Below are 115,343 nucleotides of genomic sequence, written 5' to 3' on the forward strand. Positions count from 1 at the left end.
AAGAACCGGTAAGTAGGAAAATCCATTTTAGACGGCCCAAAAATAATGACGTCAAAAACAAATCCACTAAAAACAAACGCCACTATTCCAATAATAATTACGGCCATGGTAGATCGTATCAAATGCCATCTCAGTTCTTCTAAATGATCTAAAAAGGACATTTCGTTAGGTGGTGTAGTCGTTTTAGCGCCCATTATAGTATGCCTTCGTTTATAAGATTGTGTAAATGAATAACGCCTTTGTACGCCCCATTTTCGGTAGCCAACAACTGTGATATTCCTTTTTGCTGCATTAGTTCCAGGGCTTTTACGGCAAGGGTGTCCGTATGTACCGTTTTTGGATCGGAACTCATGATGTCGGCCGCGGTAAGCCCTTTTATGTTATCATGCTTGTTCAGCATTCTCCTAATATCGCCGTCCGTTACAATGCCAACTATAGTGTCTTCTTTCAATACGGCGGTAACGCCGAGCATCTTTTCCGAAATTTCTACGATTACCTGTTTTACCTCTGCATGCAACTGCACTTGGGGCACTTGATTGTTTTTTATAATATCCGAAACCCTTAAGTACAATTTTTTTCCCAAGGCTCCTCCCGGATGATATTTGGCAAAATCCGAACTGCTAAAACCTTTGAGTTCCAATAGCACAATGGCCATGGCATCTCCCATAACCAGCTGCGCCGTGGTACTGGTGGTCGGTGCCAATCCGTTAGGGCAGGCTTCCTCCTTTACAAAGGTGTTGAGTAGAAAATCCGACTGTTTGGCCAAAAAAGAATCTGGATTCCCTGTCATGGCAATTAATTTGTTCTTTCCTCTTTTTAACAAGGGTACCAGCATTTTAATTTCAGGAGTACTGCCGCTTTTGGAGATGCAGACCACAACATCGTCATCCTGTACCGTTCCCAGATCACCGTGAATAGCATCTGCAGCGTGCATGAATATGGCTGGTGTTCCGGTAGAATTAAGTGTTGCTACAATTTTTGAGGCGATAATGGCACTCTTGCCAATGCCCGAAATTACGACACGACCTTTGGAGGCGATAATACAATCGATGGCATTTGCAAAATCCTCGTCTATTAAATCTAAAAGATGTGTGATAGCATCACGCTCTTTAGTAATGGTCTTTTTGGCCAAATCGATAATAGTACTTGCAGATGTCAACGTATTATTCAATTTTATGAATTGATTTCCTAAAAGATTGTCTTATCTTTAAGATTACAAAATTACATAAACTTAATGTTATAGGATATGTATCCCATAATAAATTGGTTTTCGATTTGCTAAAAAAAATGATTTTAACTACCAAGTAATTTACTTGCATAATTTCTTTGCACTAAATTGAAAAACGTGATAAACGAGAAAACTTTGAACGGAGTTGATTTACATGCCGCTTTAAAAAAATATTTTGGTTTTTCCCAGTTTAAAGGGCTTCAAGAAGAAGTCATTAAACAAATCCTACAGAATAAGAACTGTTTTGTGATTATGCCTACCGGAGGGGGGAAATCCCTATGTTATCAGCTTCCTGCCTTAATGAAGCCTGGTACGGCTATCGTAGTTTCCCCTTTGATAGCGCTAATGAAAAATCAGGTCGATGCCATTAGGGGAGTTTCTTCCGAGCATGGTATTGCCCATGTATTGAATTCTTCATTGAACAAGACCGAGATAAAACAGGTCAAACAAGATATAACAAATGGCATAACCAAGCTATTGTACGTAGCCCCGGAATCGCTCACCAAAGAGGAAAATGTAGAGTTCTTGCGTTCGGTCCAGGTTTCCTTTGTTGCGGTAGACGAAGCGCATTGTATTTCTGAATGGGGTCACGATTTTAGACCGGAATATAGGAACCTAAAGTCTATTGTGGCCCGGTTGGGAGATAATATCCCTATTGTTGGGCTTACTGCTACCGCTACCCCGAAAGTACAGGAAGATATCGTTAAAAATTTAGGGATTCATGATGCCGTCCTTTTCAAGGCCTCTTTTAATAGACCCAATCTATTCTATGAAGTTCGGACAAAGACAGAAAATGTAGAAGGGGACATTATTAGGTTTGTAAAACAGAATCAGGGCAAATCTGGAATCATTTATTGTTTAAGTCGTAAAAAGGTGGCCGAGCTCGCGCAGGTGTTACAAGTGAACGGGATAAGCGCGGTACCCTATCATGCAGGTTTTGATGCCAAAACAAGATCTAAGTATCAAGATATGTTCCTAATGGAAGATGTTGATGTGGTAGTGGCCACGATAGCCTTTGGAATGGGAATAGATAAACCGGATGTGCGTTTTGTAATTCACCATGATATTCCAAAAAGTATAGAAAGTTATTACCAAGAGACAGGAAGAGCCGGAAGAGACGGTGGAGAAGGACATTGCTTGGCTTTTTATTCTTACAAGGATATCGAAAAGTTGGAGAAATTCATGTCGGGCAAACCGGTGGCAGAGCAGGAAATAGGAAACGCCCTGCTACAAGAGGTAGTTGCCTACGCAGAAACTTCTATGTCTCGCCGTAAGTTTATGCTGCACTATTTTGGAGAGGAATTCGATGAAGTAGATGGAGAAGGTGCCGATATGGATGATAATACCCGTAATCCAAAACAAAAGGAAGAGGCGAAAGAAGATGTATTGAAGTTGCTTAAAGTGGTTAGGGGGACAAGCGAAAAATTCAAGTCCAAAGAAGTTGTCTGTGCCTTACGCGGCAAGAGTAACGCCATAATATCGTCCCATAAAACCAACGAAAAGGACTTTTTTGGAATAGGATCAGATAAGGACAAAAGCCATTGGATGGCATTGGTGCGCCAAGTTTTGGTAGCTGGGCTATTAAAGAAGGAAATAGAGCAATATGGAGTAATTCATCTCACCGAACACGGGGAGGAATTCTTAAAGAACCCAAGTTCCTTTATGATGACCAAGGATCATGTGTATAACGCAGAAAACGACAATGCAATTGTAGGTGCCGCAAAGACAGGTGGCGTGGCGGATACCAGACTTTTAAAACAATTAAAGGATTTAAGAAAGGCACAGGCCAACAAATTGGGAGTGCCACCTTTTGTTGTTTTTCAGGACCCCTCATTGGAGGATATGGCTTTAAAATATCCCATCTCCCTAGAGGAGTTGCTTAATGTGCATGGTGTAGGAGAGGGGAAAGCAAAGAAGTACGGTAAGCCGTTTCTAGAGTTTATATCCCAATATGTTGCTGAAAACGAAATCATTAGGCCCGATGATCTGGTGGTCAAAAGTACAGGTGCCAATTCGGGTCTAAAATTGTACATTATCCAAAATGTAGATCGTAAATTGCCGCTGACGGATATAGCCTCGGCAAAAGGTATTGAAATCGATACGCTGTTAAAGGAAATGGAACAAATTGTTTTTAGCGGTACCAAACTGAATTTAAGCTATTGGATCGATGAGGTTCTGGACGAGGATCAACAGGAAGAAATACACGACTATTTTTTAGAGGCCGAGACAGATGACCTTGAAGCCGCCATGACCGAATTTGACGGGGAATATGAAGATGAAGAATTACGCTTGTACCGCTTGAAATTTATAAGTGAGGTAGCTAACTAGGTCTAGCTAACCCAAGCCTCTTGAAGCTCTATTACCATTTTAGTGGTGTCTATTTGTGCCATGGTACCGATGGGGAACGTGAAATTCTGGTCAACATGTCCAAAACTCATTCCGTATACCGAAGGAATTCCAAGCGGTTTTAATCTATTCATAAGTACTTCTTTAAGTGTAAAGGTATCCGGTGCACTTGGGCGGTCACATCCGGCGCAGACGCCAAAAATAATCCCAGAAGCGTTTTTGAAGCTGTCGCCATGGATAAGTTGGGTCAGCATTCGGTCTATTCTATAAGGAGCTTCCCCTACGTCTTCGATACAAACAATTTTATTGGTGAAATCAATTTCATCGGGTGTACCTATCAATGCATTGATAAGTGTTAAGCTGCCACCAACAAGTTCTCCGCTGGCATTTCCTGGATTAATGGTATATCTATTGTATTCCGGATTGGTACGTAAGTCTTCGGATAGAGTTGTATTCGTAATTCGGTGAACGGAACTTTTGTTTTCCAAAAGATCCTTGAAGGCTTTTTTACTGTAAACGTCATTAATAGTTTTGCCCACAGGACCGTGAAAGCAGATTAGCCCGGTTCGTTTATGAATTCCGTTTAATAAAGCGGTAACATCGCTAAAACCGATCAAGGCTTTTGGGTTTTTGCGGATAACATCATAGTCTATGAGGTGCATGATTCGCGTGCAACCGTACCCACCGCGTATACACAATATGGCATCGACGTCCTCATTGGCAAATAGTTCGTTGATATCCGCGGCGCGTTCTTCATCGGTATTGCTAAAATAACCATGGGACTTGGAAATTCTTTTCGTGTGGTACGTTTTGTACCCCATCTGTTTTAAGCCTTTTTTAGCCAGTTTCAGCGTGCTTGACGAAAAGGAGTAGCCTGGGGCGATTAAGCCAATGGTGGCTCCTTTTTTTAAGGCTTTGGGAAGTATTTTTTTTTGCGCTATTGCAGGTTGCTTTTTTCTTTTGTAACCAAAGGAGTATAAAAACGGTGCACAGGTTATTCCCAAAATACCTGTAAAAAAATTACGTCTGGTCTGCTTCATGATCATAAACATCTTGTTGTTCGAAAATAATTAAAATCACATAGCTAAAAATGTTTAACATATTTTTAAAAAAATTAAACAAAAATTATGACTTATGCTGGAGCCTATCGCTTACATTTACCGAAACATAAAATAAATACTATGAAAATGATTAAAGTTTTATTCGCATCTACGGCTTTATTGGCAGGTACATTTGTCCAAGCTCAAACTATCGTTGGCGTTGCTGCTGCCAATGAGAACTTCACCACCTTGGTTACTGCCGTTAAGGCGGCCGACTTGGTCGAAACGTTGAACAGTGCAGGCCCCTTCACCGTGTTTGCTCCGGTCAACGATGCGTTTGCAGCCTTGCCCGAAGGTACGGTAGCAGGATTGTTGAAGCCTGAAAGTAAGGGTGCCCTGACCGGTGTTCTTACTTACCATGTCGTTTCAGGTAAATTTGAGGCCGCCGCCGTTATAGATGCTATAAAGGCAAATAATGGTGCGTTTGAAGTTACCACGGTGCAAGGAGGCAAAATAATCCTTTCCTTGGCTGATGGAAATGTAAAATTGGCAGATGAAAATGGTAACACGGCTACAGTGGTTATAGCTGATGTAGCAGCTTCAAATGGTGTTATACATGCAATTGATACGGTTGTAATGCCCAAGTAACGTAAAGCCCCCTAAAACCTAAAATCCCCAGTTTTCAAAAGAAGGCCGGGGTTTTTTTATGGGTTTCAAGCAAGAATTTTAATGTATATTACTGAACGTTGGCAGCACTAAAACATCATCTATGATACGGACTTTAGTCCATGACCGGATACTATTTTGCAAAGCTGATAGAGGTATTGAAGTGGTTTAAGCTTTTAGCGTTCAAGTTTAAGTTTTAAATGACTTCATTGTGTATTGTATGCCATTAATCACAGTGGTTAGCTCTTAAATTAGATTTGGAATACTCTAAATCATAGAAAGTTGATAAATTCCTCCCGATTACTGGAGCAAGATATGCGCATTGGAATACTTCCGGATGACCATCTGCACCTTGGACTAGATGTCGCTCTAAGCGATATTAGGGCCGTATCGTGAAAAGGGATGCAGTTTGGTATATGGATTCAGCAATATGTTCCCTGGATGGATGCAACGGTAAAGGGAGTCATGGATGAGCTATAGCTCGGGAAGTCCAGTATTTTGTTGACATTAAGAGATAAACCCGAAGTACTATTTGTAATGCCTTATGCGAAAGAATACCTATGTACAGTTGGTTTTCATACGTATCAAAAATAGGTTGACTCCTTAACAGAAATCCCCTTTCACTACTAGTGCAAGGGGAAGGTTCCGTAGCGATAATGTTGTATTAAAATCTAATCTTATTTTGAGCCCGTATATGGGTAATTTCTAGTTGTATTACGTTCTGCTTTTTAGCCTTTTATGTATTAATATGTCATTGTTAAGAAATAACATCCACTTACTTTCAAATGGTGGTAGGCTTATTTCATTAACACCTTTAACCTGAGGTAGCTCCAATGTGTTCCATAGCAGCGCTTATCGTGCACTGGCACCGCCATCGTCCGTTTGGTTTCTGCGCAGCTGCCGTTGTATTTTCTTGATAGCGGATTCAATGGACTTTTCAGGTTCTATGATGTTGTATTCGCCCCAAAAATCCGGGTCTGCAAACCCGATGGCTTCATCACTTAAAATCATTGATGACTTAATTTTTTCTTTTGAGGTCAGCTGAGCATTCGAAATATTTTTTTCCCAATCCGTTATTGCCATTTCACAACTCATGGAATAAACAGAATTAAAAAGTCTTCTATCCCAATCTATTTTAAACTCAAGTAGCACATTGCTATAGCCATAATACCATTTACCATCTTTTTCCCTGTAATCTACGCGATATGCCACCTCTGTAGGCCAAACTTCTGCATTTCTGGGTTTTTTCTTAACAAACATCTGGGAGGCCATTCTCTTATCGGTTATATTCAGTGAATAGATAGCACTTGTGAGAATTTTGTTTTCAGCGTCTATGTATAATTTGCCCGTATAATACGGTTCTCTTATTTCGGCTTTCTGATGGAAGTTTATGACGTAAATAAGTTTGTCATTTACCAAGGTAGAGCTATCGAATGAATAGTCATAGTAGTCAATGGATTCATCGGTGAATATATAGTCCGGATATTTGACCATATCTACGAACAGGGTATTGAACGGACCTCCTTGAAGTTTAAGTGCCAAGGTATCCAGTTTACTGTAATCTGTGCTTTTTCGGGCTTTGTAGAGCTGTAGCTCATCTCTTTTGTAAGAGGAATAAGGTGTTTTGTAGATATTGACTACCGCCTCCGACAAACTAACGTTTCTATTTCTTTTTTTAATGGTTTCCCTGTAAAATGCGGTCATTACCGTAGGATCGTTAAGGTAATTTTCGCCCTTTTTGTTTAGGGTTTCCCTAACCAAGGCTTCTGCATCTTTTGGAACGCTCAAGTTCACCTCACTTAACTCAACTATCGATTCTGTCATTAAAAAGGTATTGTTTTCTTTCTGGAATTCCACTATTGGCCGTGCTATGGTTTTGTAACCTAGGAAGGATATGACTACGTTTAGTCCGGTGCTGCCGTTAGGAATTTTCAGTAAAAACTCGCCCTCTGTATTGGTAATCGTACTTACATTTGAGCCTTCAACCGTAAGCGTAGCGAAAACCAAGGGTTTTTTGGTCTTGCTATCCAGTACTTCTCCGGAATATTCGGTAAAAGTTACCTCTTGGGCAAACAAAATCGTGTTCGTGGCTACCATCAGCATCATGGATAAAAGTATCTGGAAGATGAAGGATTTTTTTTGGTGTTTTTGTCCGTTATGTTTCATAATGATTCATGCGAAATTTTCTACTCTAAGATAAGGAATTAAGGGGCTATGGTTTTATATAATATCATAAATTATGTTTAAGTATTGTTAATTTTTTTTCTAGTTAAAGGTTGAAAGCCTCCAGTTTTATTCTAGTTACTTTAGTTTCTATACATAGTTTAGCCGCTTTGGTTATTGGGTTATTCTCTAATTCAAAGTAAATAACTGATAATCTAAGTGAACATAAGAACCATTTGCAAGTTCAATAAAACCTATAGATTTTCAATCCATGGCGGTTTTATAGGCTTGTCATTTCAAGGTGATCGCTGTATGGTAAAGGTGGCAAGGTCAATGACGAGTTTTTTCTCTATACTGGAACCTTATTTTCGTTTATAATCATACATTGAAAAGTTTAAATGACTTTATTGGCACCGCCAAAGGGTTTAATACTCCAAGGCTTGCCTCGAAATTAAAAATCATGTTCTTATTTAATGCCTCGTGGGCTTGTCCCGGGGTAGTTTACTACCGAATAATGTCCTAAAAAGAATGGGAAACGAAGAATGCTTTATTCCCTAGGTAATAAACCCAAATGTTATACATCCAATCGGTGTCAACGGGATAAATCTAACTATGACCTCATAACGGGTTTATACCAGTTCTCTTTTGAAATTCAGCCAAAGAAATTGAATTATTTTTTTCCTGCGAAAAAGAAAAACCGGGCATAGCCTAGCTACGGTTTATTTTTATTTTGAAGTAGGGCGTAAAAAGAAACGATTTATCGGCTTATTTTCAATTGGGAAATGGAATTGTTCAACTGCGGACAAATATGCAAGCCCAGCGTCTGCTGTTGATTTTTACATAAAACTGTCTTGAATTCTAATAATTGGTTCGAATTGCGTTTCCGCAAAAAAACTGAGGATTCCAATTAGCTTCGAGGTTCGTGCGTTTTTGAGGAGTCATCTACCAACCGGTTGATTTGGGTAAGTTCATCCGCTGTTAGGTCACGCCATTTGCCTACGGGCAGATCCAAGTTAACGTTCATGATTCTAATGCGCTTTAGTTTTTTTACACGATAATCCAGATACTCGCACATACGTCTTATTTGCCGGTTGAGTCCTTGGGTTAAAATAATCCGGAACTGATATGTACTGACCTGGCTTACCTCACAGTTTTTGGTTACGGTGTCCAATATGGGCACACCGTTTCTCATTTTTTTTAAAAAATCTGGCTGTATTGGTTTGTCAACGGTTACCAAATACTCTTTTTCATGATTGTTCCTAGCTCTGAGTATTTTGTTTACAATGTCTCCATCGTTGGTTAAGAAGATCAGGCCCTCGCTGGGTTTGTCCAGTCTGCCGATAGGGAAAATACGTTTCGGATAATTTATAAAATCTATGATATTATCTTTTTCTACCCTGCTATCCGTAGTGCAAACAATGCCAATGGGTTTGTTGAATGCCAAGTAGACCGGTTTTTCCTTTGGAACGGATACTGCTTCACCGTCTACCCTAACGTCGTCTCCGGGCACAACTTTTGTTCCCATTTCCGGAACGATACCGTTAATAGTGACCCTACCTTGATCTATAAGTTTGTCCGCCGCCCTTCTTGAGCAATAGCCAACTTCACTTAGGTATTTATTTATTCGTGTTTGTTTTTCGGTATCTGCCATAGTTATGTTGTGGGTAATCTAAATTACTTTTTTCGCGCTGTTTCCAGCGTATGTATCTCTCTTCCCAAGGCTGCTAAAAAAGGAATCCCAATTTCATCGTATTCGTATATGTTATCATTGAAAATCCCGTCTTTGTTTACTAAAATGGTTGCTGTTAATAAAAAATCCACATCGTTTTTGCTGTCCACGATATATGCGCAATCTGTAAGCGTACCATAGGCAAAACCTACTTTGTTATAAATTTTTATGTGGTCGGGAATTGTCTCTTGCGTGTCGCCATATAAAAAGAATTTACAATATCCATCATAATATTCCGTAGAATCGTATCCCGCATTTCTAGGTAATGTATACATCGATTTCAATAGAAATTGATGTTGTTCGTCGGAGAGGTCGAAACGTTCTTCGGGTGCGAACATTTCCGGAAAAATTACCCGTTTTAATACCTCGTGCTGTGCGGTGATAGGATAGTAGTTCTTTAGGCTAAAGTCGAACGGTTCGTTGATAAGGGCATCATCTTCGTAAAAACCGTTTCCTTTTTCAATTCGCCCCAATACTAGCGGTTCTGGTGCGGTATTGATGCTTGGTGCCGTAATGCCCGTAGTGCTGTCGTTTAGGTAGATAATGAGCGGTTTTGTTTTTAAATCGTCCGAGTGGTAGCCCAATCGGTGGGAAATACGAACCGGTCGTATTCCTTTTTTTTCAAGGTTTTGGTTAATGGCATCCTGTCCAAGTAGCTCCAGCATACGATTATTGGCAAGGTTGTCGCTCACCGCAAATATTTGGGAAACATCTTGGGCAATGGTAGATTCTATAGAATCGCCCTCAATGTAATACTTTGTGTTGCGGTCTAAGCTATCTGTCTGGTTCAAACGTTCCAGCGCTAGCACGGCAATTGGAAATTTAACCGTGCTTGCAGGGTAAAAGTACTGTTCCTTATCTACCTGAAAATCATAGTCCGTGAAAATAACACTGTCGTTAATCCTATCTATTTGGGTATATCTTATTTGCACTTCGTAAGGGGCAATAGTATCCATGACCCTTTTGATAGCAGGATTGCCAGATGCCAATGCCTGTTCTAGAATGGAGGTATCGTTCTTGTTGGAGCAGGAGCTCAAGATCATGGTTACACTAATAAAGAATAGAAGGTTTGTTTTCATCGGTCTGGTTTTTTAGGATTGGTATCGCTAACGTACAAGGTACTTAAAAATCGGTCAATACTATGTTTTATTTGTTGGTGTATACCTCGCCTCTATGCGGTTTTAGGGCATCCCTAACGGGAATCATATCTTTCTCGTTTACCACCATAAAAGCGATGCTGTGCATTTCGTTCAATTCTTCGAAACCTGTAATATCTATCGCTAGTTTCTCTATGCTTATATACTCTTTTAAATGCTTTTCGTGGTGTTCTGCAGTTTTTAAGGCCACCGGACCTCTAAAATCCCAGATGAGTTTTAGTTTTCTATCCAAAATATATCGATTTAAGTTCAAAATTAAGCTTTTCGGCTTAAATCCAAAGTAGGCGGCGCTGCCCTATAATTGTGCAAAATTTCCGAGCGCCATTTCATTGGCATCGCCAAAGGGTTTGATACTCCGAGGCTTGCCTCGAAATTAAAAATCGTTTTCTTATGTAATGCCTCGTGGGCTTGCCCCGAGGTATTTACTAAATACGCATGCCTTGGAGCCTAGTGCAGCCCTAAAAATGTGTTAAGTAAAACGGACAAGGTTTGCGAGGGATTTTGTAATTACTATTTTTGTACGATGTTGAGTTTTCAAACCCTTAGGAAAAGACCTGTTTTCGCCCATTTGGCAGCCTATGTTTTGTCGGGCTTTCTTTTGGGTTCCTGTAGTTCGTACTTTAAGAAAAACGAAGACATAGCACCTTTGGCCAGAGTAGGTGAGAACTACTTATATCCGGCCGACGTTGCCGTATATATTACGGACGGAATGTCCGAGTCCGATAGCGCATCTTTTGTAAACAATTATATTACCACTTGGGCTTCCAAGCAGCTACTGCTATCCAAGGCCAAAATTAACCTGCAGGAAGATAAATTACGAAAATTCGATGCCTTGGTAGCGGATTACAAGACGGATCTGTATACCAGGGCATATAAGGAAGCTTTGGTGTCCCAAGGGTCCGATTCCTTGGTTACAACGGAGCAATTGACACAGTTTTACGAGGAAGAAAAGGCTAATTTTAAACTAAAGGAACGTATCGTACAACTGCGGTTTGTAGCACTCCCAAAAAATTTTTTGAATAAGGAAGAAGTCAGTCAACGCCTAAAAAATTTTAACCAAGAAGATATTTCCTATTTGGATTCCATTGGTGTTCAGTTCAAAAAATTACACTTTAACGACTCTATTTGGGTAAGGGCATCTAGGGTACTGTCCGAAATACCACCAATTAACCTTGAAAATCAGGACAGGTACTTAAAAAAATCACAATTTTTTGAATTGGAGGATTCAATCGGGGTATATTTGGGGAAGATAGAAGAAGTCAAGGATTTAAACGATATTGCGCCCCTATCTTTTATAGCGCCTACCATAAAACAAGTGTTGTTGAACCGCAGAAAAATTAACTACCTGCGCAAACTTGAAACAGAAATCATAGATGAAGCAATTAAGGACAAGGAATTTGAGGTGTATGCCAAAGAGCAGTAAATGGATTTGTACGGGAATATTGAGTATTTGTTCCGCTGTGGTCTTTGGCCAACAGGCTATGCCGGAAGTGCCGGATAATCAAGCAGAACCTGAAGAGCTGATAGCGGAAGCGGATGCGGGCAAGAAAAAAGATTCTACCAATAATTTTAAAAGAATTAAGTTGGACGGGATTTCCGCAGTGGTAGGGGATTATGTGATATTGGATTCCGATGTAGCGAAAACACTGATCGATCTTAAAAGTCAAGGTGCCGCTACCGACGATATTACCCATTGCGGACTTTTAGGAAAATTGATGGAAGACCGGCTATACGCCCACCAAGCCGTGCAGGATAGTATTTTGGTTTCGGATGACATGGTAAATGCGCAGGGCGAAGCACAACTACAATCCTTGGTACAACAAATAGGTTCCATGGACAAGGTCTTGAAATACTACAAAAAACAGGATGAACAGAGTTTTAGGGAGGAGCTTTACAAGATTAACAAGCTAAGAATGTTGTCAGAGAAGATGCAGCAGGAAATCATTAAGGATATTGAAATAACTCCAGAAGAAGTGCGGCAGTTCTATAACAATATTCCCGAGGATGAAAGACCTATGCTTGGTGCGGAATTGGAGATTGCACAGATCGTAAAAATGCCCAAACCCTCCGAGGAAGAGAATCAAAAAGTAATTGACAAGCTCAATCAAATAAAAGCCGATATTGAAGATAATAATGCTAGTTTTAGTGTAAAGGCCATTTTGTACTCTCAAGACCCTGGGTCAAAATCTAAAGGAGGATTTTATAGCATCACCAAAAACACTGGTTTTGATAAAACGTTCAAGGATGTAGCGTTTAGCCTAAGGGAGGGAGAGATATCCGAGCCGTTCAAGACGCCGTTTGGCTATCACATAATCTTCATAGAAAAAATTAGGGGTCAAGAGTTGGATTTACGACATATCCTTATTTCTCCTGAAATTTCGGACAAGGCAGCCGAAGAGGTTAAATCCGAACTCGATAGTATTAGGCAAAAAATAGTAAATAAGGAATTTACGTTTGCGGAGGCGGCTTTAAATTTTTCCGATGAAAAAGAAACGAAGTATGATGGGGGTGTTTTGAGAAACCCGCAAGATTTCGGCTCTCGTTTTGAGCTCACTAAAATGGATCCTACTTTATACAACCATGTTCGTAACCTAAAAGACGATGAAATTTCCTATCCTATTTTAGAAGAAGATCCGCGCGGTGGTGCACCAAAATATAAGATTTATAAAGTAACCAATAGGTACGAGGAACACAGGGCGGATTTTGCTCAGGACTATATGAAAATACAGCAATTGGCATTGACCCAAAAACAGTTTAAAGCTATAAAGGAGTGGATGGCTCAAAACATAGCGGATACCTACGTGAGCGTAAATGAAGAGAATAGGGATTGTGATTTTGCTAACAACTGGGTAAAGGATTAATATATGTCGGACGTTGCTGCGATCAAAAGCCTAGTAGAGAAACATTTAGGACTTAAAAAGGAAATAGCAAAGGTTATTGTAGGCCAGGATGCCGTTATAGATCAAATATTGTTGTCTATTTATACCGGAGGGCACTCGTTGTTGATCGGTGTTCCGGGTTTGGCAAAAACCTTAATGGTAAATACAATTGCCCAAGCATTGGGTCTGGATTTCAAGCGCATACAGTTTACGCCCGATTTAATGCCCAGTGATATTTTAGGCAGTGAGGTATTGGACCAGAACCGGAACTTTAAATTTATAAAAGGGCCAATTTTTTCAAATATTGTTTTGGCTGATGAAATCAATAGAACACCGCCCAAGACCCAGGCAGCCCTTTTGGAGGCCATGCAGGAACGGGCGGTAACCATAGCAGGTCAGCAACATAAATTGGAGTTGCCCTACTTTGTATTGGCTACCCAGAACCCTATTGAGCAAGAAGGCACCTATCCTTTGCCAGAGGCGCAGTTGGACAGATTTATGTTTGCCATTGCATTGGAGTACCCATCTTTTGAAGAGGAGGTGCAGGTAGTGAAAAATACAACTTCAACAGCAAACGTAAGTATTGAACCTCAGTTTACGGCCAATGGGATACTGGCCGTGCAAGAACTGGTAAGGCGCATTCCGGTACCGGACAATGTAGTAGAATATGCCGTAAAATTGGTGAACAGTACTAGGCCCAATCTCAGCAGTGCATCGGATTTTGTGAAACAGTACTTGGATTGGGGAGCCGGACCCAGAGCATCACAAAATTTAATTCTTGGAGCTAAGGCAAACGCAGCCATCCAGGGCAAATATTCACCGGATATAGAAGATGTGCAAGCAGTCGTAAAGGGAATCTTAAAACATCGCATTATCAAAAATTACAAGGCCGAAGCCGAAGGTATATCCGAAGAAGATATCATTGACCGATTGTTATAGTTAAATTTTCGTGTCAATTTTTGGATTCTTTATAAAAAACTGGGCGTTAATTTGAAATATTGGACCCTCCTAGGCCAAAAAATCTTCCAATTGCCTAAAAACACCGAAAGCTGTACTTAAAGTTTTAATTACGACTCATAATTTCTTAAATTTACTAAATTGATTTAACCTTAAAATAAATACAGGATGGCATTCGATATCGATATGATTAAAGGGGTGTACGCTACTATGGCGGACCGGGTAAACAAAGCTCGGGAAATTGTGGGCAAACCACTTACCCTTTCGGAGAAAATATTATATTCTCACTTGTGGGACGGTACTCCTACCAAAGCGTTTACCAGAGGTAAGGATTACGTAGATTTTGCTCCAGATCGTATTGCTTTACAGGATGCAACGGCGCAAATGGCACTTTTACAATTTATGCAGGCCGGAAAGAAAAAAGTAGCGGTGCCCACAACAACACATTGCGATCACTTGATACAGGCCAAAAATGGTGCCGAGGCCGATTTGAAATTTGCCAATTCGGCAAGTTCAGAGGTTTTTGACTTTTTGGAATCCGTTTCCAATAAATACGGGTTAGGCTTTTGGAAACCTGGAGCAGGAATAATACACCAGGTAGTTTTAGAGAATTATGCGTTTCCGGGAGGAATGATGATCGGTACGGATTCCCATACCGTTAATGCAGGAGGTCTAGGAATGGTAGCTATAGGTGTTGGTGGCGCTGATGCAGTCGATGTCATGGCAGGAATGGCTTGGGAATTAAAATTTCCGAAACTTATAGGGGTACGATTAACCGGAAAAATATCTGGTTGGACGGCTCCAAAAGATGTGATCCTAAAAGTGGCCGAGATACTTACCGTTAAAGGAGGTACCGGAGCTATTGTAGAATATTTTGGGCCTGGCGCCATCTCCTTGTCCTGTACAGGTAAAGGAACTATTTGTAACATGGGGGCCGAAATAGGGGCAACCACCTCTACTTTTGGCTATGACGAATCCATGGAGCGGTACCTTAGGGCAACCGAGAGGGCAGATGTAGCCGATGCCGCTAACGACGTTAAGGAACACCTTACCGCAGATCCCGAGGTGTACGCAAATCCGGAAAATTATTTTGATCAAGTCATAGATATAGACCTTTCCAAATTGGGTCCCTTATTGAACGGGCCGTTTACACCGGATTTATCTACTCCTGTAGGAAGTGAAATGACGGAAAAGGCCAAGGAAAACGAATGGCCTATGCAAGTAGAATGGGGCTTGATCGGTTCTTGTACCAATTCTTCCTATGAAGATTTGTCAAGAGCATCTTCCATTGCACAACAGGCCTTGGACAAGGGGCTGAAAATGAAGGCGGAATTAGGCATTAATCCAGGTTCGGAACAGGTTCGTTTTACAGCGGAACGGGACGGCATTATCAACGTTTTTGAAAAGTTGGACGCTAAAATATTCACCAATGCATGCGGTCCTTGCATTGGGCAGTGGGCCAGGTATAGCGATCCTAAGAATGCGCCAAAGAACAGCATTGTGCATTCGTTCAACAGGAATTTTGCGAAGCGTGCAGATGGGAATCCCAATACGCATGCTTTTGTGGCATCACCTGAGATTACCGCAGCGATAGCGATCGCCGGCCGTTTGGATTTTAACCCTTTGACCGATTCATTGATCAATGAGAATGGGCAAGAGGTCCGCTTTGACGAGCCCACAGGTTGGGAACTTCCGCCAAAAGGATTTGAAGTTGAGGATGCCGGGTTCCTGGCGCCCGAGGCAGATGGTTCCGGAGTTTCCGTTAAAGTTGCCGGAGATTCGGAAAGATTACAGTTGTTAGAGCCTTTTGTACCCATAAAGAACGAAGAGTTGCAAGGTGTAAAATTACTGATAAAGGCCTTTGGGAAATGCACTACGGACCACATTTCAATGGCAGGACCATGGTTGCGATTTAGAGGTCATTTGGATAACATTTCGAATAATACCCTTATCGGTGCGGTGAACGCATTCAATAAGAAGACCAACTTTGTAAAGAACCAACTTACTGGTGAATATGAAGGCGTGCCGGATACGCAACGCGCGTACAAGGCGGCAGGTATAAAAACTATAGTCGTTGGCGACCATAATTATGGTGAAGGGTCTTCTAGGGAGCACGCAGCTATGCAGCCGAGACATCTGGGTGTTGCAGCGGTAATCGTAAAGTCTTTTGCGCGTATTCACGAGACAAACTTAAAAAAGCAGGGCATGCTAGGGCTAACCTTTGCCAATGAAAGTGATTACGATTTAATAAAAGAAGATGATACCTTTAATTTTGTGGATATCGCCGACTTTGCTCCGGACAAACCTTTGACTATTGAGGTCGTTCATGCAGACGGTTCCAAAGATACCATTTTAGCGAATCACACCTATAACGATGCACAAATTGGATGGTTCCAGGAAGGTTCCGCACTTAATGTTATCAAAAGAGAAAACGCATCCTAACAATTAACTGGAAATAGTTTCTTAAAACTCCCGATTATCTTCGGGAGTTTTTTAGTTTTGAGTTCCACGCATTTAAAATGAAAAGACAAACAGTTTATACTTTACTCGTAATTGCAATTGTTCTTTCTTTTTTTGTTACCCCGTTAGGGGACTACAGTAAACTATTGCTCAACAGATGGTTTGCCACGGAACCTACTGTTATTCCTGATGAAAATAGGGGGAAGATCGCTAGTTATGATTGGCGTTTAAAAGATGCGGATTGGGATTTATTCAATTTTGAGAAATCTCAGGAAAAGGTAGTCTTTATTACCTTTTGGAGATCCTGGCACCTGCCTTCAAAAGCGCAGTTAAAGGATGTACAGTCCCTTTATGAGTCCTACAAGGGCAAGGTAGATTTTTATGTAGTGACCAATGAAGAGCGTGCTCCCGTAGAGGCATTTATGGAAAAGAACGGATATACCTTTCCCGTGACCTACGAAATTGTGGGAGACCCTAGTCCGATAGGCCTTTTAAAACCACCAGGCTCCTATGTTATCGATAAAAGGGGTGGCATTGCCATACATCAAACGGCAATATCGGATTGGAGCAATAGTTCTGTTAGTGCCTTGTTGGACAGATTGATCTCGGAATAATGAATTATGGACCAAGTAACTACCCTTACATTTTTTAGATATGGTTCTTTGGCCGCAAAGGTTTGGGCTTTTGGAATGATGCAATTTGCACATAGGCCGTTGGCAAAGGAGAAAGGGTTGTTGCACTACAAGCTTATGGGAAGTGGAAAGGATGGTTTTGATCCGTTTGCGGATTGGTCCGTATATGCCCTATTGCAAGTTTGGGAAAGCGAGGAAGCTGCCAATAGATTTTTTGATACGTCACCCTTATATGCACGTTATGTGGCTAAAACTGTGCAGCAATGGACACTATTTTTAAGAAGCATCAAAGCTAAGGGAACTTGGGCCGGAGTAAATCCGTTCGTACCTAGTACTGTTATCAACGAAAATAACCCTTACATCGCCGTGATTACCAGGGCAACCATCAAACCTAGGATGTTGCGCACGTTTTGGAAGCACGTTCCTGCTTCACAGGCACCTTTAAAGGATAATAAAGGGTTGTTGTTTACAAAGGGAATTGGTGAAGTTCCTTTTCTACAAATGGCTACGTTTAGTTTATGGAAAGACACTGAATCCTTAATGGATTTTGCATATAAGAGTAGGGCACATACCAATGCTATTAAGAAAACGAGAACGTTGGATTGGTATAGCGAGGAACTGTTTTCCAGATTTGAGCCGTATCGGACATTGGGTACCTGGGACGGAGTGCCAAAGTTGCCCTATTAAGGAAATAAAAAGTAAAAGAATAGAAAGAATACAAATTGGGCAAGATAGATATGTGCCGATAGTAATTTATTCCCCGTTATTTTGAACAGTCTTACTATAATTTGAAACCCTAGTCCCAAGGCGAACCAAGTAACGTAATTTTCCATAGTAGGAATACCGCCTTCAAAGGTCCAGTAATCAAAAATAGGCGCTGTATGCTCCATTAAAAAATCGAGCAGTACCATAAGCATCGTCGCGACCACAATTTTGATAGCATTGTTCCACTTTGCATAGTCTAGAATACTTGCGGTAACAAAGGTAAGGATGGCCCAGTAAGCACCTATAAGGTAGGGCACTCCATCTATTTTAGGTCCAAAGTTGCCGCCATACGCGTAATCCCCGAACAGAAGTTGATGTTCTACCCCAAGCCATTCCGCAAATATCCCTCCTGCACAGAAAATTCCAAAGGCGATACTTTTTTTTATCGTATCAATAGGAAAAAATGCTAAAAATAATATAAGTGTTATGCTAAGGTTCAATGGTGTTTTTTCAACGAACCAATCTACATGGCCTATGCCGATCCCGATCATTGCGGACACATGAAAAAGCCAAATCGTAGCTATGGCTAGGTTTAGCTGATGTTCTTTAAGGATTTTAAACATGTTTTTTGATATTTGGGACCAAATCCCCTACAATCTTAGCCGATAGTAGGCAGAGTGGTATTCCGCCGCCCGGGTGTACCGAACCGCCGCAGAAGTATAAGTTTTTGATGCGTCTGGAGAAATTTGGATGTCGTAAGAAAGCCGCGAACTTATTGTTGCTAGCCGCACCGTATAATGCGCCCCGATAAGAACTGGTGGCGTTCTCAATGCCAACGGGGTCTAGTACGTGCTCCGTTGTAATATGTTTTTCTATATCCGTATTTAAGACGCTATTTATTTTTGCGATAATATTCTTTCTGGCCTCTTGCTTTAGTAGCTCCCAATCCTGACCATAATTTCCGGGCGCGTTGAGCATCACAAACCAGTTCTCATGTCCTTTTGGGGCATCTTTTTGGTGTTCTTTGGAAGTAATATTGATATAAATGGTGGGGTCTTTATGCAACGCACGTTTATTAAAGATATGATCAAACTCTGCTGTGTAGTCATCACTGAAAAGAATATTGTGTAAATCTAGGTTGGGAAACTCCCTGTCTATACCCCAGTAAAAGATAAGCGCTGAACTGGAACGTTCCTGTTGCAGTGTTTTTTTTGGTGCTGGCTGATTTTTTAGTAGTTTTTTATAGGTCGGATACACATCCATGTTGGTAACCACTATATCTGAAATATATGCTGTTTTGGAGGATGTTGCTCCTATGGCTTTTTTGTTTTGTACGTTGATGCTGGTTATAGGTTCATTAAACTTAAAATCGACACCGACATCTAAAGCTAGTTGATATAGGCTTTGGCTGATTTGATGCATACCTCCTTCAGGAAAAAACGTACCGTAATGCATTTCTAAATGCGGAATCATGGACATGATACCCGGGGTTTTATAAGGCGAGGAGCCATTATACGTAGCATATCTATTGAATAACTGTACTAATTTTGGATTTTTAAAATGAGTCTTGTTCGTAGTGTTCAAAGAGCTGTCAATATCCAAGCTTGATATACTTAGGATGGATTTTATGGTTTGTTTGGATAAATAGGTGCCAACTTTATGCAATGATTTTTCCAAGAAAAGGGTGGCGGTCAGCTCATACTTGTTCCGGTTCCTTTTTAGGTATTTTTCGATGGCTTCCACTGGCTCGGCGAAACTGTGCGAAGCTTCCCTGATAAATGCTTCTCTAGAGCCGGAGGCACTAAATTTATGTCCGTCTTCCCAAAAGTAATTACAGATGGTATTTTTGCGATGGTAGTTAAAATAATTGGCCGGTGTTTTGTCGTGGAGTTCAAAAAGTTCGTCTACAAAATGGGGCATGGTAAATAACGAGGGGCCTAGGTCAAAGCGATACCCGTCCTGTGCTATGGCGTGCAATTTGCCGCCTGCATAGCCATTAGCTTCCACAACGGTTACTTCGTAGCCTTTTTTGCATAAACGCAAGGCCGATGCAATGCCTCCAATGCCGGCTCCGATGACTAAAGCTTTGGCCATGCTTACTTTTTAAAATACTTAAAAGGAACGAACAGCATCCCAAAACACTCCCCATCGCTTTTGCCTAAATGTTTGTGGTGCATCTTGTGTGCGCGCCTTACGCCTTTTGCGTACCAGTTATTGGCATTTCTAAAAATTTTAAACCGTTGGTGGATAAAAATATCGTGAACTAAAAAATAAGCGATTCCGTAAGCCAAAATACCAAAACCAAGAGGGTATCCATACCAAATACCGGTGCTCCCCACATAGAAAAAGGACATACTTACAATGGCATAAAAGATAAAGAAAGCGTCGTTTCGCTCAAACCAGGAATCGTGGTCTTTGTGGTGGTGGTCCTTGTGCAAGAACCATAAAAATCCGTGCATGATGTATTTATGTGTAAACCATGCCATGAACTCCATAAAGGAAAACGTTCCGAAAAATATTAAAATCCAAAGTGCTATTTTCATCTAAACAAGTTTCATTTTATATTTAACATAAGACCTTGCCAGCAATCCAAATTTTTGATAGTTGGGTACCCTGATTCGCGTATTCTTAATATCTAGCGAGGGCGTTTTTTGTAATTTCTGAAGCAATTTATAATAGTATTTATAAGCGGTGTAGACCCCAAACTTTGCTTCGGCGGGTAATGCCATAATACCTTCATAACCTAATTGGAAGTCGGCCTTTATTTCGTCTACGATACGTATTTTAGATTCTTCGTCCAATTCAGAAAGGTTTGTGTTGGGGAAATAGGAACGGTTCAAATCCTCAAAATCTGCCTTTACATCCCTAAGGAAATTAACTTTTTGAAAAGCGGAGCCTAGTGCCATAGCGGAATCCTTTAACCTGTCATACGCCTCATTATCTCCTTTTACAAAGACTTTTAGGCACATAAGGCCTACCACATCTGCCGAACCGTAGATGTAATCTTTGTACTCTTGTTCTGTTTTATAGATGTTCTTCGTAAGGTCCATACGCATACTTTTCATAAAAGAAGCGACCAAGTGCATTGGGATTTTGTACTTGTGAAAGGTATATTGGAAAGAATTTAATATCGGATTTAAACTTATTTTACCGGCTATGGATGCTCCTAGTTCATCCTCGAATTTATTAAAAAGTTGTTCTTTATCATAATCATGGAAAGTATCTACGATTTCATCTGCAAAACGCACAAAACCATAAATATTGTAAATGTCCTTTCGTATGGAAGGGGATAGCATTTTGGTGGCCAGCGCGAAAGAAGTACTATACTTTTCGGTGACAAGTTTGCTGCATTGGTATGATACCGTATCAAAAGTAGCTTTCATAGCGGTGGACTAATTTTCTTTTGTTATTAATTCTGACACCAGTTTTCCTGATATTAAAGATGGGGGAACTCCTGGACCTGGAACCGTAAGCTGCCCTGTAAAGAAAAGATTCTTTACTTTATTGCTTTTTAGATTAGGCCTAAGGAAAGCGGTTTGCGTTAGGGTGTTGGCCATTCCGTAAGCGTTTCCTTTGTAGGAATTATATCGATCTATAAAATCATTGACACAGAAAGATTCCTTGAATATAATATTATTTCTGATTTTTTGACCCGTTCTTTTCTCGAACCTGTTTAAAATAATATCTAGATACGCTGTTCTTAATTCTGGTGTATCTTTAAGACTTGGTGCAATGGGGACAAGGAAAAAACCGGTTTCACAGTTTTCGGGTGCCATTGTACTATCGGTTATTGATGGAAAGTTGGCATAAAACAAGGGGTCTGTTGGCCATTTGGGATTATCATATATTTCTTCTGCATGAAGCTCAAAGTCTGTATCAAAAAAGAGATTATGGTGCTCAACATTCGTCAGCTTCTTGTCAAAGCCAATGTAAAATAAAAGGGAGGAGGGAGCAAAAGTCTTTTTGTCCCAGTACGCTTCGGTATATTGTCTATGTTCTTTGTTCAATAAAGTCTCTGAATGATGGTAATCTGCACCACTAAGGACCACATCGGATGTTATTTCTTTACCATCACATATAATGCCTTTGGTTTTCCCGTTTTCAACAAGAATTTTGGTTACGGCGTTGTTCGTATGTATATGTACTCCCAAATCTTTGGCAAGTGTTTCCATCCCTACTATGATTTCGTACATACCGCCTCTGGGGTGCCATGTGCCAAGACCAAAGTCGGCGAAGTTCATAAAATTGTAAAAGGATGGCGTATTGCTGGGTTTAGCTCCTAAAAAAAGCACAGGAAATTCCAAGGTGGAAATCAACTTCGGATTTTTAAACTTCTTACGAACCGTAGAACTAATTGTTTTAAAAAACTGATCAACCTTGAGCACGGTTTCCTTTGTAACCAGTTCCAATGGGGATAATCCCGGTCTTAATACTATTTTGTTAATGGCGATATCGTAGTTTTCCTGTGCGCTTGCAATAAACTTACGTAGTTCTGCGGAGCTGCCTTTTTCTATTCGTTCAAACTCCTCGCAAATTTTGTCCATACTATCACCTATGGTAATGATATCGTCCGAGAAGAAAATTTTGTAAGCCGGACTTAATTTGTCCAACGTGTAAAATTCGGCTGTTTTTCTTCCAAAATCCGCAAAGAACTTATCAAAGATATCCGGCATCCAATACCAGCTTGGACCCATATCAAAAGTAAATCCTTCCTTTGTTAATTTTGCGGCCCTACCACCTACTGCCTCGTTTTTCTCGTAAATAGAAACCTCATGTCCCTCTTTTGCAAGATAACACGCTGCGGATAGGGCTGAGAAACCGGAACCTATAATACTAACTTTTTTACCCATGAATACGAATGGCGGATTATACTTGTTATAAACGACTAACGACTTGATCTATGGAGTAGAAGGTCTTAATAAAATCAGGGAGTTTGGTCTCATCCAAATGTTGCACCTGTCTTCCCAAGATCCAAAGGTTGGGTTTATTGTAATCTTCCACCAAATCCTTAAAATCTTCGATATATTTATGTATTCTGTCTTTTTCCGGAACCACTGTAAAATAGGATAGAAAATGAATGTTGTCAAAATATTTCATTAAATCCATAAGGTTTTCCATAGGTATGGTCTGTCCCAAATAAATACTCTTGTAGCCCCTAAGGATAATTTCATAGTTTAGATACAGCAACCCTATCTCGTGAATTTCATTTTCCGGCAGGTAGGCCACAAAAACCTTATCCGTTTTGGTTGGCTTTAAATGCTGTAGTTTTTCTGTGTTTATTAAAATCTTTTGTTTTATGAGGCTAGTGATAAAGTGCTCATGAGCGGGACTTATAGTATCGGTTTGCCATAGGAGTCCAAGCTCGTTGAGCAAAGGAATAAATGTTTCCTTGAACACCTCCCTAAACGATTTTTCGTTGATCAAACTATTGTAGGTGTTAAAAAAAATGGTTTGATCAAAATTCATCATAGCCAACTTAAAGGCGTTCATTGCATGATTTTTTGGACTGTTCTTTGCAACGATTTCCCTTACCACAACTGGAATGTCCGCTTCCGGAATTTTAGCGATTTTCGATATTTTATGACCGTTGTGATATAGCAACGTGATATTCAATAGTTTTTGAAGACTCGCTAAGTTGTAGGTTCTAATGTTGGTGTCCGTGCGTTCGGGACGCAAAAGGTCATATCTTTTTTCCCAAATCCTAATCGTGTGCGCTTTAATGCCAGATAGGTTTTCTAGGTCGCGAATGCTGAAATTTTTTTTTACATTGTTCATTTTATTGCTAAAAGTGTTAAACAAAGTTACGACTTAAACCAATAGTGCATTCAAAAAGACAAGTTAAAATTTTGTTTCTAACAAAAAAAAGCCGGGGGTTGCCCGGCTTTGTGCCCACGACTAGATTCGAACTAGCACGTCCTTGCGAACACTACCCCCTCAAGGTAGCGTGTCTACCAATTTCACCACGTGGGCTAAAATTAGTTCTTTAAGACGGTAAAGATATAAAGCTATACATCAATTCAAAGGAATTTTATTAGAATATATTTTGGTTGTTGTCGTGCACAGCCAAATCTTGGATATGCGTTGATCGGCATAGACATGTAGGCGGCCTTGTTATTAGTAATGGGTTCCTTACTTGCTATGTTTAACGTAGGATGTTGGAGTTGTTTTCTTTAAAAGTTTAAATTTTCTATTAAAATTGGAAATAGACCCAAAACCTGATTTTTCTGCAATGGCAGCAATAGGTAGGTCTTTCTCGGAAATGAGTAATTGGCATGCATGTTCGATACGAAGTTCTATCAAAAACTGAAAAAATGTTTTGTTCGTTCGCTGCTTAAAGAACCTACAGAATGCGTTTGGGGTCATGAAGGCAAGGTTGGCCACCGTTGTAAGTTTAATGTCCTTATCAAAATTATGCATTACATAATCAAGGACGTCCTGCAATCGTTTACCTTCATTGGCACTAAGCGCCTTTGGGTGTACAAAGCCCGTTAAAAGGGTAATTTCGTTTTCTGCAATACTTTTAAGCAACTTTAAAAATAGTATAAAGCGGGAAAACGTATCCGCAGCAGGTAATTTGTTCATGATTGCCCTTGCTTCCCAATTTTTGTCGGACACTTTAAAACCCGTGTTCGGCGTATCAAAAAATGATTTGGCCCGTTCTAGGTCTGGGATATTAAAAAAATCTTTTCCAAATGTACCAGCTGTAAAAAAGAGGGAAATCATGTGAGAGGATTCATCGCTTGGGCTGCTTTGAAAAAGATGGGGTATTTTACCATCTATTATAAAAAGGTCTCCGGCAGCAAAGGGATGCACGCTATCGCCTATAATTAATTTTCCCTCTCCCTTTACCAAAAGGCTTATCTGTATCTCTTCATGCTGATGTAGTTTGTCAAAAAACACAAATTCGGTATCTACCTGAACGATTAGTGCCCCGGCTACAGGTTTTGGTATTTCAAATGGATATATTTTCAAAGTGAATTAAATTTACCTTAATATATGGAATAAAATCAAATATAGGATAATATAGTCTAAGTTAAGGATAAAATTGATGAATCCTATCCCTAAGTTGCCACTGTATCTTTGCCCTAACTTTAAAACAGTACAGAAGAGTATCAACTAGAATGGCGTTATGCCAGCGGTAACTACAAAATTTAATGAAGACGATACATTGGACATGGAAATGTTCGAAGTAAACATAAAAGCGCAACTAGATGCCGGTGTTTCCGGTATTATTCTTGGCGGTACTTTAGGAAAGGCAAGTACCTTAACAGGGGAAGAAAAGCAGCAGTTGATCAGAGAAACTGTAAAAATGGTAGCCGGTGCGGTTCCTGTCATTATCAATATCGCGGAACAAACTACCAAAGCGGCCATTGAAGCGGCCCGTGTTGCAAAAGAATGTGGTGCCAGAGGTTTAATGATTTTACCTCCAATGCGTTATAAGGCCAATGATTACGAAACCGTAACTTATGTTAAGGCTATTGCAAATAGTACCGATTTGCCCATTATGATCTACAATAATCCTGTGGATTACGGTATCGAAGTTACTTTGGATATGTTCGAGGAAATGCTGGAGTGTAAAAACATAGAAGCGGTAAAAGAGTCCACTCGAGACATTTCCAATATTACTAGGATAAAAGCTCGTTTTGGCGATCGCTTAAAGGTATTCACGGGGGTAGATACGTTAGGTATGGAAAGTATATTGATGGGTGCCGATGGCTGGGTGGCCGGTTTGGTATGCGCTTTCCCTGCGGAAACTTGTACTATATATGAATTGTCAAAAGTGGGCAAAATGGCGGAAGCTTTAGAAATTTACAGGTGGTTCTTACCTATTTTGGAGTTGGATATTAATCCACAGTTAGCACAGAACATTAAAATGGCAGAAGTTGCAACAGGTATTGGAACGGAACATGTTAGGGCCCCAAGACTGCCTTTAATAGGTGCAGAGCGTGAAAGAGTCGCTAAAATAATTAGTGATGGGCTGGCAAAAAGACCAAATTTGCCTGCTTATAAAGGATTGAGCATGGCCTAGAATGAAACGCATACATATTAAAATACGATTTTAGAAATAAGGAATGGCCATCTGAAGACTTTTAGATGATTGTTCCTTATTTTTGGTTATACTAAAAAAACAATAGACCACATGATATCAGGAGCTAATTATATTGGATCGGAACTTTCAAAAAAAGGGGATAAGCAGTTTAACACCTTCGACCCTAAGTTAAATCTACCTACGGAATGGGCTTTCCAAGAAGCAAATGAAGAGGAAATTATGGAAGCAGCTACATTGGCTAAATCTGCTTTCGTTACCTACCGCGAATTTTCCGGAAAGCGCAAGGCCGAATTTCTACGTGCCATTGCCGAGGAAATAGACAATTTGGGAGATGCCCTCATAGAGGTATACACCCAAGAGTCTGGTTTGCCAGCTGGTCGTGCCGCCGGGGAAAGGGGAAGGACCATGGGACAACTAAGGGCTTTTGCCGACTTATTGGAAGAGGGTTCTTGGGTAGAAGCAAGTATTGATACCGCGCAACCGGACCGCCAACCGATGCCAAAAGTTGATATTCGTAAAATGTTATGTCCGTTGGGACCTATCGTTGTTTTTGGTGCCAGTAATTTTCCTTTGGCATTTTCCACTGCAGGTGGCGATACGGCTAGTGCACTTGCATCTGGGTGCCCTGTAATCGTTAAAAGTCATCCTATGCACGCCGGAACCGGGGAAATGGTAGCTTCTGCCATTATTAAGGCCGCCCAAAGAACGGGTATGCCCAACGGAGTGTTTTCCAACTTAAACAGTAGCGGAATAGAAGTAGGTCGGCAATTGGTTATGCATCCAGCGGTTAAAGGGGTAGGGTTTACCGGAAGTATTAAGGGAGGAACGGCGCTGTACCGACTAGCGAACGAAAGGCCCGAGCCCATTCCTGTTTTTGCGGAAATGGGTAGTGTAAATCCCATAGTGGTTTTACCATCTGCCTTAACCGAAAACGGGGATAATTGGGCAAAACAGTATGCTGGGTCCATTGTGTTGGGCGCGGGACAGTTTTGTACCAACCCAGGCCTTATTCTGGCTATGAAAAGTACCGCTTTAGATGCTTTTATTTCAACCCTTGGTAAGGAGATAAGCACCTTGGAGCCTACTTGTATGCTGCATCCTAATATCCATAGTAACTACGAGAAAGGTAAAAAAGAGTTGTCCGCACAGGCTACGGTAGATATGGTTGCCGATTACGAAACTGCGGTATCTCCAAACGTGGGGCAACAGCGTGTACTTACCGTAAATGGTGCTAATTTCCTAAGAAACACAAAATTACACCAAGAGGTGTTCGGCCCTTTTTCGATAGTCGTCCGTTGTGCCGATGCGCAAGAGCTGGAAGCCATACTTGCAAAGTTAGAAGGTCAGCTTACGGGTACTGTTCTTGGAAACAATACGGAGCTGGCGAAATACAAGTCTATGGTAGATACTTTGCAAAATAAGGTAGGACGTATAATTTTTAACGGTGTTCCAACAGGGGTAGAAGTATGTCCGTCCATGCAACATGGTGGTCCTTTTCCAGCTGCCACGGATAGTAGGTTTACCTCGGTAGGAACAGGAGCGATCAGGCGCTGGGTTAGGCCGGTAAGTTATCAGAACTGGCCAAGCGAATATTTGCCCGAAGCCCTTCGCAACGAGAATCCCTTGGGAATAATGAGGGTAGTGGACGGTATACATACCAACAATAAAATTTAAGTGTTTATCCTTATCGATAACTTTATGATGCAAATTATGAAACAAGGTGCCCTACATTATGTACGTATAGTTCTTATTGCGGTACTGTTAACGGTAGCTAAGGGTACGGCACAAGGAACAAGCGCAACACAATTGCAAGCACTTATAAAAGAGGTTTCGGCTTTTTCCTTATATGATTATACGGAGTATCCTTTGGGCAGACATAAAGCCGAGTTGGAAAAGAAGGATGCGGATTTTGCCCGAGCTCAATTGAAAAAACTAGAGAAAATCGAATTTTCTAGCTTAACGGAAACACAGCAAATTTCACATGAACTACTGCGTTTTAGGCTTCAGAATAGGGTTGATGAGTATACGTACCGGATGTACTTGAATCCTATTCAGGCAGATCAGGGATTTCATCTCAATCTAAACTATCGTATAAAACCTATTTTGAGCCATAAAGATGCGGTGCATTATCTAAATGTATTGAATGCGGTACCCACATTTGTTGATGAGCATTTGGTACTTTTAAGAGAGGGCATAAAAAAGGGAATCTCTCAACCGCAGGTTATTTTTAAGGGTTACGAATCTACGTATGACGTTCATATCGTTGATGATTTTGCCAAAAGTGCGTTTTATGAGCCGTTTACCAAACTTCCAGCTAGTTTAAGCCAAACACAGTCGGATTCCATATTAACCGCAGCACAAATCGCAATAGAAAAAAATGTGGTGCCTTCGTTCAAAAAGATTAAAACCTTTTTTGAGACAGAATATATACCTCAAACAAGAAAAGATTTGGGTGTATCGGAAACGCCGAACGGACGCGAATTTTATCAGAATAGAATCAACTACTACACCACCACTACGGAATACACCGCAGATGATATTCACAATATAGGATTGGAAGAAGTCGCCCGTATTAAATCTGAAATGCTGAAGATCATCGAAAATGTCGGTTTCAAGGGCAGTTTTGATGAATTTCTGGACTTTTTGCGTACCGATCCGCAGTTTTACGCGAAAACTGGAAAAGAACTTTTAATGAACGCGCGGGATATTGCAAAACGGATCGATGCCGAACTTCCTAAATTTTTTAAGACCCTACCTAGACGACCTTATGGAGTTATAAAAGTTCCGGATGCCATCGCGCCTAAATATACGGGCGGGCGCTATTCAGGTCCGTCTTCGGACACACAACCTGGTTTTTATTTGGTAAACACCTATAAATTGGACAGTAGACCGTTGTACACCCTACCATCCTTAACAGCGCATGAGGCGGTGCCGGGACATCATTTGCAAGGAAGTTTAAACCGTGAATTGGGAGATAGTATTCCGCAGTTTAGAAAAAATACTTATTTATCTGCCTACGGAGAAGGTTGGGCATTGTACACCGAGTTTTTAGGCAACGAACTGGGAATCTACACTACGCCCTACGAGGAGTTTGGAAAGTATACGTATGAGATGTGGCGTGCATGCCGTTTGGTTGTAGATACGGGAATCCATGCCAAAGGATGGTCGCGAGATCAGGTGGTCGCCTTTATGTTGGAGAATACCGCATTGAGCGAACATGAAGTAAACACAGAAACCGATCGCTATATCGCTTGGCCCGGACAGGCCATTTCCTATAAAATGGGAGAGATAAAGATCAGGGAACTTCGCACAAAAGCAGAAAAGGAATTAGGTGCTAAATTTGATATTCGGGACTTCCATGAGATTATATTGGAACAGGGAACGGTAACCTTGCCTATTTTGGAAAAACGAGTAAACGCCTACATTCAAAAAACGAAATAATACATGTCAAAAAATACCTTTGTTTGTGTAGATGCCCATACCTGCGGTAATCCTGTACGGGTTATAAAGGAGGGCGGCCCAGAGCTTAACGGTGCCAACATGAGCCAGAAGCGCCAACATTTTTTAAAGGAATACGATTGGATCCGTAAGGGTTTGATGTTCGAACCTCGTGGGCACGACATGATGAGTGGAAGCATTTTTTATCCACCTGCAAGTCCCGAAAATGATTTTGGTATTCTTTTTATAGAAACCAGTGGTTGTTTGCCCATGTGTGGTCATGGAACTATCGGTGCTATTACGATCGGGATAGAAGAAGGTTTGATTATACCAAAAGTTCCGGGAGAAGTACGCATGGAAACACCGGCCGGATTGGTAAAAATAGCATACCAGCAAACAGGGGAGAAAGTAGATTGGGTAAGACTAACCAATGTAAAGTCTTACTTGGCCGCGACAGATTTAACGATAACATCGTCCGTTTTGGGAGAACTGGTTTTTGATGTGTCCTACGGTGGTAATTTTTACGCCATTGTAGATCCGCAACAAAATTTTTCTGGAGTTCAGGATTTTACGGCGAGTCAATTGATACAGTTCAGTCAGGAATTGCGGAATAAAATAAATGAAAAGCACCCAGGTAAGTTTGTACATCCAGAGGACCAAACTATTAAGGATGTGAGTCACATGCTGTGGACAGGGGACACTATTTCGCCAGATGCGACCGCCAGAAATGCCGTATTTTACGGAGATAAGGCCATAGACCGTTCGCCTTGTGGTACAGGAACATCCGCGAGAATGGCACAATGGCATGCCAAGGGAAAATTAAAAAAGGGAGATGCATTCGTCCATGAAAGCTTTATTGGCTCCAAATTCGTTGGTAGGGTAGAAGAAGAGACCCAGCTTTTGGGTAAACCAGCTATAATACCGAGTATACAGGGATGGGCAAAAATTTACGGACAGAATACGATAACAATTGATGAAGACGACCCTTATGCACACGGGTTTCAGGTGATATAACAATGGGAAAGAACATACTAATTATTGGTGGTGGTATCGTAGGGCTTTGCTCGGCGTATTACCTTCAGAAAGAAGGGCATCAGGTAACGGTCATAGATAAATCGGACATTACCTCCGGAGCTTCATTTGTAAATGCGGGTTATCTTACCCCAAGCCACATAATTCCGATGGCGTCGCCGGGAATGATTCTCAAAGGTTTAAAAATGATGTTCAATTCCGCCAGTCCGTTCTATATGAAACCCCGACTAGATCTGGATTTTATAAAGTGGTCATGGTATTTTCATAAGTCGTCAACAAAACAAAAAGTAGAAAAAGCCATTCCTGCAATAAAGGATATTAATATCATAAGTAGGGAACTTTTTATTGCCATTAAAGCTTCTGGTGATTTGGGGGACTTTCAGTTGGAACGGAAAGGTTTGTTAATGGTTTATAAGACAGATGCCTCGTATGAACATGAAATGGAGATAGCTAAAAAAGTAAGTTTTTTGGGGCTAGAGGTTAACGAATTGAACAAAGATCAATTGCAAAGACTAGAACCCAACATTAATATCGATGCAAAAGGAGCGGTGCATTACGAATGTGACGGACATACCACACCAACGGAGTTTATGCCCAAAATGTTGAACTACCTTAAAAGTGTAGGTGTTATCATAAAGACAAATGAAACCGTTTTGGATATGGAGGTAGCCAACGAAAGAATAACGAAGATTATTTCGGACAAAACTACGTACCAACCGGATAGCATTGTTATCGCTGCCGGTTCTTGGAGTGGGGAACTCTCCAAAAAACTAAATATAAAATTATCCTTACAGGCGGGTAAAGGGTATCGCATCAACGTAGAGCGCCCTACAGGAATTCGTATGCCCGCCATACTTATGGAGGCCAATATGGCCGTTACCCCAATGCAAGGTTTTACACGTTTTGCGGGTACTATGGAGTTTACAGGAATCAATGATGTTATCAGAAAGGAACGGGTACTGGCCATAGCAAACGGAGCCAAACGTTTTTATCCGGAATTGGAAATAAAACAAGAAGAAATCGACAATGCAAAAACGGGAATGCGACCCGTTTCCCCGGATGGGATGCCATATATTGGTAAATCCAAGAACTATGACAATCTTGTTTTTGCCACGGGGCACGCCATGATGGGCTGGAGCTTAGGCCCTGCCACTGGAAAACTGGTTGCAGAAATTGTCGATGAAAGGAAAACCTGCATGAATACAGACCTTTTTAGTCCGGATCGGAAGTTTGGTTGAATTAATTTGCCGAATTAAACTACCTAAAGCAACCACATCTGTTTTTTAAAAGTAAGAGGATAAAGGCTGTGAGAGCCTATTCTATTACTGATATTTAATCTACTGCTCTTTTTGTATAAGCACGATTTTTTTCATAACGCTTAGGTAGCCGGTGTAAGGTGTTTTTATTTGGGTATGTTTAAAAAGAAGAAAATTCTTACCTTATTTAAAATACTAATCTATACATTTTTACCGTTCATCTACAGCAATGGGTAATTCAGCTATACCCAATGCCCAAGGTTAATTATTAATAAAGACTTTTGTTCTTATTAAATTGAGCGCTATGGATATATTATTGATTGAGGATGACGCCATTGAGGTAATGAAGTTGGAAAGGACCTTGTCCAAAGTCGAGGCTAAATATGAAATTGTGAAAGCTTCTAATGGAGAAGACGCTTTAAAAATTCTAAGGTCCGGTGATAAGCTGCCCGATATTATCCTGTTGGATTTAAATATGCCTAGGATGAGCGGAATAGAGTTTTTAGAAATACTTAAAAATGATGCCATTTTACAGTACCTGCCTACAATCATTCTCACCACTTCTGAAAATAGAGCGGATTTATTAAAATGTTACCAATTGGGAATCGCCGGCTATGTTATAAAACCCTTAAAATATGGTGATTATGAATCCAGGATGAAAACAGTTCTAGAATATTGGAGTATAAACCAACTGGTCAAAGGCTAACAAAAAATGCAATTTCACAACATATTTTTGTATGTAGAGTAATACTTTTCCTACTTTAGTTTTTTAAAGATAAGTAGATGAAAGGCATTGTTTTTACCGAGTTCCTAGAAATGGTCGAATCCAAGTTTGGATTGCAGACCGTAGATACGATTATTGAATCCGCTGACCTACCTTCACAAGGAATCTATACCTCTGTAGGTACTTATGACTTTAACGAAATGGTTAGCTTAATAACAGAACTGGGCACAGTAACCAAAATTAGTTCAGGAGATCTTATCTATGCTTTTGGACTTTATTTGTTCGCTAGTCTAACCAATGCACATCCAGAAGTGATTCAATCCTATAATTCTCCATTGGCTTTACTATACGCCATAGAAGATCATATTCACATACATGTTAAAAAATTATATCCGGACGCGGAGCTACCGACCTTTAAGATTCTGGAAAAAACAGATACGTCGCTAACTATGATATACAGTTCCTCCAGAGGGCTGTATCGTTTGGCACATGGCTTAATGGAAAAGACATTCGAACACTTTAACGAAACCGCTTCGGTTTCCTATGAGTTATTAAAAGAGGACGGGACCGAGGTTCAATTTCATATAGTACAACATGGATAGTAACAAGATACTACTTCTAAAACGTGCACTTGATCGCCAAAAAAGCGCCAGACAGCAGGCCGAAAAAATTTTGGAGGCAAAATCCAAGGAGTTATATGACACCACACAACATTTAAAGCGTGCTAATGCTAAGTTGGAAAACTTATTAAATGAAAAGACATCGGAATTAGATGGTGTATTCATCAATATCATAGATCCTTATGTAGTTATGGACCTTCGGTTCAATGTAGTGAACATGAATAGTTCCGCCAAAGATTTTCTGGGCTATGACCACATGAAGGAAAGGGTAAACCTTTCCAAATTGGTTCATAAAGATTTTATGGAATACACGGTAGAATCCATGAAATCTTTATTGGAAGTCGGGGTGCTAAAGAATTACCGAGCTAAAATATATGTTAAGGACGGCACGGTTAAATGGGTTCAGCTCAACAGTAGTTTGGTGTATGACGGCGACAATCGACCTGTTGCCGCACAAGGTATCTTGAGAGATATTACCCAAGAGATGGAAATAAAACAACTACTATTGGAGCAACGGAGTCAATTGGATATTATAGTCCAAAATTCTCCCCTTGGTATTGTACTTATTGATGATGGAAAAATCATTAAGGCTAACGATACCATGACCCAGCTCTTGGGCTATGAACAGGCAGAACTAAAAACCATGACCGTAAAACACATCTCCAACCCAGAAGATGAGGCAGAGGGTGAGCGATTGGTCAAGGCAATGAAACAGGGTAAACTAGATAATTTTTCCATAGTCAATAAATACAGAAAAAAGAACGGTTCGGAGTTGTGGGCAAAAACAAGCGTCAGTGCCGTTAAGAACAAAAACGGAGATATTAATTATTTGGTGGCGCTCATAGAGGATATTACGGAACAACGTGCTGCAGAGAACCGGCTAAATGCAGAGCGGGAAAAGTACAGCAGTATCATTGCGAATATGAACCTTGGGTTAATCGAAGTTGACAACGATGATATCATTCAAATGACCAACCAGAGTTTTTGTTCCATGAGCGGGTTTAGGGAAGTAGAGCTTTTAGGTAACAGGGCATCCGATATACTTGATGTCAAAAATAAAAATGTGATCCCTTCAAAAACCCAAAAAAGGAAAGAGGGAAAATCCGACTCCTATGAAGTAGAGGTCTTGGATAAGTTAGGAGCTAGAAAGCACTGGTTGATCAGTGGTGCTCCACGTTACGACAACGATAAGAATGTCATAGGTTCCATAGGTATTCATCTGGATATTACAAATCAAAAAATTCTAGAATTCCAAAAAGAACGACTTCTAAAAGAGCTGGAAAACAGCAATAAAGGGCTACAGGAATATGCCCATATTGTATCCCATGATTTAAAGTCGCCCTTAAGAAGTATTAGTGCTTTGTCAACTTGGCTGTATGAAGACTATAAAGATGTACTGGACGATACGGGAAGACACAACCTGCATTTAATGCAAGAAAAAGTAGCTTCTATGGACAAGCTTATACACGGGATTTTGGAATATTCTACAGCGAATAACTCGGCCTTGGATAAAACAGAGGTAGATTTAAATACGGTGATTACCAAGGTTGGCGATACGATTTTTATACCAGATCATGTACAGCTTGCAGTGCCCAAACGATTACCTGTTATTTTGGCCGATGCTACAAAGATGCAACAGCTATTTCAGAATATAATAGGTAATGCCGTAATGCATATAGAGAAAGAACAGGGACTGGTAGAAGTCTTGTTTTCGGAATCGGACACCCATTGGTCTTTCACTATACGGGATAATGGGGTGGGAATACCTAAGGAATACCACGAGAAAATTTTTCAGATATTTCAATCTATAGGTAATAAAGAACGTTCCACTGGAATTGGCTTGTCCATCGTTAAGAAAATTATTGACCGGTATGGAGGAGAAATATGGGTAGATAGCGAATTGGGTACGGGCACGGCCTTTCATTTTACCTTAAATAAAGAAATTTGTTCCCTTAAGCCTATGAAAATTACACAAGCCATACAAGATATGGGAGAGGCTTTTGATGGTATGCCTGAACGTAAACATCCGGGAACCATATTCAACACCTAATGGGAAACTTATTGGAGCAGCAGATAAGGGAGCATATACCCAAAGCATTACAGGACAGCCCGGATATAAGGTCTTTTATAGATGTCGTGGCAAATACCTATGCCAATTATGATGAAAGACTATCCAAGATGCAGCAGGCCGGTGCCAAAGATTTGGAAGAACCGCAGCTCGATTATGATGAGTTGCTGCGAGAATCCGAGAGGCAAAAGCAGGTAGAGGTATCCTTAAAAAAGGCGGTAGATAGCCTAAACGTTAACCTTGGGGTAACGGATAAGTTAGAGGACAACCAAAGTCTAAACATCGGAACCGAGAAGTTGGCCAGACATGTTAACATGCTTGCATCACAAATGGTATCGGTTACAGAGGAAAAAAATGTATTGCTCAATGATTTAGAGGCTCAGAACGAGGCCTTGAACACCTATATCAAAATGGTGTCTCACGACCTAAAGTCGCCCATTAGAAATATCAATGCGCTAATGTCTTGGATACTAGAGGAAGAAAAAAGCAAGTTTTCGGAGGACAGTAGACGTCATTGTTCCTTGGTTTCCGATAACCTGTTGCGCATGGACAACCTAATAAACGGCATTTTGCAACATGCAACGGTAGGCAATCATATGGGCGCGCAATCCAAACTAGATGTTGCCCAACTCGTACTGGAAGTAGCCAATAACTGTGAAATACCTTCGAATATTGCCCTTAAGTTCGATGAGGAATTACCGGTAATCTCCATTCAAAAATACTGGATAGAGCAGGTATTTAGTAATTTGATAGCCAACGCCATAACTGCAACCCAACATAAGGAATCGGGGATAATAAGTATTGGTTATATAGCAGATGAGGCGTATTGGAAGTTTATTGTTAAGGATAATGGAAAGGGAATTCCTCAAAAACATCTGACCAGTATTTTTGATATGTTCACAAAACTGGAAAATGGTACCAATGCCGCTGGTGTTGGGCTTTCGTTAGTAAAAAAAATAACAAGTTTGTACAACGGTGACGTATGGTTGGAATCCGAGGTGGGTAAGGGAACCACCTTTTATGTCACATTTAAAAAAGAATAGCATGGATAAACCCAACATGGACTATATACTACAGTTAGCTGGTGGTGATAGCGAATTTGAACAGCAGTTCATAAACATTCTAAAGGAAGAGTTTCCTAAGGAAAAAGAACAGTATCTGACAGCCATGGAAACCGCCGATTATAAACAAGCCTCCGAACTGGTGCATAAACTAAAACACAAGTTCAATATCCTTGGGATGGAAACCGCCTACCAGTTATCGGTAAAATTTGAAGATGAACTTAAACAAAATACTATTGGTCTTAACTCTGAGTTTGTTAAAGTATTGGAACTAATGGAAGGGTATATCAAAAAAATCTGATTATGAACTGTATTATTGTAGATGACGAAAAAATGGCTCGGGCAATTGTATCCAAATTGTGTTCTACCGTGCCGGAATTAACCGTTTTAGAAGAGTTTGATAACGCTATCGAAGCTATAAAGTACATAAATAAAAATGCTGTAGATGTTGTCTTTTTGGATATTCACATGCCAGGTTTTAGCGGTGTAGATTTTGTACAGACCATTAGGGACACTACAAAAGTTGTTCTCATTACCTCGGATACCGATTTTGCCATTGCCTCTTACGAATATGATACAATTGTAGATTATTTGGTAAAGCCGATAACCGCGGATAGGTTTCAAAAGTCTATCCAAAAGGTAAAAGGAGCGTTGAAAAGCGAGCCAGCAAGTGCAGCACAAGAATTAGAAACGGATAACAGTAGCGAAGACCTATTCATTAATATAGATAGGCGATTGATTAAACTTGATTTAAGAGATATACGCTACATAGAAGCTAACGGAGATTATATAGATATTACCACCACGGCTAGAACATATCATGTGCATACAACCTTGAAAAAGATAAAGGAAAAGTTGCCTGAAAAATTATTTTTACAAATCCACCGTTCCTACATTATTAACTTTACGATGATCGTGGATATTGAGGACAATAGTGTCTTGATCGATAAAAAAGTAATTCCTATAAGTCGTTCTAGTAGACCGGAACTTATGCTTAGGCTCAATTTATTATAGTAAATTTTATTTCTTTTTAGGTTTTCTACGTAGCTTAAAAACCGTTAACCGATTCTAACAACCTCCCTCGTACATTTAAGTACTATTGTGGCGAACCATCTGTAAGGGTTTGAATACCATATACAAAACAGCCTATGTCATTTGGTTGAGTTTTAGAACATGGTTATACCAATTTAAGTTTTGAATGTCGTATTTAAAATTTGAATTATTTTTTTCTCAGTTTAGGAATGAAATCTAAGCATAGCATTAGCTATGGTTCTATTTTATGACGACAAATGAGTAAAAAAGAAACTTGTTTTATGCGACATCTAGAATTTAAATTGGTATTGAATTCAATTTTTCGCTCTTGCTCAATTCTTGGAGCGTATCTTTTTTTAGTAGTACTTAAATACGCATTGGTCAAAATCCCGTCCCATTAAACGGCGCAGGAATCCCAGTTATCTATAGATATTTGCTGCTCGTCTTCACATCACCTTTTTCATAAATTTTACACTGCATTTTTGTGGACTATTGACAGATAAACTTGCTCTGCCGAGTTAGGAAATTGCTTTAAAATGAAGTGTTTATTAGATGTTTTGAAATAAGTATAAGAAAAATACTACAATAAAGTAGGTAAAAAACGTTATGTATAGGTAAGAATTATATTTTTAAAATCTTAACCTAAAAAGAAGTAGTTATGGCAATTCAAATTAAAGAAGAGTACGGTATGTTGAAAATTCTAGGCGTTTTAAATTCGGAGACCGCCAGAATAACCACCAACCATGTAAATCAACTTTTGGAGAAAAAGGAACAAGTGATGTTGAGCCTGGAAGGCGTTTTAACTATGGATAAGATGGCCGCTAGAGCTATGGAAAAGTTATACTGTAATACGGTTCGGAACAATAAAATACTTTCCATTTTCGGAAATCAGAACAGTAACATATCGGACGTATTGAGAGAAACGAACACCCATTATATTCTTAGTTCGGACAGAGTGTAACGGAACTATGTTCCAAACCACCCGGATACCTTATCTTAATCTTACTCATTTTATAACCTATTAAACAGTAAATATGAAAATTTTAGTAGTAGACGACAAACATACTCTAAGCGAATTGCTTGCTCAGTTCCTGGGACAAAAACATCATGTAATCACCAAATCGAACGGGCTAGAGGCTTTGCAGTGGCTACAACAGGGCGATATTCCGGATCTGATTATTTCGGATTTGGAGATGCCGGAGCTTGATGGTTATGAGTTAATAACCAAGGTGCGATCCAGCGGATACTTCTCGGACATTCCCATTATCGTATTAAGTTGCCGTGATAGCAGCGCCGACAGAATAAAATGTTTAAAACTTGGTGCAAACGATTATATGGTAAAACCTTTTAATCCCGAAGAGCTATCTATTCGAATAGACAATATTCTGGAGAGCAATACGGCCACCTAGAAATGGAGAACTATGACCTACAGGCTGTACTACTGCAACTATAGGTCAACCTACTTTCAGTGCAAACGCGTCCATTAGTTTTATGACAATCTCAAAAGTAAGTTTATTCTTATTACTAAGTAAGATGTATTTTACAACAAGTTTAAAGGCATTCACAACAACAAATTCGACAAAAGTAGCTTAAAACCTACATTTACCTCATATTAAGACCACTTTTCTAATTTGTCAACCCATATTAAAATACATAGCGCCCATGTTAGAAGTTTGTAAGGATACCTTATTGGTTATTTATGTTGGTGAGGATTTTGAATTTATTAACGAGTTTGCAGTGCAGAATCCCAACAGCCGTTTAAAAATGTGCAGAAACTCGTTAGAGGCTGCTACGCTAATAGATAACAACAGTACAATTGGCGCAATTATTTGTGAATATAAACTCCCCGGTCAAAACGGGATTGCTTTTTTCAACACCTTGCACTCTCGTATTGCAGAACTTAAAATACCTTTTATACTGGTACATAGTACAAAAAACAGTGAATTACGTAAAGAGGCCTTAAAGTGTGGTATAGATGATTTCTATGCAAAACCTATAGGACTAACCGGGTTGTATGATCGTCTTACTTTTTTAAAGGAACTGAAAGGAAATCTGGAAAAAAACAATATAAAAATCGCAAAGCAAGCTGTAAAACCTTATAGGACTGGGTTTTTAAAGCGAGCATTTGACATTGTGGTCGCCAGTCTTGCCCTCTTGTGCGCCTCGCCGTTATTGTTAGTTTTCATCATTGCCATTAGGCTAGAATCCAAAGGTAAAGTCTATTATATTTCCAAAAGGGTGGGTACTGGTTACAAAATTTTCAATTTTTTAAAACTGCGCTCCATGTACCCCGATGCAGATCAGCGCATGAAGGAGTTTGAACATTTAAACCAATATGCTGGTACAGATGAGGTAGAAACCTCCACGACTAAAATAGCAGAAGAGACCGCTCCCGAATCTTCTACCGAGGTGTACTTAATAGGGGATGACGAAAAAATAAGTGAGACAGCCTTCAATAAGGCTAAAAAAGAAGATACGGAAAGTGCTTTCATCAAATTTGAGAACGACCCAAGAATTACCAAAGTAGGCCATATTATACGAAAACTAAGTATAGACGAGTTGCCACAACTTATCAATGTTTTAAGGGGCGATATGTCTATCGTAGGTAACCGCCCATTACCCTTATACGAGGCGGAATTGTTGACTACGGATGAGTGGACAACGCGTTTTAACGGCCCTGCCGGAATTACTGGGCTTTGGCAGGTAGAAGCTAGGGGCAGAAGTGCTAAAATGTCTACCCAAGAGCGCAAGGAACTGGATAATAAATACGTAGAAATGGCCAATAGTAAATATGCCTTTTGGCTGGATATGTGGATTATTATAAGAACGTTTAAAGCGGTTTTTCAGAAAGAGAATGTGTAGACTTATTAAAATAGTATTAATTCTGATGGTATCGCTACACTCCATTAGTATAGTTCAAGGACAAGAAATATCCTTTGAAAATAGTCAGGAACTTAATGCCCCTATTTCTAATTTTCCACCCTTGCAAACAGTCATAGATTCTGTAATTAAACGTAGCGCCATGGTAAATTTTAGAGCCAATAATATAGACGCTAAAGAGGCTGCTTTGGCATCTGAAAAGTTGCATTGGTCCAGAAATTTAGGGTTACAGTTAGATAGTCGCTACGGTAACCTTAACAACTTTACCAGTAATGAAGACGGCGAGGCGCTATCCCAGGTGTTGACGACCACAAAGCAGTTTAATTACAGTGCTGGATTTTTCCTAAAGTTTCCATTGTTTGACGGTCTGAACAGAAAACATCAAATCAAATTGGCACAATCTGAAGTGGAGGCGGCCAAAAGTATGGTAGAGTTCGAAAATGAGCAATTAAGAAAAATGGTAATCACCCTGTACCAAGAACTGTTATTAAAGCAAAAGTTATTACAGATACGATCAGAAAGCCTGGGCGATGGTAGGGTGAACATGCAGATGGTAGAGAAAGAATTTAGAAACGGTTTGGTGCCCATGTCGGAATACGTGCGAATAAACAGCATAACGACAAATATGGAGGCCGCCTATGAAACCGCCTTGTCCGAGTTTATTACTACTAAAAAGATGCTGGAGGATATGGCCGGTTTTGTATTTGATTTAAACGCCCCCAATTAAGCAAATGACGCTAATAGACTTTATAAGGTTAATACTAAAACACATCGTACTCTTGGTACTGGTGCCTTTACTTTTGGGTGTATTGGTCATTGTGTTGACCATGAATCCTTCTTACGAGTACTCTTCACAGACTATTTTATATACAGGTCTTGCTACGGGTTCATCTATTGAAATGGATAAGAAGTTTAGTACACAGGCAACCAATTCGGCCTTTGATAACCTTATCAATATTATTAAATCTAGGGAGACCCAAGAAGAGGTCGCGGTACGATTGTTGGCACTGCACTTGATGTTGCCCGAGGCAAACCCCAAATATATTTCAAAAGAATTGTATGATGAGCTCAAAGCGACAGTGCCGGAAGATATATATACCTACGTTGAGAAGGGAATCGATACTACATTGACCGAGTTGGATACCACCTTGGTAAATAATCCGCTACCGCCAGAAATAAACCGCCACAATTACGAAAAAACCGTACATAACCTATTAAAACTAATGCGCAGTAGTACAGATAATTTTATGTACGAGCTGTTCAGTTATGAGGAAAATAAACATTATTCCTTAAAGGCGCTATCCGATATTAAAGCGCAACGTATCAATAGTAGTGATTTAATAAAACTTACCTACACGGTTAATGATCCGGGTATATGTCAGCAAACCTTGGTCATTTACAATAGCGTATGCATAAAGAACTATAAAATCATCAAGGAAAACAGATCTGGCTCCGTTGTCAAGTATTTTGAGAACGAACTGGCAAAGGCAAAAAAGAGTTTAGATGCCGCAGAGGCCAAACTGTTGGCATTTAACAAAAGTTCCAATATCATTAACTATTATGAGCAAAGTAAAGCGGTTGCTGTCGTAAAAGAAGAACTTGAGGTAGATTATAAGATGAAAAAGGCAGAATTGGCCGGAATTCAAGCGGGGACAAAACGCTTGGAAGATAAGCTGAAATTGCAGGAAGTGATCCAGATGAAAAGTAACGCCCTGCTCGAAAAAAAGAAAGCCCTTGGTAGTCTTAAATACAGAATGGGTTTAAAACAGGCCGATATACAGTCCGGTGGCAATGAAACACAACTCAAAGCTTTGGATAGTCTAGAAAAACAGGCAGAGCAATTACAAGCGGATATCCAAAAGGGTGTAGATGAATTGTATACGTATCAAAACTCCATTGAGGGATTGCAGATTTCTAAGGTATTGCCCGATTGGATGGCCAGCGCCGTAGAGACCGAAAACCTAAAGGCAAAAATAAGGGTAATAGATGGTCAAAAAGACCAATTTCAAGAAACCTATGCAAAATATGCACCTGCAGGGGCCAATATGAAACGCTTGGAGCGTGAAATTTCGGTCTCGGAACAGGGTTACCTTGAGATTCTCCACGGATTGAACTTGGCAAAATTAAAATTACAGGATAGCGAACTGGCCTCGGATTTAAAAACGGTAGACCCTCCTTATTATCCGTTATCGCCCAATCCTACAAAAAGAGCCATTTTAATTATTGCCGCTGCTTTTTTAGGGGGAATCTTGACCTTGGCAATGATTTTTGTGATGGAGTATTTTGATGATACCCTTAGAAATTCCATAAAAGCAAGCCAAGAAACCGGGTTAGCGTCTTTCGGGATGATTCCTAAAATTATTTTAGACCCTAGGGGAATAGATTTAGCGTTTATCCAAAGGCGTTTAAGCGAGATTATTACTCAAAATATTCTTCAATATTTTGGTGTCCAGAATTCCAATAAAAAACCAAAAACCATCATCGTATTCAGCACCCAAAAGTTAGAGGGAAAAACCGTGGTGTCCGGTAATATTGCAAGAACTCTAAAACAGGATGGTAAGAAGGTACTATTGTTGAACTATGATAATGCGATAAGCGAGGATGAAACACAGGTAAAACCTAAGAAAAAACAAAAAGCGTCTATTCTTAGTAAGATGTTAGGGTATCCTGATGTACGAATAGATTTAAACAGTCCCTTTTTGGCCAATGCAACGGCGTATTTAGAGCCAGATGAACACATGAACTATGTATTGGACCATAATTTTTACAATGCAAAAAGCTATACCGATATTTTGGGGGAAAGGGAATCTATGTTAAAAACCACCCCAGATGTGGTTATCATAGAAGTACCGGCCATTATTTATAACAACTATCCGGTAGAATTGATTACCAATGCCGATTTGGACATTCTAGTACTACGTTCCAATAGAATTTGGTCCGATGCCGATGAGATTGCCATAGCCAACTTAAAGGAGACCTGTGTTTCAAAGCTGCGCATTATCGTGAACGGGGTAAATATTAACGAGACGGAATCCTTATTGGGGGATCTGCCCAAAACACGAAATAAGTTCAGGAAAAAAATAAAGTCGATTTTTAAGTTTCAGTTTCTTTCAAAAAATCAAATCTAAAAAGGACCACTCATGAAAGTATTCAAAAAATTGGTTCGCGAAGATAATTTCCTATCCCTATCGGGTAACCTAGTGATTGCAGTTTTGGGTATTGCCGGTTTTGCGCTTTTGGCAAGAAGTTGGTCGATCGGTATTTTTGGGGAATGGGTCTTGTTTATAACCGGTGGTTCGTTCGTAGAAATGTTCCGTTTTGGAATTACCAATACGGGACTTATTCGTTTTTTATCTGGTGCAGATGAAAATGAACGTATAAAGTTAATAGGCTCCAATGCTTTGATAGGATTGGGTGCGACCCTGCTTATTGCGCTAATACTAGTGAGTTGCTACACCGTGTTCAACGACACTATCAGTTCCTCTGGATATCATCTTTTTTTTAAGTGGTATCCTGTTTTGGCTGTTTTAAACCTGCCTTGGAACAACGCCTTGGTCGTATTACAGGCGGGCAGGGAATACGGGAAAATGTTGGTCATTAAAGCCCTTAAAAGTGGATTGTTTTTCATTATCATTTTAGTGCACTTCTTTTTTATGGAAATGACTCTGAACCAGGTGGTAATAGGTTTGTTGGTCGTGAATGCAATGACCTCTTTGTTAAGCATGGTCCTTGGTTGGGACGGCACCAAATACATCACAAATGCAAGTGTGGCAACCAACAAAACCTTACTGAATTTTGGAAAATACACCACCTTTACCCTCATTGGGAGTAACCTCTTGCGAAGTGCCGACACGTTGATAATCAGCTTAAGCCATATGGGCAGTGCGGCGGTAGCCTTATACAGCATTCCCCTAAAATTGACTGAACTACAACAAATTCCCTTAAGGAGCTTTGTTGCAACGGCATTCCCTAAAATGTCCAAAGCAAGCGTACAAGGTAACGTAAAAGAGGTGCGTAATTTGTTCTATACCTATTCTGGGGCACTTACTTATTTATTCGTAGGGATGAGCCTTTTCACCTTTGTGTTTGCTGAGTATTTGGTGCTTTTCTTATCCGGGGAGCAGTACCTGATAGTAAATCCTGAAACAGGTTTTAATGTAGTGGATATCGTACGTGTCTTTTCCGTTTACGGCCTACTGTTACCTATTGATAGGATGACGGGCGTAGGCTTGGATAGCATCAATAAACCCAATATAAATGCCATCAAGGTATTTGTGATGGTAGCCGCTAATATTATCGGTGATTTTGTAGCAATTTTTGTTTTTAAATCGCTCTTATTGGTGGCTGTAGCATCCATCGTATTTACCCTCATAGGTATTTGGATGGGGATGTATTTTTTAAACAAAGAGTTGAACTTATCCTACAAAAGCATTTTTAGCAACGGCATCGGCTTTTATAAAGGGCTTTTGAACAAGGTAACCGGTAGGCGACAACTCGTATCAAATAATCAAGTGAATTGAGCTCGGAAAGCAACCATATCAACCCTTTTGATAAAATGTCCGGTTCGGCCAATTTAGCCAAGCCGAAGTCGATTCTTGCAGTAATGGCTGGGGTAGCTTTTGTGGGACTCGTTCTTGCCAAAATGGAAGTTGCGGGCGCAGGTCTGCTGATGGCGCTGTTGTTCGTAAGCATTTTCGTTTACAAGGTTTTTCAAAATCCAGTACTGGGTTTCTATGCTACCATTGGCGTCAACTTTTTAGTGTTGGGTATTGGGCGCTATGTGCAAGGTTTACCACTGGGTTTTGCCATAGACGGCCTTATGCTTTTAACCTTTTTGGCCTTGATTTTTAAACGGTTTAGAGAACGGGTAGATTGGGCTCCGGCCAAACAGGATATTACGGTTTTAGCCACTATTTGGTTAGGATATTTCATTTTTCAGATTGCAAATCCGGAGGCCAGGATGATCGAACCTTGGATTGCCGGAAGGGGAATAGGTTTTTACTTCTTCTTCTTTATTATCATCACCTTTATGCTCATTAATACCAACAAAAGGTTGGATACCTTTCTTTATGTCTGGGGCGTTTTTTCCATTTTAGGAACTCTTAAGGGTATTGGTCAAATGGTGTTTGGTGTCGATTTTGCCGAGCAGGCTTGGTTGGACAGGGGTGGTCACGTGACGCATATTCTTTTTGGTAAACTACGGGTATTCTCATTTTTCAGTGATGCGGGTCAGTTTGGTGGTAACCAAGGCTATGCGGGTGTGGTTTTTCTTATTTATGCCGCGGCGAAAAAAGGATGGCCAAAGGTGTTTTTTATCACCGTAGGAATACTTGGGATATATGGAATGCTCATATCTGGGACAAGGGGTTCCATTGCCGTTCCCTTTGCAGGTTTTATGACCTTTTTTGTTTTAAAGAAAAACGTAAAAGTACTGAGTATGGGCGTCCTCTTCTTGGCCGTTGTTTTCGTCTTTTTTAAATACACGACCATAGCGAACAACAACGCCCAGATAAGGCGAATGCGCACCGCTTTTGACCCCAATGATGCATCCTTACAGGTACGGTTGGCCAATCAGCAAATACTAAAAGGGTATATGGCCTCCAGACCGTTTGGAGGTGGTATTGGCCATGCAGGGGATAAGGCACAACGGTTTTTGCCAAATGCATTTCTTTCCCATGTAGCTACGGATAGTTGGTATGTCATGATTTGGGCGGAGATGGGAATTATTGGCCTAACATTACACCTAATGATTCTGTTCTATGTCATAGGAATGGCCTCTTTTAAAGTGATGTTCAGGGTACGGGATCCCGTAACCAAAATAAAGATCAGTGCACTCATTTGTGGTATGGCCGGCATTATGGTGGCTTCTTATGGTAACGCCGTTTTTGGTGGTATGCCTACCTCATTGTTGATTTATTCTTCCATGGCTTTGATGTCCAATCCCAAAGTTTTTGAACGGAAACCGGAGGAGTATGAGCACGAATTATCGGCGGCTTAGTACATGAAATAGGTAACGACCTGATAAACAAATGTCATGTCAGCTAATCGAATTATAAAATAGGAAGGCCTTGCACAGTTTTTGGGAAGTATTCCAGCTTATGGATACCTAGAAAAGGAAAAAGTCAGGGTCGATAAATAAAATAGTATGAAAACAAATGCTGAACACCCCATGGTATCCATCGTTAGTGTAAACTACGATCAGCCAGAGGTTACCTGCGAAATGCTGGAAACCTTACGGAACGTAACCTATCCTAATTTTGAGACCTTGATCGTGGACAACGCCTCGCCATCTACTTCGCCCTATTCAATTAAAGAACGGTATCCAGAAGTGGAACTCATTATTAGCGAGAAGAATTTAGGTTTTGCAGGGGGTAATAATATTGCCTTAAAACAGGCTAAAGGAGATTATATTCTGTTGCTGAATAATGACACCGAGGTACAGCCCGACTTTCTAGATAGCCTAGTAGATTTAATGGAGTCGGACGATACCATAGGTATTGTGAGCTCTAAAATTCTCTATTTCTATGAAGACAATACCATACAATATGCCGGTGCGTCTCCTATAAATCCCATTACCTCAAGAGGCTTTCATTATGGTTATAAGGAAACGGATAAAGGACAATTTAACGAGGTTACGGAAACTTTTTATCCCCATGGCGCTTGTATGATGATACGGAGAAGTGTTTTGGAAGAGCTTGGATTATTGTACGAGGGTTATTTTCTCTATTATGAGGAACTGGATTTTGCGGAACGCGTAAAAAGGGCAGGCTATAAAATTTATTTTCAACCCAATTCCTCCATCCTGCACAAGGAGTCTATATCAACAGGAAAGAACAGTCCCTTAAAAACCTATTACATGAATAGAAATAGGGTGCTTTTTCTAAGACGAAATAGCAAAGGGCTCACTTTTTTTCTTGCTATGCTCTATTTCTTTTCGGTCTCACTTCCAAAAAATACGATTAAATATCTTTTTGATAAGGCTCACTTATCCGCTTTATACAGGGGAGTAGTTTGGAACATCAGGAATTTCGATATCAATAAAAATCAGCAATTGGCATAATCACAAGCTAAACATCATGAACAGAAGAAAAGCTATTGGCGGAATTTTAGGAATCACCGGACTTGGCTTTGCCTCCGTTACCGGATTTAAACTCTTTTATGCACCGTCAACTATTGATAGGGGGCAATTGCAAAGGTTCGAGAATTTACTGGCAGAACTGGTAGATATCATCATACCGGCAACAGAAACTCCTGGAGCAAAAGACGCGGAGGTACAAGACTATATTATTCGGTTTATGGAATCCTGTTCCTCCAACAAGGAATATTACAATTTCCTTAATGGCCTAGCGGATGTGCAAAATACTTGTTTAAACGATTACGGTGCTAGTTTTCAAGAGTGCACAATAGCGGAAAAAACAAGTGTTTTGCAAAACTTGGACAACAACTACGATGTGAATAGCCTAGTATCTAAAATCGATAAAAAAATACGGGGACGTTCTTTTTTTACCATCCTTAAATCCTTGACCGTAGAAGGGTATTGCACCTCTCGGTTAGGAGCAACACAATTATTGGCCTACCAACCTGTTCCCGGCAGGTATACTGCAATTACAACGCTACGGCCCAACCAAAAAGCCTGGGCAACAAGTTAACTTATTATGGAAAAGCAAACAGAAATACATAAGTTCGATGCCATTGTGGTAGGTTCCGGTATTAGTGGTGGTTGGGCGGCCAAAGAACTTACGGAAGGCGGCCTGAAAACCTTGGTCTTGGAAAGAGGGCGTAATGTAGAACATATAAAGGATTATCCTACGGCGGCGAAAAACCCTTGGGAGTTTGAACATGGTCCACATCTATCTAAAAAAGAGCTGGCGGAAAGACCTATTCAAAGCAGTCATTGTGATGCGACCAACAAGCATTTTTATGTGAAGGATAGTGAGCATCCGTATATTCAAGAAAAACCGTTTCAATGGATACGCGGCTACCAAGTTGGTGGTCGGTCCTTGACGTGGGGGCGACAGAGCTATCGGTTTTCGGAACTTGATTTTGAGGCGAACAAAACCGATGGTCATGGTGTGGACTGGCCTATAAGATATGCAGATTTAGAGTCCTGGTATGATTATGTGGAAGAGTATGTAGGAGTTAGCGGTAGTTTAGAGGCATTGCCGCATTTGCCAGATGGTAAATTTTTACCGCCCATACCCATGAATGCAGTAGAAAAGCATTTGAAGGAAAGTATGGCCAAAAACTACCAAGATCGGATATTGATCAACGGTAGGGTAGCCAACCTTACCGAAAAGAAAAACGGACGGGGGCCTTGTATGTATCGCAATCTATGTAGCAGAGGCTGCCCTTTTGGAGGCTACTTTAGCAGTAATTCGTCCACACTCTTGGACGCCCATGATTCGGGAAATCTAACGCTTAGGGAAAACTCGGTTGTAAAAGAGGTGATTTATGATAAGGAAACTAAAAAAGCTGCTGGGGTAAAGATTATAGATGCGATTTCCAAAGAAGAAATCAATTTTTATGCTAAAATCATTTTCCTAAACGCATCTGCCATAGCAACGGCGGCTATTTTGCTGAATTCGGTTTCCGAGTCCTTTCCTAATGGTTTAGGGAATTCCAGTTTACAAGTGGGCCATAATCTTATGGACCATGTGGTAAATGAAGGAACCTATGGCACCTACAATGGTTTGTTGGATAAGTATTATGAAGGTAGGTCTCCGGGAACCATTTACATTCCCAGGTTTCAAAATTTAACCAACACTACGGAACAGCACGAATTTATTAGAGGCTACGGAATACAAGGAAAAGGTAGTAGGGAAAATTGGAAATCAAAAGCAACACAAGGTTTTGGTCTTGCCCTAAAGCAACAATTGGAAACTCCTGGAAAATGGAAAATTTCCCTTGGTGGTCGTGGTGAGGTATTGCCCAATTATGAGAACAAGATTTCCTTGGACTTCCAAAATCGCGACCAATGGGGCTTGCCCCTGGTAAAAGTCCATTTTGAATATGGTTCCAATGATTTGGCCATGATGGAACACATGACAAAATCTAGCGAGGAAATTTTGAAAAAAGCTGGTTTCGAGAATGTGGGCAGTTACAGAAACAGTCCGCCTCCGGGTTCGGCAGTGCACGAAATGGGAACGGCTAGAATGGGTACCGACCCTAAAACCTCGGTCCTGAACAAATACAATCAAATGCACGATGTTAAAAACGTATTCATTACGGATGGTAGTTGCATGACCTCTTCGGGTTGTCAAAATCCATCTTTAACCTATATGGCCATTACAGCTAGGGCGTGCCGCTATGCTATTGACCAATTCAATTCTAACCGGATATGAAAAAATTACAATTAGTAACCATACTTTTTAGCCTGCTACTGATGGCACTTGGTCTTGTTTATTTTATTGAACGACCCACGTACAGCATCCAGACAGAAGGTATCTTATATGTGGTAAACAAAGGGAGTAAAAGTATTACGATTTTTGACTTGTTCGAAGGGACCGAGGTCAAAGAGCTACAGTTGGCAATAGAACCTCATGAGGCAACTTTGGTAAGCAATCCAAATCGTATTGTGGTAACCAATTACGGATCTCCGGATGATGCAGCAAAAAGTATTACGGTCATTAATGCGGATACCCATACGAAAGAAAAAACAATATTACTTGGTGAAAGCGAAAGGCCGCATGGCATTATTACCATGCCACAGGAAAATACCGTGGGCGTGGTTACGGATGTTGGCAACCATTTGTCGGTTGTAGATATAGTAACTGATAAAGTAGAAAAACAGATAGGTACACTGCAGGATTTTAGTCATTTGTTGGTGCATCACCCTACAAAACCATTGGTATACGTAAGCAATATAAATTCAGGCTCCGTTAGTGTTATAAATGTGGAAACAGATGAGGTGGTCCTGGTAATTCCGTGCAGTGATCGTGCCGAGGGAATAGACATCACGCCAGACGGTTCGGAACTATGGGTAACGAATATAGATGATAATTCTATTTCCGTAATAGATACCGAAACCTATGAAATCACAAATCGGTTAGAAACTGGGAATCAACCCTTGCGATTACAGTTTTCAATAGATGGGAAAACGTCTTTGGTATCCAATGCTAGTGATGGAACGATTTCAATCTATGACACCGAAACGAAAAAACAAATTGCCAATGTTCAGATTCCCGGTAAGAAGAATCTATTTGAGAAAGTCATCTACCGTACGCCTCGCCCGGTAGGAATTTTAATGCACCCAAATGGTAAATATGCTTTTGTCTCCAACTATGCTGCGGGTAGGGTCGAGGTTCTTGATATGGGTACGTTCACTTTGGTCAGTAGTATCAAAGCAGGTAGTATGCCGGACGGCTTGGCCTTTATTAACTAAGAAGTTATCCAATGCTTAAAAAACAAATAAAACGTGTATTGCTAGTGGTTGTTCCTCTATATGCCCTGTTTGTTCTGGTGGTGCTACTGGTTAGAATGCCATCATATACCCTGCAAACAAGCGGTAAATTATATATTGTGAATAAATTGAGCAGGGACATACAAGTTTTTGATTTGTATACCGGGGAAGAAATAGCGGAAATACCGATTGATATGCAGGCTCATGAGGTTATTGCTATGGACGATGATAATGACTTGATCCTTACTGATTATGGCGATCGCAGTAGCAAGGGCAACACCATAAAAATCATCGATACAAAAACCAATACCCTTGAGAAAACCATAAAGGTAAAGGGTAGTATGAACGCAAACGGACTCGTTTATGTGGCCGAACCAAATAAAATTGGCCTTGTAGATTATGTAAGCAATAACGTATCCATATTAAATATAGCAACCGGTAGTATTGAAAAACGCATACCTACGGAACAAAAGAAAAGTCATTTGGCGGTACTACATCCTAAAGAACCATTGGGATATGTGACCAATATGCAATCCAACTCCGTAAGTGTTATCGACCTTCAAACAGAAAAAGTTGTAACAATTGTTCCCTGCGGATTAACAACGGAAAGTATTGATATTACCCCAGATGGTTCAGAAGTATGGGTTACTAATAAAAACGGAAATTCCATTACAATCATAGATACTCGCACAAATACCGTTTTGGACACCTTGCCTACCGCAAATGAACCTTTAAAAATCAAGTTTTCAATAGATGGAAAATACGCATTGGTCGCCAATGCGAACGATGGGAGTGTTTCGGTATACGACCGCTATGCCAAAGAGAAAATAAAAAATATAAACATTCCCGGTAAGCACACCTTGGTCGAACGGGTGTTGTACCACACCCCACGGCCGGTAAATATTCTTATGCACCCAAATGGGAACTATGCTTTTATTGCTAACTCCAACGCCAGTAAGATCGAAGTCATAGATATGGCGCGTTTTGAAATAGTAAGTACTATTGGCACTGGAAGTATTCCAGATGCCATGGCTTTTGTTCCCTAGCCACTTGATCTCTGTTGTTTAATCCCTTTCCAATAGTTGCTGTCTAAGAGTGCTTTCCTATCAAGTTACTTTTATCCAAAATATCTTGCCGTAACTCAAGTGCCGCTCGCCGTACCTAAACCTCCTTCCACCGTGTTGAAATACATAGCGCGTAACGCCTATTGTAATTTGGCCCGTTAAGCTATTAAGTAGGACATTTTAGTGCGGTAACTGGAGTTTTTAAGGAATAAAGTATCCTTTCTGTAGAACTTAAAAGAAAAAAAAAGAACTCTTTCGGTATTTCACAACTTAAAAGAAGGGTTTCACAACAATAATTTAACCTACTAATAAAGTAAGAATATATTTACAAAATAGTAAGAAAAGAAGTTAAAAAATTAAAATTTATCAATATGAAAATTACGGTAGTAGGAACGGGTTACGTTGGTTTGGTTTCCGGGACTTGTTTTGCAGAAACAGGAATCGATGTTACCTGTGTAGATATCGACAAAAAGAAAGTGGATATGTTGCTAAATGGCGAGGTTCCTATATATGAGCCGGGACTTGACGCACTTTTAGCAAGAAATCTGGAGAAAGGTAGAATTACCTTTACCACCAGTTTGGCAAAAGGAATCAAGGACAGCGATGCTGTTTTTATTGCCGTGGGTACACCGCCAGATGAGGACGGAAGTGCCGATTTAAAGTATGTTCTAGGGGTTGCCCGTGAAATTGGCCGGCACATGGAGGACTATAAAGTAATTATCACAAAAAGTACAGTTCCTGTAGGAACATCCTTTAAAGTAAAAGCAGCCGTACAGGAGGAGCTTGCAAAACGTAAGGTAGATATTCCTTTTGATGTTGCCTCCAATCCAGAATTCTTAAAAGAGGGTAGTGCTATAGATGATTTCTTAAAACCGGACCGTATCGTTGTTGGTGTAGAATCGGAAAGAGCGGAAAAAACCTTAAAGCGATTGTACAAGCCATTTTTAATGAACGGACATCCGTTATTGTTTATGGATATTTTTTCTTCGGAAATGACAAAATATGCCGCCAATTCCATGTTGGCAACAAAAATTAGTTTCATGAACGATATTGCCAACCTTTGCGAACTGGTTGGGGCCAATGTTGACCTGGTTCGCAAGGGAATTGGTTCCGATGCACGGATCGGCAATAAATTTATTTATCCAGGTACGGGATACGGTGGTAGTTGTTTTCCAAAAGATGTACAGGCCTTAGTGCGTACGGCAGATGAATACGGTCATTCCTTAGATGTACTTAAAGCGGTAGAAAGTGTGAATTACCGTCAGAAATCAAAACTGGTAGAAAAGATAAAAGCACATTTTGGGGAAAATCTTAAAGGAAAACAATTTGGTATTTGGGGACTTGCTTTTAAACCCAAAACAGATGATATGCGTGAGGCGCCGTCCTTGGTTATTATTGAGCAATTATTGGCTATGGGCGCGCAGGTTCGTGTCTATGACCCTGTAGCTATGGAAGAGGCCAAACATACTTTAAAGGATACCGTGGTATATGCCAAGGATGAGTACGATGCCTGTATTGAGGTTGATGCCATGTTATTGGTGACGGAGTGGTCGGAATTTAGAATGCCAAACTTTAGAATTTTGGACAAACTCATGAACAACAAGCTCATTTTCGATGGTAGAAACGTTTATGATCCAGAGGAAATGAAAGATTTGGAATATACCTACTACAGTATAGGAAGGGAAACCGTAAACGGTCCGAAATCAGAAAAAAAACAAAGGGTAGTAGCGTAACTATTCACTAAGAAGTTAAAAAAGATAAGTAGATGAAACGAATATTAGTAACCGGTGGAGCAGGATTTGTAGGGTCGCATTTGTGTGAGCGTTTGTTGAATGAAGGCAACGAAGTGATTTGTCTGGACAACTATTTTACAGGTAGAAAAAGCAAGGTGGTACACTTGATGGACAACCCTTATTTTGAGGTCGTTCGCCATGATGTGACTATTCCATATTTTATAGAGGTCGATGAGATTTATAATCTGGCGTGCCCCGCATCCCCGGTGCATTATCAGCACAATCCCATTAAGACCATCAAAACCTCCGTAATGGGTGCCATAAATATGTTGGGCCTGGCAAAAAGAATCGGTGCCAAAGTCTTGCAGGCATCTACGAGTGAGGTGTACGGTGATCCGGAAATGCATCCGCAGCCAGAGCATTATTGGGGGCATGTAAACCCTATTGGAATTCGTTCCTGTTATGATGAAGGAAAACGCTGTGCGGAATCCTTGTTCGTCAACTACCATGAATCCAACGATGTAAAAGTAAAAATTATTAGAATTTTTAATACCTACGGTCCCAAAATGGAGCCGGACGATGGTCGTGTGGTTTCCAACTTTATCAATCAGGCATTACAAGGTCAGGATATTACCATTTTCGGAGACGGAACCCAAACAAGAAGTTTCCAATATGTAGATGATTTGGTAGACGGTATGATACGGATGATGGCTACGGGAGACGATTTTATCGGGCCGGTAAATATTGGGAATCCGGTAGAATTTACCATGTTGGAACTAGCACAAAATGTGATTGAACTAACAGGGAGTTCCTCTAAAATTATACACATGCCTTTACCGTCGGATGATCCAACGCAAAGACAGCCTGATATTCGTTTGGCCAAGGAAAAACTCAATGGTTGGGAGCCTAAAATACCACTAAGGGAAGGTCTGGTAGATACCATCGCCTATTTTGACGAACTAATGAAAACAGCATCGATTCATAAGTTGATGAACGTTTAGTCTGCCAATATCCTCTAAAATCCTGTTATGCAATTCCTAAAATTCATCCTTAGTATTCTAGAAATCCTACTGTTTGCTTATTTGGCATTTGGGGTCTTTTATATCCTGCTGTTTTCGATAGCGGGATTGTTTAAAGCAAAATCGAAAACCATATCTGTTACAAAAGCAGAAAGGAAGTTTGCAGTGCTTATACCCGGATATAAAGAGGATGCAGTGATTGTAGAAGTAGCAAAAAGAGCGTTGGAACAAACTTATGATAGGGCCAAGTTTGATGTGGTCGTTATCGCCGATTCTTTTGAAAAGGAAACCTTAAACGCATTGCGAGCGTTACCTATAATTTTGATTGAAGTTTCATTTGAAACAAGTACGAAATCCAAGGCATTGAACGCAGCTATGGCCCAAATTGGCGATAGCTATGATGTTGCTTTAATATTGGACGCAGATAATATAATGGAACCTGATTTTGTGCATAAAATGAATAGTGCTTTTGATAAAGGCTATAAAGTGGTACAGGGGCATCGCATGGCTAAAAACACCAATACGCCTTTCGCTATTTTAGATGCGATAAGTGAAGAAGTAAATAATCATATTTTTAGGAAAGGACATCGTGTCTTAGGGTTTTCTTCGGCACTAATTGGCTCTGGAATGGCCTTCGATTATCAATTTTTTAAGTCTACCATGGCCAACATCAAAGCCATTGGAGGATTTGATAAGGAATTGGAATTAACCTTATTACGGGACGGGGAAACGATTGAATATCTCCACGATGCACTTGTGTTGGATGAAAAAGTCCAAAAGGCCGATGTTTTTGCCAACCAGCGCAAAAGGTGGCTTTCTGCGCAGTTCGTTTACTTTCAACGGTTCTTTTGGTCGGGTATCAAAGCACTTGTTCTAAAAGGTAATATCGACTTTTTTGATAAGGTGTATCAGATGATTGCACCGCCAAGGGTCTTATTGGCAGGATTGGTAACCGTATTTGCCGTTACTACGGTTTTGTTTCAGGTATTTTTCCCTGAAATTAGTATGCTATTTTCAGTACCTCCATTTGCATGGCAAGTTACTTTTGGTGCTGTAGTAGTCGCTTTTTTATGTGCTGTTCCGCGGGTGTTCTACAACGGTAAAACCTTGAACGCACTATTAACTTTACCCAAGGCTTTCGCCCTAATGTTTCTTTCGCTTTTTAAGCTGAAAGGAGCAAACAAAAAATTCATACATACACAACACGGTACCATCAATAGTTAAATCCTAAAGACATGAAGATAGGAATAGAAGGGCAACGGCTATATAGAAAAAAGAAACACGGCATGGATATGGTGGCACTGGAGCTGATTAAAAACCTTCAGCAAATAGATACCATAAACGAGTACGTCGTTTTTGTAAAACCGGACGAGGACAATACTTGTATTCCGCCTGCGGATAATTTTAAGATCATAGAGTTGACTTCACCTTTTGGCTACCCCGGATGGGAACAAATAGCTTTGCCAAGGGCGGCCTTTAAAGAAGGTTGCGACGTGCTCCATTGTACAAGCAATACAGGCCCCATATTTTCTAAAGTGCCGTTGATTACCACCTTGCACGATATAATTTATTTGGAGAGCATCAGTATTTTGAAAAAAGAAGGTACCTGGTATCAAAAACTTGGAAACATGTACAGACGATGGTTTGTGCCATCTGTTATTAAAAAAAGTAAAAAGGTAATCACGGTCTCTAATTATGAAAAAGACCGTATCAATACGTATTTTGGTTTTACCGATAACCGTTTAAGTGCTGTTTATAATGGGGTAGGAGCCCATTTTAAACAGGCAACGGACGTTGGTGTATTATCTTCCATCAAAGAGAAATATCGCTTGCCCGATAGATTTTTCTTTTTCCTGGGTAATACCGACCCTAAAAAAAATACCAAAGGCGTACTGGAGGCCTTTGGCGCGTTCAATGTCACTTCTAAAGAGGCGTACCAATTGGTGATGTTGGACTACGATGAAGATGAACTTCAAAAATTACTACTGTCCATAAACAGACCGGAGCTTAGAAAGAATATTCATTTATTGGGCTATGTCGCAAATACCGAACTACCGGCCATCATTAGTCAATGTACTATTTTCTTGTATCCATCTTTAAGGGAAAGTTTTGGAATACCCATTTTAGAGGGTATGGCCTGTGGTGTTCCCGTAATTACGTCCAATACGTCTTCCATGCCAGAAGTTGCAGGTAAGGATGCTGCATTAATTGTAGATCCACATGACCCAACCCAGATTACGGCCGCCATACAAACCTTGGTAGATGATTATGCTTTGGCTAATATGCTAGCGGAACGTGGAATTTTAAGGGCTAAGGAGTTTTCTTGGGGCGCAATGTCCCAGAATGTTTTGGACTTGTATCAGGAAGTGTATCTAGAACTAAAAAAACCATCGGCATGATACAAAACAGGGATATTATTGTGATTGGCATACAGGCCTGGGACATTGAAATTGGTAGCAACTGTAAAAATATTGCGGCCGAATTTTCAAAACATAACCGAGTGCTTTATGTAAATCCTCCCTTGGATAGAATATCTAGTATTCGGGATAGAAAATCCAAAGCTATTCAAAAACGGCTTAGAATTAAAAAGGGATTTGAGGAAGGACTGGTGCCTATTTCAGAAAACTTATGGAACCTGTACCCGTCTACGATGACGGAATCCATCAATTTTATTAGTCAGCCGAAACTGTTCGATGTTCTTAATAAACGAAATGGGAAACGGTTTTGCGGAGATATTAAAAAGGTCATAAACAAACTAAATTTTAAGGATTATATCATCTTTAACGATAGTTCCATGTTCTTGGGACAACATATAAAAGAGTTTCTAAAGCCGGATTTCTATACCTATTATATGCGCGACTTTTTGACAAAAAATCCGTATTGGCGAAAAAATGGCGTCCGTTTGGAACCAAAATTAATAAAAGCAGCAGATTGTGTCGTAAACAATTCTACGCTGTATACGGAGTATGGAAAGGAGTTTACCCCTAATTCCTATATGGTGGGGCAAGGTTGTGATACAAGTTTATTCAACGATCAAGTACGGGAAATTTTAGTACCCGAAGATTTAGCGGTTATCAAAGGGCCTATTATCGGTTACGTTGGATTTTTATCCAGTCGTAGATTGAGTATTGCCATTTTGGAGCATGTTGCAAGTACACGAAAAGATTGGAGTATTGTACTTGTTGGCCCGGAGGATGATGCCTTTGCTACTTCTAGCCTTCATCAAATGGACAATGTTTTTTTCCTTGGTAGTAGGGATGCCTCGGAATTACCCAACTATATAAAAGGTTTTGACGTTGCTGTTAATCCGCAGTTGATAAACGATGCTACTATTGGGAACTACCCAAGGAAGATAGATGAATACTTAGCTTTAGGAAAGCCTACTGTGGCGTCCGCTACAAAAGCCATGGAGTACTTTAAGGACTATACCTACTTGGGAAAAACCCCGGAAGATTATGTTGAACTGATAGAAAGAGCCTTAAAGGAGGATACTCCTAAATTACAGGAACAACGCAAAGCATACGGCCTGTCCCACAGCTGGGAAAATAATGTAAAGGAGATTTATAACTGTATTTTAAAAGTGCAAAAGGCAAGTGCCTAAGAAGAAATATATGGGACTTATAGCGAAAATAAAATCCAATCCGCGGCTCAAGCAACTGGCACTTAATGCCATTGCGCCAAAGCGAAACCCTAGGCCAAGGCTATGGGTGCGTTGGTTTTTGAATCCGTTAAAACACAAAAAAGGAAAAGGCGCTACGATACGAAGAAATAGTAGAATAGACGTGTTTCCCTGGAAACGATTTGAAGTAGGGAATTTAACCACTATAGAATCTTTTTGTACGGTAAATAACGGCTCTGGCGATGTGTTGTTGGGCGATAGGGTCCGTGTTGGTATCGGCAGTGTGGTCATAGGTCCGGTAACCATGGGCAATGGTTCCGGTTTGGGACAACATGTATTTGTTTCCGGATTTAACCATGGTTTCTCAGACGGATCTAAGAACTCAAGTGAACAGGCGTTGGACATACGACCGACCGTAATTGAGGAAGAGGCCCATATTGGGGCTAATTCCGTTGTTTTGGCAGGAGTCATTATTGGTAGAAATTGCCAAGTAGGAGCGGGGAGCGTCGTTACCAAGGATATCCCACCATATTCGGTTGCCGTGGGTAATCCGGCTAGAGTTATAAAACAATTCAACCATCATACTGGTGTTTGGGAATCCGTAACCAAAAAAGAAGTCTTTACGGCGTAAAAAAATAGTTAGTTATGGAGTCAATAAAAGTCATTTTCTGGATAGCCTTGTTTATCATTTTCTACTCCTATTTGGGATACGGAATCTTATTGTTTGCCATCATTAAAGTTAGGCGGGCTTTAGGTCTGGGAAAACCCTTTGCAGGAAATGAAGATTATGAACCGGAGGTAACCCTATTTGTTGCGGCGTATAACGAGAAAGACTACTTGGATGCGAAAGTAACCAACTCCCAAGGTTTAAATTATCCACAGGATAAAGTCACACAACTCTGGGTTACAGATGGTTCCGATGATGGTACACCAGAACTACTTAGGAAACATGAAGATGTTCGCATCTTGCACGAACCTGCCCGTAATGGAAAAATTGCGGCAATGAACAGGGGCATGAAACATGTAACAACGCCTATTGTCATTTTTTCCGATGGGAATACCAATTTGGGCAAAGATTCCATTAAAGAAATTGTTCGCTTGTTCAGGGATCCAAAAGTAGGTTGTGTATCCGGTGAAAAAAGAATCTATTCCAAAGATGCCGATGCAGCTGCAGGAGCAGGGGAAGGAATGTACTGGAAGTACGAATCGCAACTTAAAAAGTGGGATGCAGAACTGTATTCCGTTGTTGGTGCGGCGGGAGAATTGTTTGCCATCCGTACCGAACTTTGGCAAGAAGTAGAAAAAGATACCCTTTTAGATGATTTCATGATTTCCTTACGGGTAGCTATGAAAGGCAAAACGATACAATACAATCCAGAGGCCTATGCTATTGAAAATGCATCTGCCAATGTAAAGGAAGAATTAAAGCGGAAAATTAGAATATCTGCCGGGGGCATACAATCTGTCGTACGTTTACGTTCCTTGCTGAATGTTTTCAAATACGGAACCTTGTCCTTTCAATATATATCACATCGTGTATTGCGATGGACCTTGACCCCGCTATTATTACTGCTATTACTTCCTATCAACTTCTTTTTAGCGCTAGAAGAAGGGTTTTTTTCGGTAACGGTTTTTAATGTTTTGTTTTGGTGCCAAGTAGCGTTTTATGCTGCGGCATTATTGGGATGGTTTTTGGAAAACCGACAGATCCGATTAAAAATACTCTTTATTCCGTATTACTTTTTTATCATGAATTTATCCGTATTCCTGGGATTTGGCAGGTATTTAAAAGGAAACCAATCGGTAAATTGGGAACGAGCCCAACGGGGAGCCAGCGAACAGGTTGTGGCCTAATTTTCTGCTACAGGAACAGAGAAGGTAAAGCTACTGCCCTTACCTAGGCTACTTTCTACCCAAAGTGTACCACCGTTTTTTACTATAAAATCTTGACAAAGAATTAACCCAAGTCCGGTACCGGCCTCTTGTTCGGTTCCTTCTTTGGAGAAATGTTGTTTGGTGTTCAAAACCTTGGGAAGGTCTTCTTTGGAAATACCAACACCGCTATCGGTAACGGATATATTCCAAAACTCATTTTCTAATTGGGCTGCAATAGAAATGGTGCCATCAACAGGGGTAAATTTTATGGCGTTTGATAACAAGTTTCGTAGCACGGTTTTGATCATATTCATATCGGCATACACTTCGGCATCCTGCGCAATAGTAATCCGTAGTGCTATATTTTTGGTTTCCAACGCTAGTTTTTGAAGTCGGGCACATTGCTCAACGAGGTTCAATAGGTTTACCTTTTCTTTTATGATACTTAGCGAACCGCTTTCGGATTTCGCCCATCCTAGAAGATTGTCCAAAAGGTTAAAGGCCTCGTCTGTTGTCGCATTTAGACTATGCACGGTTTTGGGTATAAAATTGGCATCCCTAGGGTCTATAATCCCTCTTAAAATAAAATCCAGTTGCATTTTTATGGCACTCAACGGGGAACGAAGGTCATGACCGATGATGGAAAACAATCGGTCTTTTAAAACATTCTCTTTTTTCAGGTCTGCCGCTTGTTTCAATACTTTTTTTTTGGCCTCGCTAAGGCTTAGATGTGTTTTTATACGTGCCAGTAACTCATGTTTGTTAAAAGGTTTGGTCACGTAATCCACACCGCCAAGCTCAAAACCCTTTACCTTGTTTTCGGTTTTGCCCATTCCGGTGATAAATATGATCGGTATATCCTTTAATTTTTTTTTTGTTTTTATCACGGAGCATAGTTCAAATCCGTCCATATCCGGCATCCGTACATCCAACAAAATTACATCAGGAATATCTTGCTGTAATAGCGCAAGCGCTTTAGTACTGTGTTGAATGGCCAAAACATCGCAATCTATTTGTTTGATCGTAAATTTTAGGAGTTCTAAGTTCATTGCCTCATCATCAATACAGGCAATCAAAGGTTTTTTAGTAGGCACCTTGTTCATTAAGAGTATTTATTTATGAGTGAAAGTAGGAAATTATTTCAATATGGGTAAGCGTCGTCATATTTTAAATGAATGGCATTTGTAGTGATTTCTATATTTTACTTATCATTAATCGATACTTATGTGCCACCTACCACATGAATAGGTCGTTTCACAACAATGTTTTAAATTTTATAAAATGTAGGATTATATTTACAAAGTAAGAATTGGATAATTTTATATTGAGTAATATGGACAGTATTTTGGTTACGGGAGGAGCTGGTTTTATAGGTTCTAATTTTATTCCCTTTTATTTGGAACACAATCCAAAGGTACACTTGGTTAATTTGGATATTCTCAGTTATGCCGGGGATGAAGAGAATTTAAAGGAAGTAGCTGATCATCCACGCTATACTTTTGAAAAAGGAGATATATGCGATCGCGGTCTCATTGAATCGTTATTTGAAAAATACGATTTTAAAGGGGTAATCCACTTTGCAGCGGAGTCCCATGTAGATAACTCCATCACCAATCCGGATGCGTTTATACAGACAAATATTTTAGGAACCTTTAACCTATTGGATACTGCTAAAAAACACTGGATGGCAGCACCGGGAGTCTATAATACGGACTATAGTAATTGTCGGTTTCATCACGTTTCTACAGATGAGGTATACGGTAGCTTGGGAGAAACGGGTCTGTTTTCGGAAACAACGCCGTATGCACCCAACAGTCCGTACAGTGCCTCCAAGGCCTCTTCGGATTTTATTGTAAGAAGTTATTTTCACACCTTTGGAATGGATGTTGTAACTACCAATTGTTCCAATAATTACGGACCAAAACAGCATAATGAAAAATTGATACCTACCATTATCAGAAAGGCCTTGACCGGGGAGAATATTCCCATTTATGGAGACGGTTCCAATATTAGGGATTGGTTGTATGTTTTGGACCACTGTACCGGAATTGCACTGGCCTATGAAAAGGGAGTTTCTGGTGAAACGTACAATATTGGAGGTAGAAACGAACGCAACAATCTCTATATAGCAACCAAGATATGTGAGCTTTTGGACGACCTTTCCCCTAAAAAAAGGAACGGGAGCTATAAGGAACAGATTACTTATGTAAAGGATAGGGCAGGGCATGACTTCAGATATGCCATAGACGCTAGGAAGTTAGAAAATGAACTGGGCTGGAAGGCCGATGAAAATTTTGAAACAGGTATTCTAAAGACCATTACGTGGTATTTGGAAAAGTTCAAGAATCTACAAAAAGGAACAGCTAGCACAATCAATAGATAATCACATTAACCTAAGACCATGAAAGGAATAATACTAGCAGGAGGATCGGGCACACGACTGCACCCTTGTACTTTAGCCGTAAGTAAGCAGTTAATGCCTATTTATGATAAACCCATGATTTATTATCCGCTCTCTACCTTGATGGAGGCCGGAATTTGGGAAATACTTATCATTTCTACGCCACACGATTTACCTATGTTCGAGAAATTATTGGGTGATGGTAGAAAATACGGATGTGTTTTTAAATATGCCGTACAGGAGGAACCCAATGGTTTGGCGGAGGCTTTTATTATAGGCGAGGAATTTATAGGAAATGAAAAAGTGGCCCTTATCCTAGGGGATAACATTTTTTATGGAACAGGATTGGAGAAACTATTGCAGGCGAACAATGATCCCGACGGTGCCATTATTTATGCCTACCATGTAACCGATCCGGAACGTTATGGTGTCGTAGATTTTGACGAAGATCACAATGTGGTTTCCATCGAAGAAAAACCAGCAAAGCCAAAAAGCAACTATGCGGTTCCCGGTATTTACTTTTATGATAATGATGTAGTTGAAATTGCAAAGAATACCAAGCCCAGTGCCAGAGGTGAAATAGAAATTACAGATGTAAATAAAACCTACCTTAACCGTGGTAAGCTAAAGGTTAGTATCTTAGACCCTGGTACGGCATGGTTGGATACGGGAACGTTCAACTCGCTTATGCAGGCGTCACAGTTTGTGCAAGTGATAGAGGAACGGCAAGGATTAAAAATAGGTGCCATAGAATCGGCTGCTTATAAAATGGGGTATATTACTAAAAATCAGTTTAAAAAATTAACTGAACCCTTTGTTAAAAGTGGCTATAGTGCCAGGTTATTGGAGTTACGTTAAGTTATGAAAGTAGAGACTACGAATATAGAAGGCTGCTATGTGCTGGCCCCAACGGTTTTTAAGGACAAGAGAGGCTACTTTTTTGAAAGCTTTAATCAAGAGCAGTTTGAAAAAGTAGTAGGAACTGCCATCAATTTTGTGCAGGACAATCAGTCCAAGTCGTCCAGGGGTGTTCTAAGAGGGCTACATTACCAACAGGGCGAATATGCGCAGGCTAAGCTTGTGCGTGTATTGGAAGGGGAGGTTTTGGATGTAGCGGTAGATTTAAGAAAGGATTCGCCCACGTACAAAAACGTGTTTACGACGGTGCTTTCGTTAGAAAATAATAAACAGTTGTTCATTCCTAGGGGTTGTGCCCATGGTTTTTTGACCTTAAGCGAGTCGGCTACTTTTTTCTATAAGTGCGATAATTTTTATAACAAAGAATCGGAGGCAGGATTGCGTTACGACGATCCTGCGTTTGCCATTAATTGGCAAATGAAAGAAAGCGAGTTGATCATATCCGAAAAAGACAAAGTGCTGCCTTACTTTAAGCATATCGAAACAAAAGTATCATAAGACCTTAGTAGATGATTAAAGTATTAGTTACGGGTGCAAGAGGTCAACTGGGTTCTGCCATAAAATCGATATCCAATTCCTGTGAAGGAGCAGTAGGGTTTACCTATTGCACTTCTGCCGAGTTGAATATTACCGACATAGATTCGGTAATGGCTATGATCACTACAAATTCATTTGATTATTGTATCAATTGTGCCGCGTATACAAACGTAGACAAAGCGGAAGAAAATTCGCCTCAGGCCTATGCGATAAACGGACTTGGTGCGGAGAATTTAGCGATTGCCTGTAAGAAGGCGAATGTTACCTTAATACACATTTCTACCGATTTTGTTTTCTCAGGAAAACAAAGTCAGCCTTATCTAGAAACAGATGGTACTGAGCCTTTGGGCAGCTACGGAAAATCGAAACTTAGGGGAGAACAGGACATACAAAAACAACTGGACAAGCATTATATCATAAGAACCTCCTGGCTCTATTCCGAGTTTGGAGCTAACTTTATGAAATCCATGCTTAGATTGGGTAGCGAAAGAGCAGAACTTTCCGTTGTTTTTGATCAAATTGGAACGCCCACCTATGCCGTAGATTTGGCTAAATTTATAATTTACCTCGTACAAAATGATACTGCCAAGTACGGCATTTATCATTACAGTAACGAAGGTGTGGCCAGTTGGTATGATTTCGCCAAAGCCATATTTGAAGAAGCGGAGATAAATGTCAAATTAAAACCGATCAGGACTAAGGAATACCCCTTACCGGCAAAAAGGCCAAGCTATAGTGTTATGGACAAGGCCAAAGTGAAAACTAGTTTTAACATAGAGATACCTCATTGGCGCGATAGCCTAAAGGAAGCACTCAAGAACTACAACTCAAAATAACTAGAATCGTCTAAACAAATACTACTTAGTATAACCAATAAAAAGCTAGGTAGCGGGGGCGGATATGCACTAAAAATTAAATTTATTAACCAAAATGGCTGGTATTTCAGCTATGCTTACCATTCATTATAAAAAATAAAAAGTATGAAAATAGTTGTTACAGGTGGACTAGGATTTATAGGTTCCCATACCGTTGTAGAATTACAGAACCAAGGTTTTGATGTTGTGATTATTGATAATTTATGTAACTCGTCTGAAGATGTGTTGGATGGTATTCAAAGAATAACAAGTAAAAAGGCCACTTTTAAAAATCTGGATTTGAGAAATAAAGCCGATGTTACTTCCTTTTTTCAAAAACATACAGATATTAAGGGTGTCATTCATTTTGCAGCCTATAAAGCGGTAGGAGAAAGCGTTACAAAGCCTTTGGACTACTACGAAAACAACCTTCATAGCCTTGTTTATTTATTACAACACTTGTCTAATGCAGGCAATTCTAATTTTATTTTCAGTTCGTCTTGTACGGTTTATGGTCAAGCGGATGTTGTGCCCATTACGGAGGATGCGCCAGTTGTTCCAGCGGAATCCCCGTATGGAAATACAAAACAGGTTGGAGAAGAAATTATTAAAGATGTATGTCACGTACATACCGATTTAAATGCAATCGCACTGCGTTACTTTAATCCTATGGGCGCCCATCCGTCTACAGAAATAGGGGAACTACCGTTAGGTGTGCCCCAAAATTTGGTACCATTTATCACACAAACAGGCGTAGGCCTGAGAGAGCAATTGAGTGTATTTGGTGGCGATTATGATACCCCGGATGGTACGTGTATTAGAGATTATATACATGTACAGGATTTGGCAAAGGCACATGTAATAGCGCTTCAAAGGTTGTTGGAAAAGAAAAATATAGCAAATTTTGAAGTATTTAATTTAGGTACGGGAACAGGAAGCTCCGTATTGGAGGTTATACAAAGCTATGAGCGCGTTTCTGGAAACAAACTGAATTATAAAATTGTGGACAGGCGTCCCGGAGATATAACCATGGCCTATGCAGACACGGCTAAGGCGAATAATATATTAGGTTGGAAAGCGGAAACTTCCTTGGACGATGCCATGAAAACGGCCTGGGATTGGGAATGTAAAATACGGAACTATAAACAACCGGTTTTAAGTTAATACAAGAAGTGTATTAAACTACGTTATTGTTGGCAAAATTCCCTTTATTTATATCTCTTACCAGTTGCTTTAAGTGGGAATGGTGAACCAAACGTTAGGCTATAAGACTTTCCAGTTCCATCATAGTTATCGGTTTGCTAATAAACCCTTGTACCAGTGTATGGTTTAAAAGTTCTTTTCTTTCTTTGGGATTACTGGAGGAGGATAGGATATGAATGCTAAATTGATTGACTTTGTCTTTGAATTTTTCAGTAAACTGTTTAAGAAATTCAACTCCGGTAAGTAAAGGCATGTTTAAATCCAACAGAATTAATACCCTGTTAGAATCGTTCAATTGCATATTTTGGATATATTCCAGCGCATCATAACCACAAGCAAAGGCATGAAACTGGGTTCCTTGAATATACGGATTAATCATTTTTTTGATGCTGTAACGTAAAATTGGATCATCGTCTACTAAGATCGCATGGGTAATTTTCATTCTATAGGTGACTATAATAGGTTTGTTTTATACAAAAATAGGAATTTTCCTACAAATTGAAATCAAAACTATAAAAAGCAGGCAAGATAGTATCACCTTTGTGTACGGCTGCGGCCTAAAACAAACGACGTATTCAACGTCCAATAAATACTAAAAAAATTTTGAAGCCGACTATCCCCGAGGCAAACCAAATCATTATCGGCAAACAGGAAGGCAGGTTGCGCAAGCTTCATTTTATACCAATTTAAGTTTTGAATGTCGTATTGAAAATTTGAATTATTTTTTTCTCAGTTTAGGAATGAAATCTAAGCATAGCATTAGCTATGGTTCTATTTTATGACGACAAATGAGTAAAAAAGAAACTTGTTTTATGCGACATCTAGAATTTAAATTGGTACTAGTTGTCGTAGCCAAAAACAATCCCGAATTGTTGGGACTATATTTTTCCTCGCCCATGGCAAAATCTCGAGTGTCGAAAATGAAGTGCTGACCTCTCCAAAGAAGAGGAAAAGAAACCCCAGTGCAGAAGCCCTCGGGGAATTATTTAGACTAGAACCTTATCTATTGGTGCAAAAATGGAGCTTTGATGAATTACAATATACTAACTAGTTATACCTAATATTCACCGCCCTCATCATCGCCACCACCACGTTGTCTGCCTTGGCCACGTTGTTTTTTCTGGTTGATACGGTATACAAAAGAAAGTGTGATTTGTCGTTCTCGCCATTGAAATTCACTTTCCGACGTAAAGAACGGTGTCTGTGTAAAGGACATTCTTTTTCTGGAGTTTAATAAATCGCTAGCGTTGAGCGCTATGGTACCGTTGTCTTTTAGAATATCCTTGCTAATGGCCAAATTTAAAGAGAAAATGCCTTTGGTTTTTGTTTGTGCATTCTCTCTTGGGCCTCTGTAGAAGGCGTTGGTCTGCCAATCAATTTTACCGGGCAAGGTAATTTTGGAGCTAAATCTAGAGAACCAACTGGTATTGATTACGCCAAAATCCACACCGTTGAATTCGCCGTCCGTGTTAAATTGAAAGAAGTTGAAACTACCGTTTAACCGCCACCATTTGGTGGGGTTGTATAACAACCCTAATTCTGCCCCAACGCGCTCGTTGGTAGAAAGGTTAATGGGTATGGACCGTATAATTACGATTCCGTCCGAGGTAACTTGGCCTGTTTCCTCTTGTACGCGCTCAAAAGAGTTGGTTTCCTTTTGATAATATACCGATGATGTTAAGGTTAATTTTTCCCAGCGCTTTAAGTAACCTAGGTCAAAGGCATTGGCAAAAGCCGGATCTAGATCAGGATTACCTTGAAAAATATTCGTACGGCTTGATCGGGACGGGAAAGGATTAATAAACCATCCTCTTGGTCTATTGATCCTCCGGTTGTACCCTAGCGTTATGTTTTCATTTTCGGCAATCTCATAGATTAAGTTAAGCGTAGGGAAAAGTCCCAAATAATTCTTATCAAAATCAAGGTCTATGCCTTCACCTACGGCCTCTTGTAAGGTAGCCGTGTCCACCCCGCTCACTTCGCCTTTAAGTCGGGTGTTTTCTAAACGCAGTCCCGCTAGGAAAGAAAATTCGCCAAATTTATCTCCGTATTGAGCATAAGCTGCATTCACGTTTTGGTTAAATAAAAACCGGTTTGTTAGCCCTAGATTGGGAACAAATATACCGGAATTTAAATCGAACTCCTCCAAACTAAAATCGGTGTCCGACTGTTCCCAATTGCCCCGGTATCCTGCCTCAAATTGCGCATCCCCCATAGGTAATACATAATCTGCTTGTATTAAATATTCATTTTGCAACTCTAATTCCCGTATATTCTCATTGGCAATAAGCTCGTTATCGGGAAAGGTGTTACGCTCGGATATGGTAATGGGTTTTAATTCTTCATCGTAGGAAAGCTGCAGATCAACCGTAAGCTTGTGACCTTCCGTGTTAAAATCATTGTTGTAGTTTAGTGAAAATTGTGCACTCTTCTCTTCTTCCTGTTCATCTTCTATTCTCAAGGTTCTGCTATCCACCGTAGTACCAATGAAACGTGTTGTATTGTTGTCCGTTACATCTTCGCCATCGTTTATTCTTCCAAAGGCACTGGCCGTTAGGGAGGAGGTTTCCGTTAAAAAATATTCGATACCAAAGTTCATGTTAAAACCGCTGTTTTTGCGATTGATATCACGGTCCTCAATAATGCGGTCAAATGCGCCGTCTTGGTAGGTGTTGTCAAAAAAACCATTTCCTGGTGGCGTACGGTAGGAGTATCCTATGGTATTGAAGATGTTGAATTTGTCCTTTCTTAGGTTAAGGTTGGCCGTGAGGGAGGCCGCGTCCGGATACCCAACGGTGGTATTGATTACCCCATTAAACCCACGGGTTTTATCTTTTTTCAATACAATGTTCAAAATACCTGCGGTGCCCTCTGCGTCATAGCGTGCGGACGGACTCGTAATCACCTCTACCTTTTCTATGGCATCTGCCGGTAGTTGGCGTAACGCATCTGTCGACCCAAATCCGGCCAAAGCAGAAGGCCTGCCGTTGATCAAGATTCTAACGTTACCATTACCTCTAAGCGCTACGGCACCATCGGCATCTACGGTAACAGAGGGAATATTGTCCAAGGCATCGCTTATCGTTGCGCCGCTGTTGGTGAGATCTTTGCCTACATTATATATCTTTTTGTCCAAGCGCACTTCAACTGTAGTTTTTTCACCTACAACGACCATTTCTTCCAATTGGGTGGCATCCAAAGTTAGGGTAATGGTACCCAAATCACGGTTGGAAGTAATGTTTTGATCGTTGAGTACAAAAGAGCTATAGGATATGTACTCCACACGCAAATTGTAGCGCCCGGGAGCGGCGGCAACTCTAAATTTCCCATCTATATCCGTAATCCCTCCCGTAACTTTTTCCGGATTTTCAACGCTCTGTACCACCAAGGTAGCATATTCCAAAGGCTGTTTGCTCTCCTGGTCCAATACGGTGCCGGTAATAAAAACGTTCCTTTGGGCATGGGCCGTGCTGGTTAAGACTAAAAATAGAATGGTAACGAGGTAGAAATGTTTTGTCATTGGATGCTTTTTCGTTAGCGTGGTTTTGGATAGTAAAAATGGGTATTTTAGCACTTAGAGAACCTAGGTTTTCTATAAACGACATAAGTAGTGTTGTGAACGACCTTAAGGAATTGTTAAATACATAGGATGGGATATAAAGTAAGCCTACGGGATAGGATTTGTTTTTTGATTGTCCAAGACCTTTCTATGGAAGTGTTGCCATTAATTACCAACATAATGTGCCTAACGAAATTACAATTGCTTACTTTTAGGCTTGTGTTATAACCAAAATATGATAATTATTATGAAAAAATTGAAGACTCTTTTACCTTGCACCAGCGCGGTTCTATTGTTTTTGCTATTAGGAACCGTTTCCTGTAAGGATGCCGCTAAAAAAGATACGACGGTAACAACCCCGGAAGCCACCACTTCGGATGATGCTGTTACCAATACTACCACAGGCAATTTCGGCGGATTGGCATTATATACGGTTCGCGATGCTATGGGTGCAGATGCCAAGGAGACCTTAAAGGCTGTTTCCGATGCCGGATACCGATATATAGAGGCCGCGGGTTATGATAGCGGGATGTTCTATAACATGAAACCAGCTGAATTCAGGGCCTATTTGCAGGAGTTGGACTTAACGCCGGTAAGTACCCACCAAGGATCGGTTACCCTGGAAAATGCCGATGCCATGATGGCCGATGTTAAGGCCGCAGGTTTCGAATACTTTGTAATTCCCGTGCCGCCCATGGGGCTGTTTAAGTTTGATCGGGACACGCGACAAATGAGCATGACGGGCGGTGCAAAGAATTTGGCCGAAATACTGGATACCCTAGGTGCCAAGGCAAAAGAGGCCGGCCTTCAATTGTTGTACCACAACCACGATTTTGAATTCATCAAGGATGCCGATGGTATTGTGCCCATAGATTACCTTTTGGAGAACTGCGACCCGGAACTGGTTAATTTTCAAATGGACCTGTATTGGGTTACCAAAGCGGGTGCCGATCCCTTGGCCTATTTTGATACCTACCCGGGGCGCTTTAAAATATGGCACGTGAAAGATATGGACGAGCAGGGCAGGTTTGCGCCCGTAGGAAAGGGTTCTATAGATTTCAAAAATATCCTCGCCGAAAAGGAAAAATCGGGAATGCTATATTACATGGTAGAACAAGATATGACCTTTGACGGACTAGAACCGCTAGAGGCCATTAAGATTAGCCACAAAGGCTTAAGCGAAATCGGTTTTGATTAAGGTATTATTTACGATAACCACATAACATTGGGGTAGCGTGTTACAGCCTACCCCAATTTTTTTGTAAAAAAATCGATGGTCCGCTTCCAGGCCAGTTCGGCCGCTTCACGATCATACCTTGGTGTGGTATCGTTATGAAAGCCATGGTTCGCATTAGTATAGATATAGGCTTCGTACGCTTTTCCATGTTCTTTCAAAGCTGCCTCATACGCTGGCCAACCTTCGTTCACACGTTTGTCCAGTTCCCCAAAATGGAGCAATAGCGGTGCTTTTATATCCCGGATGTTCTCGGTGGGCTGTCCGCCGTAAAAAGGTACCGCCGCTTTTAGGTCGGGAACCTTTATGGCCATCATGTTGGATATCCATCCGCCAAAACAGAATCCTACCACACCTACGTTTCCGGTGCAGTCCGGATCGTTTTTTAAGTGTTCGTAAGCTGCGATAAAATCTTCCAACATCTCGTTGCGATCTCTTTTGCGCTGTAGTTCCCTCCCTTCGTCATCCGTTCCGGGATAGCCGCCCATGGGCGTTAACGCGTCAGGTGCCAAGGAGATAAAACCGGCAAGTGCCGCACGTCTTCCAACATCTTCTATATACGGATTTAAACCCCTGTTTTCGTGTACCACGATTATGCCGGGCAGTTTAGCGGTGGCATCTTTCGGTTTGGAAAGCAAACCTTTGATGGTGCCTCCTCCTTTTGGGGAATCGTATGTTATAAAAGTGGAACTTAGGCGAGGGTCGTCCTGGGGTACCTGTATTTTTTTGATATAGTCCGGACTAATGAAACTGAGCAGGGAGCCTACCGTTATACCACCAACGGCGTACGTAGATAATTTATCAAGAAACAGTCGCCTTGGTATCCTATCGTGTGCATAATCATCGTAGAGGTCAAAAACGCCTTGGGAAATGTCTTCTTTTTTCAATTTTTTCATGGCTCTGTTTTAGTTTGTATTCGGGTTTTAGCTTAAAGTGTTGTTACCTTAGCGATTACTGGGTTATTAAGGCATTCCGGCTAAATAATCCAATAACACTGAGCAATTTTATTGCTGTTTTAAATACTTTAGATTTTTAATCCATAGTATTTTATTAGGGAACAAGTAAGCTTATTGCAGCACCCGTTGCATAAAACTTTCCTTGTAAGCCCTTCCTATGGGAATGTTCGTATGCGCGTCCAAACGGATCTGGTTGCCTATTATTTTTTCGATTTTGGATATATTCAAGATGTAGGACTTGTGCGTGCGTATAAAGGTGCGGGAATCCAAGGTTTCTTCCCAGTACCGCAATGGCTCCTGCGAGAGGTGCTTTTTTTCGGCGGTCACCACTTCGGTATAGTCGGCGTCGGATTGTATATAGCGTATATCTTGTACATTTATTTTTATGAGTTCATAACCAGATTTTATAAAAATCACATCGGACCGGACCTCTGGTTCCTTGGTTTTTGAATTATCGGGCTTGTTGGTAGCACTGGACTTCACTTTGGAGACCGCCTGCACAAAACGCTCAAAGGAAAAGGGTTTTAATAGGTAGTCCGTTACATCGTATTCATAACTTTCCAGGGCATAATCCGGAAAAGCGGTGGTCAGTATCACCTGGGGTTTTTGGGAAAGCATTTTCAAAAAGTCTATTCCCGATAGTTTTGGCAGATGAATGTCCAGAAAAATGAGATCTACCGTAGTGGTTTTTAGGAATTCCATGGCCTGTAGGGCATCGGCAAAGGTGCCTTTTAGCTCCATGTTTCCTACATCGGAAATGTATTTTTTCAATACCCGTTGCGCGGGCGGTTGATCTTCTATAATGATGCAGGCGATCATTCCGATATAGATTTAAGCTTCATCCTTAAATGTACGGAATACTTTTGGTCCGTTTCGGAAATTTCCAAGGTATGGGCATCTGGATAAATCAATTGCAATCGTTTTTGAACGTTCTTCAGCCCTATACCATTGTTCAGTTTATCCGTGTTCGTGACCGGCCTAAACGAGTTTTCACATATAAAGTATAGCTGCCCTTGGGCATCCAGTTGTATTCGGATATCGATCTGTATGTCCTCGGATTGGCTTGCCGTACTGTGTTTAAAGGCATTTTCAATAAAAACATTCAATATTAAAGGGGCAATGAGGTATCCGGACGGCATGTTTCCCGCCTCAAAAGTAACTTTACCGCGATCTTCTATCTGTAGTTCGTTCAGTTGGGTAAAGTTTTTTAAATGTTCTATTTCCTTGCCCAATGCCACAAAGTCTTCCTTACAATCGTACAACATATAGCGCAGTACGGAGGAAAGTTCCAAGATAATTGAAGGTGTCTTTGGCGATTGCTCAATGGCGTACGAATACAAGTTGTTAAGGTTGTTGAAGAGAAAATGCGGATTGATCTGCGATTTTAAAAACTGCAGCTCGCTCTCTTTTACGGAGGTTCGCAATTCCTCCACTTCTTTTTGTTTTAAAGAAGCGTCCCATGCAAATTTGAAGCCTGCCAAAATGGTAATTACCGGCATCACGTCCAACAAGCTGTAAAAAACCCCCGGGAAGTGTTTACCCCGGGTATCGGGAAAATAGATGCGCTCCAAGACCAATTCTTCTACGGCAATAATGGCGGCTACTATGATGCCCACGTACAGGAAAAACATTAGGTATTTCTTCTGGTAAAAAAAACGGGGCAGAAAAATATAGTTGATTACCATGGCACCAAGGGCATAGTTGAAGAAAGAAACAATTTTATATTCGTGTATTTGGGGCTGGTTGCGGTCAAAGGAAAAGAAAATAAACAACACAACATGCAGCACAATTTGAAAAAGTACTTCTTTGGAAGTGCTATTAAAAAAAGATGCTTTTTTGTTCATCTGCTAAAAGTAACATTTTATGCCAAGGAACGGCAAAACAAAACCGTTACCGACAGATTTAAGGCTGTAAACGTATGTTTTAGAGTGGGATATGTCGTTCGCAAGGCTATCAAAGTCGTTTGCAGGGAAGTAGTTGCCCCTAGTTTTGCTTTAACGCATCTTTGTACAAACATCACGATCATGCAAAAGCAGTTCTTCTTAATTTTCTTCGGTATTACCTTGTTCTTCGCTCAAGGACTACGAGGGCAAAGCGGTATCGTTACGATCAGTGGTATTGTAAAAGATGCTGCCGGTACGCCTATTGAGTTTGCTACCGTTTTGGTGGGCGACCCCACAACCGAGAAACCCATTACCGGAACCACAACCCTGTTGGACGGGTCTTTTACCTTGGAGACGGAAGCCCAGGAGTTTTATATAGAATTTAGTTTTATGGGCTACACCACAAAGCGCATAAACGATCCTGAAATAATCAACGGCTTACTGGATTTGGGTACCGTTGTCTTGGCCGAAGATGCAGAGCAGTTGGACGAAGTGGTGGTAGAAGGCGAAGTTTCCCAAACCGTTTTTAAGTTGGATAAGCGGGTTTTTAACGTGGGGGCAGATTTGAGCAGCACCGGTGCGAGTGCCTTGGAGGTATTGAACAACGTACCGTCCGTTACCGTAAACATAGAAGGGCAAGTAAGTTTGCGCGGCAGCCAAGGCGTACAGATGCTCATTAACGGAAAGCCATCGGTTATAGCCAATGAACAAGGGAATGCCTTGGGAACCCTCACGGCGGATATGATAGAACGTATTGAAGTAATTACCAACCCATCCGCTAAATACGATGCGGAAGGTACTTCGGGCATTATCAACATTGTATTGAAAAAAGAGGAGAAGCGAGGGGTAAACGGTGCCGTTACCTTAAATACGGGAATACCCAACAACCATAGTTTGGGTTTTAGCTTGAACAAACGTACCGAAAAATTCAATTTATTCAGTCAGCTAGGCGTAGGGCGCAGAACTTTTCCCAGTGATAACGAAAGTGAGAACAGGAACTTGTTGGACGATACCAATATCAACAGTTTTGGAAAAAGCGATAAGAACGAGACCTTTTTTAACCTTATTCTTGGTACGGATTACCACATAAACGATTTAAACGTAATTACGCTTTCCGGAAACTTCGCCTACGAGTGGGAAAAAGAAAATTCAACCGCACTTTTTACCACCTTTGATAATGCGGATTTGAGGACCGATGCCTTTGAGCGCAGGGAACTGACCACCGCTACCAATCCCAAATATTCCTATGAACTGCAGTATAAAAAGGATTTTGAAGGCAATCCCGAGCAATCACTATTGTTGAGCGCCACGGGCAACCTTTTTGCCAAGGACCAAGTATCCGATTTCACCAATACAACCACGGTGGGTACAGCCGGCGATCTTTTGCAGCGCGCGCGTACGGATTTCGGTCAGGCCGATTATATTTTCAAGGCCGATTATACCCACCCGTGGGCCGATACCTACACCATAGAAACCGGCGCACAATACCAGATAAACGATGTGGAGAGCGATTTTGGCATTAGTGAGTTCGATGGCACCTCCTTTGTAGAAGACCCTGCGTTGACGAATATTTTTGAATGGACACAAAAAGTATTGGGCATTTACGGAACTGCGGCCTACGAAAAGGATAAATGGGGACTAAAAGTAGGTGTACGTTTTGAGGATACCGATGTAGCAACCCTACTACAGACCACAAATGAAGAGAATGACCAGCGGTACAATAACTTTTTTCCGAGTGGTTTTGCCTCGTTCAAGGCAAATGATGACCTGTCTTTTCAGGCAGGCTATTCCAAGCGTATATTCAGACCACGGTTATGGGATTTGAACCCGTTTTTTAATATCAGGAACAACTTTAACATCCGTACCGGAAACCCCAACCTACAACCCGAGTTTACGGATAGTTTTGAAATTACCAGCATTTATAAATTGGGTAAGGTGTCCATGAACTTTGGGGTCTTTTACCGCCATACTACGGATGTTGTGGAAAGGGTAGTGGCCTTTGAGAATAATATAAGTATCTCCAGACCGGAAAACATTGGCATCAATAATACCACCGGCGTGGAGTTCAATGCCAAGTACATCCCGACAAATTGGCTGTCGTTTACCAATGATTTTAATTTTAGCCGCTTTGCGCGGGAGGGCGATTTTGAAGGAACTTCGTTCGATTTTGTTGGGGAGCAATGGTCCAACCGACTGTTAAGCAAGATAAAGCTCCCCGCGGATATCGACTTGGAGTTGGTAGGGAACTATGTGTCAGGATTTAGAACCGTACAGCAGGAAATTACGGAAAACCTGTTTATGGATTTTGGGGCGCGAAAGAAAATTTTGAAGGGCAAGGCTATTTTAAACCTGAGTATCCGGGATGTATTTGCCTCAAGAATAAGGGAGAGCCAGACCATACAGCCCAACTTCTATCTGCGAAATTTTAGTCGGCAAGGTCGGTTTGTTACTTTTGGAATCAGCTTCGGATTCGGCAAGGGCGAAGCGATGGAGTTTTCTGGGCAGAAACGGTTTTAGGGGTTTGGTATGATTATTTTTGCGATAATGCTCGTTTTTTAGGAGTACCGCTCCGAGTTGGTAATTCTTGCAGTACGGACAGGGTTAACTTAACTTCATTCAATACCAGTTTTCTGCCATAAAAACGAAACAGGGCTTTTCCCAATGGTGTAATGCAACATATGGGATGGTCTCGTACAAGATGATATCATAAGTGACTGCCAATTCACTTCTAACCGTACGATTCTAAAGTGAGATTATTTTTAGTCTTTTTCATTAAAACATGACAAAAAACAAAAATGTCATCCAATGTTTACACCAAAGATGAATACAGTCGAAGATCTAAACCCAAAGATTTATTAGTATCGCCCCCGAATCTTCGGGAGTGGGCAATATGACAATTCGCTCTAAATTAATTTTTGTTTTGTACTAAAGTTTTTATCAGTCATCACATAATAATTTCTTTCCAGACCGATATGTTTGTCGGGCTTCGTTATCGGAATGGTTTTGACGATGGGGACAGTTGAAAAATCCGTTCAAGAGACCTATCTTGCAGTAATCCTTCCGGTAAAATACACAGCGTTGTAACGAAATGTCAATACTGGTTTACGAAAATCAATTTTAAACGAATCATAAAAAGTAGATTGTGACCTTGAAACTCAATATAAAAGATAGATTTAACAAAGAACTTCCTGCGGATTCAGTGCTTGAAAATACAAGGCGACAGGTCTCCAAAGCTTGCTTTTCCTATGTAAAGCCAAAAAAACCGGGGAATCCATCCCTCATTCATGTCTCACCCGAAATGTTGGCCGAATTAGGCATCAATGGTTCAGCGAGTTCGAAGGAATTTTTGAATATTTTTTCAGGTGCTACGGTACTGCCGGGAACAAGGCCGTATGCCATGTGTTATGGCGGACATCAGTTTGGAAACTGGGCCGGTCAGTTGGGTGATGGGCGTGCCATTAATCTTTTTGAGGTGGCCCATGAAGAAAAACACTGGGCCGTACAGCTAAAGGGTGCCGGGGAAACGCCCTATTCCAGAACCGCGGACGGCTTGGCGGTGTTGCGATCTTCCATTCGGGAATATTTGTGTAGTGAGGCGATGTTCCATTTAGGGGTGCCTACGACAAGGGCTTTGTCCCTTATGCTAAGCGGTGATGAGGTGCTGCGCGATGTCATGTACGATGGAAACCCAGCGTATGAAAAAGGTGCTATTGTGTGTCGTGTTTCTCCTTCTTTTTTGCGGTTTGGGAATTACGAAATACTGGCAGCCAGACAAGAGGAAAAAACCTTGAAAACTTTGGTAGATTATACCATAAAACATCATTTTTCGCATTTGGGAACGCCATGCAAAGAAGTGTATCTCAAATTCTTTAAGGAAGTCGCTGTTAAGAGTATGGAAATGGTCATCCATTGGCAACGTGTCGGGTTCGTTCATGGGGTCATGAATACCGATAATATGTCCATCCTGGGTCTTACCATCGATTATGGTCCTTACGGTTGGCTAGAAGATTACGACCATGGATGGACGCCTAATACAACTGATCGCGCACATAAACGATATCGATATGGAACACAACCCGATATTGTCCTTTGGAACCTTTTTAAATTGGCCAATGCACTATATCCACTTATCGAGCAAGCGGAACCATTAGAGGATATCCTAGGGGAGTATCAAGATGAGGTGCAAATTGCCCATCTGGAAATGATGAAGTCCAAATTGGGTTTATTGGAATCGGATAATAAGGACAAGGTTCTCATAGCGGATTTGGAAAAAGTATTGCAACTTTCCGAGACCGATATGACTATTTTTTTTAGGGAATTATCTGCTTTCACAAGTACAGCGGACGGATTGGCACTAGTTGCCGATGCCTTCTATGATCCCGACGAAATCAAAGGCGCGATAAAGGAACAATGGGTCGCCTGGTTTAAAGCGTATAGGGAGCGGTTGACATTGGAGGCTAAAAGTGATCCGGAGCGTGCTGCGGCCATGAATTTGGTAAACCCTAAATACGTCTTGCGAAATTACATGGCCCAATTGGCAATAGACGATGCCGACAAAGGAAATTATGACCTGCTGGATGAACTGTTTCAGTTATTGAAAAAACCGTATGAGGAGCAGCCTGGCAAGGAAAAATGGTTCGCCAAAAGACCGGATTGGGCCAGAGACAAGGTAGGGTGTTCCATGCTATCCTGTAGTTCTTAAGCGTCACATTGAAAATTGTATATTTACTAGAAGCAAAATTGGCATCATATCAAATAACTTCTCTAAAAACAAAAAACCTTGCAAATCATAAGATCAGCAAGGCTTTGGTCTCGGATGGTCTCCGAATTGGTGACCTGGATGGGGCTCGAACCTAATGTTCTCAGCCTAATGAGAGTCGCTCCTTTGATAATCTTCACACATCGTGTTGACGATTTGTGAACTCTTATGAAAAATGTATGTCAAAGTAACTTTCCTTCAGATAAATATAATTAAAAGCTTTCTAGTTCATAATTTTATTTAAGACGCATTTGATAACTAAAAAAGGTCTTTTGGCCTTGCTTGTAATTCATTTCATCATTTTCTAGCTGTAAAAACCGATGGAACGAAAGCGTCCAAATTATATGTTGAATTTATTTATCAATTTGGATTTTTATTACTAATCTATGAATAGAGAAAATACTTGCTAATTTCAATATAGTATAGATGTTAAAAAGGTCAACTCCTTTGAGTTAACCTTTCCTTTTATAGTGATATGTTTACTCACTGGGCTATCAACTTTTAATACCCCTATTTCTTATTCTGTTGATTTTTAATCGTATCCTCATCAATATCAAATTTATTGGTATCGATGTTTGTATTTCCCGTCGGATTTGTAGGATTACTTTGTTCTGTTTTTCTTTTAAATTTTCTTTTGTCTTCAAATACTCCCATTAGTTTCTTTTTTAGGTTATTAAAATTAATATGTGTTTGCTATTACTGTGCGAGTAGTATTGGGTCAATACCATGTACTACTCCATTTTCAGCCTCTTGATCTGGCATAATTATTTTGGATTGAAATCCGGTTTCGTCGCTAATATAAATATCATTATTCTCAATAGTCAATGCTATAAAGCCGCCATTGAACGTTTTTAAGCGCAATATATTTTCGTTTAACCGTATGGTGGATTCTAGGGTCTCAAGATCATATTCATCTTCTACGATATGATATTTTAATAATGTCGCCATCTCAATGGTTCCATCCGGACTTTTTAAGTGTGCCAATTTTGCTTCGGTAATCCGTTTAAAGGCGGCATTGGTAGGAGCAAAAATGGTTATGTCTTCAATGCTGTCCAATGTTGAAAGTAGATTGGCCGACTTTAACGCTTTATAAAAGATATCGTAATCGGTATTTCCACCCAATACGTCCAACACCGACCTGATATCGTTGAACGTCACATCCGATTCTAAATCGGACAATTTTTCTGTTGCTATTGGTGTTTTGTCTTTAATCGAGGCCGTTGCAGGTTTTTTTTCCTTGTTTCCGCAAGACAATAGTAGTACGCACAATAACAGGGTGCTGATAATTATTAAATCTCTATTTTTCATTTATTTTCTTTTTTCCCAAGATACTTGGAACATCGATAAAAAAATGCTGTAATACCTTTAAATCTTAGCTCAAAACCTTTTGTCGAAATTTTTGCTTTGTTTGCAGGGGATAAGATTCGTTTCAGTCCGTATTTTAACCGATATAGCACTTTTTTGTAAAAGATGACGGCTACATTTGAAGGAGTCGGGAATATACCGATGAAGACATTTATAAACCTTAAAATTCAATATTCAATATGAAATTACAAGATAAAAAAGTAGCGATATTAGCAACAGACGGATTTGAAAAGTCAGAACTTTTTCAGCCTTTAAAGGCTTTAAAGAATGAAGGTGCCGCCGTACATATTATTTCTGTTAAGGATGGCGAAATCAAAAGTTGGGACGGCAACAATTGGGGAGCGTCCATAACGGTAGATAAATTGGTAGACGATGCCAATGAATCTGATTATCATTCCTTGGTATTGCCAGGTGGTGTAGCAAACCCCGATTTATTGCGAACGCACGACAATGCCTTGGATTTTATTCGCGTTTTCTTCAAAAGTGGAAAACCAGTTGCCGCTATTTGTCACGCCCCTTGGTTGCTCATCAGTGCGGATGTCATAGAAAATAGAAAAGTAACATCCTATCATAGTATTAAGGATGATGTTATCAATGCCGGAGCACATTGGGTAGATGAAGAGGTAGTGGTAGACCAAGGATTGGTTACCAGCAGAAATCCGGATGATTTGCCTGCTTTTATCGAAAAGATTATCGAAGAGACCCGCGAAGGCAAGCATGCAGAACAAGAAATTAACGCTTAGGTTAAGAAATCATGGTTGCCCATGATATTGGTTAGTGTTTCTAGACCGATGAGGTATATGTTACTTCATCGGTTTTTGGTCTTTATAGAATCAATAATTACTGCTAAAGGGTTAACCTATAAAACAAAATTCAATCACTTTTGCACGTGATTAAAACTTAAAGAATGGCCATACTAGGAAATATAATAAAAGGGGTAATCCATGCTAAAAATCTTACTGCCACCCATTTTAACGCGGTAAACGAACAAAGAACCGTCCTCTTGGAATTACTCTCCAATGCCGCGCATACGGAATTTGGAAAACATTATAATTTTGAGGAAATCATAGCATCGGTAGATCCAGAGAAGGACTTTCGACAGAAGGTTCCTTATTTTGATTATCATCAACTTACGGAAACTTGGTGGCATAAGGTACATGAAGGCAAACCCGATATAACATGGCCGGGTAAACCAGATTATTTCGCTTTAAGTTCTGGAACCACAGGTAACACCAGTAAGCGCATTCCCGTAACCGACGCCATGGTAAAGGCGATACGAAATGCCGGGATACAACAAGTCTTTGCACTACGGAATTTTGACCTACCAGCGAATTTTTTTGAGAAGGAAATTTTAATGTTGGGTAGTTCCACAGATCTTGATGAACACAACAGTGCTTTGGAAGGGGAGATAAGTGGTATCAGCGCCAGTAATATTCCGTTTTGGTTTCAGGACTATTATAAGCCGGGCAAGGAAATTGCCCGGATAGATAATTGGGACGAACGGGTACAACGTATTGCGGAAAAAGCACCGGATTGGGATGTAGGAGCTTTAAGCGGAATACCTTCTTGGATGGAACTGATGCTACAGAAGGTAATCGATTATCACGGACTGAACCATATTCACGAAATTTGGCCCAATCTACAAGTATATACCTCGGGTGGCGTAGCTTTTGGGCCGTATGAAAAAAGTTTTAATGCCCTGCTTGGCCATCCGATTACCATTATAGATACGTATTTAGCATCCGAGGGTTTCATTGCCTTTCAGCAGCGTCCAGAAACGGATGCCATGAAATTGGTCATGGATAATGGGATTTATTTTGAGTTTGTACCTTTTCGTCCGGATTATATCAACTCCGATGGTTCTTTGGCCCAAGCCGCGCCATCCCTTACTATATCCGAGGTTGAAATGGGTCAGGATTATGTATTGATCATAAGTACGGTGTCCGGGGCATGGCGGTATTTGATTGGGGACACGATAGAATTTACGAACATCGAAAAGGCGGAAATAAAAATAACCGGTCGTACCAAGTTTTTTTTGAATACCGTTGGTTCACAGTTATCCGTAAATAAGCTCAACGATGCGGTACAGCACTTGGAAGAAAAATTCGATATTCAAATTCCCGAGTACACACTCTGTGCCAATCGTATAGAAAACAACTTTTACCATTGCTGGTATTTAGGTACCGATAGGAAAATTGATGAGATGGAACTCTCCAATGCCTTGGATCAATTTCTTAAGGATGCCAATAAAAATTATAGGGTAGCACGTTCAAAGGCGTTGGAGGGCGTAAAGGTGAAAACCATCTCTACGAATATTTTTCATGATTGGAACGCCCATAATAAGAAGAAAGGTGGTCAAGTTAAAATGGAACGCGTGATGGGAGAAGATAAATTTGAAGCTTGGGAGGATTTTGTAAAAACTCAGATGGACCGTTAGTTTGCAACGGCATCCGTTTCTACTTCCCTTTCTTTTACCAGCAGCATAATTTCGTCCGGAGATAGGTAATACTTTTTAATACGGTCTTTATAGCGCTCCGTTATATCCGCCTTATCCAAAATGAAACGTTTTGTCCTGAGAATATAATCTTCCATACCAGCGTTAACCGCATAAGAATCTGCGGCTCGTTCTGCCTCTTTTATATACCTATCCGAAAACGTATATTTGATTCCGAACCACAGTAGGTTTAAACTGCTCCTGTTGCGGTAGTCCATTATATGTCCCAACTCGTGCCCGAACCAACCAATGAGAATGTCTTCCTCAATGTCCGTAGTTTTAAACTTCTTTCCAGAAATCTTAAACTTACGACTTACCAGTACAAGATATTTACGGTTTTTACGCGATTTGAACAAGCTCCAAAATGTAGGTTGGGCCTGCATGGTCGATTTTTTGATGTTTTCCTTAAAACGGAATTCGATGTTGGTATTCTTCAACTCCGGATAGTAACTAAAAGCCGTTTCCACTTCTTTTTGAATACTTTTTGGAATGCTATGTTGTGAGTTTGCTTTATGGATAGTTAGAAAGATTAACAGGGTTAGAATACATTTCATGGTTTGTCTTGGTTGCTAAAGTAATGGGCTAAAGAATTTGGCTATACCTTCTAACAAACGCTGCCAAACAGGTCTGTCCTTAAAGGTAGTATAGTCTAAACAATCCGAAGTGCCACAAATACGATCAAATTGGTTTTGTATTCCCCTGGTCAGTTCATCGTCGTACAATAGCGCGTTGGTCTCAAAGTTATGTTCAAAGCTGCGATAATCAAAATTTCCAGAACCAATGGAGGCAATTTCCCCGTCGATCAAAATCATTTTACTATGGGAAAAATCCGGACGAAGATAAATTTCAATACCTACCTCCAAGAGTTGTTCGAACCTGGAGAACATACTGAACTTTGCCATTCTGGAATCCGATACTTCTGGAACTAGCAATTGAACCTTAATACCGCTTAAGGCAGCTATAATCAGTGCTTGAACAACGGCCCTTCCCGGTATAAAGTAAGGATTTGCAATGCAGATGCAACGTTCCGCAGCATTGATCATACCAATATACTGCTGCATGATAGATGGTTGTTTGGAATCTGGGCCTGCTGCTACAATTTGAACTATTTTGTTACCCTGTGTTTTAATTTCAGGAAAATAAGTATCATTCAACAATAGGTCTTCATTACCTGCAAAATGATAGTCCTTTACAAAAATTCTGTGAAGGCTGTTCACCACCGGTCCCTCTAGTTTTGCGTGTAGGTCTTCCCAAACACCCAAATCGGAAATTGGTTTAATATACTTGTCGGATACGTTTACGCCTCCGGTAAAGCCAACTTTCCCATCTATGATCAATATTTTTCTATGGTTTCTATAATTTAAGGTAAACAATAGGTTTCCAAAGCGAATAGGCATCATAGGAAAAGCTTTTACACCTATCTTCCTAAATCTCTTTTTAAGTTTTCCTTTAAAGGAAGAGCTACCGAAAGAATCATAGATTAGCCGTATTTCAACGCCTTGGGCAATTTTTTTCTCAAAAACAGAATGGAATTTATCCATGAGCTCTCCTTCGGAGAAAATGTAGTATTGTAAATGGATAAAGTGCTCCGCCTTTTCCAACGCTTTAAAAATGCTATCAAACGTTTCCTCCCCTCCATGCAATACGGTCACTTTATTGCCATCATAAGGAGACAAAAGGGTACTTTTTTTTATGAGTGTCGCCAATTTTTTGTTTTTAACCGAATCAAAATCCAACTCGTGGTCCAGTGCGTTGAGATTCCTATATTTCTCATCGAACATTTTGCGTTTTTCGGTCTGTTTTAATCTAAAAAACTTGAACTTTCTACGGTTTACCCCAAACAAATAATAAAGCAGAGCCCCACCGAAAGGCAGGAGTAATACGGCCAATAACCAGCTAAGGGATTTGGTGGGACGGCTGCCATGAAGGATAATACTCACTAGGCTCCACAGTGTAATACCCCCGTATAAAATCCATAATACCGTATTCATTATTGGTTCCTTTTGTTTAACACAAGATAGGTATTCACTTTGGTATAAACATCGTGTCCATTTATTTGGAGTAGAAAAGAATTTGATTCGGCTAATGACCCAAATTACTTCAAAGTATTTTTGATTATAACTAAAAAACATGGGCGTGATTTCAAAACATGACAGAAAATTAACAATATACTACCATTCGGGAACTTCTATCGGTGAACAAACTCTGGCTTATGCTAATGCATCCGACAAAAAAATTCATGCCGTGGATATTTCTAAAACTGACCTTACGGGAACGCAATGGGCAGAACTTGCGAACGGGTTGGGCAAAAATATATCGGATTTGATAAATACCGACCATCCTGATTTCATTAAGCTTTACGGAAATCAAAATCCAGAAATGGAGGAACATGATTGGCTAAAAATTCTTGAAAAAGAACTACATCTTTTAAAACATCCAATTGTCGTCTTCGGCGAACGCTATTTGGAAATTAAAAGTGCGGCCGGATTTAAAAAGTATTTAGAGCCGGATAGCGCTGGACTAAAAAAACAACCCTTGAGCAAACAATTTACGGATGATGATGTGCCGGATCTAAATAACGGGCAATCGCAGCCTGAACGTGGAAAGGAATAGTTTAAATGCCAAGGGAACTTATTGGAACAAAAACGTATGTCCGGTTTAAGGAGCGTAGGTATAAAAGTGATGATTAAAGATTCATAGAAAACGACGAAGCAATGCTTAGGAAAACCTTATGTGGTTTTCGCGGGCGGAATGTGGGCAATCCTTTTTGTAGATTTTTTTGACGAGATGCCGGTAGTTGGCAGTGGTTGTTAAAAAGACGCTCCATAAGATATATGCGGTATTTCTTGGGTACTTAATAAGTTTTATGCGCTATAACCGATTGATGTTGGGCTTACGACCTAAAAAACTTATTCTCATTGCTTCTTTGTTTTCAAAGATAGCGTCTATGTCCAAAGAAGATAAACAGTGTATGTTAACCTCAATGCAGATTCAGCCCAAGTTAACCTACGGGAGCAAGCATAAAACCATTACCAAGAAAGCGATTTCAATACGCCATGTTATCACAACTTCGTATTGATACGGAAACCTGGAAATGGTGGCTTAACGAGCGAATGAACAACAGCAATGCCAGTGGATTTTTTAGAATAACCACGCCAACGTTCATCATTTGTCCTAAGGACTTTCCGGTAATTTCTATAACATCTATTTACGTTGAAGATATGTCTTTTTTGTAGGAAGCCAAGCTCATTCAATCAAGCAAGATAGTTCATTTAATACCTATGGGTTACCACGAAAATAAACAATACGGTTTAAAAGATTCTTAATGGAAAGTAGGTAATAAAAAACTAGCACAGGAGTTATTTACTTAAAACAAGTGTGATAGCGATTTTTCGGACAAAATCAGCTTGTCTTCCACGATAGTAATTTTAACCGTGTTTTCTCCAACATTTTCTAAATCGTGAATCGCCTCTTCCTTACATTCTCTAAAATATGTTTCGCCCCGCTCAAAACGAAGTAAATCTATGGCACCATTTGCATTTCTTGAAAGTAATAGACCATCTATTAAACAATTGCAGCTATACGCATTTAAATGTCTTCTAAAAGGAAGTCTTTCCTTGGGTTCCAAAACGATTTGCCATAATTTCAATTCTGCGTTTTCAAATAAGGGTTGGCCAATATTGGAACTGAAGTTTTTGTTTTTAATTTCCCTAAGCCATGAAGGGCTCCAACAGTCAAAATTTCCTATTGGATTAATTTTAGTCAATACCATTTAGCGTAAAATTTGAATTAGGAACATGTAAATACCCAAATTTAAAAAGCGGTAAATGTGCAAAGAATTTTTAGGATAAAATGTTAAAAATCTTACAAAATTATGTGAGGCAAAATACCAATTCTTGTATGGGTATTTTAATGTTTTTTTAGTAGTAAATAGTACAAGAACGGGAGCCGTGCAGCCTTATGAAATCAGCTGAATTTCGCTGAAGTGTTTTAGTTGTACTCCGAAGATTAAAAACAATTCTCACTCGGATATAGCAGAATCAAGAAGTATGGGTGAAAAGTATGTAAACTTTGCTTGTGTAAAGCATTTAGTGGCATTATGCAGATAATCTGCAGTCATCACATGTTTTTACCTCGCCATAGTAGGTTTCGCGGTATTTGTGCAGCGTTTTAACGGGCACACCAATTATATATTTTTTAATATAGATTACTTTGGCGGTTAACTGTCCCATTTTTCGGGTATAACGTTTTTCGATTTTGGTCTTTCTTTTGATGTAAACTAGCTTCATAAGAGTGATAATATATATTCAATTTATAAATATGTAAATGATTTCCAAAGAAATCATGATAAGCTTTTGTTAGGATGTTTTAAAAAGATACCCTATCACGGAAAATAGATAAAATTCTAAACATATACCCTTTGGATATACCAACGGGGAAATTTTTTATATCGTATGAAAAATATCCTTTTTTGGTCTCAATTATAGTTAAAACTATGCATTTTAATGCATCTACCTTTTAGGTTCTTAAAACTGTAGTTCGTATTCAGTTTGCAGTCCCAGCTTATGGTTTTTTAAATGTTAAGCCAAAACTGCTCACTGCTACTGCCTACTTTTATGACTTCGTTATCGATGAATTTTATTCATAGCTGTTAAACCTGTGGAACTTTAGTCCATAGTGGTTTAGTAATATCCGGGTTTGTATTGTCATCCTTTTAAGTGAAGTCGGTTATATTATAGATCTTGGTAATAATCGAAGAGCTTATCAAACCTTGGAATTTGTTGTTTGTGTCATAGGGTATGTGTAGGGAGTTTATCCATCTTGGGTAAATCCTGGATAACAGGTCATTCCACCATCTACGAAAATGGTAGTTCCATTAACATATTCAGATTCATCCGAGGCCAACCAACTGGCCACACTTCCTATATCTTCCGGTTCTCCTATTTTTCCGTAGGGGATTAATTTCAACATTTTTTCGCGCCCTTCCTTGGTGTTCCAAACGTCCTTGTTAATATCCGTTTTAATCGCACCTGGTGCAATGCTGTTACAACGAATTTTCTTTGGCGCATATTCTTGACATATACTTTGCATTAACATGGCCAAACCTCCTTTGGAACTAGCGTAATTCGCATGACCTGCCCATGGAATAATTTCATGAACGCTACTTATATGGATTATTTTTCCCAAGGAATTTGAAACATCCTCTCGCATTCCACGGCGCAAAAATTCATTAATGGCAGCTTTGGCAACCAAAAATTGCCCGGTAAGATTTATATCGATAACTTGTTGCCAGTCCGCCAGTGTCATTTCTATTAATGCTTTGTCCTTTTGCACACCAGCGTTTCCAACACTAATATCAACTGTACCAAATTCCCTAATGGTTGTTTTGAACAATTTGGAGACTTCATCTTCCTTGCCTACATCACATTGCACCACTATCGCATTTCCACAGTTTGTCCTTTCCGTTATCCAATGAGCAGTTTCTTCTGCACTTTCTTTATCACTGTGATAATTGATGACCACGTTTGCTCCTTCTTGTCCTATGGCCTTTGCAATGGCAGAACCGATACCGTTACTGGAACCTGTTACAATAGCGGTCTGTTCCGTGAGTCGTTGATTTGGTTTTTGCATATTTTTCTTTTGTAGTAAGATAAATTATGGATTTAATTAAAGCAGATTTTTTATGTGTTAAGAGAATCTTTTAAATGGATTGTGTTACTTTTTTTTTTGCGACAAGGAATTGTGCTTTTGGATCAATACTGACGGAATGAAAGCTATATATTGAGGTATAATCATAAAAAAATAACATATAATGAAAACAACAAATACAGCAAATACAGCAATCGGAATTGAAAAGGATAACAGAAAAGCGGTAGCAGAAATGTTGGAACAACTTCTTGCGGATGAATTTGTACTATACACAAAATACCGTAATGCACACTGGAACATGGAGGGAATTGACTTTCATAGCAAGCATGTCTTTTTTGAGGAAGAATACGGAAAATTGGAAAATACAATAGATGAAGTAGCAGAGCGCATTCGTATGCTGGGAATGTACGCACCGGGTACTATGGAACGTTTTTTAGAGCTCTCGGAATTAAAGGAAAATGGGCCGGAACAAAATGATAGTGCAAGTTTTATGAAGGTGCTGTTGGATGACCACAGTACTGTGATCAAATTTATTCGCAAAAACATTGGAGATAATGCAGAGGCACATAGTGATGAAGGAACTGCCGATTTTATAACGGCCATTATGCAAATGCATGAACAAATGGCTTGGATGTTACGTTCGTCCTTAAAAACGTTTTCTTAAAATTTAAAATTGCATGAAAAGGATAAAGCGGCAACAAGCAATTCTTGCCGCTTTTTAAATTTAAAAACCGAAGAATATGTCAAAATCTAACAAAGACATTTATAGGGAATTTTACGACACCGTAAACATGGCTCCAAGCGAGTTGGAGGATTGGCTGGCCACCGAAAAATCTAAGAATGTTGGACAGGATAGCGGGGATGGTGAGGCTATTGGCCATAAAAGCGGCAAGCGCATCGTCAGCATTAAAAAGAAGAAAAAGGATGGGCTTACAGAAGATGATTATGGGCACATGAACAAGGTAATCGGCTACATTAATAGGCATAAAGCACAAAAGCCAGATGGAAAAATAGAAGATTCCAATTGGCGGTATAGTTTAAAAAATTGGGGATATGACCCTTGTAAATAAATAAGTGTCAAATGGATAAATGGTTTGCCTTTTCTACCAACGGGATGTTGGCGATTGCCTTAACTGGAATCGGAATATATGTTACGATCATTGTACTGACCCGGCTTATGGGCAAACGTAGTTTTTCAAAAATGAGCAGCTTTGACTTTGCCGTTACGGTTGCTTTGGGGTCTATGGTAGCTACTACCGTACTATCAAAATCTGTAAGCTTGTGGGATGGTATGGTGGGTATTACCATGTTGTATGTATTACAATTGGGTATGGCCTATTTAAGGCGTTTTTCTATCGTCGCCAAGGTCACGGATAATACACCTTTGTTATTAATGAAAGGAAAACAAATTTGTTTTAATAACCTAAGGAGAGCAAGGGTCACAGAGTCCGATTTAAAGGCTAAACTGAGAGAGGCCAATGTCTTGGATTTATCTCAGGTACGTGCGGTAGTGTTCGAAACTACTGGGGATATTGCAGTACTCCATACCACTGATGCCGACCAGCGAATCCAAGCCTATATTATGGAAGGGGTTCATGAGGAATAGCTGTGTTTAGAAAAAACCAATAAAAAAACCGTCGATTCAAATCGACGGTTTTTCTTTTTCACTTTCCCTATTTTTTATTTTGATGTCTTAGGATATTCATCAAAAATAGCATCTACATATTCCGCTACTTTGTCAGAAGTATCTTGTTGATAAATAGCCTGCTCGGCAGTTCCCGTCCACAATCTCTTTTTTGTTTTCCGATCCACGATATCCACAATAAGGGTTCCTATCTTATAACTTGAGTAGTCTACATCATATCCTATGATTTCGGTATAACGCTCATAATCCCAATAGTAGTAATTCTCATAATAAGGGCTTACAGGATAAGGGGTGTCATAAGGGTACGAGGCGTAGATAGCATCTACATCGCGCATCGGTTCCTTATCAAATTTCGTGGTTAACAGTACCAATAGATCGGGGTTCTTTCTATTTATTTCGTACCGGGCATCTTTCATATTTTCGTTCATGGCCTTAATGACCGATTGTGCTACCCGATCGTTTGTCGCCAAGTCATCGGGTACTTCAAAATTAGTACTCGGTAAATAGGCAAAGGTTTTGTAATCTGCCAGGTTTTTGTCCGTCATCTTGGTCGTGGAAAGTGTTGGGCCACAGCTCGTAGCCAAGACCATCGCAACTAGCGCCAGTGTCATTTTCATTACTCTTTTCATATCATTATTTTTAGGTTAATACTACCGCAAAGTATAGGTTATGTCCAGTAAAGATTGACATAAAAACAGTTGATATTTGCTCATTCGGATTACAATGGATACTCCTTGATTATTGGTATTGCGTAGGTGGCATCAACCTATTGAAATACTATTAAAATATATCGTAGGGACTTTATTTTGTATAAGCTCCGGAGGAATATGTGAGTTCATAACTGTGCGTATAGATCTCAAAAACGATTCCGAAAGGATCTTCTACATAGCACATCTTAAAAGGTTTGTCCTTCGGATAATATGTCCTTATGGGCATACGTTGCTTGCCACCAAATGCGACTATTTTTTCTATCAATTCCTCAATGTTCGGATCTTGAACACAAAAATGGAATAATCCGGTATTAAAAGGATTGAATTCCGGAGCCTCTTTAATTCCGTTCGGGAATGAGAACAATTCGATTCCGATACCGTCGGAGGTTGCTAAATGGGCTATTTCAAAGGTTGACCAATCGTCCCCAAATACGTCAATACACATTTGGCCAATAGCCGTTTCTTTTTCTTTTTTGACTTTGGACGGCTTCATGATAACATACCATCCCATAACTTCGGAATAAAATTGAACTGCCTTTTTTATATCGGGTACCGTAATACCAATGTGGGAGAAGGATTTTGGATAAGTATGTGTTTTGTTCATTTGTGTTTTGAGCTTAATGTTTTAGGCCAACATAGTTGATTTATATGACGGTGCGCAAAAAAAATCCGCCATAAAGACGGATGTACTTTTGAGGGAATATTTTCTATATTATGCTGTTACAGCTATCGTATGTTGGTGATCCTGATAATATTTTGGACTACAGTTATATTTTTGCTTGAAAATTTTAGAGAAGTAACTTCTACTGGTCAACCCAACTGTATAAACGATTTCGGAAATGTTCAAGTCTGTTGTTCTAATCAATTTTTCTGCAGTTTCTACGCGAACGTTTCTAATGTAATCCGAAACCGTTCTGTCATGTAGCAACTTAAATCCTTCCTGTAATTTTGCTGGGGACATACCACCTTTTTTGCTCAAGTATTCAAGACTATAGGCTACTTCTGGATAGTTTTGGATAAAGCTCGAGAGTTCTTTTATGGTATCCATTTCATTCCTACTGAGCGAGCCAAAATTATTGGATGCATTTTTCACATCATCATTATGTTGCTGTATTTCAAGGGCCAACATGGTATGCACGATTCCTTTTAAAAGCAATCTTCTTACGATGCCTTGTTGTTTAATTGTTTCCAATTGTTGCATTTGTTCGGCAATTTTAAGGTTGTAAGAACCTGTATAGGCGAATATTTCTTTTCCGTCCTTAGGCATAAATGTTTTCAACAATTGCGCTTGTAGTAGATTGATGGCATCATTGTCCCTCGCTTGTGCATGGGTGTTTACGCTAATACTGGATAGACGGACAGCTTGGTCTTTTCTAAAAAATAAAACCGTATCCCTACTTGGATCACTGGCAAAAATCCCCGTTTGAAATTGGTTTAAGGAACGCTTGGAGCCGCTTACACCAAAACTATGACTCATCTGGCCTTCTGCACAATACAAGAAATATATTGGATTGGTAACGGGCGTATTTCTTACAATTAACGTATCTGCATTAAACGTCACGTCATACTCCATAAAGGCGATATTTTTGTTCACCGCTATTCCTGTAATTTCACCGCTTACTTGCTCGTTGTGCAATTCTAGCCTAAACTCTTTATCGCTGCTAATAAGTACCCCTCCCAAGGCTATTTTTAGTTGGTTAAAAGACTCTTCTACTCTGTTTGTTTTTAATTCTATAATGTTCATGATGTTGTTTTTAGTGGTTCTACTTTATTTTTCTAATAATACTTTCACGATAAAGGCAATGGATGCCAATACAAGAAAGAGATGTATGTAAAAGCCAAGGTCGTAGATAAAAAATCCAACGATCCAAACTCCTAGCGATATAACTGCTGTAAGGTTTAAGATTTTAGACATGTTTATTTGTTAGAAATATGCGTAAGTTCTTGGGACGAATAACGGATGCCTAAGGTTGAAAGTTGGAATCTGTTGTTTCATTGGTCATTCCTAAAATAAAATTATCGGGAAGATGATTTTTGTCCGTTGCGTTTGTTTTGGACCAAGTACGTCCTACTCTTGCATTACCTGTATTATGTTCTAGATTATTTTTCATGGTGGCTCAATTTTTAAAACGTTATCGCTGTTCTGTATTGTTTGAGACAAAGATCACTAAGAGACCCACTTTTCATGTTATACAATTTTTGTATTCTGTTATATAATTATTCGAAAACACGGGTTTTATGGCTTAAAAGCTTTAGATGTTGATGGATTCGGATGAAGTATCCTGATGTCCTAAATAGATTTTATACGTTTACAACTGGTCAAATTAAAGGTTTGAACGACCTAATGTTTACACTATGGATAACTTGGATTATGGAATTGTCGGAAATTGTAAGAGTGCTGCTCTGGTGTCAAAAACTGGGAGTATAGATTGGTGTTGTTTGCCCGAGTTTGATGCTGCGTCTATTTTTGCCAAATTATTGGATTCCAAAATAGGTGGCAGTTTTGGCTTTCAAGTAGACGATGCTTATACGATAGAACAACGGTATGAGAAAAATACCTGTATTCTGGTAACAGTCTTTACTGCTGAAGCCGATTGTTTTGAAGTCTATGATTTTATGCCCAGGTATCCGCTAAAAAACAACGAACATCATACACCGCCAGAGATTATTAGGTTCGTGAAGTTAATTTCTGGAGCACCAAAATTTAGGGTACACTACGAGCCCAAACTGGAATATGCACGAGGGGAGACAAAAACCTACATCAAAAAAGACTTTGTGGCCAGTCTTACCAAGGAAATTAAGTTCGATACGGTTTTCCTTTATACTTCTTTTGATAAAGAAAAAGTGGTGCACGCCCAAGAAATTACCCTGGAAGAAGACGGATATTTTTTACTTGGCTATAACGAGAAAATATTAAAACCCTCTGTAGAACGTGTGTTATTAGAATTGGATAGAACCCGTATATACTGGTTGGATTGGTCTAACAGGACAACCTCTTACACTAAATTCGATGCAGAGATAAAGCGCAGTGCACTCACCCTAAAACTATTGAGTTTTGATAAGACCGGGGCCGTTTTGGCCGCAGCTACTACGTCCCTACCCGAGGCCATTGGCGAAGAGCGAAATTGGGATTACCGTTTTTGTTGGATCCGTGATGCCTCCATGATGGTAAAAGTAGTTTCCGAGCTGGGACACAAGAATATTGCTAAAAGATATCTCAATTTTATAATTGATTTGATTCCCGACAAGGATGAGAAACTGCAGATCATGTACGGCATCCGTAGGGAGAAAAAACTGACCGAGGAAACGCTGGACCATTTATCAGGTTATAAAAATTCACAACCGGTACGTATAGGAAATGCAGCTTATGAACAAGTGCAAAACGATATGTACGGTATTTTAATGGATGTGATTTACAATCTGGTGCTACAATTCCCTATCGAAATGGAAACCACTGAGGAATTATGGGGCATTACCAAAGGTATTGTTTGGATCGTTGAACAACACTGGCAGGAGGCAGATAAAGGTATTTGGGAATTTAGGTCGGAAGACCGCCATTTTACGTTTTCGAAAGTGCTGTGTTGGACCGCTATAGATCGTGCCATTAAAGTGGCCGAGCTGTTGCAGAAACAACATAAAATAGGAAAGTGGAAACCATTGGAGAAGAAAATTAAAGCAGACATCCATGAGAACGCATGGAACGAAGATAAGCGGGCTTTTACCCAATCCTATAGTTCAGATGCTATGGATGCCTCCGTACTTCTTATGGAATCCTACGGATTTATAGATGCGAAAGATCCCAAATTTATTGGTACGGTCCACGCTATTGAAAAAGAATTGTGTAACGAAGGATTGTTATATCGTTACAAGAACGAAGATGATTTTGGCTTGCCAAACTCCTCTTTTACTATTTGTACCTTTTGGTTTATTAACAGTTTATATCAGATCGGGGAAAAAGAAAAAGCCTTAAAGCATTTTGGGCAGGTATTGGAATATGGGAACCATTTGGGCTTGTTTAGTGAGGATATCGATTTTGAAAGTAAACGTTTGCTTGGGAATTTTCCACAAGGTTACTCACATTTGGCGCTCATAGAATGTGCAACTAACTTTTCTGAAAAAACGGAAGAAGAAATGGTAGCCAGAGCTATGAGTAGCGCAGAAAAGTAAAAGGTCTGGGTATATGGAATAAAATATGTTGGAAGCGAGGTAAACGGCACTAAAGTAAGTGTGGCAGTTACACTTGGTTTCTTGGACGGTGTTACCACTTTTTCTTTGATGATAGAAACGATCCAAGTCTATGTTGTTGTACAGAAAATTTGAGGATTGGCCATTAGGAAAGCATCGCGTTAAAATTTGAACAAAATGAAAACAAGTAGATGTAAAGGAATAGGTAATTGCATCAAATTTTTGTGAGCAGACCGTGTATAGGATTAAAAAGAAGAGGATTACCAATCTAACCCAAATTACCTGAATATTGTCTTTGATACTCCGGGAAAGGAAGACATCCTCGAGGATTCGAGATTATTAAAGTTGGAGGAGGTGTTACTGCCATTGTAGGTTTACCAGATCTGGAAACCCTAAACGAAATGGGAACGAACAACTATAATTTACCCGAAAAGTTGTTGAAAAGAGTTGAAGAAAAGTCAGCACGCTATAAATTGACGTGGATGCAATCCAATGCAGAACAGTTACGGGCTGCGGCCATAATGGCAGGAAATGGGATATAATGCTTATACCCAATTTTATCCATTCCAATGAAGATGCGATAAATGCTTTTGAATATTTGCTCAGGGACGGGCAAAGGGAAAAGTGATTATTTCATTTTAGAACGATGTCTATGTTAATTGAAATTATCAAGAACTTATGAAGACCAAAACGCATAAATCTACAAGTACACATGGCATACTGTTTAAATTCATGGTATTCTTTTTATTTTGTTGTCAATTACAGGCGCAGAGAATCAACCGGACAGAGTTCAAGGATACGATGCAGCGTATACCGGCATTCACCATTCATGAAGACAATTATTTTATTACTGGGGTGCCTACCAATATGGCGGTAAATAGCAGAACCGCGAATGCCAAATATCAAATCAGTTTTAAACAAATAATAAGCAGAAATACCTTACCGTGGGATTCGTATGCATACCTCACGTATACCCAAAAAGCATTTTGGGATATTTATCAAGAATCATATCCTTTTAAAGAGATTAATTTTCATCCAACCGTTGGGGTAGGAAGGGCATTTTTTGACAAGAATGATGAGTTGAAAGGTATAGGGACGTTTAATTTTGAACATGAGTCCAATGGAAGGGACAGTATTTTTTCTAGAACTTGGAATAGATTTAGTATTGGATACCACACGGCTATTGGTTCCAAAACAGTTTTAAGTGTAAAGGGATGGGTTCCCTTTGGTTATAAGAATGGAAATCCAGATTTGTTGGATTATGTTGGCCTTGGAGAACTGAGACTTTCCTATGATTTTATCCCTAACAGGTTTAGTTTTGAAATTAAACTAAGAAAGGGCTTACAGTGGGATACAAGAGGTATGGTTAGAACACGTTTGTATTACCGTCCCTTTAAGAACAAAGGCAACCAATATTTTATGCTGGAGTGGTTTGCCGGCCACACGGAAAACCTCATAAATTATGAACGTTTTACCTCTATGGTACGCTTTGGCTATGTGATAAAGACAATTGAACTGGATTTCTTAAAATCAAAAAACTAAGAAATACATGTCTAAAAGTGATACGATGTTAAGAAGGATTTGAAAGCATGGTGTCATGTAAAGAAGATTGGTTTATTTAAAGCTTTTGGATTAAACCGTTCAGATGTTAGATTATCTGTGGGATGAAGAGTAAACTAGTTAAAATAGCAACTATGATATTAAATAAATCAAAAATTTCCCAAGGCTTTATTCTTGCAGGCCTAATGAACCTTACGGTTTTAGTTTTTTCAAGGTTTTTTACAAATTCGACAATTAACGCGTTGGACCCTGATGTAATGTCCAACTTTGGTATTTTAATGATTGTTCTTTGGGGACTGGCGTATATAGCGGTAGCTACATCTTACCAAAAAGTAAAATGGCTAGTCTTGGTATTCGCCATTGAAAAGTTGGTATATGGTTATGTGTGGATTACGTGGATGTTGAAAAACTCACTCTCTAAGGTATTCGAACAGGATCTAATGGCAGGTTTATTTTATTCCATCTACGGAATTAATGATTTGCTGTTCTCTATTTTCTTTTTTTACGTGTTTTACGGGAAGATGAAAAGTAGTGTATCGTAATCCTTCTGTTTTAAAGAGGTTGTGTAATAAAAGCGTTACGTAAATACTTGTTCACCTCCTCATGCCTCCATTATAAAGTACTGGCAAAATAGAGGAAATATGTTTTTACTTACAAGCGTATTTTTGAACAAAAATGTAGTATTCAATCTAACAAAATAGAGCCCTATAAACTTTTACAGGGCTCCAAATTAAATAAACAACCAACCTAAAACCTATTCCATGCCTAGGGCGTAATATTTTTTACCGGGCATATTTTCATAAATTCCTTCCAGTAAAATCCCTCCTTTTTTATCTTCCAATAGGGAAATTAGTTCTTTGACATCCGTCACTTTTGCGCCATCTACATGGGTAATGATGAATCCGGTTTTTATTTGCGTGTTTTGTAGCAACTTTCCTGCGTAGAGGTTAACTACCTGCACACCGCCATCAATTTTCAGGGCTTTGGCTTTTTCCGCATCCAAGGTCTTAAAATCGGCGCCCAAGATGTTCATCACAGGTTTCTTTTCCTTTTTGATCATAGCGGTAGTGCCTTGTGAGTTTTCAAGGATTACTTCAAAAGTCTTTTCCTTACCGTTTCGGTTTACGGTTACGTTCACCGCATCTCCTGGTCTATATTGGGCGATGATTTCTTGTAGCCTAGGCGAAGTGGTTACCTTGTTGTCTTCTACCTTGGTAAGTATGTCCCCTGCTTTTATGCCAGACTTGTCCGCGGCCGAATCTTCGCCAACGTTCTGTATCCAAACACCCTTAACAAAGTCCATTCCTTTTTCTTTTGCCATGGCACCGTCCATGGTAATGATACTCACCCCAAGCATACCACGTTGTACGGAACCATATTCCAATAAGTCTTCAATTACTTTGGTAACGATGTTACTGGGTACCGCAAATCCGTAACCACTATAGCTTCCGGTACGGCTGGCGATCGCCGTGTTTATGCCGATAAGGTCACCGTTTAAATTCACCAATGCACCACCACTGTTTCCGGGGTTGATAGCGGCATCTGTTTGGATAAAGCTTTCGACGGCAAATTGATCTTTATTAATATTGATGTTTCTGGCTTTTGCACTTACAATTCCTGCCGTAACCGTAGAGGTCAAGCTAAATGGATTTCCAATGGCCAGCACCCATTCCCCAACCTCAACATCGTCCGAGTTTACCAGCGAAACCGACTTTAGGTTATTGGCGGTTATCTTTAACAAGGCTAGGTCTGTGGTCGGGTCTATACCAACAACGGTAGCCTTATAGCTTTCGTTATTATGCAGCGTTACTTCTAGTTCCTGGGCATTCTCAATGACATGGTTATTTGTAATGATATACCCCTTGTCGTTTATAATAACACCGGATCCGGTACCCATTCTGGGTCCTTGCCGCATTCCACCTTCCGGCATGTGAAAACGGTCGCCAAAAAATTGTTTGAACGGATCTGGTATATTTCCTGGAGCCCCTTGTGCCAACTCGGGGGCTGCCTGTGTTGCCTTGATATGCACCACGGCATCCAGAACTTTTTTAGAGGTGTCGGTAAAATCCAGCGGGGTTATGTTGCCCTCTTTGTCTGCCGTGTAAAGCACCTGTTGTGCGTTTAAGCCATCGACCTTGTTTAAGGTAACGGTATTTTGTTTTTCATCTAGTAGGTATTTCTGACCTCCTAGTACACCAACACTCACGGCTAGTGCAATAAGGGCGGAAACAACATACGTTTTGTTTGTATTCTCTTTTTTCATGTATAGTTTATTTTTTAAAATTTAATGATAACGGGTTATATCGCTACCCTGTAAGGCAAACCTTGTGCCAAGAAATGTGAGTATTTTCTTAAATAAACTTAATGTTTTGTGAAAACGAAAATTAAAGTTTATGCAGCAGTTTAGTGGGATGTGTTACGGCGATTTGGTCTATGCAGGCAGATATACACAGAACGTAGATCCCTTGCCCTTTTCACTTTCTGCGACGATGTGCCCACTATGGTTTTCCGCTATTTTCTTACAAATGGCCAGCCCTATTCCGGTGCCGGAATATTCATTGCGTTGGTGCAGGCGTTCAAATAGACCAAAAATCTGTTCGGCATTTTCTTGATCAAAGCCAATACCGTTGTCTATTACGCTTAGGCGATAGTAATTTTTACGCTTTTTGTTAAAGTTATCCGTTATTTTGGAACGGGGTATTTTCTTGCAATCTATGATGATTTTCGACTTTTCTGCGGTGCCACGATATTTGATAGCGTTTGAGATTAGGTTGTTGAACAGTTGTTCCATTTGAAAGGGAACGGCCTTAAGGGTAGGTAAGGTGTCAACGGTTATCTCTACGTTTGATTCTTGTATCCGTTCTTCTAAATCCTCCAAAACCTTGTCAACCGTTTCGTTTAAGGAAACCGGAACAAAATCTTTTTTGGTTTTGTTGATTCTCGAATAGGCTAGCAAATATTTGATCAGGCTTTGCATTCGATTGGCAGAACTGTTTATTTTTTCGAAATAGGTTTTTCCCTTTTCAGAGAGTTGGTCGAGCTCTTTATCGGAAATACGCGATATAAACATTTGAATCTTCCGCATTGGTTCTTGTAGATCATGGCTAGCGACCCGGTTGAACGATTCCAGTTCTGCATTGGAACGTTGTAAATCGATGTTTTTATTGCGTAATCTTTGATCGGCCTTTATTTCTTGGGTTACATCTTGCACAACACCCACAATGATTTCTTTTCCGTCCCGTTCCTCAAAATGCCCCGTAGTTCTTAAGTGTTTTATTTTATTGTTTTTCGTGATGATGCGATAGGTGTAGGTCCTAGGTTTTTTCTCTTTTATGGACACTTTGCCCTGTTGGATATATTCTTCCAGATCATCTGGATGTATAAAGGATTTAAAATTTTCAAAAGAGGCTTTGAACTCTTGCGGTTCGCATTCTAGAATACGGTAAAAATTATCGGAAAGTTCTGATCGTTGTGTGGTTAGATCCCAATGGTAACTACCCACTTTTGCCAGGCGTTCGGCCTCACTGAGGATAGAATTTTGAATTTCCAGCTCCTCGTTTAGGGAAATGAGTTCACGGGCTTTTCTTTTATCAGCTGTAATTTCTCGGGTGGTTACGGTAACACCATCGTTTAGTTTAATTGCGGTAGCCTGGAACCACAAGGTTTCTCCGTCCTTATCGTAGGCCGTTTCATAACTAACCTGTTTGTCTTCATTGATGCAGGTAGTTAACTTTTCAAAAACTCCCGAGGTGAATATAGTGGGAAATATATCCGAGGCTTTTTTATTTTTTATTTCTTCGGGTATATCGCCGGTAATATCATTGATGGCATCGTTCATGAAAAGAATTTCAAAATCTACGATTTCGTGCTTGGCATTACGAACGGATGCCAAATTCATTACAATGTTAGAGGTGCTCTTAAATATATTGTTTAAAAAAGCCCTTCCGTCTAACAATAATATGTTTTGTTGCTCCAAGCGTTGGTTCAATGATTTTAGTTTTTCCTCTGCATTCTTTTCTTTGGTGTTATCACGAGCGGTGTTGGTTACCCCGTTGCCCAGTTTATTTACCGTATTTACAAGCCATATTTTTTTACCGTTGAATTCGTATTCATATTCATGTTGCTGTGTTTTGCCTGTTTGCAAACATTTCTTCATAAGTTCCAATAGGCCGTTGTCGCGGACAATGGGGTACGTATCCGTCAAATTAGAACCAATAACGCTATTTTGTGAGTTTCCGGTAACCGTTTCTACGTGCTCATTGGTATATAAAAACTTAAAATCGATAATGTTGTTTTCATCATCAATGACGGGCTCAAAATGGCTCACTACGTTTGAAGTGCTCTTAAGTACATTTTGAACAAAAGCATTGGACGCCTTGGTTCGCTTGCGTTCCGCGTTTATTCTTAAAAAAGTAAAAAGGAAGATGGATAAGGCGAACATACCTAACAACAGGGTCATTAAAGGAGTAAAGTAGCGCGATTCTTGGTACTCCGCTTTTCGTTCCTTCAAAAGGTTTTCTTCAAACGCTAACATGGCGGATTTAATGGTATCCAACTCGGCCATTTTTGATACCATCATATCTAGGTGCAAATTTTGCTCTTCCGTACTGGTACCCTTAGCTGTGTATTGGCCAATATTAAAGTAGAATTCTTCTTGGACCGATACCACCTTTTCGACGTTTTGTAGTTGTTCCTTTTTGTTGGCAGTAAGCAATCGTACACGTTCCAAAATTTTGGAAACGCTGTCTTTATGCATCTGTAATCTGCTTTTTTTGAGTGTTGTTCTGCCTAGTTTATTTTCAAAAACGGTAGACTGCATCATTGCATAATGCGAGAAAAGTCGGTTGATTTCGGTCTCTAGCCTAAGGGTTTGCGCCACCATTTCGGAAGACTCCCGTAATTTCTGTATTTGCTTATAACTACTGCTTCCTATGAAAGCGAGCAGGGCTACGGCGAGTATTAATAAAACAATAAATATTTTGGAAGGTTTAACCAATATTCCAGAAGTTTTGTTGCTGTAAACTTATAGCTAATGTACTGAAAGTATTGCTGATGGTATCCTTTTCTTTTCGTGTTTAACGGATTGCGTTAAACTATCTAGCGATTGAGCACCATCCAAGCTCTTAGGTAAACGTACCAATTAAGCAACTATAGGCGAAGTAGAAAATTATCCCTATTCAGCGCAGAGGTATGGTATTGCCAGTTTAGCTGCAGTACTTTTTTAATGACCTTTTTTAATGCGCCATAGGTATTTGGTTTGTTGATGTAGATATTAGCTCCGTTGACGAAGGTTTCCTCTATATCCTGTTCAGATGAGGAGGTAGAGTAGATGGCTACGCATAAATGTCTTAAGGTTGCGTTTTTCCGTATTTCCGTTAAACATTGCATCCCATCTTTTATGGGCATGTTCAAATCTAGAAAAATGATTTCTGGAAGTATTACGTTTGGGGACAAGAGGTAATCCATCAATTGTTTTCCATCTTGGAACAAAGACAGGGTGGTCCTTATCTCGATTTCTTCGATAGCCTCCTCAAAAAGCATGCGATCATCTGCATCATCGTCCGCTAACACAATATTCATAACAGTCAAAGCCATTTTTAATAGCAAAAATTAAACCATATTTCCCTTAGCTTTTCGCTTTTTGATGATGCGTTGAAATGCCGAGGGTGTAAGACCGGTTGTTTTTTTAAACTGCGAGGATAAATGTGCAACACTGCTGTAATTTAACCTGTACGCAATTTCTGTCAAGGTAAGGTTTTTATGAATAATCAGATGCTTGGCAACATCTATTTTTTTAAGAATGATAAAGTTTTCTATAGAGGAGTGCGTAGTTTCCGAAAATACAGTAGATAAATGGGAATACGAATACTCTAATTTTTCCGATAGGTAGTTAGATACGGTATACTTTCTAGATGCGTCGGGATCGTTGAGAAGCAGCGTTATCTCGTCTTTGATTCGCTGAACTAGCACATACTGTGGGTCTTCCAATATCTCAATGCCATATTTGTTCAATGCAAGACTAAGTTGTTCTTTTTGTTCGGGGGTCGGTTTTTTCATAAACTCGATTTCTCCCATAGTCTTCAAAGTATATGACAAATTCAAAGCATCCAATTGCTCCTTTAAAATTGCTTTACAGATAAAAGTATAATCGAATTTAATATTCAATATCATGGCCAAGATGTAATTTATGAGGTATTACTTACTTCCAAAATGATTTAAGGGTAAATACGCTACCCGTAAAAACGGGATTATTTTGAGCAGGCTAAGGTAACCGAAAACAAAATAACATGAAACTTAGTACCTATATCAAAACAGCTTTAATTGGCAAAGGTATTTCAATGGGTACCATTTCATAGGATAGATTAAGCGGGGTCGGGTCCAAAGTGCTAATTCGGAGTTCGATAAACGGCTAAATCACCTAATGCTAAACCATGGTCTTGGCATCGGCAACTATTCTTACCTTGTTACTTTCCATATTGGGAATAGGTTCTGCTTCCAATCAAAATTGAAAAAAGGCCATTACAAGCACGTTTTAGAAGGTGCGAAATGGGATGCCAAGGCTTTTGTTGTATCCATTATTTCGTTCAAATCCAAATAATTTCCTGATGTCTTGTGCCGCTGGGTTTCCTATTTACCTATCTTTGAGTGAGATCGGCACTAACTTTTTGGCTCAGTATGTTGGTGTGGGAGAGGATAAATATAAAGACCGTTCGGGATGGTTTTTGGCTCCTTTAGCCAAAATGAAACCAGTGCAATACCACTATCGCTAGCGTCCTGATCGATTCTCGATTTCCAATATATTCGCCGATTGCGATATATTTTCTTTGGGTACGGCATTAAAAAATTCTGCCGTGCTTGTATCGCTGGCGGGACTATAATTTGCTAAAACAGTGCCTTTGCTGTCATCCTTTGTTTTTACCACATATAAAATGGACATATCCGAAGGGTTGCTGACACCCTCAAACCGATGTTCCGCAACAATATGCACATCCATAGGGTTGTATTTCATTTTTGTCTCCGATTCCACTAACATATCTCCAGCCATTCGGTAGTTATTGGTAAATCCTTTTTCTTGGTATAGGGTAATGTAATCTTTCTCGCTTTTTAAATCGCTTTTTTTCATGGTATTGATTTTTTTAGTTTAAAAAATGAACGAGTTGTATTCCTAAGAGGAAACAACCCGTTCGTGTCCATCAACCAAACTAACGTTTTTAGTTATCGTCCGTAGCGTCGTCTATTTCATCTTCAATTTCTTCCGCGCCTTCTTCAATATCGTCTCCTACTTCTTCTACGCCTTCCTCTAACTTTTCGGCGGTAGATTTGTCTTCCCTACAACTCTGTAAAGAGGAGAAGGAGAGCGTAATCACGAATGCAAACAATAGATATAATATAGATTTTTTCATTGTTGTTGTTTTAGATTGATTTGTTGCTATACTTTGCTTGTATTTCCCCTGATCAGTGAAATAACGAACAAGACCAAAAAGATAAAGAATAGTACTTTAGCTATACTTGCTGCTCCTGCTGCGATACCCCCGAATCCAAAAATTCCGGCAATAATCGCCAATATGATAAATGTAATTGTCCAACGTAACATAATATGATTGTTTTAAGGTTAAAGTTGTGTTGATGCTTTATCAATCAACTATACACAAAGATGTCTATTTCCTGGGAGTAGGATTATCGCAATCACTTTGTTTTTTAATCGAAAAAACTCCCCGACGGCTTCAGCCCAAACGTTTCCTATTTACCTCTCCTCTTGCATCCGACGACCGTAGGGAGAGGAATGCACAAGGTCAGCACTGCCTTTTCGGTAGTTCTAGGTGAGGAAAAATATAATCCCGACCGTTCGCGATGGTTGTTGGCTCCTTCAGCCAAAATGACCCCGATAGCTATCGGGGGGCGTAATACCCCTATGGCTTGCCTCCGGTAGGGTCGGTTTTAAGAAATTTTTTATTCCGTTACTATGATTTATATTTTAGGATACCTGTAGGAATGTTATCATAATATACAGGTTCTAGCATAGAGTCATAAGAAATATTATTGTTGTAAAATGCGCGCGCTATTGGGTAGGATATCATCTTGTAATCGTGTGGGGCGTTTATGATTTCTTTTATTTCATCCATTTCCACGTTTTCTTGTAACCATGCGGAATGCAGCTGTTCATTTAAGACCATGGGCATTTGTTGACCAAGATTATGAACCTTGCGAATTACTTCGTTTGCACTGCACGTGATGATGGCACAGCTTACAAACCCATCTTCCAAAACGGTGTATATTCCTGCAAGACAAAAGGGTAGTCCGGTAGTTCTGGTAACGTAAAACGGATATACAACACCATTGGAAAGGTAGGACGTAAAGAAACCGGTAACAGGAATCAAACATCTTCTTGCCAGCAGTGATTTGGCATACCATAAATTTGAATCCATAGATTCCAGTGGAACGTTCAGTGTATTACAAATATTTTGAAAAACACTCCAATCTTCTTGATAGCCTTCCGGTAAAATACCCCAAATGGCAGGCGTAATGAGTTCGCTCTCCGCCATAGAAACAATTGGGATGACCTCTTCCTCAAATCCGTTAACAATTACTTTTTTTTGATACAAATCTGGATATTTGAATGTGCGACCCAATGTTTTTTTCAAAATCGATTTGCTGGCCGTATTTGAAAATTTGTAATACATCTTTTTCTTTAAATTTAAACTGTTGTTCACTTTGGCTTAGCTGAATCCAATTAATTCTTGCTTCTTCCCATAAAGCTGTAAATACATTCCTTTTTCTCTGTAATAAAAAAGGGATACTTATACAGCATCCCTTTACTTAGTTTAGATAACGATGATTATCTTAAGTCTTCCAATCGCTTAATTTGATTTAAATCGGTATTGATTTTGTTCATTTGCTGACTCAGCAAGGTTGCGGTACTTGCTGGCAAGGCGGTATCCTTTAATACATCTTGATATTCTTCCACGGCTGCTTTTTCTCCCCGTATAGATTCTTCCAACATGGCCTCTGCATTGTCACCGGAGAAAAATGCTTTAGTATCCATCCATGCTCTGTGCATAGCTCCGGTTACACTTCCTCCTTTATCTACTTCTTCGCCAAATTGTTTGATTTCGGTCTTCAGTTCATGGCCAAAATCATAGCGTTGCTGTTTTTTTCTTGTAAAGAAATTTTTCAGGTTTACATTGTCCGTATTTTCAGCCGCTTTCTCATATCCTTTTTCGGCATCGTATGTTTTTTCTAAAATATCGTTCAATTTGTTTCCTACGGTTTCTGTGTATGTCTCCATAATATGTGTATAGTTTTTAATGATTGAAAACTTTTTTTAAGATGCGTTTCGTTTAACATCCAATACGAAGATACCAGTAGTATACGCCAAGGTTTGATGCAAAACATTTAATTGCTAACGCGTTTGATTCATTGAATCGTGTACCTTGAAACGGTTATTTTTTAGATGGATGCAGTCCGTTTCTTTATATGGAATTACGATTTTAAGGTCAAATTTAAAAACAGGGTTCATGTATCTGCTTAATAATCGTTTCACCATCTGGAAATGGGAACAATAGCAGTTCAAAACCTATAAAACAATAATATGATACAAAAAGGAACGCAAGTAAAATGGAATTGGGGAAGTGGTACGACAAAAGGGAAAGTCCAGGAAACCTATACCTCAAAAGTTGCCAAAACCATAAAAGGAAGCCAAGTAACCAGAAATGGAGAAGAAGGAAACAAGGCACTGTTTATTGAACAAGAAGACGGTGATCATGTCTTGAAAAGTGAAGATGAGGTAGAGCGGGTCCACTAACCATTAGGACGCAATACCAAAGGAAAGAGCCGCCCAAACGGGCGGCTCTTTTTTGTTTTATTATATTTCAGGTCACGCTTGTTTTGAACTTTTGTTGTTTTGTTTCATTCCGAGGTAGGAGAAATATCCAACTTCAATTTAATTGGTACTTACGTGAACATTCTTTGGGAAATCCAAGGTGCGAATAGGGAAGGGGATATTGATATCATTGGCATCAAAGGCCTTTTTAATGGCAATGACCGCCTCGGTCTTTGCTTTTAACACTTCTAAAGCAGAGGTAGAATCGATCCAAAAACGGACTTCGAAATTAATAGAGCTGTCACCGAATTCAGTGTACAGAAAAATCACATCGTCGGCCGTTTCTACCGGTTTGAAATTTTCTACAATAGTTTTATTGACTAATTCGCGTACAAATTCCAGATCGGAAGAATAGCCTACGCCACAGCTTAGAATAACCCTTGATTGTGCGGTGGTAGAAAAGTTTTTAATAGGATTTTCCAAGACCAGTTTATTTGGGATGTATACCAAATTGTTATCCGGTTGTTTAATGGTGACGGCCCTAAGGTCTAGATCAACCACCTCTCCCTCATAGTCGTTGCTTTGTATCCAATCGCCAAACTGAATTTGTTTGATATACGATAAAACGATACCCGAATACGTGTTGGCCAAAGCACCCTGTAAGGCCAAACCTACAGCTAAACCTGCGACTCCCGCCCCGGCCAAAATAGTATTCAATGTTTTGCTTAAATCCAGAATGCCCAAAATTAAAAAAATACCTGCCAAAATAACCAGTACCGATATCAACTTCGCAATCACATTTTTCATTGATTTCTGCAAGCTGCTCTTGGTCAGAAGTCTGAGCGTTAGTCTACTTATGTATTTAGATAAAAAAATGGAGATGACGAATACAAGTATTGCGATAATAATATTGGGCAAGTTGATGACTAGGGCATCTACCCAAGATTCAATCCGGTTCATCATTTCGTTCCAGGCATTTTGTACATCTATTTTCATTATTAGTTATTTTAAAATTTGGTTCATAATTCGATATTAATTGTAGCACCGCACTTTCCGAAGGCGAAAAATTAGGAGTAGTAGCCGTATCGTTCTTTGCTAGGACAGCATACTGTTCTAAAGTCCCGTTTTCATAAGACATGGGGAGTAAAGGATGCACATACGAAGTTCTGCAAACCTTTCTTGTATTGCCCAAGGCTTTTGCCGTTTCATCATAGGCAATAAGAATATTTTGTTTAATTGTTTTTTGGTCCGAGGCCGCCTCCATGGTCATAAGTGCATTAAAGAAAACGATTCCGGCAGCCCATGTTCTAAAATCTTTTGCCGTAAAATCATGTCCGCCGATTTCCTTTAAGTATGTATTTACCATGCTACTATCAATGGCCTGTTTCTTTCCGGATACGTCGTAATAGTGAAAAAGTTCCCATCCGGGAATTTCCTCACATTGTCCTACCAAACGTACAAGTTTTTGATTTCTAATGGTTACGGTATGTTTCTTCCCTCTTTTACCTGTGAAGTTCAACCTTAACCCGTTCTTGGTTATCGCTACGTGACGTTTTCTTAGGGTCGAAAGCCCGTATGTTTTATTGCGTTTGGCGTATTGTTCATTACCGATTCGTATGTGGGTTTCTTCCATTAAACGAACTACAAGTGCCATGACCTTGGTTTTGGTCCATTCGTTCTGTTCTAAATGTAGGTCTACAATTTCCCTAATGTGAGGCAGGGCGCTCCCAAAAATGCCCATTCTGTAGAACTTGGTCTGCATACGGATTTTGGTCCAAAGTTCATGATAGCGATATTGTTTTCTACGCTTGGCATCTCGCCCTGTTGCTTGTAAATGTCCGTGGGGTAAATGCGTTATTTTAACTTTTTCCCAAGCTGGTGGAATGACCAGGGCCTTTATGCGTGCTACATCTTTACGCTGTTCTAAGGGCCTGTCCATAAATCGATATTCGAAATCCGATCCGATTCTCTCACGAATTATGGGCATCTTATCATCGGTAACATATACCAGGTTTAGATGGCTAATAGCCTCTTCCGGTGCTGTCATGAGTTTTGTTAATAGTGAGGTATCCATTTTAGATTGTAGTTGTTTTTATATTCAGGGTAAAAAAAATGGCACTAACAGCATTATGTGCCAGTGCCATTATTCAACAAACCAACCAATCAGAATTTATTTGGTGTAAATGACCGTATAACCGTCCACGGATGATTTTAATTCATCGATGGAATCCAAGTAATCGTATTGTGTATTGAAGATTCTATCCGGTTTTGCGCCTACGATATAATGTTTGATTTCCAATTCTGGTGCATTCAAGGTAACTTGGTCGGATACGCGCATCTTTTGGTCACCAATAGACCGGTCTTTTGCATCTAACTTGGATACTACGTAAAGTGCATCTCCAGCTGCCCAAATTTCAACGATATCCAACTCATGTTCGTTATCCGTTACTTCTGCCTCTACCATAATGGTCTGTTCCATTTTTTCATCGCCATCGGGCATATCCACATCAATAAAGGGTACTTCTACGGTTTCCTCTTCCATAACCACTACCACTTTCGGAATATCCAATGTTTTGGTGGTTGTACCCACATTTACATCGGCCCAATTCACATCATATTCGGGTAATTCCCCGGCATCTGCTGTTACGTCGACATCCATATCTGGCATTTCTCCTTTTTCTTCTTTTTTAATATTACATGCGCTCAAAATACCTAAAGACAGGCCGAGCAATAATAGCTTTTTCATTTCTTATATTATTTAAGGTTTATAAATCGTTTCAAACAAAGTTAAGGGCATCACGCGCCAAAGGGGTGCTGTAACGGATTTATGATTGCCGTGAAACCTTGTGCGAGTTGCAGGAAGCTATTCCTAAAGCCTTTGTGGTATTAAAAATAGCGATTGCAGCCATCGGTTAAGGATAGGTGTAGGATTTTTAACGAATAAAATACGGCCATGCAAAATCCTTTGACTTTCAGTAAGAAAATAATCAAGAAAACCTACCATGCAGCACTGCGCAGCATTGCGTTCTATCCCGTATTTATTAGCCTAGCTTTGTTTTTATTGGCCATTGGAACGCTTGCCCTTGAAAATTTAGACGTTATTGTCGATGTAAAAAAAGAGAATCCGTATTTATTTATTGAAGATGATAATACGGCGCGTACAATTCTTTCTACTTTGATAGCGGGCATCTTGTCGTTAACCGTTTTTAGTTTTACCATGGTCATGGTCGTCTTGAACCAGGCCTCTTCAAATTTTTCCCCACGCTTACTCCCGGGGCTCGTTTCCAATAAAAGACATCAGCTCATTTTGGGTTTTTATATTGGTACGTTGTTATACTGCACTATAGTATTGATTTCTTTAGGGGCATATCAACTGGAAAACGGTACGGTAGGTACCTCGACCACCATCGCGGCTATTTTGGGGTTGGTTTGTGTGGCACTCTTCGTTTCTTTTATCCATAATATTTCAAGTGCTATCCAGATTCAGAACATTGTTGCACGTATTTATCGCCATACGGATAAAGCCTTGGAAACCCTTTTGGCTACCGAATTACAAAAGCAAACACCATTAAAAGTAGTGGCCGATGCTGATTTTAAAGAAATTGTTTCTAAAAAAACAGGCTATTTTGAGGGTTTTGATTCGGATTTGATAGATGCCGAACTGCTGAAAGAAGATATACAGTTGGTGGTACTCCCGTATTCTGGCGAGCACATCTGGGAGGGTAGTCCGCTTTTAAAAATAAGTAAGCGTCTGACCGAAGAACAGGAGGATGCACTCCGGTTTGCGTGTACGGTTTCTAAAGATCTGCACGATGGGAACCATCCCTTATTAGGACTTATAAAACTTATGGAAATTGCCGTTAGGGCGATGTCTCCGGGAATCAATGACCCGGGTACTGCCCTGGATGTAGTCCATAAAATAGGGCCATTACTAGGAAAAATGCTCCGTTTGCCAGCGTACACTTCGGTAAATGAAATTAAAAGGGGTATGGTCGTAATGAAGACCAATATTGCTGGCCAAGAGCTGTTGCAGACTATAATCCAACCCGTGCGTAACTATGCCAAGACAGATAGTACCGTGATGACAGGGTTACTTAGCTCATTAACGTATCTAAAAACTATTTCAGGAGTTTCCGATAGTGATACCATTGCCATCGATTTAGAATTACGGGCCATGTTAGATGATATCAAGGAAAACATTACCAACGATAAAGACCAAAGGCACATCCTGCGAGTATTCAAGGATGCCGATGCAAGAACAAACAATATGGCATTGGGGTAGTATTAGAATGTATTCCATCAAATATTCTTCTCTTGGCAAGTTACTTTTAACCTTTAAAAATAAAACTCATGATAAAACCAAAAACAGAAGTACCCGATCTAACATTACCCTTAATCAACGATACGCAGTGGACCTTAAGCGAACAACGCAGTGATACGTTTACTATGTTGATTTTTTACAGGGGATCGCATTGTCCAATTTGTAAAATTTACCTGGAAGATTTAGCCAAGAAATTGAAGGAATTCAGTGAACGTGGGGTGCATGTCATCGGAATTAGTTGTGACACCGAAGAACGTGCAAAAAAGTCAGGCGAGGACTGGAACATTCCAGAGTTGCCCATAGGATATAACTTGTCAATAGCCACTGCTCGCGATTGGGGGCTTTTTGTTTCTGAAAGTATTTCATATAAAGAACCTGGACAATTTAGCGAACCTGGACTTTTTCTAGTCCGTCCAGATAGAACACTTTACGCAAGTTCGGTTCAGACTATGCCTTTTGCGAGACCAGATTGGGACGATATTCTAAACGCTATCGACTACGTAGGAAAAAATGGATTTCCGGCCAGGGGAGGTGCGTAGTACTGGTTGATATGGTTTCCTAATAAGTTCTTTACCCTATTATAAATATTCCTATGAGAGCTCTACCTGCTTTTATTTGTATACCGGACACTAGCGGCCTTACCCAGTTTATGAGCGATGCCAATTTTAAACTTAGTTCCGAGTTTATTCCTGCATTACCGAACAATTTTACCTACCCCAATGAAACTGGACTAAACGTTTCTGAAATTAAAGGTGACGCCGTTCTCTTTTTTTAGTGGGGACAATTACCGCGTTTAGCGGAGCTAATGATCCCGTGTAAATTTTTCTACACGGAGTTTTACAACAGTAGCAAAAGTTGAAGAAAACATATCCCGTTGTGGGCAGGACCACAGCGCTCTCCGAGGTCTTGGAAGCGCAAAATTATTATACATTACGGTAGCGCAGTTGCCCCGGTAAAAGTTGGCTCCAGAATTAAATTATTGGGGAAAGAAGTAGTAGTCGCCTATCGATTTGTTAAAATGAATTCCCTTGTCCGAATATATCGTAGTATCCCAAGCACTTATGAATGAATATAGCGAACAAATTATAGGTCAAAATTTTACATAGGGGAAATTATTGGAAAACAAGGAAAGTTACCCCATACAAGTAAGGCAAAATATAGCTACGGTAACATTATGGAATTTTCTTGAAGAGGGGTGAAATAGTTGTAATGCGTGCATATACGTTTGCAGCATAATGCCATCTATTGTTGCTGTATCGAATACCAAGTTGGATCCTAGAATAAGAACAAGTAAAGTAGCTCATGAGAAAAGGCATATCGGTTTAACACTTATTCCTTCTCCAACCGTTCAATCATTTCTTTCATTTGAGCGATTTCTTTTTTCTGTGCCGCTATAATATCCTTAGCTAATTGTTTTGCCTCAGGGTCTTTTAGGTGCGCTTTTTGACTAACCATAATTGCCGAGGAATGATGCGGAATCATTGCTTTCATCCATTGCACATCGGCAATCAATTTTTGACTGCGTAACATAGATAATGTGCCTGCAAAAACGATTACGCTGACTCCTAAAATGATATAATTTGCTCGTTTGTCCTTGTACATATTCCACATGAACAACAACATGGATATGGCCATGGGGGCAATCATCAATAAGGTCATATATGTTCTAGTGGTGCTAAACATTACGTGGTCCGGTACATCTACATTTAGGAACATTACCCCATACATGATGATAAAAGATACCGCCATCATGAGTGCGAATTTTTTGTACATGTTCATTGTTATGGTTTTAAAAGGAGGGTCTATTCATTTAATCAGCTTTTTCAAAAGCAATAGGGCACCATATTTCTTGACTCCTTTTAACAAGCTGCCGATCCAATTCATGGGGCTCAAATCTTCTTTAAACTGATGGTGCGTTAATTTAAGTTCTTCCATCTGTATCTTTCGCTGTAAGTTTAAAGTCAATAAGTCCAGCCTTATATCCTCCATGGAGGTGTATTGTTTCTGTTTCATGAGTCAAAATAATTTTCTGATAGTTTACGGATAACTTTCTTTTCAATGCGCTTTCGATTCCCATAGGCAATTCCTAACATTAGGATAAAAAATACTCCTACCAACATAAATCCGATGGCTGCATTGTCAAAATAAACACTTAACGCCAATGCACCGGCTACCGAGATGAAAATAAGACCAAGGGTGCCAAGTACACCAAAAATAGCGTATTTGGTACCCATGGTCGAAATTATCGCCAATTGTTGAAATAGTTTTAACTGATAATATTTTTTGGTTGCCCTAACGTAAGCCTCCCCTTTTTCAACGGCGGCCGAGCTGGTCTCATCCAATGCATCGATAATTCCCATTATGATTTTTGAAGTTTTTTGTTCTTAGCTTTCAACTCGGATAATTTTTTCTCTAAGGTCGTGATGACGTCTTCTGTTTTGTGACTAACATCAGAAACTATATGTTCCAATTGGTTATCTAAAGACTCCCTTTTTGATGCGACGGTTTCTGCCGCCCTATCTCTAATGTCGTAGGTGGTCTCTGCAATACTATCACGTGTTGCCTCTGCCTGTTCCGCTATTTTTTTTCTTGTGGCCGAACCTTTGTCCGGTGCAAATAGAATTCCCAATGCCGCACCGATTGCGGTACCTGCAAGAACTCCTAAAAAAGTATTTCCATTGTCGTTCATTTGTGTGTAATTTTTAAGATTAGTACTGATTTATGGAAACAAAGATGGGGGATACCTAGAGAATGAGTTGACCCAAAAGCGCAAAAGATTGACTTGGACGCGGAAACTGCGGAAGGGTTAATATGAAATCGGATAGCGATAAAAAAAAGAGGTGGTAAGACCTTACTTTAGTATAAAAATAGAACAAACAAAAATAAAATATGATCAAAACGACAAACCCATATAATGGAAGTACGATTAAAGAATATGCGATGCATTCTCCGGTGCAGTTAACTACCAGTATTGCCAATGCAGCCAGCGCTTTTGAAAATTGGAAATTGGAATCCATCAAGAGTAGAACCAAGTTACTACATAAGGTATCGGAACTCTTGCTGGAGAGAAAGCAGGAATATGCCGAACTGATGACAAGGGAAATGGGAAAACCCATATCACAAAGTATTGCGGAAATTGAGAAATGTGCGCATTGTTGCAATTTTTATGTAGAAAATGCAGCCCAGTTTTTGGCAGACGAGTTGATAGTAACAGACGCCGATGAGAGCTTCATTAGTAAAGACCCAATGGGTGCAATTTTAGCTATAATGCCATGGAACTTTCCCTTTTGGCAGGTTATTCGTTTTGCCGCACCCAATTTGACCGCTGGAAATACCATACTATTAAAACATGCCAGTAATACAACCGGATGCGCCCTTGCTATTGAACAGTTGTTTATCGATGCAGGATATCCAACGGGATGTTTCCAAACCATCTTAACGGATCATGAAAGTATTGAAAACTGTATTGCGGACAAACGAATTAAAGGTGTTACCCTAACCGGTAGCGGAAAGGCTGGCAAGGCAGTTGCCGAATTGGCCGGGAAACATTTAAAAAAGTCCGTCATGGAGCTGGGTGGCAATAACGCTTGTATCGTTTGGGAAGATGCCGATTTGGAAAAGTACATGGAAACCATTGTAAAAGCCAGAATGCAGAACACGGGACAGAGTTGTATCGCGGCGAAACGCTTTGTGGTAGTCGATGTTATTTATGACAACTTTGTAGCTGCCTTTAAGGAGCATATCCAATTATTGAAATCGGGCAACCCTATGGAGCCTCATATAGAAATAGGAGTGATGGCTCGGGAAGATTTGGTAGTTACTTTGGAAGAGCAGATCGGCACATCTGTCAACAAGGGCGCAAAGGTGACCCACGGTAATCTAAGGGATGGCAACTATTTTGAACCAACGGTTTTGGAAGAAGTAGTTCCGGGAATGCCAGCTTTTGATGACGAACTTTTCGGGCCGGTGGCAGCCATCGTTCGCGCTAAAGACCGGGCGGATTCCATTTCCATTGCAGCCAATTCAACTTTTGGTCTGGGCACCATGCTATTTACAGAAGATATCGATGCTGCCAGAAAAATGGTCGGAGCTATTCCGGATGGTGCTTTCTTTATTAACGAAATGGTAAAATCCGACCCAAGACTTCCTTTTGGCGGAACAAAAAACTCGGGATACGGTCGTGAACTTTCCAAAGAAGGCATGTTGGAATTCGTCAATAAGAAAACTGTTTACATCAGAAAATAAAGGAACAATATTAAACACAATAAACAAATAGAATGAAACAAGGAAAAGAAGAAACAAAATTCATTAAAGAACCCGAGGAACCTACGAGAGATTATATCTTTCAAAAAAACGGAATTACAATTACCGCTGCGTATATCGTGGTTGGATTTTTAATTCTGCTAATTGCGGGATTGATTGTCTCTGTTTTCTATTTTGGTAGCCCAGAGGCGGTATGATTTTTGGCATTAAGGATTGAACGGATGAAGCTAAGATGTGCGCAGTTATCCACCTACTTTTGTTACAGAAATGAAGTATAACTAAAATTAAGGAAGATGAATAGGCTGAGAACAATAATTACCGCTGTTACCGCTTTAATAGGGCTAACAGCTACCGCACAGACAGAAATTATAGCATTACAGGAATATGATGGAGTCAAAGCATTTGACCAAATTAACGTAACCTTGGTTGAGTCGTCTGAGAATAAAGCCGTAGTTACCGGCGACGATGTAGACGAGGTAAAAATAGTCAACAATGACGGTACTTTAAAAATACGTATGGAACTGGATAACTTTTTGGACGGTAATGAGACGGAAGTTACACTATATCATACGCAGGAAATTAACATGCTGGACTCCAACGAAGGAGCCAAAATTACCTCGGACAATCAAATCGATAGTAACTATTTGGTCCTGAATGCCCAAGAGGGCGGAACTGTGAACGTAGCGGTAAATACCACCAATTTAGATGTAAAAGCGGTGACCGGGGGTGAAGTAATGGCCAATGGAACAGCACCTAATTTAGAAGTTGTAGTGCGTTCGGGAGGCGAATTCAGCGGAAAAGAATTACGAGCGCAGCAGGCCGATGTAAATGTATTTGCCGGTGGTGATGCATGGGTTCATGCCGATGAATATGTTGAGGCGACCGTAACAGCTGGGGGTACAATAGAGATTTTTGGAAACCCCGAAAATGTGAGCAAAAACAAAACTTTTGGTGGTTCCATAATTGTAAGACAATAGTCATAAAATTTAATAAACCACATTAAAATAGGGGTCGGGGTCATACCCAATCCCTTTTTTCATTTACAAACACCTTCAATCCACATAGCTATTTTGAAAAAGAAAAAACGATATACAAGCTCTTATTTGAAACTGTTGGTGGCGGTGGTGCTACTTCTAGGTTCGGGTTGTGCTACCCACCGATTACAAATGGGGCAAAACTTAGAAGATGTAATCGC

The 115,343-nt window shown here is 40.0% G+C and carries 113 protein-coding genes and 1 tRNA gene (2 of these 114 cut by a window edge); 65 read left to right on the forward strand and 49 right to left on the reverse strand.

Features of this window, described 5'->3' with window-relative positions; all coding sequences use genetic code 11:
• On the reverse strand, positions 1-194 hold the beginning of the coding sequence (tatC, locus tag ACFQZJ_RS12480; RefSeq protein ID WP_379934962.1) for a twin-arginine translocase subunit TatC. 730 nt of this gene lie to the left of the window's left edge; the window shows 194 of its 924 coding nt (coding positions 1-194); its start codon is at positions 192-194; its stop codon lies beyond the left edge, outside the window.
• Positions 194-1,171: a KpsF/GutQ family sugar-phosphate isomerase gene (locus tag ACFQZJ_RS12485; protein WP_379934964.1), complete on the reverse strand. Its 978-nt coding sequence runs from the start codon at positions 1,169-1,171 to the stop codon at positions 194-196. The genes tatC and ACFQZJ_RS12485 overlap by 1 nt, the downstream gene beginning before the upstream one ends.
• Before the next feature lie 174 nt (positions 1,172-1,345).
• Between ACFQZJ_RS12485 and recQ the strand changes: the two genes are divergently transcribed.
• Positions 1,346-3,556: a DNA helicase RecQ gene (recQ, locus tag ACFQZJ_RS12490; protein WP_379934965.1), complete on the forward strand. Its 2,211-nt coding sequence runs from the start codon at positions 1,346-1,348 to the stop codon at positions 3,554-3,556.
• Between the two features lie 2 nt (positions 3,557-3,558).
• On the opposite strand, the gene ACFQZJ_RS12495 is transcribed toward recQ, so the two are convergent.
• Positions 3,559-4,614: a S66 peptidase family protein gene (locus ACFQZJ_RS12495; RefSeq protein ID WP_379934966.1), complete on the reverse strand. Its 1,056-nt coding sequence runs from the start codon at positions 4,612-4,614 to the stop codon at positions 3,559-3,561.
• A 147-nt stretch (positions 4,615-4,761) separates the two neighbouring features.
• On the opposite strand from ACFQZJ_RS12495, the gene ACFQZJ_RS12500 reads away from it, so the two are divergent.
• Positions 4,762-5,262, forward strand: a complete 501-nt coding sequence (locus tag ACFQZJ_RS12500) for a fasciclin domain-containing protein (RefSeq protein WP_379935308.1) — start codon at positions 4,762-4,764, stop codon at positions 5,260-5,262.
• Between the two features lie 870 nt (positions 5,263-6,132).
• Here the strand turns inward: ACFQZJ_RS12500 and ACFQZJ_RS12505 are convergent.
• The 4 genes from ACFQZJ_RS12505 to ACFQZJ_RS12520 form a co-directional block, all read right to left on the reverse strand.
• A complete protein-coding gene (locus ACFQZJ_RS12505; protein WP_379934968.1) occupies positions 6,133-7,446 on the reverse strand; it encodes a carboxypeptidase-like regulatory domain-containing protein in 1,314 nt (437 codons plus the stop codon).
• A gap of 904 nt (positions 7,447-8,350) precedes the next feature.
• Positions 8,351-9,094, reverse strand: a complete 744-nt coding sequence (rluF, locus tag ACFQZJ_RS12510; RefSeq protein WP_379934970.1) for a 23S rRNA pseudouridine(2604) synthase RluF — start codon at positions 9,092-9,094, stop codon at positions 8,351-8,353.
• A gap of 23 nt (positions 9,095-9,117) precedes the next feature.
• Positions 9,118-10,251 carry a serine hydrolase gene (locus ACFQZJ_RS12515; RefSeq protein WP_379934971.1) on the reverse strand — a complete coding sequence of 378 codons (1,134 nt, stop codon included), beginning with the start codon at positions 10,249-10,251 and terminating at the stop codon, positions 9,118-9,120.
• A 67-nt stretch (positions 10,252-10,318) separates the two neighbouring features.
• Positions 10,319-10,561 carry a hypothetical protein gene (locus ACFQZJ_RS12520; RefSeq protein WP_379934973.1) on the reverse strand — a complete coding sequence of 81 codons (243 nt, stop codon included), beginning with the start codon at positions 10,559-10,561 and terminating at the stop codon, positions 10,319-10,321.
• 291 nt (positions 10,562-10,852) lie between these two features.
• Here ACFQZJ_RS12520 and ACFQZJ_RS12525 point away from each other — a divergent pair, with 291 nt between their 5' ends.
• The 6 genes from ACFQZJ_RS12525 to ACFQZJ_RS12550 all read left to right on the forward strand — a co-directional run bounded on the left by ACFQZJ_RS12525 (position 10,853) and on the right by ACFQZJ_RS12550 (position 17,944).
• Complete coding sequence (locus ACFQZJ_RS12525; protein WP_379934974.1) at positions 10,853-11,752, forward strand: peptidyl-prolyl cis-trans isomerase; 900 nt, start codon at positions 10,853-10,855, stop codon at positions 11,750-11,752.
• Positions 11,736-13,190 (forward strand): peptidylprolyl isomerase, encoded by a 1,455-nt coding sequence (locus ACFQZJ_RS12530; RefSeq protein WP_379934975.1) that lies wholly within the window; start codon positions 11,736-11,738, stop codon positions 13,188-13,190. The genes ACFQZJ_RS12525 and ACFQZJ_RS12530 overlap by 17 nt, the downstream gene beginning before the upstream one ends.
• A gap of 3 nt (positions 13,191-13,193) precedes the next feature.
• A complete protein-coding gene (locus ACFQZJ_RS12535) occupies positions 13,194-14,147 on the forward strand; it encodes an AAA family ATPase (RefSeq protein ID WP_379934977.1) in 954 nt (317 codons plus the stop codon).
• A gap of 186 nt (positions 14,148-14,333) precedes the next feature.
• Positions 14,334-16,607, forward strand: coding sequence for an aconitate hydratase (locus ACFQZJ_RS12540; RefSeq protein ID WP_379934978.1), 2,274 nt, complete (start codon positions 14,334-14,336; stop codon positions 16,605-16,607).
• Positions 16,608-16,684: 77 nt separating this feature from the next.
• Positions 16,685-17,239 carry a TlpA family protein disulfide reductase gene (locus ACFQZJ_RS12545; protein WP_379934979.1) on the forward strand — a complete coding sequence of 185 codons (555 nt, stop codon included), beginning with the start codon at positions 16,685-16,687 and terminating at the stop codon, positions 17,237-17,239.
• Between the two features lie 6 nt (positions 17,240-17,245).
• Complete coding sequence (locus ACFQZJ_RS12550) at positions 17,246-17,944, forward strand: DUF3291 domain-containing protein (protein ID WP_379934980.1); 699 nt, start codon at positions 17,246-17,248, stop codon at positions 17,942-17,944.
• On the opposite strand, the gene ACFQZJ_RS12555 is transcribed toward ACFQZJ_RS12550, so the two are convergent.
• The 8 genes from ACFQZJ_RS12555 to ACFQZJ_RS12590 form a co-directional block, all read right to left on the reverse strand.
• Entirely contained in the window at positions 17,941-18,585 is a 645-nt protein-coding gene (locus ACFQZJ_RS12555) for a carotenoid biosynthesis protein (RefSeq protein ID WP_379934982.1), read from the reverse strand. The genes ACFQZJ_RS12550 and ACFQZJ_RS12555 overlap by 4 nt on opposite strands.
• Positions 18,578-20,056 (reverse strand): 1-hydroxycarotenoid 3,4-desaturase CrtD, encoded by a 1,479-nt coding sequence (gene crtD / locus ACFQZJ_RS12560; protein ID WP_379934984.1) that lies wholly within the window; start codon positions 20,054-20,056, stop codon positions 18,578-18,580. The genes ACFQZJ_RS12555 and crtD overlap by 8 nt, the downstream gene beginning before the upstream one ends.
• A gap of 2 nt (positions 20,057-20,058) precedes the next feature.
• Positions 20,059-20,505, reverse strand: coding sequence for a beta-carotene hydroxylase (locus tag ACFQZJ_RS12565; protein WP_379934986.1), 447 nt, complete (start codon positions 20,503-20,505; stop codon positions 20,059-20,061).
• A complete protein-coding gene (locus ACFQZJ_RS12570) occupies positions 20,506-21,345 on the reverse strand; it encodes a phytoene/squalene synthase family protein (protein WP_379934987.1) in 840 nt (279 codons plus the stop codon).
• 9 nt (positions 21,346-21,354) lie between these two features.
• The gene (locus ACFQZJ_RS12575; RefSeq protein ID WP_379934989.1) at positions 21,355-22,812 is read right to left on the reverse strand and encodes a phytoene desaturase family protein; all 1,458 of its coding nucleotides are present in this window, start codon (positions 22,810-22,812) and stop codon (positions 21,355-21,357) included.
• Between the two features lie 25 nt (positions 22,813-22,837).
• Positions 22,838-23,737, reverse strand: a complete 900-nt coding sequence (locus ACFQZJ_RS12580; RefSeq protein WP_379934991.1) for a MerR family transcriptional regulator — start codon at positions 23,735-23,737, stop codon at positions 22,838-22,840.
• Positions 23,738-23,848: 111 nt separating this feature from the next.
• A tRNA-Leu gene (locus ACFQZJ_RS12585) sits at positions 23,849-23,932 on the reverse strand.
• Between the two features lie 159 nt (positions 23,933-24,091).
• A complete protein-coding gene (locus ACFQZJ_RS12590; RefSeq protein WP_379934992.1) occupies positions 24,092-24,934 on the reverse strand; it encodes an AraC family transcriptional regulator in 843 nt (280 codons plus the stop codon).
• Positions 24,935-25,091: 157 nt separating this feature from the next.
• Here ACFQZJ_RS12590 and ACFQZJ_RS12595 point away from each other — a divergent pair, with 157 nt between their 5' ends.
• The 30 genes from ACFQZJ_RS12595 to ACFQZJ_RS12740 all read left to right on the forward strand — a co-directional run bounded on the left by ACFQZJ_RS12595 (position 25,092) and on the right by ACFQZJ_RS12740 (position 59,811).
• Entirely contained in the window at positions 25,092-25,991 is a 900-nt protein-coding gene (locus ACFQZJ_RS12595) for a dihydrodipicolinate synthase family protein (RefSeq protein ID WP_379934994.1), read from the forward strand.
• A gap of 111 nt (positions 25,992-26,102) precedes the next feature.
• Complete coding sequence (locus ACFQZJ_RS12600) at positions 26,103-27,686, forward strand: aldehyde dehydrogenase (NADP(+)) (RefSeq protein WP_379934996.1); 1,584 nt, start codon at positions 26,103-26,105, stop codon at positions 27,684-27,686.
• Positions 27,687-27,710: 24 nt separating this feature from the next.
• Positions 27,711-29,453, forward strand: a complete 1,743-nt coding sequence (locus ACFQZJ_RS12605; protein ID WP_379934997.1) for a DUF885 domain-containing protein — start codon at positions 27,711-27,713, stop codon at positions 29,451-29,453.
• Between the two features lie 3 nt (positions 29,454-29,456).
• A complete protein-coding gene (locus ACFQZJ_RS12610; protein WP_379934999.1) occupies positions 29,457-30,464 on the forward strand; it encodes a 4-hydroxyproline epimerase in 1,008 nt (335 codons plus the stop codon).
• A gap of 2 nt (positions 30,465-30,466) precedes the next feature.
• Positions 30,467-31,720 carry an NAD(P)/FAD-dependent oxidoreductase gene (locus tag ACFQZJ_RS12615; protein ID WP_379935001.1) on the forward strand — a complete coding sequence of 418 codons (1,254 nt, stop codon included), beginning with the start codon at positions 30,467-30,469 and terminating at the stop codon, positions 31,718-31,720.
• A gap of 322 nt (positions 31,721-32,042) precedes the next feature.
• Positions 32,043-32,444 carry a response regulator gene (locus tag ACFQZJ_RS12620; RefSeq protein ID WP_379935003.1) on the forward strand — a complete coding sequence of 134 codons (402 nt, stop codon included), beginning with the start codon at positions 32,043-32,045 and terminating at the stop codon, positions 32,442-32,444.
• 77 nt (positions 32,445-32,521) lie between these two features.
• A complete protein-coding gene (locus tag ACFQZJ_RS12625; RefSeq protein ID WP_379935004.1) occupies positions 32,522-33,064 on the forward strand; it encodes a heme NO-binding domain-containing protein in 543 nt (180 codons plus the stop codon).
• The gene (locus ACFQZJ_RS12630) at positions 33,057-35,132 is read left to right on the forward strand and encodes a PAS domain-containing sensor histidine kinase (RefSeq protein WP_379935006.1); all 2,076 of its coding nucleotides are present in this window, start codon (positions 33,057-33,059) and stop codon (positions 35,130-35,132) included. Before ACFQZJ_RS12625 ends, ACFQZJ_RS12630 begins: the two co-directional genes overlap by 8 nt.
• On the forward strand, positions 35,132-36,193 hold the full coding sequence (locus ACFQZJ_RS12635; RefSeq protein ID WP_379935008.1) for a sensor histidine kinase: 1,062 nt from the start codon (positions 35,132-35,134) through the stop codon (positions 36,191-36,193). Before ACFQZJ_RS12630 ends, ACFQZJ_RS12635 begins: the two co-directional genes overlap by 1 nt.
• Position 36,194: 1 nt before the next feature.
• On the forward strand, positions 36,195-36,512 hold the full coding sequence (locus ACFQZJ_RS12640) for an Hpt domain-containing protein (protein ID WP_379935010.1): 318 nt from the start codon (positions 36,195-36,197) through the stop codon (positions 36,510-36,512).
• A 2-nt stretch (positions 36,513-36,514) separates the two neighbouring features.
• Positions 36,515-37,225, forward strand: a complete 711-nt coding sequence (locus tag ACFQZJ_RS12645) for a LytR/AlgR family response regulator transcription factor (RefSeq protein ID WP_379935011.1) — start codon at positions 36,515-36,517, stop codon at positions 37,223-37,225.
• Positions 37,226-37,901: 676 nt separating this feature from the next.
• A complete protein-coding gene (locus ACFQZJ_RS12650; protein WP_379935012.1) occupies positions 37,902-38,204 on the forward strand; it encodes a hypothetical protein in 303 nt (100 codons plus the stop codon).
• A 73-nt stretch (positions 38,205-38,277) separates the two neighbouring features.
• Positions 38,278-38,652 (forward strand): response regulator, encoded by a 375-nt coding sequence (locus ACFQZJ_RS12655; RefSeq protein ID WP_379935014.1) that lies wholly within the window; start codon positions 38,278-38,280, stop codon positions 38,650-38,652.
• Between the two features lie 253 nt (positions 38,653-38,905).
• Entirely contained in the window at positions 38,906-40,105 is a 1,200-nt protein-coding gene (locus tag ACFQZJ_RS12660) for a sugar transferase (protein WP_379935016.1), read from the forward strand.
• A gap of 25 nt (positions 40,106-40,130) precedes the next feature.
• A complete protein-coding gene (locus ACFQZJ_RS12665; protein ID WP_379935017.1) occupies positions 40,131-40,850 on the forward strand; it encodes a TolC family protein in 720 nt (239 codons plus the stop codon).
• Between the two features lie 4 nt (positions 40,851-40,854).
• Entirely contained in the window at positions 40,855-43,251 is a 2,397-nt protein-coding gene (locus ACFQZJ_RS12670; protein ID WP_379935018.1) for an exopolysaccharide transport family protein, read from the forward strand.
• A 12-nt stretch (positions 43,252-43,263) separates the two neighbouring features.
• Positions 43,264-44,643: a lipopolysaccharide biosynthesis protein gene (locus tag ACFQZJ_RS12675; protein WP_379935019.1), complete on the forward strand. Its 1,380-nt coding sequence runs from the start codon at positions 43,264-43,266 to the stop codon at positions 44,641-44,643.
• On the forward strand, positions 44,640-46,121 hold the full coding sequence (locus tag ACFQZJ_RS12680) for an O-antigen ligase family protein (RefSeq protein ID WP_379935021.1): 1,482 nt from the start codon (positions 44,640-44,642) through the stop codon (positions 46,119-46,121). Before ACFQZJ_RS12675 ends, ACFQZJ_RS12680 begins: the two co-directional genes overlap by 4 nt.
• 147 nt (positions 46,122-46,268) lie before the next feature.
• On the forward strand, positions 46,269-47,183 hold the full coding sequence (locus tag ACFQZJ_RS12685; RefSeq protein ID WP_379935023.1) for a glycosyltransferase family 2 protein: 915 nt from the start codon (positions 46,269-46,271) through the stop codon (positions 47,181-47,183).
• 16 nt (positions 47,184-47,199) lie between these two features.
• Positions 47,200-47,772, forward strand: coding sequence for a gluconate 2-dehydrogenase subunit 3 family protein (locus ACFQZJ_RS12690; protein WP_379935025.1), 573 nt, complete (start codon positions 47,200-47,202; stop codon positions 47,770-47,772).
• 6 nt (positions 47,773-47,778) lie between these two features.
• Positions 47,779-49,464 carry a GMC oxidoreductase gene (locus tag ACFQZJ_RS12695; protein ID WP_379935026.1) on the forward strand — a complete coding sequence of 562 codons (1,686 nt, stop codon included), beginning with the start codon at positions 47,779-47,781 and terminating at the stop codon, positions 49,462-49,464.
• A complete protein-coding gene (locus tag ACFQZJ_RS12700; RefSeq protein ID WP_379935028.1) occupies positions 49,461-50,504 on the forward strand; it encodes a YncE family protein in 1,044 nt (347 codons plus the stop codon). Before ACFQZJ_RS12695 ends, ACFQZJ_RS12700 begins: the two co-directional genes overlap by 4 nt.
• An 11-nt stretch (positions 50,505-50,515) precedes the next feature.
• Positions 50,516-51,568 carry a beta-propeller fold lactonase family protein gene (locus ACFQZJ_RS12705; RefSeq protein ID WP_379935030.1) on the forward strand — a complete coding sequence of 351 codons (1,053 nt, stop codon included), beginning with the start codon at positions 50,516-50,518 and terminating at the stop codon, positions 51,566-51,568.
• Positions 51,569-51,957: 389 nt separating this feature from the next.
• The gene (locus tag ACFQZJ_RS12710; RefSeq protein ID WP_379935031.1) at positions 51,958-53,319 is read left to right on the forward strand and encodes a UDP-glucose dehydrogenase family protein; all 1,362 of its coding nucleotides are present in this window, start codon (positions 51,958-51,960) and stop codon (positions 53,317-53,319) included.
• A 32-nt stretch (positions 53,320-53,351) separates the two neighbouring features.
• Entirely contained in the window at positions 53,352-54,320 is a 969-nt protein-coding gene (locus tag ACFQZJ_RS12715; RefSeq protein ID WP_379935032.1) for a UDP-glucuronic acid decarboxylase family protein, read from the forward strand.
• A 27-nt stretch (positions 54,321-54,347) separates the two neighbouring features.
• Complete coding sequence (locus ACFQZJ_RS12720; protein ID WP_379935033.1) at positions 54,348-55,562, forward strand: glycosyltransferase; 1,215 nt, start codon at positions 54,348-54,350, stop codon at positions 55,560-55,562.
• Between the two features lie 11 nt (positions 55,563-55,573).
• Complete coding sequence (locus ACFQZJ_RS12725) at positions 55,574-56,737, forward strand: glycosyltransferase family 4 protein (protein ID WP_379935034.1); 1,164 nt, start codon at positions 55,574-55,576, stop codon at positions 56,735-56,737.
• Positions 56,734-57,939 (forward strand): glycosyltransferase, encoded by a 1,206-nt coding sequence (locus ACFQZJ_RS12730; protein ID WP_379935035.1) that lies wholly within the window; start codon positions 56,734-56,736, stop codon positions 57,937-57,939. The genes ACFQZJ_RS12725 and ACFQZJ_RS12730 overlap by 4 nt, the downstream gene beginning before the upstream one ends.
• 10 nt (positions 57,940-57,949) lie before the next feature.
• On the forward strand, positions 57,950-58,588 hold the full coding sequence (locus ACFQZJ_RS12735; protein ID WP_379935036.1) for an acyltransferase: 639 nt from the start codon (positions 57,950-57,952) through the stop codon (positions 58,586-58,588).
• Between the two features lie 14 nt (positions 58,589-58,602).
• Positions 58,603-59,811, forward strand: a complete 1,209-nt coding sequence (locus tag ACFQZJ_RS12740; RefSeq protein ID WP_379935037.1) for a glycosyltransferase family 2 protein — start codon at positions 58,603-58,605, stop codon at positions 59,809-59,811.
• Here the strand turns inward: ACFQZJ_RS12740 and ACFQZJ_RS12745 are convergent.
• Positions 59,808-60,935: a hybrid sensor histidine kinase/response regulator gene (locus ACFQZJ_RS12745; protein WP_379935038.1), complete on the reverse strand. Its 1,128-nt coding sequence runs from the start codon at positions 60,933-60,935 to the stop codon at positions 59,808-59,810. The genes ACFQZJ_RS12740 and ACFQZJ_RS12745 overlap by 4 nt on opposite strands.
• Before the next feature lie 230 nt (positions 60,936-61,165).
• Here ACFQZJ_RS12745 and rfbB point away from each other — a divergent pair, with 230 nt between their 5' ends.
• From rfbB to galE, 5 genes are all read left to right on the forward strand, one after another.
• A complete protein-coding gene (gene rfbB, locus ACFQZJ_RS12750) occupies positions 61,166-62,215 on the forward strand; it encodes a dTDP-glucose 4,6-dehydratase (RefSeq protein WP_379935039.1) in 1,050 nt (349 codons plus the stop codon).
• Positions 62,216-62,233: 18 nt separating this feature from the next.
• A complete protein-coding gene (rfbA, locus tag ACFQZJ_RS12755; RefSeq protein ID WP_379935040.1) occupies positions 62,234-63,091 on the forward strand; it encodes a glucose-1-phosphate thymidylyltransferase RfbA in 858 nt (285 codons plus the stop codon).
• Between the two features lie 3 nt (positions 63,092-63,094).
• On the forward strand, positions 63,095-63,649 hold the full coding sequence (gene rfbC, locus ACFQZJ_RS12760) for a dTDP-4-dehydrorhamnose 3,5-epimerase (protein ID WP_379935041.1): 555 nt from the start codon (positions 63,095-63,097) through the stop codon (positions 63,647-63,649).
• Between the two features lie 11 nt (positions 63,650-63,660).
• Positions 63,661-64,524 (forward strand): dTDP-4-dehydrorhamnose reductase, encoded by an 864-nt coding sequence (gene rfbD / locus ACFQZJ_RS12765; RefSeq protein ID WP_379935043.1) that lies wholly within the window; start codon positions 63,661-63,663, stop codon positions 64,522-64,524.
• Between the two features lie 144 nt (positions 64,525-64,668).
• Positions 64,669-65,706 carry a UDP-glucose 4-epimerase GalE gene (gene galE, locus ACFQZJ_RS12770; RefSeq protein WP_379935044.1) on the forward strand — a complete coding sequence of 346 codons (1,038 nt, stop codon included), beginning with the start codon at positions 64,669-64,671 and terminating at the stop codon, positions 65,704-65,706.
• 94 nt (positions 65,707-65,800) lie between these two features.
• Here galE and ACFQZJ_RS12775 read toward each other — a convergent pair whose 3' ends face one another.
• The gene (locus tag ACFQZJ_RS12775) at positions 65,801-66,187 is read right to left on the reverse strand and encodes a response regulator (protein ID WP_379935046.1); all 387 of its coding nucleotides are present in this window, start codon (positions 66,185-66,187) and stop codon (positions 65,801-65,803) included.
• A gap of 615 nt (positions 66,188-66,802) precedes the next feature.
• Positions 66,803-69,265 (reverse strand): TonB-dependent receptor domain-containing protein, encoded by a 2,463-nt coding sequence (locus ACFQZJ_RS12780; RefSeq protein WP_379935048.1) that lies wholly within the window; start codon positions 69,263-69,265, stop codon positions 66,803-66,805.
• A 286-nt stretch (positions 69,266-69,551) separates the two neighbouring features.
• Between ACFQZJ_RS12780 and ACFQZJ_RS12785 the strand changes: the two genes are divergently transcribed.
• Positions 69,552-70,502 carry a sugar phosphate isomerase/epimerase family protein gene (locus ACFQZJ_RS12785; RefSeq protein ID WP_379935049.1) on the forward strand — a complete coding sequence of 317 codons (951 nt, stop codon included), beginning with the start codon at positions 69,552-69,554 and terminating at the stop codon, positions 70,500-70,502.
• Positions 70,503-70,549: 47 nt separating this feature from the next.
• On the opposite strand, the gene ACFQZJ_RS12790 is transcribed toward ACFQZJ_RS12785, so the two are convergent.
• From ACFQZJ_RS12790 to ACFQZJ_RS12800, 3 genes are all read right to left on the reverse strand, one after another.
• Positions 70,550-71,434 carry a dienelactone hydrolase family protein gene (locus tag ACFQZJ_RS12790; RefSeq protein WP_379935051.1) on the reverse strand — a complete coding sequence of 295 codons (885 nt, stop codon included), beginning with the start codon at positions 71,432-71,434 and terminating at the stop codon, positions 70,550-70,552.
• Between the two features lie 171 nt (positions 71,435-71,605).
• Entirely contained in the window at positions 71,606-72,313 is a 708-nt protein-coding gene (locus tag ACFQZJ_RS12795) for a LytR/AlgR family response regulator transcription factor (protein ID WP_379935052.1), read from the reverse strand.
• On the reverse strand, positions 72,310-73,338 hold the full coding sequence (locus tag ACFQZJ_RS12800; protein ID WP_379935054.1) for a sensor histidine kinase: 1,029 nt from the start codon (positions 73,336-73,338) through the stop codon (positions 72,310-72,312). The genes ACFQZJ_RS12795 and ACFQZJ_RS12800 overlap by 4 nt, the downstream gene beginning before the upstream one ends.
• Positions 73,339-73,518: 180 nt before the next feature.
• On the opposite strand from ACFQZJ_RS12800, the gene ACFQZJ_RS12805 reads away from it, so the two are divergent.
• A complete protein-coding gene (locus tag ACFQZJ_RS12805) occupies positions 73,519-75,894 on the forward strand; it encodes a TonB-dependent receptor domain-containing protein (protein ID WP_379935056.1) in 2,376 nt (791 codons plus the stop codon).
• Between the two features lie 631 nt (positions 75,895-76,525).
• On the forward strand, positions 76,526-78,079 hold the full coding sequence (locus tag ACFQZJ_RS12810) for a protein adenylyltransferase SelO (protein ID WP_379935310.1): 1,554 nt from the start codon (positions 76,526-76,528) through the stop codon (positions 78,077-78,079).
• 567 nt (positions 78,080-78,646) lie between these two features.
• On the opposite strand, the gene ACFQZJ_RS12815 is transcribed toward ACFQZJ_RS12810, so the two are convergent.
• A complete protein-coding gene (locus ACFQZJ_RS12815) occupies positions 78,647-78,790 on the reverse strand; it encodes a hypothetical protein (protein ID WP_379935058.1) in 144 nt (47 codons plus the stop codon).
• A gap of 42 nt (positions 78,791-78,832) precedes the next feature.
• Entirely contained in the window at positions 78,833-79,444 is a 612-nt protein-coding gene (locus ACFQZJ_RS12820) for a fasciclin domain-containing protein (protein WP_379935059.1), read from the reverse strand.
• Between the two features lie 236 nt (positions 79,445-79,680).
• Between ACFQZJ_RS12820 and ACFQZJ_RS12825 the strand changes: the two genes are divergently transcribed.
• Both ACFQZJ_RS12825 and ACFQZJ_RS12830 read left to right on the forward strand, forming a co-directional pair.
• Positions 79,681-80,244 carry a type 1 glutamine amidotransferase domain-containing protein gene (locus tag ACFQZJ_RS12825; RefSeq protein ID WP_379935060.1) on the forward strand — a complete coding sequence of 188 codons (564 nt, stop codon included), beginning with the start codon at positions 79,681-79,683 and terminating at the stop codon, positions 80,242-80,244.
• 164 nt (positions 80,245-80,408) lie between these two features.
• Positions 80,409-81,938: a GH3 family domain-containing protein gene (locus ACFQZJ_RS12830; RefSeq protein WP_379935061.1), complete on the forward strand. Its 1,530-nt coding sequence runs from the start codon at positions 80,409-80,411 to the stop codon at positions 81,936-81,938.
• Here ACFQZJ_RS12830 and ACFQZJ_RS12835 read toward each other — a convergent pair.
• Entirely contained in the window at positions 81,935-82,549 is a 615-nt protein-coding gene (locus ACFQZJ_RS12835; RefSeq protein WP_379935062.1) for a hypothetical protein, read from the reverse strand. The two genes, ACFQZJ_RS12830 and ACFQZJ_RS12835, sit on opposite strands and share 4 nt — an antisense overlap.
• A gap of 15 nt (positions 82,550-82,564) precedes the next feature.
• A complete protein-coding gene (cls, locus tag ACFQZJ_RS12840; protein ID WP_379935063.1) occupies positions 82,565-83,986 on the reverse strand; it encodes a cardiolipin synthase in 1,422 nt (473 codons plus the stop codon).
• A 145-nt stretch (positions 83,987-84,131) separates the two neighbouring features.
• Between cls and ACFQZJ_RS12845 the strand changes: the two genes are divergently transcribed.
• On the forward strand, positions 84,132-84,608 hold the full coding sequence (locus ACFQZJ_RS12845) for an arsenate reductase family protein (protein ID WP_379935064.1): 477 nt from the start codon (positions 84,132-84,134) through the stop codon (positions 84,606-84,608).
• A 754-nt stretch (positions 84,609-85,362) separates the two neighbouring features.
• Here the strand turns inward: ACFQZJ_RS12845 and ACFQZJ_RS12850 are convergent.
• The 3 genes from ACFQZJ_RS12850 to ACFQZJ_RS12860 all read right to left on the reverse strand — a co-directional run bounded on the left by ACFQZJ_RS12850 (position 85,363) and on the right by ACFQZJ_RS12860 (position 87,626).
• Positions 85,363-85,767 carry a hypothetical protein gene (locus ACFQZJ_RS12850; RefSeq protein WP_379935065.1) on the reverse strand — a complete coding sequence of 135 codons (405 nt, stop codon included), beginning with the start codon at positions 85,765-85,767 and terminating at the stop codon, positions 85,363-85,365.
• 325 nt (positions 85,768-86,092) lie between these two features.
• The gene (locus ACFQZJ_RS12855; protein ID WP_379935066.1) at positions 86,093-86,284 is read right to left on the reverse strand and encodes a hypothetical protein; all 192 of its coding nucleotides are present in this window, start codon (positions 86,282-86,284) and stop codon (positions 86,093-86,095) included.
• 523 nt (positions 86,285-86,807) lie between these two features.
• Entirely contained in the window at positions 86,808-87,626 is an 819-nt protein-coding gene (locus tag ACFQZJ_RS12860) for an SDR family oxidoreductase (RefSeq protein WP_379935067.1), read from the reverse strand.
• A 181-nt stretch (positions 87,627-87,807) separates the two neighbouring features.
• Here ACFQZJ_RS12860 and ACFQZJ_RS12865 point away from each other — a divergent pair, with 181 nt between their 5' ends.
• The 3 genes from ACFQZJ_RS12865 (at position 87,808) to ACFQZJ_RS12875 (ending at position 89,250) form a co-directional block, all read left to right on the forward strand.
• Positions 87,808-88,308: a Dps family protein gene (locus ACFQZJ_RS12865; RefSeq protein WP_379935068.1), complete on the forward strand. Its 501-nt coding sequence runs from the start codon at positions 87,808-87,810 to the stop codon at positions 88,306-88,308.
• 76 nt (positions 88,309-88,384) lie between these two features.
• Positions 88,385-88,714 (forward strand): DUF3140 domain-containing protein, encoded by a 330-nt coding sequence (locus ACFQZJ_RS12870; RefSeq protein WP_379935069.1) that lies wholly within the window; start codon positions 88,385-88,387, stop codon positions 88,712-88,714.
• Positions 88,715-88,725: 11 nt separating this feature from the next.
• On the forward strand, positions 88,726-89,250 hold the full coding sequence (locus ACFQZJ_RS12875; protein ID WP_379935070.1) for a DUF421 domain-containing protein: 525 nt from the start codon (positions 88,726-88,728) through the stop codon (positions 89,248-89,250).
• Between the two features lie 74 nt (positions 89,251-89,324).
• Here ACFQZJ_RS12875 and ACFQZJ_RS12880 read toward each other — a convergent pair whose 3' ends face one another.
• From ACFQZJ_RS12880 to ACFQZJ_RS12900, 5 genes are all read right to left on the reverse strand, one after another.
• Positions 89,325-89,918: a DUF4136 domain-containing protein gene (locus tag ACFQZJ_RS12880; protein WP_379935072.1), complete on the reverse strand. Its 594-nt coding sequence runs from the start codon at positions 89,916-89,918 to the stop codon at positions 89,325-89,327.
• Positions 89,919-90,090: 172 nt separating this feature from the next.
• A complete protein-coding gene (locus tag ACFQZJ_RS12885; protein ID WP_379935073.1) occupies positions 90,091-90,603 on the reverse strand; it encodes a VOC family protein in 513 nt (170 codons plus the stop codon).
• A 108-nt stretch (positions 90,604-90,711) separates the two neighbouring features.
• A complete protein-coding gene (locus ACFQZJ_RS12890) occupies positions 90,712-91,743 on the reverse strand; it encodes a helix-turn-helix domain-containing protein (protein WP_379935075.1) in 1,032 nt (343 codons plus the stop codon).
• Positions 91,744-91,767: 24 nt separating this feature from the next.
• Positions 91,768-91,914 carry a lmo0937 family membrane protein gene (locus tag ACFQZJ_RS12895; RefSeq protein WP_379935076.1) on the reverse strand — a complete coding sequence of 49 codons (147 nt, stop codon included), beginning with the start codon at positions 91,912-91,914 and terminating at the stop codon, positions 91,768-91,770.
• A gap of 49 nt (positions 91,915-91,963) precedes the next feature.
• Positions 91,964-92,110: a hypothetical protein gene (locus ACFQZJ_RS12900; RefSeq protein WP_379935078.1), complete on the reverse strand. Its 147-nt coding sequence runs from the start codon at positions 92,108-92,110 to the stop codon at positions 91,964-91,966.
• Between the two features lie 244 nt (positions 92,111-92,354).
• Here ACFQZJ_RS12900 and ACFQZJ_RS12905 point away from each other — a divergent pair, with 244 nt between their 5' ends.
• The 4 genes from ACFQZJ_RS12905 (at position 92,355) to ACFQZJ_RS12920 (ending at position 96,286) form a co-directional block, all read left to right on the forward strand.
• Complete coding sequence (locus ACFQZJ_RS12905) at positions 92,355-94,166, forward strand: glycoside hydrolase family 15 protein (protein WP_379935079.1); 1,812 nt, start codon at positions 92,355-92,357, stop codon at positions 94,164-94,166.
• Positions 94,167-94,585: 419 nt separating this feature from the next.
• Positions 94,586-94,726, forward strand: a complete 141-nt coding sequence (locus ACFQZJ_RS12910) for a hypothetical protein (RefSeq protein WP_379935081.1) — start codon at positions 94,586-94,588, stop codon at positions 94,724-94,726.
• Between the two features lie 136 nt (positions 94,727-94,862).
• Positions 94,863-95,726, forward strand: a complete 864-nt coding sequence (locus tag ACFQZJ_RS12915) for a phospholipase A (RefSeq protein WP_379935082.1) — start codon at positions 94,863-94,865, stop codon at positions 95,724-95,726.
• A 152-nt stretch (positions 95,727-95,878) separates the two neighbouring features.
• The gene (locus tag ACFQZJ_RS12920; RefSeq protein WP_379935083.1) at positions 95,879-96,286 is read left to right on the forward strand and encodes a hypothetical protein; all 408 of its coding nucleotides are present in this window, start codon (positions 95,879-95,881) and stop codon (positions 96,284-96,286) included.
• 212 nt (positions 96,287-96,498) lie between these two features.
• Here ACFQZJ_RS12920 and ACFQZJ_RS12925 read toward each other — a convergent pair whose 3' ends face one another.
• From ACFQZJ_RS12925 to ACFQZJ_RS12965, 9 genes are all read right to left on the reverse strand, one after another.
• Positions 96,499-98,007, reverse strand: coding sequence for a Do family serine endopeptidase (locus ACFQZJ_RS12925; RefSeq protein WP_379935085.1), 1,509 nt, complete (start codon positions 98,005-98,007; stop codon positions 96,499-96,501).
• A gap of 168 nt (positions 98,008-98,175) precedes the next feature.
• Positions 98,176-100,740: a PAS domain-containing sensor histidine kinase gene (locus ACFQZJ_RS12930; RefSeq protein ID WP_379935087.1), complete on the reverse strand. Its 2,565-nt coding sequence runs from the start codon at positions 100,738-100,740 to the stop codon at positions 98,176-98,178.
• A gap of 152 nt (positions 100,741-100,892) precedes the next feature.
• Entirely contained in the window at positions 100,893-101,339 is a 447-nt protein-coding gene (locus tag ACFQZJ_RS12935) for a response regulator (protein ID WP_379935088.1), read from the reverse strand.
• A gap of 15 nt (positions 101,340-101,354) precedes the next feature.
• The gene (locus ACFQZJ_RS12940) at positions 101,355-101,915 is read right to left on the reverse strand and encodes a helix-turn-helix domain-containing protein (protein WP_379935089.1); all 561 of its coding nucleotides are present in this window, start codon (positions 101,913-101,915) and stop codon (positions 101,355-101,357) included.
• Positions 101,916-102,510: 595 nt separating this feature from the next.
• Positions 102,511-102,867, reverse strand: coding sequence for a hypothetical protein (locus ACFQZJ_RS12945; RefSeq protein WP_379935091.1), 357 nt, complete (start codon positions 102,865-102,867; stop codon positions 102,511-102,513).
• 88 nt (positions 102,868-102,955) lie between these two features.
• Positions 102,956-103,147: a hypothetical protein gene (locus ACFQZJ_RS12950; RefSeq protein ID WP_379935092.1), complete on the reverse strand. Its 192-nt coding sequence runs from the start codon at positions 103,145-103,147 to the stop codon at positions 102,956-102,958.
• A gap of 26 nt (positions 103,148-103,173) precedes the next feature.
• Entirely contained in the window at positions 103,174-103,338 is a 165-nt protein-coding gene (locus ACFQZJ_RS12955; RefSeq protein ID WP_379935093.1) for a DUF1328 family protein, read from the reverse strand.
• Positions 103,339-103,705: 367 nt separating this feature from the next.
• Entirely contained in the window at positions 103,706-104,425 is a 720-nt protein-coding gene (locus tag ACFQZJ_RS12960) for an SOS response-associated peptidase (protein WP_379935094.1), read from the reverse strand.
• Between the two features lie 155 nt (positions 104,426-104,580).
• Positions 104,581-105,030 carry a ferritin-like domain-containing protein gene (locus ACFQZJ_RS12965; RefSeq protein WP_379935095.1) on the reverse strand — a complete coding sequence of 150 codons (450 nt, stop codon included), beginning with the start codon at positions 105,028-105,030 and terminating at the stop codon, positions 104,581-104,583.
• 303 nt (positions 105,031-105,333) lie between these two features.
• On the opposite strand from ACFQZJ_RS12965, the gene ACFQZJ_RS12970 reads away from it, so the two are divergent.
• The gene (locus ACFQZJ_RS12970) at positions 105,334-105,546 is read left to right on the forward strand and encodes a hypervirulence associated TUDOR domain-containing protein (protein WP_379935096.1); all 213 of its coding nucleotides are present in this window, start codon (positions 105,334-105,336) and stop codon (positions 105,544-105,546) included.
• Between the two features lie 138 nt (positions 105,547-105,684).
• Here the strand turns inward: ACFQZJ_RS12970 and ACFQZJ_RS12975 are convergent, their stop codons facing one another.
• The 3 genes from ACFQZJ_RS12975 to ACFQZJ_RS12985 form a co-directional block, all read right to left on the reverse strand.
• Positions 105,685-106,560, reverse strand: a complete 876-nt coding sequence (locus tag ACFQZJ_RS12975) for a mechanosensitive ion channel family protein (RefSeq protein WP_379935097.1) — start codon at positions 106,558-106,560, stop codon at positions 105,685-105,687.
• Positions 106,511-107,638: a DNA topoisomerase IB gene (locus tag ACFQZJ_RS12980; protein WP_379935098.1), complete on the reverse strand. Its 1,128-nt coding sequence runs from the start codon at positions 107,636-107,638 to the stop codon at positions 106,511-106,513. Before ACFQZJ_RS12980 ends, ACFQZJ_RS12975 begins: the two co-directional genes overlap by 50 nt.
• A 96-nt stretch (positions 107,639-107,734) precedes the next feature.
• Entirely contained in the window at positions 107,735-108,310 is a 576-nt protein-coding gene (locus ACFQZJ_RS12985; RefSeq protein ID WP_379935099.1) for a hypothetical protein, read from the reverse strand.
• 207 nt (positions 108,311-108,517) lie between these two features.
• Between ACFQZJ_RS12985 and ACFQZJ_RS12990 the strand changes: the two genes are divergently transcribed.
• From ACFQZJ_RS12990 to ACFQZJ_RS13005, 4 genes are all read left to right on the forward strand, one after another.
• Entirely contained in the window at positions 108,518-109,846 is a 1,329-nt protein-coding gene (locus ACFQZJ_RS12990) for a DUF2254 domain-containing protein (protein WP_379935101.1), read from the forward strand.
• A gap of 68 nt (positions 109,847-109,914) precedes the next feature.
• Complete coding sequence (locus ACFQZJ_RS12995; RefSeq protein ID WP_379935102.1) at positions 109,915-110,424, forward strand: peroxiredoxin-like family protein; 510 nt, start codon at positions 109,915-109,917, stop codon at positions 110,422-110,424.
• Positions 110,425-110,477: 53 nt separating this feature from the next.
• Positions 110,478-110,660 (forward strand): hypothetical protein, encoded by a 183-nt coding sequence (locus ACFQZJ_RS13000; RefSeq protein ID WP_379935104.1) that lies wholly within the window; start codon positions 110,478-110,480, stop codon positions 110,658-110,660.
• Positions 110,661-110,759: 99 nt separating this feature from the next.
• Positions 110,760-110,954, forward strand: coding sequence for a DUF2652 domain-containing protein (locus tag ACFQZJ_RS13005; RefSeq protein ID WP_379935105.1), 195 nt, complete (start codon positions 110,760-110,762; stop codon positions 110,952-110,954).
• Between the two features lie 260 nt (positions 110,955-111,214).
• Here the strand turns inward: ACFQZJ_RS13005 and ACFQZJ_RS13010 are convergent, their stop codons facing one another.
• From ACFQZJ_RS13010 to ACFQZJ_RS13025, 4 genes are read right to left on the reverse strand one after another with little or no spacing between them, the layout of a single operon-like run.
• Positions 111,215-111,664: a DUF305 domain-containing protein gene (locus ACFQZJ_RS13010; protein WP_379935106.1), complete on the reverse strand. Its 450-nt coding sequence runs from the start codon at positions 111,662-111,664 to the stop codon at positions 111,215-111,217.
• Positions 111,665-111,691: 27 nt separating this feature from the next.
• Complete coding sequence (locus tag ACFQZJ_RS13015; protein ID WP_379935107.1) at positions 111,692-111,898, reverse strand: DUF6327 family protein; 207 nt, start codon at positions 111,896-111,898, stop codon at positions 111,692-111,694.
• Positions 111,895-112,245 (reverse strand): hypothetical protein, encoded by a 351-nt coding sequence (locus ACFQZJ_RS13020; protein ID WP_379935108.1) that lies wholly within the window; start codon positions 112,243-112,245, stop codon positions 111,895-111,897. Before ACFQZJ_RS13020 ends, ACFQZJ_RS13015 begins: the two co-directional genes overlap by 4 nt.
• Positions 112,245-112,574 carry a YtxH domain-containing protein gene (locus ACFQZJ_RS13025; RefSeq protein ID WP_379935110.1) on the reverse strand — a complete coding sequence of 110 codons (330 nt, stop codon included), beginning with the start codon at positions 112,572-112,574 and terminating at the stop codon, positions 112,245-112,247. The genes ACFQZJ_RS13020 and ACFQZJ_RS13025 overlap by 1 nt, the downstream gene beginning before the upstream one ends.
• 200 nt (positions 112,575-112,774) lie before the next feature.
• Between ACFQZJ_RS13025 and ACFQZJ_RS13030 the strand changes: the two genes are divergently transcribed.
• The 4 genes from ACFQZJ_RS13030 to ACFQZJ_RS13045 all read left to right on the forward strand — a co-directional run.
• Positions 112,775-114,130 carry an NAD-dependent succinate-semialdehyde dehydrogenase gene (locus tag ACFQZJ_RS13030; protein WP_379935112.1) on the forward strand — a complete coding sequence of 452 codons (1,356 nt, stop codon included), beginning with the start codon at positions 112,775-112,777 and terminating at the stop codon, positions 114,128-114,130.
• Positions 114,131-114,162: 32 nt separating this feature from the next.
• On the forward strand, positions 114,163-114,345 hold the full coding sequence (locus ACFQZJ_RS13035; protein WP_379935113.1) for a hypothetical protein: 183 nt from the start codon (positions 114,163-114,165) through the stop codon (positions 114,343-114,345).
• A gap of 96 nt (positions 114,346-114,441) precedes the next feature.
• Entirely contained in the window at positions 114,442-115,125 is a 684-nt protein-coding gene (locus tag ACFQZJ_RS13040) for a head GIN domain-containing protein (protein WP_379935114.1), read from the forward strand.
• 93 nt (positions 115,126-115,218) lie between these two features.
• A protein-coding gene (locus ACFQZJ_RS13045; RefSeq protein WP_379935116.1) for a hypothetical protein crosses the window boundary here: on the forward strand, positions 115,219-115,343 show its beginning. The gene runs 3,592 nt beyond the window's last position; the window shows 125 of its 3,717 coding nt (coding positions 1-125); it begins with the start codon at positions 115,219-115,221; its stop codon lies off the right edge, out of view.

Source organism: Maribacter chungangensis, from assembly GCF_042676845.1.
GTDB lineage: Bacteria > Bacteroidota > Bacteroidia > Flavobacteriales > Flavobacteriaceae > Maribacter > Maribacter chungangensis.

Excerpts from the sequence above, each read along its gene's own strand:
- ACFQZJ_RS12495 (WP_379934966.1), bottom strand. The coding sequence starts at position 4,614 with ATGAAGCAGACCAGACGTAATTTTTTTACAGGTATTTTGGGAATAACC.
- ACFQZJ_RS12500 (WP_379935308.1), top strand. The coding sequence starts at position 4,762 with ATGATTAAAGTTTTATTCGCATCTACGGCTTTATTGGCAGGTACATTT.
- ACFQZJ_RS12505 (WP_379934968.1), bottom strand. The coding sequence starts at position 7,446 with ATGAAACATAACGGACAAAAACACCAAAAAAAATCCTTCATCTTCCAG.
- rluF (WP_379934970.1), bottom strand. The coding sequence starts at position 9,094 with ATGGCAGATACCGAAAAACAAACACGAATAAATAAATACCTAAGTGAA.
- ACFQZJ_RS12515 (WP_379934971.1), bottom strand. The coding sequence starts at position 10,251 with ATGAAAACAAACCTTCTATTCTTTATTAGTGTAACCATGATCTTGAGC.
- ACFQZJ_RS12525 (WP_379934974.1), top strand. The coding sequence starts at position 10,853 with ATGTTGAGTTTTCAAACCCTTAGGAAAAGACCTGTTTTCGCCCATTTG.
- ACFQZJ_RS12530 (WP_379934975.1), top strand. The coding sequence starts at position 11,736 with ATGCCAAAGAGCAGTAAATGGATTTGTACGGGAATATTGAGTATTTGT.
- ACFQZJ_RS12535 (WP_379934977.1), top strand. The coding sequence starts at position 13,194 with ATGTCGGACGTTGCTGCGATCAAAAGCCTAGTAGAGAAACATTTAGGA.
- ACFQZJ_RS12540 (WP_379934978.1), top strand. The coding sequence starts at position 14,334 with ATGGCATTCGATATCGATATGATTAAAGGGGTGTACGCTACTATGGCG.
- ACFQZJ_RS12545 (WP_379934979.1), top strand. The coding sequence starts at position 16,685 with ATGAAAAGACAAACAGTTTATACTTTACTCGTAATTGCAATTGTTCTT.
- ACFQZJ_RS12550 (WP_379934980.1), top strand. The coding sequence starts at position 17,246 with ATGGACCAAGTAACTACCCTTACATTTTTTAGATATGGTTCTTTGGCC.
- ACFQZJ_RS12555 (WP_379934982.1), bottom strand. The coding sequence starts at position 18,585 with ATGTTTAAAATCCTTAAAGAACATCAGCTAAACCTAGCCATAGCTACG.
- crtD (WP_379934984.1), bottom strand. The coding sequence starts at position 20,056 with ATGGCCAAAGCTTTAGTCATCGGAGCCGGCATTGGAGGCATTGCATCG.
- ACFQZJ_RS12565 (WP_379934986.1), bottom strand. The coding sequence starts at position 20,505 with ATGAAAATAGCACTTTGGATTTTAATATTTTTCGGAACGTTTTCCTTT.
- ACFQZJ_RS12570 (WP_379934987.1), bottom strand. The coding sequence starts at position 21,345 with ATGAAAGCTACTTTTGATACGGTATCATACCAATGCAGCAAACTTGTC.
- ACFQZJ_RS12575 (WP_379934989.1), bottom strand. The coding sequence starts at position 22,812 with ATGGGTAAAAAAGTTAGTATTATAGGTTCCGGTTTCTCAGCCCTATCC.
- ACFQZJ_RS12580 (WP_379934991.1), bottom strand. The coding sequence starts at position 23,737 with ATGAACAATGTAAAAAAAAATTTCAGCATTCGCGACCTAGAAAACCTA.
- ACFQZJ_RS12595 (WP_379934994.1), top strand. The coding sequence starts at position 25,092 with ATGCCAGCGGTAACTACAAAATTTAATGAAGACGATACATTGGACATG.
- ACFQZJ_RS12600 (WP_379934996.1), top strand. The coding sequence starts at position 26,103 with ATGATATCAGGAGCTAATTATATTGGATCGGAACTTTCAAAAAAAGGG.
- ACFQZJ_RS12605 (WP_379934997.1), top strand. The coding sequence starts at position 27,711 with ATGATGCAAATTATGAAACAAGGTGCCCTACATTATGTACGTATAGTT.
- ACFQZJ_RS12610 (WP_379934999.1), top strand. The coding sequence starts at position 29,457 with ATGTCAAAAAATACCTTTGTTTGTGTAGATGCCCATACCTGCGGTAAT.
- ACFQZJ_RS12615 (WP_379935001.1), top strand. The coding sequence starts at position 30,467 with ATGGGAAAGAACATACTAATTATTGGTGGTGGTATCGTAGGGCTTTGC.
- ACFQZJ_RS12620 (WP_379935003.1), top strand. The coding sequence starts at position 32,043 with ATGGATATATTATTGATTGAGGATGACGCCATTGAGGTAATGAAGTTG.
- ACFQZJ_RS12625 (WP_379935004.1), top strand. The coding sequence starts at position 32,522 with ATGAAAGGCATTGTTTTTACCGAGTTCCTAGAAATGGTCGAATCCAAG.
- ACFQZJ_RS12630 (WP_379935006.1), top strand. The coding sequence starts at position 33,057 with ATGGATAGTAACAAGATACTACTTCTAAAACGTGCACTTGATCGCCAA.
- ACFQZJ_RS12635 (WP_379935008.1), top strand. The coding sequence starts at position 35,132 with ATGGGAAACTTATTGGAGCAGCAGATAAGGGAGCATATACCCAAAGCA.
- ACFQZJ_RS12640 (WP_379935010.1), top strand. The coding sequence starts at position 36,195 with ATGGATAAACCCAACATGGACTATATACTACAGTTAGCTGGTGGTGAT.
- ACFQZJ_RS12645 (WP_379935011.1), top strand. The coding sequence starts at position 36,515 with ATGAACTGTATTATTGTAGATGACGAAAAAATGGCTCGGGCAATTGTA.
- ACFQZJ_RS12650 (WP_379935012.1), top strand. The coding sequence starts at position 37,902 with ATGGCAATTCAAATTAAAGAAGAGTACGGTATGTTGAAAATTCTAGGC.
- ACFQZJ_RS12655 (WP_379935014.1), top strand. The coding sequence starts at position 38,278 with ATGAAAATTTTAGTAGTAGACGACAAACATACTCTAAGCGAATTGCTT.
- ACFQZJ_RS12660 (WP_379935016.1), top strand. The coding sequence starts at position 38,906 with ATGTTAGAAGTTTGTAAGGATACCTTATTGGTTATTTATGTTGGTGAG.
- ACFQZJ_RS12665 (WP_379935017.1), top strand. The coding sequence starts at position 40,131 with ATGGTATCGCTACACTCCATTAGTATAGTTCAAGGACAAGAAATATCC.
- ACFQZJ_RS12670 (WP_379935018.1), top strand. The coding sequence starts at position 40,855 with ATGACGCTAATAGACTTTATAAGGTTAATACTAAAACACATCGTACTC.
- ACFQZJ_RS12675 (WP_379935019.1), top strand. The coding sequence starts at position 43,264 with ATGAAAGTATTCAAAAAATTGGTTCGCGAAGATAATTTCCTATCCCTA.
- ACFQZJ_RS12685 (WP_379935023.1), top strand. The coding sequence starts at position 46,269 with ATGAAAACAAATGCTGAACACCCCATGGTATCCATCGTTAGTGTAAAC.
- ACFQZJ_RS12690 (WP_379935025.1), top strand. The coding sequence starts at position 47,200 with ATGAACAGAAGAAAAGCTATTGGCGGAATTTTAGGAATCACCGGACTT.
- ACFQZJ_RS12695 (WP_379935026.1), top strand. The coding sequence starts at position 47,779 with ATGGAAAAGCAAACAGAAATACATAAGTTCGATGCCATTGTGGTAGGT.
- ACFQZJ_RS12700 (WP_379935028.1), top strand. The coding sequence starts at position 49,461 with ATGAAAAAATTACAATTAGTAACCATACTTTTTAGCCTGCTACTGATG.
- ACFQZJ_RS12705 (WP_379935030.1), top strand. The coding sequence starts at position 50,516 with ATGCTTAAAAAACAAATAAAACGTGTATTGCTAGTGGTTGTTCCTCTA.
- ACFQZJ_RS12710 (WP_379935031.1), top strand. The coding sequence starts at position 51,958 with ATGAAAATTACGGTAGTAGGAACGGGTTACGTTGGTTTGGTTTCCGGG.
- ACFQZJ_RS12715 (WP_379935032.1), top strand. The coding sequence starts at position 53,352 with ATGAAACGAATATTAGTAACCGGTGGAGCAGGATTTGTAGGGTCGCAT.
- ACFQZJ_RS12720 (WP_379935033.1), top strand. The coding sequence starts at position 54,348 with ATGCAATTCCTAAAATTCATCCTTAGTATTCTAGAAATCCTACTGTTT.
- ACFQZJ_RS12725 (WP_379935034.1), top strand. The coding sequence starts at position 55,574 with ATGAAGATAGGAATAGAAGGGCAACGGCTATATAGAAAAAAGAAACAC.
- ACFQZJ_RS12730 (WP_379935035.1), top strand. The coding sequence starts at position 56,734 with ATGATACAAAACAGGGATATTATTGTGATTGGCATACAGGCCTGGGAC.
- ACFQZJ_RS12735 (WP_379935036.1), top strand. The coding sequence starts at position 57,950 with ATGGGACTTATAGCGAAAATAAAATCCAATCCGCGGCTCAAGCAACTG.
- ACFQZJ_RS12740 (WP_379935037.1), top strand. The coding sequence starts at position 58,603 with ATGGAGTCAATAAAAGTCATTTTCTGGATAGCCTTGTTTATCATTTTC.
- ACFQZJ_RS12745 (WP_379935038.1), bottom strand. The coding sequence starts at position 60,935 with ATGAACAAGGTGCCTACTAAAAAACCTTTGATTGCCTGTATTGATGAT.
- rfbB (WP_379935039.1), top strand. The coding sequence starts at position 61,166 with ATGGACAGTATTTTGGTTACGGGAGGAGCTGGTTTTATAGGTTCTAAT.
- rfbA (WP_379935040.1), top strand. The coding sequence starts at position 62,234 with ATGAAAGGAATAATACTAGCAGGAGGATCGGGCACACGACTGCACCCT.
- rfbC (WP_379935041.1), top strand. The coding sequence starts at position 63,095 with ATGAAAGTAGAGACTACGAATATAGAAGGCTGCTATGTGCTGGCCCCA.
- rfbD (WP_379935043.1), top strand. The coding sequence starts at position 63,661 with ATGATTAAAGTATTAGTTACGGGTGCAAGAGGTCAACTGGGTTCTGCC.
- galE (WP_379935044.1), top strand. The coding sequence starts at position 64,669 with ATGAAAATAGTTGTTACAGGTGGACTAGGATTTATAGGTTCCCATACC.
- ACFQZJ_RS12775 (WP_379935046.1), bottom strand. The coding sequence starts at position 66,187 with ATGAAAATTACCCATGCGATCTTAGTAGACGATGATCCAATTTTACGT.
- ACFQZJ_RS12780 (WP_379935048.1), bottom strand. The coding sequence starts at position 69,265 with ATGACAAAACATTTCTACCTCGTTACCATTCTATTTTTAGTCTTAACC.
- ACFQZJ_RS12785 (WP_379935049.1), top strand. The coding sequence starts at position 69,552 with ATGAAAAAATTGAAGACTCTTTTACCTTGCACCAGCGCGGTTCTATTG.
- ACFQZJ_RS12790 (WP_379935051.1), bottom strand. The coding sequence starts at position 71,434 with ATGAAAAAATTGAAAAAAGAAGACATTTCCCAAGGCGTTTTTGACCTC.
- ACFQZJ_RS12795 (WP_379935052.1), bottom strand. The coding sequence starts at position 72,313 with ATGATCGCCTGCATCATTATAGAAGATCAACCGCCCGCGCAACGGGTA.
- ACFQZJ_RS12800 (WP_379935054.1), bottom strand. The coding sequence starts at position 73,338 with ATGAACAAAAAAGCATCTTTTTTTAATAGCACTTCCAAAGAAGTACTT.
- ACFQZJ_RS12805 (WP_379935056.1), top strand. The coding sequence starts at position 73,519 with ATGCAAAAGCAGTTCTTCTTAATTTTCTTCGGTATTACCTTGTTCTTC.
- ACFQZJ_RS12815 (WP_379935058.1), bottom strand. The coding sequence starts at position 78,790 with ATGGGAGTATTTGAAGACAAAAGAAAATTTAAAAGAAAAACAGAACAA.
- ACFQZJ_RS12820 (WP_379935059.1), bottom strand. The coding sequence starts at position 79,444 with ATGAAAAATAGAGATTTAATAATTATCAGCACCCTGTTATTGTGCGTA.
- ACFQZJ_RS12825 (WP_379935060.1), top strand. The coding sequence starts at position 79,681 with ATGAAATTACAAGATAAAAAAGTAGCGATATTAGCAACAGACGGATTT.
- ACFQZJ_RS12830 (WP_379935061.1), top strand. The coding sequence starts at position 80,409 with ATGGCCATACTAGGAAATATAATAAAAGGGGTAATCCATGCTAAAAAT.
- ACFQZJ_RS12835 (WP_379935062.1), bottom strand. The coding sequence starts at position 82,549 with ATGAAATGTATTCTAACCCTGTTAATCTTTCTAACTATCCATAAAGCA.
- cls (WP_379935063.1), bottom strand. The coding sequence starts at position 83,986 with ATGAATACGGTATTATGGATTTTATACGGGGGTATTACACTGTGGAGC.
- ACFQZJ_RS12850 (WP_379935065.1), bottom strand. The coding sequence starts at position 85,767 with ATGGTATTGACTAAAATTAATCCAATAGGAAATTTTGACTGTTGGAGC.
- ACFQZJ_RS12855 (WP_379935066.1), bottom strand. The coding sequence starts at position 86,284 with ATGAAGCTAGTTTACATCAAAAGAAAGACCAAAATCGAAAAACGTTAT.
- ACFQZJ_RS12860 (WP_379935067.1), bottom strand. The coding sequence starts at position 87,626 with ATGCAAAAACCAAATCAACGACTCACGGAACAGACCGCTATTGTAACA.
- ACFQZJ_RS12865 (WP_379935068.1), top strand. The coding sequence starts at position 87,808 with ATGAAAACAACAAATACAGCAAATACAGCAATCGGAATTGAAAAGGAT.
- ACFQZJ_RS12870 (WP_379935069.1), top strand. The coding sequence starts at position 88,385 with ATGTCAAAATCTAACAAAGACATTTATAGGGAATTTTACGACACCGTA.
- ACFQZJ_RS12875 (WP_379935070.1), top strand. The coding sequence starts at position 88,726 with ATGGATAAATGGTTTGCCTTTTCTACCAACGGGATGTTGGCGATTGCC.
- ACFQZJ_RS12880 (WP_379935072.1), bottom strand. The coding sequence starts at position 89,918 with ATGAAAAGAGTAATGAAAATGACACTGGCGCTAGTTGCGATGGTCTTG.
- ACFQZJ_RS12885 (WP_379935073.1), bottom strand. The coding sequence starts at position 90,603 with ATGAACAAAACACATACTTATCCAAAATCCTTCTCCCACATTGGTATT.
- ACFQZJ_RS12890 (WP_379935075.1), bottom strand. The coding sequence starts at position 91,743 with ATGAACATTATAGAATTAAAAACAAACAGAGTAGAAGAGTCTTTTAAC.
- ACFQZJ_RS12895 (WP_379935076.1), bottom strand. The coding sequence starts at position 91,914 with ATGTCTAAAATCTTAAACCTTACAGCAGTTATATCGCTAGGAGTTTGG.
- ACFQZJ_RS12900 (WP_379935078.1), bottom strand. The coding sequence starts at position 92,110 with ATGAAAAATAATCTAGAACATAATACAGGTAATGCAAGAGTAGGACGT.
- ACFQZJ_RS12905 (WP_379935079.1), top strand. The coding sequence starts at position 92,355 with ATGGATAACTTGGATTATGGAATTGTCGGAAATTGTAAGAGTGCTGCT.
- ACFQZJ_RS12910 (WP_379935081.1), top strand. The coding sequence starts at position 94,586 with ATGGGAACGAACAACTATAATTTACCCGAAAAGTTGTTGAAAAGAGTT.
- ACFQZJ_RS12915 (WP_379935082.1), top strand. The coding sequence starts at position 94,863 with ATGAAGACCAAAACGCATAAATCTACAAGTACACATGGCATACTGTTT.
- ACFQZJ_RS12920 (WP_379935083.1), top strand. The coding sequence starts at position 95,879 with ATGATATTAAATAAATCAAAAATTTCCCAAGGCTTTATTCTTGCAGGC.
- ACFQZJ_RS12925 (WP_379935085.1), bottom strand. The coding sequence starts at position 98,007 with ATGAAAAAAGAGAATACAAACAAAACGTATGTTGTTTCCGCCCTTATT.
- ACFQZJ_RS12935 (WP_379935088.1), bottom strand. The coding sequence starts at position 101,339 with ATGGCTTTGACTGTTATGAATATTGTGTTAGCGGACGATGATGCAGAT.
- ACFQZJ_RS12940 (WP_379935089.1), bottom strand. The coding sequence starts at position 101,915 with ATGATATTGAATATTAAATTCGATTATACTTTTATCTGTAAAGCAATT.
- ACFQZJ_RS12945 (WP_379935091.1), bottom strand. The coding sequence starts at position 102,867 with ATGAAAAAAAGCGATTTAAAAAGCGAGAAAGATTACATTACCCTATAC.
- ACFQZJ_RS12950 (WP_379935092.1), bottom strand. The coding sequence starts at position 103,147 with ATGAAAAAATCTATATTATATCTATTGTTTGCATTCGTGATTACGCTC.
- ACFQZJ_RS12955 (WP_379935093.1), bottom strand. The coding sequence starts at position 103,338 with ATGTTACGTTGGACAATTACATTTATCATATTGGCGATTATTGCCGGA.
- ACFQZJ_RS12960 (WP_379935094.1), bottom strand. The coding sequence starts at position 104,425 with ATGTATTACAAATTTTCAAATACGGCCAGCAAATCGATTTTGAAAAAA.
- ACFQZJ_RS12965 (WP_379935095.1), bottom strand. The coding sequence starts at position 105,030 with ATGGAGACATACACAGAAACCGTAGGAAACAAATTGAACGATATTTTA.
- ACFQZJ_RS12970 (WP_379935096.1), top strand. The coding sequence starts at position 105,334 with ATGATACAAAAAGGAACGCAAGTAAAATGGAATTGGGGAAGTGGTACG.
- ACFQZJ_RS12975 (WP_379935097.1), bottom strand. The coding sequence starts at position 106,560 with ATGAAAATAGATGTACAAAATGCCTGGAACGAAATGATGAACCGGATT.
- ACFQZJ_RS12980 (WP_379935098.1), bottom strand. The coding sequence starts at position 107,638 with ATGGATACCTCACTATTAACAAAACTCATGACAGCACCGGAAGAGGCT.
- ACFQZJ_RS12985 (WP_379935099.1), bottom strand. The coding sequence starts at position 108,310 with ATGAAAAAGCTATTATTGCTCGGCCTGTCTTTAGGTATTTTGAGCGCA.
- ACFQZJ_RS12990 (WP_379935101.1), top strand. The coding sequence starts at position 108,518 with ATGCAAAATCCTTTGACTTTCAGTAAGAAAATAATCAAGAAAACCTAC.
- ACFQZJ_RS12995 (WP_379935102.1), top strand. The coding sequence starts at position 109,915 with ATGATAAAACCAAAAACAGAAGTACCCGATCTAACATTACCCTTAATC.
- ACFQZJ_RS13000 (WP_379935104.1), top strand. The coding sequence starts at position 110,478 with ATGAGAGCTCTACCTGCTTTTATTTGTATACCGGACACTAGCGGCCTT.
- ACFQZJ_RS13010 (WP_379935106.1), bottom strand. The coding sequence starts at position 111,664 with ATGAACATGTACAAAAAATTCGCACTCATGATGGCGGTATCTTTTATC.
- ACFQZJ_RS13015 (WP_379935107.1), bottom strand. The coding sequence starts at position 111,898 with ATGAAACAGAAACAATACACCTCCATGGAGGATATAAGGCTGGACTTA.
- ACFQZJ_RS13020 (WP_379935108.1), bottom strand. The coding sequence starts at position 112,245 with ATGGGAATTATCGATGCATTGGATGAGACCAGCTCGGCCGCCGTTGAA.
- ACFQZJ_RS13025 (WP_379935110.1), bottom strand. The coding sequence starts at position 112,574 with ATGAACGACAATGGAAATACTTTTTTAGGAGTTCTTGCAGGTACCGCA.
- ACFQZJ_RS13030 (WP_379935112.1), top strand. The coding sequence starts at position 112,775 with ATGATCAAAACGACAAACCCATATAATGGAAGTACGATTAAAGAATAT.
- ACFQZJ_RS13035 (WP_379935113.1), top strand. The coding sequence starts at position 114,163 with ATGAAACAAGGAAAAGAAGAAACAAAATTCATTAAAGAACCCGAGGAA.
- ACFQZJ_RS13040 (WP_379935114.1), top strand. The coding sequence starts at position 114,442 with ATGAATAGGCTGAGAACAATAATTACCGCTGTTACCGCTTTAATAGGG.